Below are 109,340 nucleotides of genomic sequence, written 5' to 3' on the forward strand. Positions count from 1 at the left end.
GGCACGATCACGACGTACCGCAGGCGCACTTGCAGGTCGGCCGTGACCGGGCCGCACACGACGGGCAGCCCGATCACGCCTGCCCTCGGCGCACTTGCGGATCGCGGTGACCTGGACGCACACGTCGGGCGGCACGATCACGACGTACCGCAGGCGCACTTGCAGGTCGGCCGTGACCGGGCCGCACACGTCGGGCAGCCCGATCACGTCGTGCCGGAGGCGCACTTGCGGGTCGGCCGGTAGCGGCGGCTGCGGTCCCGGCTCTTCTTGGAGTCGCTGTCCAAGCTGAGCATGGCAGCCATCGGCCCACTTGTGCGCTGGGTCGACTATGACGACGGCATCGACCCCAGCTGCTGGGGTGTCGTCTACCGACCGCCCGGGGTCGAAGCTAGCGGCGTGAAGTGCCGAGGGCCGCGAAGTAGTCGTTGTATCTGGTCAGTTCGCGTTCGACCGGTTCGATCACCAGGTCCTGCGCAACGCCCGCCACCCGGCGGCGCATGTCCCGCTCCAGCTGGTCGCGTTCCTTCCCCGCCGCCATCACCACGAAGTTGCGGCTGGCGATGGCCGACAGCAGGCCCACGCCGAGCACGCTGACCATCATCAGCAGCACCCACGGCAGCGCCGCCACGTCGCCCAGCAGCTCGGCGGGAGGCTCGCCGACCTTGAAGATCCCGTAGGCCACGATCGACCCGGTCACCCCCAGTCCTGCCACGAACAGCAGGACGAGGAGGAGCTGCCACGTCTTCGCCAGCCGCCACCAGCCCGGTACCCGGTCCAACGGCGGTGCGATCTCGGCCAGTTCGTCGGTCAGCACCTTCGGGAGCTGGCCCGATCGGGAGCGGGCCGCGTCGCGGACCGCGTCCTGCCAGGGTTCGGGCATGCCCTGGGTCAGGCCGTCGGACAGGGCCTGGACGGCGTTGTCGACCTCGGCCGGCTGGGCGTGGACAGAGTCGGAGACCAGGGTCCGGATCTCGTCTTTCACGTCGCCGAGCTTCAGGTGCTTCAGCGGGTCGCCGCGGAAACGACTGGCCCAGCGGGCCCATGGCCAGCCGACCCAGTCGATCGAGCGGGTGCCGTAGACGTTCTCTAGAGCCTCGCCCACCGCCGGGGCGCCCACGGCGTCGCACAAGGCGTCGGTCAGGCCGGCGCGGCGGGCGGGGTCGATCGTGGGGTCGACCTTGAGGAGGGCCGGCATGTCCTTGGCCAGGCGGAGCATCAGGCGGTCGAGGTCGGCTTCCAGGCGCAGGTAGCCCGCCTTGCGGGCGCTGACCGACTCGGCGAGTTCGACGCGCAGGTCGTCGATGCCGCCGCCGGTCACGGCCGAGGTGGCGACCACGCGGGGGTTGTCGACGCCCTCGCGGCCTAGGAGGTCGCGGAGGTCGGTGAGGCACTCCTCGACCTCCTCCGGGGTGAGGCGGTCGGCCTGGTTGAGGGCGAAGACCGTCACGGCGTCGTGGCCGGCGAGTTCGGTCACGTAGCGGCGGTGGGTGGAGGCGTCGGCGTACTTCTGGGGGTCGAGGACCCAGACGATCAGGTCGGCCGAGGTGATGAGGCGGTCGGCTTCGGTGTCGGTCAGGGCGCGGATGGAGTCGTGGTCGGGGAGGTCGAGCAGGATGAGGCCGTTGAGCTGGCCGTCGCCCTTGTCGAGAGCGCTCGACCGGGAGAAGCGGTGGCGCCACTGGATCTGGAGCCAGTCGAGCAGGGGGGCGGCGCCTTCGAGGCCCCAGACGCACGCGTGGGTGCGGGCCGTCGTGGGGCGGCGGACGCCCGTGGGTGACAGGTCGAGGCCCGAGATGGCGTTGAACAGGGAGGACTTGCCGCTGCCCGTGCCGCCGGCCAAAGCGACCACGGTGTGGTCGGGCGACAGCTTCAGGCGGTTGCCGGCCCTGATGATCAGCTGGGTCGCCTCGGTGAGCAGGTCGGCGTCTTCGCGGCCCTGGCCGAGATCGACCACCCGGGTCAGGGCGGCCAGCCGTGTGCCCAGCCCGTGCCTGGGCTCGGCGGTGATCGTCATCGGGCGACCTCGAGGTTGTAGGTGGCCTGGTAGAGCCGGGTGGCCGCGGCTTCGTCGGGGATCCCGGCTCCGTCGAGGGCGTCGACGTAGCGCAGCGTCTCGTCGTCGAACAGTAAACCGACGCGGGCGCGCAGGTCGGAGCGGGCCTTGGCGCTGATGCTGCGCAGCGACTCGGCGCCGAGCAGGCCGCGCAGGAGCCGCTGCGGGAGGGCTCCGTTGCCGCCGGGGGCGTCGCCGGTGCCGTAGCCGAGCAGGCCGACGGTGAAGATCAGGGCGAGCGACTCGACGTCGAAGGAGACCAGGCGGGCGACCGAGCGCTTCGTGACGCCCTCGGTGCGGACCAGCTCGGTCACGTGGTCCTGCCACGAGGCGACCATGCGGGCGGTACGGCGGTCGACGTCGTCGGCCGGGCGGCCGAGGCCCGGGAGGGCGGCCAGGCGGTCGCCCGCGCCGGCGCGCTGCCGCCAGCGGGTGACGACCTCTTCGGAGGCGCGGTGGACGGCCGTGCTGATGACCGATTCCAGGCCGCTGCGCAGGGCGCCCCGGAGCGCGCCGATGCGTTCGGGGCCGTGGTTCTTAGCGCGGCGGATCTGGAGGGTGCGCATCAGGTCGCCCGACCCGGCGAAGTCCTGCCAGCGGGCCAGTACCTCACCGCGCAGCAACGAGCCGTCGCGGGTCGACTCCTCGATCTCGGCCAGGGCTCCGGAGAACGCCGCGTCGATGTCGGAGCGCAGGTCGGCGCGCAGGGCCACCTGGGTCTCCAGGTGGCGGGCCAGCGCGGGGACGCGGGCGCGGAAGCTGTTGAGCACGCCGTTGAGCGTCGCCTGGACGGCCAGCGCCCGCCGCTGCTCGTCGACCGAGAGCTCAGACAACCACATGCGCAGGTCGGCCACCTCGTCGTCGGGCAGGCGGCCGTTGGTGACGGTGGTCTCGTTGATGATGAACCGCTCCACCTCGCCGAGGCCGTACTCGTCGAGCATGCGGGTGAAGTGCTTGGCCACGACCTCGCGGGAGCGGGCCGGGACGCGGGACAGGATGATCACCAGCCGGGCGCCGCGTTCCTTGGCCAGCTTGAGCAGGCCCCACGAGGGGGCGTCGGCGTAGCGGGCCGCGCTGGTGACGAAGACCCACAGGTCGGCGGCGTCGAGCATGCGGTGGGCGATGTCGTGGTGTTCCTCGACGACCGAGTCGATGTCGGGGGTGTCGAGGAGGGCGACGCCGTGGGGCAGCCACTTGGTGGAGGCGACCACGATCGAGTCGGATCCGGGGCCCTCGCCGGGTTCGGCGATCCGGTTGAGGCCGCTCAGCAGGGTGCCCTTGGTGAACCAGCGCTCGTCGGCCGGGTTGCAGACCAGGACGGGGGTGCCGGTGGTCGGGCGGCGTACGCCGGTGGCGCTGACGGCCTGCGCGGCGAGGGTGTTGACAAGGGTGGACTTCCCGGCTCCCGTCGATCCGGCGACGACGATCAGGGCGGGGGCGGTGCTCATGTGGACGCGGGGGATGACGTAGTCGTCGAGCTGGGCCAGCACGGCGGCCTGGGACTTCCGGGCCTCGTCGGCGCCGGGGACGTCGAGGCCCAGGTGGAGGCCGGTGACGGCCTCGCGGAGCTGGCTGAGGGCGTCGGTCAGGGCGCCCGACACCTGCTCGGGGAGGGCGAACTCCTCCTCGTAGGAGTCGTCCTCCTCGGGAGCCGCCTCCTCTTCGGGGGGCTCGTCTTCTCGTATCGCCCGGAAGCTGAGTGTCTGCTCGCCGGGCGACTCTGGTTCTTCCTCGGGCATGGCGGCCTCGTCTGCGGGTTCGGACCGCGGTGTCTGGTTGGCAGCCTTCATCGGGCTCGCTCCGCTCGCACCATCTCGATCTCCTGACCGACCTTGACGACGTCGCCGACGACGACGATCGCCGGTGGCCGTACGCCCGCGGAGGTGACGCGCTCAGCCACGTCGAGCAAGGTGGCGCGCACCGCCCGCTGGGTGGGAAGAGTACCGTCCTGTACCACCATTACGGGAGTTTCCGGTGAACGTCCCTCACGCAGCAATGTGTCGGCGATCTCCGCGATGCGTTCCACGGCCATCAGCAGTATCAGGGTTCCCTCTGATCCCGCCAATAGCTTCCAGTCGACGGTCGAGGCCGGATGTCCGGGGGCGACGTGCACCGAGACGACGTGGAAGTCCTGGCTGACGCCCCGGTGGGTGACCGGCACGCCCGCCGCGGCGGGCACCGCGACGGCGCTGGTGATGCCCGGTACGACCGTCACGGGCACCCCGGCCTCGGCGCAGGCGAGCATCTCCTCGCCGCCCCGGCCGAACACGAACGGGTCGCCGCCCTTGAGGCGGACCACGAACTTGCCTTCGAGGGCGCGGGCGACCAGCAGCTCGTTGATCTTCTCCTGGGCCAGGAACCGGCCGTAGGGGACCTTGGCGGCGTCGATGAGCTCGACGTCGGCGGAGAGCTCGTCCAAGAGGGAACGAGGGATCAGGCGGTCGGCGATCACGACGTCGGCTTGGGCGAGAAGCTGGCGTCCCCGGACGGTGATCAGGCCCGGGTCGCCGGGGCCGCCGCCGACCAGGGCGACGCCGACGGGCTTGTCGCGGTGGCGGCGGGCGTCGATCGCGCCGTCGCGCAGGGCGTCGACGACCGCGTCGCGGATGCCGGCCGCCCGACGGGGGTCTCCCCCGGCGGTGACGGCGACGCCGATCTCGTCGACCCGGCCGCTGGCCGGCGTCCAGGCCGCCGAGGCGTCCTTGTCGTCGGCGCGGACGCACCAGATGCGCTTGGCCTCGGCCTCTTCGGCGATGGCGGCGTTCGCGGCGCGGTCGCTGGTGCAGGCGTGGACCAGCCAGGCGTCGTCGACGTCGCCCGCCTGGTAGCGGCGGCGTTCCCAGGTGACGCGGCCGTCGGCGATCAGGTCGTCGAGCGCGGGCGTCGCGCTGGGCGAGACCAGGGTGACCGCGGCGCCGGCGTCGAGCAGGGCGGGGATGCGCCGCTGGGCGACCCGGCCGCCGCCGACGACCAGCACCCGCCGCCCGTCGAGCCGCAGGCCGAGCAGATAGGGGGCCATTTCTCCCTCGTTGTGGCACAGGTTTCGTTAGGCAGTAAACCTACCGGCTGACCTGTGACGCGACTCAAGAGATCGCCGGTATCGGTCTTGTCGCACCCAAAGGAGTGACGTCGGTCACAGCGTTGCCGAGTGGGTAATTGACCACAGAACGGGGCTATCCGCAACTCCTACTGTCATCGCAAGCACCCAGAAGCGAACAAACAGGAGTTACCCGAAATGCTGCGCAAGCTGATCGTCCCCGGTCTCGCCCTCGCCGTCACCGCCCTCGCCGCCGCCCCCGCCTCCGCCCACCCCGGCAACGGCCACGGCCACGGCGCGCCCGCCGGCGGGCAGTCCACCACCGAGTCCGTCCAGCTGCCCTCGACCCCGCAGGCGGGCGACACCTACTTCGCGGCGACGCTGCTGGGCAAGAACGAGGTCCCGGCGCCGGGCGCCAAGGTGGGCGACAAGAACGGCATCGCGGTCGCGGTCTTCCGCATCCACGGCAACCAGATGGAGTACGCCATCCGCTGGGCGGGCACCGCCGCCCCCAGCGCCTTCCACATCCACCAGGGCGTCAAGGGCAAGAACGGCGACGTGAAGATCCCGTTCTTCGGGGCCGCCCTCCCGTCCACCCTCAGCGCCGTCAAGGGCGTCGTGAAGGTCGACGACAAGGGCCTGCTGAACGGGATCAAGCGGAACCCGAAGAACTGGTACGCCAACCTGCACACCAGCGAGTTCCCCGGCGGCGCCGTGCGCGCCCAGCTCCAGCGCATCCGGCCGGTCAACCTCGACTCCGTCCTGGCCAACGGCTCGCGCTCGACGCTCACCGCCATCGCCGACGGCAGGCAGGAGGTGCCCGCCCCCGGCACGAAGGTCGGCGACAAGAACGGCAAGGCCGTCTGGCTGGTCTGGGTGAAGGGCACCAAGGTCCACTTCGCGACCGTGTGGAAGAACATCGCCCAGCCGACCCTCGCGCACATCCACAAGGCGCCCAAGGGCAAGAACGGCCCGGTCGTCGTCGACTTCCTCGCCGCCCCCTCGGGCCTCCCGGCGGGCATCAACGGCATCGCCGGCACCGGGAAGGCCTCGTCGTCGGTGGCCAAGGGCATCAAGAACAACCCGAAGAACTGGTACACCAACCTGCACACCAGCGAGTTCCCCGGCGGCGCCGTGCGCGGCCAGCTGCACGGCGGCGGCTGGTAATCCCTCAGCGCCCGTCGAGCAGGGGCCGGCGGGGGTCCCAGGGATCGCCCGACCGCCTCCGGGCGATCGCCGACAGGGCCTCCAGCACGACCCGGTTGCCCAGCAGGGCGGTGATGTCGGCATGGTCGTACGGCGGCGCGACCTCCACGACCTCCAGGCCGACGACCGGCAGTTCGTAGCAGATGCGCCGGACGGAATCGAGCAGCTCCCTGGCCGACAGGCCCCCCGGTTCGGGGGTGCCGGTGCCGGGGGCGTGGCCCGGGTCGCAGACGTCGATGTCGATCGACAGGAAGACGCCGTCGCAGTCGTCCAGGGCGATGGCGAAGGCCTCGGTCAGGCACTCGGAGAGACCTCTGTGGACGATCTCGGTCATCTCGTAGGAGCGCATGTTCTGCGCCGCCATCCACGACAGGACCTCGGGGCCGGGCCAGTAGCCACGCAGGCCGATCTGGAGGAACCGGTCGCCTCGGATGGCGCCCGACTCGATCAGCCGGCGCATGGGCTGGCCGTGGCCGTAGAGGTGGCCGAACTCGATGTCGCCGGTGTCCGCGTGGGCGTCGAAGTGGATCATCGAGACCCGGCCGAAGCCGTGGTGGCGGGCCACGCCCCGGGCGTCGGGCAGGGCGATCGAGTGGTCGCCGCCGAGGACGACGGGGATGGCCCCGGAGGCGGCGACCGTGTGCACGGCCGCCTCGATGTCCCGGATCGAGGTCTCCAGGTCGCCCGAGAAGCACTCGACGTCGCCCGCGTCGCGGACCGTGAGGTCACGCAGGCCGTCGACCCGCAGGGCGAGACTCGGGCGGGAACCGTCGTGGGCCAGGTAGCAGGCCTGGCGCAGGGCCGACGGGCCGAACCGGGCGCCGGGGCGGTGGCTGGTGCCGCCGTCGAAGGGGGCGCCCAGGATGACGACGTCGACGCCCTCCAGCGAGGCCGGGTCGGTCAGGTCGCAGCGGTCGACGCCAAGGAACGTGATGTCGGGGCCGTACATCGGGCCGTAGCGGGTCATGCGAGGGCCTCCTTGTCGGTGACGCCCGCGGCGTCGAAGGTGGCGACCTCGTGCAGCACACGGGCGGCGGCCACGACGATCGGGTGGGCCAGCAGGCCGCCGGTGCCCTCGCCGAGGCGGAGTTCCAGGTCGACGAGCGGGCGCAGGCCGAGATGGGCCAGCGCGGCGGTGTGACCGGGCTCGGCCGAACGGTGGCCCGCGATCCAGTAGCCGGCCGCGTCGGGCTCGATCGCGGCGGCGGCCAGCGCGGCCGATCCGGCGATCACGCCGTCGAGGATGACCGGGACGCGCAGCTCCGCCGCCTTCAGCAGGTATCCCGCGATGGCGGCGTGCTCCAGCCCGCCCAGGGCGGCCAGCGGGTCTTCGCCGCGGTTGACCTCCAGGGCCCGCGCGACCACCGCGATCTTGTGGGCGAGCATGGCGTCGTCGATCCCGGTACCGCGTCCCGTGACCTCGCCCGGCTCTTTGCCCGTGTACGCGCAGATCAGCGCCGCCGAGGCCGTCGTGTTGGCGATGCCCATGTCGCCGGTGACCAGGCACCGCGCTCCCTGCGTGACCAGCTGCTCGGCCACCTCCGCGCCGACCTGCCGGGCCCGCGCGGCCTCTTCACCGGTCATCGCCGGGCCCAGCGACAGGTCGGCGGTGCCCCTCCTGACCTTGCGCGACACCAGGCCGGGGGCCTCCGGCAGGTCGCCGTTCACGCCCACGTCCACCACGGTCACCGACGCGCCGACCTGGCCCGCGAAGGCGTTCGCCACCGCGCCGCCGGCCAGGAAGTTGGCGACCATCTGCTGGGTCACCTCTTGGGGCCAGGGCGAAACCCCTTGGTCGTGTACGCCGTGATCGCCTGCGAAGATCGCCAACGCCACCGGCTCGGGCAGCGGCGGCGGGGAGACCGCCGCGATGCCCGCCAGCTGCACGGCCACGTCCTCAAGAGCGCCGAGCGCGCCCCTGGGCTTGGTCAGGCGGTCGTGGTGGGCCCTGGCCTCGGCCATGGCGGCGGGGTCAAGCGGGGAGATCATCGCGGGCCTCCTTCAGGGCCGCCAGGAAGGCGGCCGTCGTCTCATCGTCGCGCACCGCCACCCGCAACCATTCGGGGCCCAGGCCCGGGAAGGTGTCGGCCCTCCTGACCGCGAATCCCCTCTCCCGCAGGAGCGTTCTGAGGCGGAGGGCGTGCGGGAGGCGTACACAGAGGAAGGAGCCCTGCGCCCCCGGCACGACATAGCCCCCGAGATCGGTCAGGCCGTCGGCGAGCACCCGCCGCCGGTCGGCCATCTCCCGGGCCCACGCGGCGGCCTCGGCCTGGGCACGCGGCGAGACGCACGCCTCGGCGGCGGCCAGCGCGGGCGTGGAGACCGCCCACAGGGGCTGCGCCTCCCGCATGGCGGCGATGAGCTCCGGCGGGCCGATGACGTAGCCGATCCGGAGCCCGGCCAGCCCCCAGGTCTTGGTGAGGCTGCGGATGACCACCAGACCGGGCAACCGGGCCGAAGCGAGCGATTCCGGCTCACCGGGCACACAGTCGGCGAACGCCTCGTCGACGACGAGATAACGGCCTTCCCTGGCGAGCGAGGCGATCGTCGCGGCGGGGTGCAGCACGGACGTGGGGTTGGTCGGATTCCCGATCATGACCAGATCGGCGTCGTCGGGGACGAGCGAGGCGTCCAGCACGAACGGATCGGGCAACAACACCCGATCGGGCACCAGCCCGACGGCCCGCAGCGCCGCCTCGGGCTCGGTGAACTGCGGATGCACCACAACCGGCCGCGACACGGGCAGCCCGACCAGTGATCGTTCGGACAATGCGCGCTCGGCCCAACCGGGCTTGGACAATGCAAGCCCGGGTTCGGCCGGCTCGGTCAAAACGTGCTCGCGTCCGGCGAGGACTCTGGCCAGCAACGTGAACGCCTCGGCTGCGCCCACTGTGAGCAGGACCTCTTCTGGGTCCCGCCCGTGGTGGGCGGCGACGACCCGGGTGGCATGGTCGGCGTTGGGATATGCCGAGATTTCCGACAAAGACGCTACGAGGAGGTCGCGTAACCACGTCGGGGGCATGCCCTGGCGGACGTTCACCGCCAGGTCGACCAGGCCCGGTCCGACTTCGCTGTCCCCGTGGTGGCGGAGATCGACGGGCATCAGACGCGGGCCGGGACCGGGAAGATCTCCTGGAGCCGTTCGGTGGCCAGGGCCTGGGAATAGCGCTGGCGGGCCGTGGTGGCGGCAGCGCCGGCCAGGGCCTCCTCGTAGCGGTCGATCACCACGTCGGCCAGGCCCTCGCAGTCGCCGATGACCTCGGCGCAGCGGATGTCGAGGCCCTCGTGGTTGGCGCCGTAGGCGAGGGCCTGGGCCCAGATGCGCTCCAGGACGCCGCCGGCGAACAGCACGTAGGGCAGCACGATGACCCGCTTGGCGCCCAGGCGGCGGCAGCGCTCCAGGCCGCCGGGCACGCCCGGCCGCGCGTGGGACACGTAGGCCGTCTCGACCGTCAGGTAGTCGGCCGCGTGGGTCTCCCAGAACAGCCGCGACACGCGGTGGACCTCGGCGTTGGCCGCGGTGCTCGGCGAGCCGTGGCCGACCAGGACGACGGCGGTGTCGGCGAGCGCGATCGGCTCGGGCTCCTCGACGAAGGCCCCGCGCACGAACGTGGGCATGTCGGCGGCGGCGTCGGCGAGGCGTTCGGCCAGCAGTTCCAGGATGCGCGGGTCGGGGCCGAGCGGGCGGCCCAGGTCGTATCCGAGCGTCGGGTGGAGCTCCTGGGCCAGCGCCAGCGTGCCGGGGATGTCGCCCAGCGCGGCGCGGTCGCCGGTGAGGCTGAGCGGCTGGGCGACGAGGTGGTGGTGGCCGCGCGCGACGAGCGAGGCGACCGACTCGGTCAGCGGTGGGCGGGCTCCCGCGACGAAGCCACCGGAGACGTCCGCGACGTCGCCGTCGAGGCGGCAGCGGAGCCGGTGAACGAACCGGCCGAATTCGGCTACGCCGGTATCGTCATGCGTGCCGTGCCCGATGAGCAGCAGCGGCGGTCTCATGTCAACGATCTCCCCTGGCTTGACCTGCTCCGCAAAGATAGCCGAGCTTGTCGTGCAATGGGGCATTCTTCCTAGGTTTGCCCAGCTCAGAGCTCACCGATCAAGAGACCGTAAACCACCGTGTCGGCTCTGCCGCCCGGAATCGGGATCGCCCCGCGCAGCACGCCCTCTTCGGCGAAACCGGCCTTCCTGGCCACTTTCCGGCTCGCCGTGTTGCCCTCGGCGATCATCAGCTGCACCCGCGCGAACCCCTGGGCGAACAGGAACGCGGTGAGCGTACGGGCGGCCTCGACGGCGTATCCCTGCCGCCGGGCCCACGGGGAGATCCAGTAGCCGATCTCGGCGTCGCCGCGTTCGCGGTCGGTGCGCACCACCGAGACCGCCCCGGCCAGCCGGCCGCCCTCGACCGGTTCGAGCGCGTAGGTGACGCTCTGCCGCCGGTCGGTGTGGGACAGGCGGGTGGTCCAGTCGAGCGCCTTCTCCAGCGTGTAGTCGACCGCCCACGGCATCCAGCGGGCGATCTCGGGGTCGTCGCGCACGGCGGCCAGCACGTCGAACGCGTCGCGTTTGGCGAACGGCCGCAGCTCCAGCCGGTCGCCCGCCAGCCGCGCCGGGAACCCGCCCGGCCGGTCGCCCTTCAGCAGCCCGAAGACGACCACGTCGTGGGGCCCGTCGTCTTCGAACCCGGCGCCGCGCAGCAGGCCCTCGCGGGTGAACCCGGCCTTCTCGGCCACCCTGATCGAGGCGGCGTTGCCCGCGATGGCGCGCAGTTCGACCCGCCGCAGCCGGGCCGTGCCGAGCGCCCAGGCGGCCAGCCCGCCGAGGGCCTCGGGGGCGTAGCCGTTGCCCCGGTGGGCGGGGTGCACGCCGTAGCCGACCTCGGTCGTGCCGGCCCCCCAATGGGTCTTGAACAGGCTGATCGCCCCGACGATGCGGCCGTGGCGCTCGATCGCCAGGTGGATGCCCTGGTTCGACCGGCGCAGTTCGTGCACGCCGTTGACGAGCCACGAGACGATCCCGCCCGCGTAACCGGGGGCTCCCGGCGGGAGCGCGGTGGGATGGGCGCCGTCCTGCACGATCGCCCGGACCTGGTCGTGGTCGGCGGGGCGGAAGTTCCGCAGGACGAGCCGGTCGGTGGCGATGGACAGGCGCTCGTCGAACACGCCCAATACCGTACGACTACCCGATGACGATGACGACCTCGAGCGTGCGGGGCCCGTGCACGCCCTCGACGCGGTTCAGCTCGATGTCGCTGGTGGCCGAGGGGCCGCTGATCCAGGTGAGCGGGCGGGCCGGGTCGAGGCGGGCGACCGCGTCGGGGACGTTCGGCACGATCTGGTCGTCGCGGACCACGCACAGGTGGTAGTCGGGGATGAGGGTCTGCGCGCGGGTGCCCTGGCCGGGGTCGGCGTCCAGGACGATCGTGCCGGTCTCGGCGACGGCGACGGCGCAGGTGGAGATCACTCCGTCGGGTTCGCCTTCGGAGGCGGCGTACATGTCGGAGGGAAAGCCTGCTGGAACGGTCAGCACCCTGCCCTCGGTGATCCGGGCCAGCGTCGCCGCGACCTCGGCGCGCGGCACGACGTGCACGATCGCCTTGTAGTCGCGGACCCGTTCGGCGAACAGGTCCACGTCGCCGCGTTCGCCGGTGGCGCCCCGGTAGCCGCGCTCGATCCCGGCCTCGGGCGCGCCCTCGACGGCCGAGCGGATGCGCCGCAGGATGACCTCGCGTGCCGCCGCGCTCATCTGTTCCCCTCTCTGACCCACCAGTCGCGGAACGACTCGGCGGGGATCTCCGGCATGTCGCGGGTGTCGGTCCAGCCCGACAGCGGGCCGGGCAGCCGTTTGGGCACCAGCCTGCGCATGCGCCCGCCGAACCGCTGCGCCTTGGCCAGCCGCTTCGACCGGCTGAAGACCCATCCGGCGGCGGCCATGCCCGCCTTCTCGGTCCGGGGGTGCCGCGCCTTCGCGCGCAGGTCGACGAGCACCGACGGGATGTCGATGGCGACCGGGCAGACCTCGTAACACGCCCCGCAGAGCGACGACGCGTAGGGCAGCGACCGGTCGAGCTCGGTGTCCATGCCGCGCAGCTGCGGCGTCAGGATCGCCCCGATCGGCCCCGGGTAGACCGAGCCGTAGGAGTGCCCGCCGGCGCGTTCGTAGACCGGGCAGACGTTCAGGCAGGCCGAGCAGCGGATGCAGCGCAGCGCCTGGCGGCCCACCTTGTCGGCCAAGACCGAGGTGCGCCCGTTGTCGAGCAGCACGAGGTGGAACTCCTGGCCTTCGGTCGCGCCGGTCCACATCGAGGTGTACGGGTTCATGCGCTCCCCCGTGGAGCTGCGCGGCAGCAGCTGGAGGAACACTTCGAGGTCCTGCCAGGCAGGCAGCAGCTTCTCGATGCCGACCACGCTGATCAGGGTCTTGGGCAGCGTGAGGCACATGCGCCCGTTGCCCTCCGACTCCAGCACCACCAGCGTGCCGGTCTCGGCGATCATGAAGTTGGCGCCCGAAATCGCGACCTTGGCCTCCAGGAAGCGTTTGCGCAGGTAGAGCCGGGCCGCTTCGGCGAGCGCGCGCGGCTCGTCGGTGAGGTCCTTCGGCGCCCCGGCCATCTTCTTGAGGAAGAGCTCGCGGATCTCGGCCCGGTTGCGGTGGATCGCCGGGACCAGGATGTGCGACGGGAAGTCGTCGCCGAGCTGCACGATCAGCTCGGCGAGGTCGGTCTCGAACGCCTCGATGCCCTCTTCTGCGAGCGCCTCGTTGAGGCCGATCTCCATGGTGGCCATCGACTTGACCTTGACGACCTCAGTCTCGCCGGTGTCCTTGACCAGGCGGGCGACGATCCGGTTGGCCTCGGCCGCGTCGCGGGCCCAGTGGACGACGCCGCCGGCCGCGGTGACCTTCTCCTCCAGCTCGATCAGGTAGCGGTCGAGGTGGCGCAGCGTGTGGTCTTTGATCGTCTTGCCGGCCTGGCGGAGCTCGGCCCAGTCGGCGAGCTCGCCCACCACGGCGGCGCGCCGCCCCCGGATCGTGTGGGTCGCCTTGCGCAGGTTGAAGCGCAGCTGGCTGTTCTGCACGGCCTTGGCGGCGTTCTGCGGGAACGCCGGCATGCCGATGTAGACGCCGCTCATTCGGCGCCCTCCTCGGTCGACGCGAGGATCTCGGCGAGGTGGAGCACGCGTACCCCCGACTTCTGGCGTTTGAGGGTGCCGCCGATGTGCAGCAGGCACGAGTTGTCGGCGGCGCAGAGCACCTCGGCGCCGGTCTTCATCACGTTGCCGATCTTGTCGGCGCACATCGCCGCGCTGACGTCGCGGTTCTTGACGGCGAAGGTGCCCCCGAAGCCGCAGCACTCCTCGGCGCCCGGCAGCGGGACGAGTTCCAGGCCCCGGACGTTCTCCAGCAGCGTGAACGGCTTGTCGCCGACCTTGAGGCCGCGCAGGGAGTGGCAGGTCGGATGGTAGGTGACCTTGTGGGGGAAGTAGGCGCCCACGTCGGTGGTCTTCAGGACGTCCACCAGGAACTCCGACAGGTCGTACACCTTCGGGATGTTCTCGATGTCGAGGTGGGGATACTGCTCGCGGACCATCGCGGCGCACGAGCCGCTGGGCGCGACGACGGCGTCGTAGCCGGCGAACGTCTCGGCGAACCGGCCGGCCAGCTTGACCGCCTCGTCGCGGTAGCCGGTGTTCAGGTGCATCTGGCCGCAGCACGTCTGGGCGAGGGGGAAGTCGACCTCGACGCCGAGCCGCCGCAGCAGCCCGACGGTCGCCTTCCCCGTGCCGGGAAAGAGCGTGTCGTTGACACAGGTGATGAAGAGCGCGACCCGCACCGGGACTCCCGCAGGTATGGTCAGACCAAATATGGTCAGACCATACACCTTTCCGGCGGAGGGGACAGGAGTGCGTACCTTCGAAACGGTGCTGGCCCAGATCGAGCAGCGGATCGCGGCCGACGGCCTGACGGTCGGCGACCGGCTGCCCGGGGAACGGCAACTCGCCGAGCAGCTGGGGGTCGGGCGGTCGTCCGTCCGGGAGGCGCTGCGGGTGCTGGAGACCCTCGGGGTCGTGTCGTCGCAGGTGGGGCGGGGTCCCGACGCGGGCGCGGTGCTGATCTCGCGGCCCGACGGCACGCTGGCCGACCTGCTGCGGCTGAACCTCGGGCTGGCGACGATGTCGGCGCGCGAGGTCCTGGACACCCGGCTGATGATCGAGCGCTGGTCGGCGGCCCGGGTGACGTCGGCCCCGGCGGCGATGACCGAGGCGCTGGCCGCCATGGACGCGGCGGGGTCGCCGGAGGAGTTCGTCACCCACGACATCGCCTTCCACGTGGCGCTGACCGACGCGGCCGGCAACCGGCTGCTGTCGGCGGTGCTGCGGGCGCTGCGCGACGCGCTGGTGTCGAACGCGGTCGAGGCGGTGCGCAGGCTCGGCCACACGGGCGACCTGCAGGCCGACCACCGGCGCATCCACGCGGCGATCGAGGCGGGCGACGCGGCCGAGGCCGTCGCGGCGGTGACCGCCCACCTCGCCCGCGCCTACCCGGGGCTTTCACTGACCCAGAACGTGTTCTAGTTTTCGTTCATGAAGCTGGGTCTGAACCTCGGTTACTGGCAGCGCTCCCCCTCCGACGCCACCGCTCTCGTGCAGGCCGCCGAACGGCTCGGCTACGACTCGGTGTGGACCGCCGAGGCGTACGGCAGCGACGCCTTCACCCCGCTGGCCTGGTATGGCGCCCGGACCTCCCGCATCAAGCTGGGCACCTCGGTCGTGCAGCTCAGCGCCCGTACGCCGGCCGCCACCGCGATGACCGCGATGACGCTCGACCACCTCACCGGCGGGCGGCTGCTGCTCGGGATCGGCGCCTCGGGGCCGCAGGTGGTCGAGGGCTGGTACGGCGTCCCGTTCGCCCGCCCGCTGGCCCGGACCCGCGAGTACGTCGAGATCATGCGCAAGATCTGGCGGCGGGAGGAACCTGTTACCAACGAGGGCCCGCACTACCCGCTGCCGCTGCCCCAGGGCAAGCCGCTGAAGCTGATTACCCACCCGCTGCGCCCGGACATCCCGGTCTACCTCGGCGCCGAGGGCCCGAAGAACGTCGCGCTGGCCGCCGAGATCGGGCAGGGCTGGCTGCCCCTGTTCGCCCTCCCGTCGAAGATCGAGTCCATGTACGGCGACGCGCTCGCCGCCCGTACAGAGGACTTCGACATCGCGGCAATGGTCATGACGCTGATCACCGACGACGTGCGGGCCGGGCTCGACATGGTCAAGATGATGCTGAGCCTCTACATCGGCGGCATGGGGTCGTCCAAGAGGAACTTCCACGCCGACATCATCGGCCGCATGGGGTTCGCCGAGGAGGCCGCCCACATCCAGGGCCTGTTCCTCGACGGACGCCGCGAGGAGGCCTTCGCCGCCATCCCCGACGACCTGGCCGACGGGATCTCCCTGATCGGCCCGCCCGGACGGATCAAGGAACGCCTCGGCCCGTGGCGGGCCAGCCCGGTGACGTCGCTGCTGGTCATGGGCCCGCGGACCGAGGACGAACTGCGCACGATCCGCGAACTCGTGGGTTAACCGGGCAGGTCGGACCAGCCCGACTCCAGGTAGGCGTAGGCGGTGCCCTGCCGGATCGGGATCATCGTGGTGCCCGGCGGGGTGTCGACCGGCCGCTCATCGGGGCCGTCGTAGACGTAGGCGAGCAGCGTGGCGGTGGCCGGGTCGACCACGAGCGTGTGGTCGCCGGTCGCGTCGGTGATCGCCAGGCCGGGCCTGCCGACCGGGTCCGTCGCGTCGTCGTCCAGGTGGAGGCCGCCCTGGTCGGCGAGGATGCGCAGCAGCGTGGCGCGGGTCGCGTTGGGGGCCGGCGAGGTCAGGATGTGCCGGGCGGCGGCGAAGGCGAACGCGCCCGCGTCCTCGCCGCGCGGGCGGGCGTCGTCGAGCCACTTCTGCAGGGCGGCGCGATCGGCGGGCAGCTTCTTCAGGTCGGCCTGCCTGACCTGCTTCGTCCCGATCCCCCAGGCCAGCACCAGGCCCGTGAACGACTGGTCCTTCGTCGCTTCGGGGAGTCCGGGGCGGCCCTCGGCGCGCCAGGTCTTTTCGGCCCGGTCGCCGGTGAACGTGGTCCGCACGTCGGTGGTCGCGCCGATCCTGCCGTCGCGGCCGTCGTACCAGGTCTCGGCCGTCGACGCGACGGTCACGCCGTCGAGCGGGGAGGTGAAGGTGCGGATCTTCTCGTGCCAGTACGTCCCCTTTTCGGGCCGGGTCCGCTCCAGCGTCTCGGCCCCCGCCAGCAGCACACTGCGCGCGGTCAGCACCGGGGTGCCCACCGGGACCGGGTCGGGCCGTGTCACGACCGTCGTCGACGGCGCGAACACCACGAAGGCGGCCGCCGCTGCCGCGAGCAGTCCGGACGCCGCCAGCAGCCGGGTCGGGGGCCGCTTGCGCGCGGGCCGTTCGGCGAACGCCCTGGCCAGGTCGTCGGCCCGCCTGGCCCGGTGGGACTCCTCGGTCACGTCGTCGGGCCGCAGGCTCCGCACGAGGTCGTCGATCATGATTGCTCCTGGAGGGTTCGGGGCCGCAGCGCCTCGGTGAGGCGGCGGCGCGCACGGTGCAGTCGGACGGCGAACGTGCCGGCGGCGCAACCGGCGATCTTGGCGGCCTCGCGGGGCGTCAGGCCGTACCAGCTGGTCAGGATCAGCGCCTCGGCGTCGGCCTCCGCCATCGCGGCGAGCACGATCAGCGCCGCCTCGCGCTCGGTGACCTGGTCGGCGACGTCGGGGGTGGTGCGAACCGGCAGGTAGGCGAGCAGCCGTTCGGCCCGGATGCCGGAGTCGCGCTGTTTGCGGAGCAGGTTCCTGGCGACGCCGAGCAGCCACGGCAGCGGCTCCGGCGGCAGGTCGGCGAACCGCCGCCAGGCGATCAGGAAGGTCTCCCCGACGACGTCCTCGGCCGCCGCCCGGTCGGCACGCAGCAGCGCGTATCCGAGGACGGCCCGGTAATGCCGGTCGTAGAGGTCGGTGAATCGTGTCTCTGGATCGTCCACACCCAGTAGTCCCGCCAGTGGAGCCCGGATTACACATGACATCATTTCGGGCGTGAAGGTGCTGATAGCCGACGACCAGGAGCTCGTCCGCACGGGTTTCCGCATGATCCTCGACGCGCAGCCCGACATCGAGGTCGTGGCGACCGTGGCCGACGGCGCGGCGGCCGTCGCCGAGGCCCGCCGCCTGCGCCCCGACGTGTGCCTGCTCGACATCCGCATGCCCAAGCTCGACGGCATCGAGGTCACCCGCCTGCTGGCCGGTCCGGGCGTGCCCGACCCGCTCCGCGTGGTCATCGTCACCACGTTCGACCTCGACGACTACGTCTACGGCGCGCTGCGCGCCGGAGCCTGCGGCTTCCTGCTCAAGGACAGCGGCCCCGCCCTGCTCATCGAGGCGGTCCGCGCCGCCGCCGCGGGCGACGCGCTGGTCTCCCCTTCGGTGACGGTACGGCTCCTCGCCCACCTCGCCCGTCCACGCCAGCCGGTCAGCCCGCCCGAATCGCTGACCGACCGAGAGCTCGACGTGGTCCGGCTGGTCGCCCGGGGCCGGACCAACCAGGAGGTCGCCGCCGAGCTGTTCGTCTCGTTGTCGACGGTGAAGACGCACATGGCCAGCGTCCAGACCAAACTGGGCCTGCGGAACCGCGTCGAGGTCGCCGCGTGGGCCTGGGAGTCCGGTGTCGTGAGTTGACCGGATTAGCGGAGGTTCTCCCTGGAAACGAAGGGGTCAGGTAACACCGGGGGGAGAGTTCCGTGCGCATGCCACAGAGATCCGCGTTCGGGGTCTATGCCGCCCTGACCAGCCAGATCGCCTCCCTCGCGGCCTTGGTGGCCTTCGAGGAACTCCGCGGCCGCGACCTGGCCCTGCAGATCGCCGCCTTCGGCGGCGACCCGAAGGCCCCGGGAGCCGAAGCCGTCATCGGCGACGTGACCGTCTTCGCGGTCCTGGTGATGGCCGTGGTCGTCACCACCATCGCGGCGGCGGCGACCTACCTCGGCTGGCTCGCCTCTGCGGCCCGCGTCCGCAAGCTGACCGCGACGGCGGCCTGGCTGATCCCCGTCGTCAACCTGGTCGCCCCGGTGCTGCTGGCCGACCAGGCGTGGCGGGAACGCGCCAAGGAGTCGCGGCTGCGCTGGCTCGTGCTGGTGAGCGCGTGGTGGGTGGCGGGCCTGACGACGATCTCCCTGATCGTCGAGAGCGCCACCGCCCACACCAACCTGACGGGCCTGGGCCTGCGCGAACTGACGGCGGCGGGAGTGACGGCGCTGTTGTGCGCGGCGACGATCTGGGAGGTCTCGTCCCCCCGCGCCGTCCGCCTCCCCCGTCAGGCGATCGCCGCGATGTCCCCGTCGTCGAAGTAGATCGACTGGTGGTATCGCCCGCCCAGTGCGGCGGCATAGCGCACGAGAACATCATGTCCCGAGATCGAGCCCTGCTCGATCTCCGCTATCCGCTCTTCGGTGACCCCCATCCGGTTGGCGACCTGCTGCCGGGAGAGCCCACGCGACTGGCGGATTTCCGCGAGACGGTGCCCGAGCACTTCAGCCAGAAGCCGCTGCTTGCCCAGGGCCACCGCTTCTTCTCCCCCCACCCCTTCGACCAGATCGGCCCGGATGTCCTGCCACCGCGCATATCCGCTCATCGCCGCTGCTCCTCTTCGCGATCCCTCCCCGGCGACCAACAAGATGCATGCCCTCCATGGATCGAAGACGAAGAGGATACGTACCGTCCCTGGTCTGAGTTCTTTGAGATTACGGAGGCTCGAACCAGAGATGACGTCAACCAGCGGCCGCCCAAGCCCGGGGCCGCAAGCGGCGAGCACGTCGATCGCTTCCACCACTCGCTTACGGGTTTCACGATCGAGGGCGAAGATCCATTCACGGACCTCATTTACCGCGTAGATGTCCCATTCATCATTCGACACTCACGGTAGTTTAGCGATCACCATATGCAATGGCGGCAAATCCACTGATCAGGCGACCTTGCCCGAGCTGCCCATGCTGGCGTGCCACAACACCCGTTGCGGTTCCTTCACCCCCAGGTCCGCGTACGGCGACAGTTCGTAGCCGTTCTCGTAGGTGATCTTCTTGCCTCCGATGACCCCGCGACCCTCCTCCGGTCTCTCGGACAGGATCTCCCTGACCGCTTCGATGCCGCGAGTCCGCCACAACCGGTCGAGGTCGGTCAGGTTCCAGGCGTGCAGGGCGCGCATCGAGATGCCCCTCCGGCCGGTACGCCGGATCACCCCCCGGGCCACCATCAGCCACGAGCCGAACACGGTCGCCGCCGTGTGGGCCTGGACCGACTCGAAGAACGTCAGGTCGATCGGGCCGGTCGAGTCGTCGAGGGTCGTGAAGATGACGCGCTGGCCCGACCGTACCGCCGGGGTCTGGGTCGCCACCTTCACCCCGGCGACCAGGATCTCCGCGCCGTTGCGCTGTTTCAGCAGGTCACGGGCGCGGATCACCCCCAGGGCGTCGAGGAAGTCGTCGTGGAAGGCGATCACGTGGCGGGTGACGTCCATGCCCAGGACGCTCAGTTCCGCCTCTACCGCCTCCGCTTCGCTCATCTCCGGGAGTTCTCCGGGGGTCACGTGGTCGGCGAAGTTCATCGGCAGCTGGCCCGAGCCCTGGCCGCCGGCCCGGTCGAGGGCGCCCACCTGGGCCATCAGGTCGCGGCGGGTGAGGCGGCCGGGACGCCAGCGGGGTTCTCCCGGGCGCAGGCCGTGGACGGCGTCGAGGCCGCCGACCTCGATGACGTGTTCGGCCACCGGCCGCGACGGGCGGGCGCGCTCCCAGAAGTCGGCCATCGACACGTACGGCTGGCCGGCGATCATGCGGTCGACCTCGGCCTCGCTGATGCCCTTGATGGCGGAGAAGGGGACACGCAGGCCGTAGCCCCGGCCGAAGAGGGGCGGGTCGGCGAGGGCGGGGCCGAGTTTCTCCACGCGCCAGTCGCGCGCGGAGCGGTTGACGTCCAGGGGAAGGACCTCCACGCCGCACTGGCGGGCCTCGTCGAGGATGACGCGGTTGGGGTACATGCCCGGTTCGTGGGTGAGCACGCCGGCGAAGAAGGCGGCCGTGTGGTGGCGTTTCAGCCAGGCCGACTGGTAGGTCGGCAGGGCGAAGGCCGCCGCGTGGGCCTTGCAGAAGCCGAAGGCGCCGAACGCGTCGAGCACGCGCCAGGTCGCCTCGACCGTCGCGGCGTCGAACTCGGGGCGCACGTTCAGCTCCCACCAGGCCCGGACGCGGGCGCGGCCGTCGGGTGAGGACAACGAGCGGCGGACCTTCTCGGCCTCGGACAGGCCGCAGCCGGTCATGACGTCGACGATCCTCAGGACCTGTTCGTGGAAGACCACGACGCCGTTGGTCTCGGCCAGCGCGGCGCGCAGTTCCGCGTGGGGGTAGACGGCCGCGCGGAAGCCGTGCCGAGACTCCAGGTAGGGGGTGACCATGTCGGAGTTGACCGGGCCGGGGCGGAACAGCGAGATGTCCACGATCAGGTCGTGCATGGTGCGGGGTTCGAGCTTGGCGACGAGTTCGCGCTGGCCGGGCGACTCGATCTGGAAGCAGCCGATGGTCCGGCTCTCGCGCACCATGTCGTACGTCGCCGCGTCGTCGTGCGGCACCTCGTCGAGGGCCACGTCGGCGTCGTCGACCCGCTTGATCTCGGTGAGCGCGTAGGCCAGCGCCGACTGCATGCGCACCCCCAGGACGTCGAGCTTCAGCAGCCCGGCGTCCTCGACGTCGTCCTTGTCGAACTGCGACATGGGGAACTCCAGCAGGCTGCGTTCGACCGGGGTGCGGCCGCGCAGGCCCATGTTCCCGACCAGCACGCCGCACGGGTGCAGCGCGATGTGCCGGGGCAGGCCGTCGAGGCGTTCGGCCAGCCGGAAGACCGTCTCCAGGGCCCGGTCGTTGAGCCCGCTGTCGCGCAGCTCGGGCAGGTCGTCGAGGGCGGCGCGGATCTGCTTGGCCCTGACGTGCGGGAACGCCTTGGCGATGGCGTCGATCTCGTGGGGCGGCAGGCCCATCGCGGCCCCCACGTCGCGGATGGCGCTGCGGGCCCGGTAGGTCTCCATCATCGACACGCAGGCGACGCGCGACTCCCCGTACCGGTCGAGGATGGCCCGGTAGCAGTCGAGGCGGCGGGCCGACTCGACGTCGACGTCGATGTCGGGCAGCCCGACGCGGCCCTCGGACAGGAAACGCTCCATCAGCAGGCCGTGTTCGAGCGGGTCGACCTCGCCGATCTTGATCAGGTAGTTGACCAGGCTGCCGGCGCCCGAGCCCCGGATCGCGCAGCGGACGCCCATGCCGCGGATCATGTCGGTGATGCCGGCGACCGCGACGAAGTAGCCCGACAGGCGCTTCTTCTCGATGATCGCCAGTTCGGCGGCCAGCCGTTCGCGCGCCTCCCGCGACCGGCCGAGGCCGCGGTCGAGCAGGCCGTCTTCGCACCGGTGGCGCAGCAGCGGCACCGGGTCACCGCCGATCTCCGGCAGGTGCAGGCGGGGGTCGACCTCGTCGATCAGCGGCACGATCTCGACCGGGTCGAGCACGCACGCCTCGGCCGCGCGCCGGGTCACGCCCAGCAGCCGGCTCGCCCGCGCCCGGTCACCGCCGCACACCCGCAGGGCGACGCGGCCCATCTCCTCGGCGCTCTTCAGGTAGGCGTGCGACGACGACTCGACGTGGCGGCCGTGCAGCGGGACGAGTTTCCTGGCCGCGTCGAGCACGTTGCCGACCTGGTAGTCGGCCGGGTCGAGGTGGCGGACCGCGTTGGTGAGGATCGTGGGCAGCCCGAGGGAGTCGGCCAGGGCGAGCAGGTGGGTGGCGGTGTTGACGTCGCGGTAGCCGTACAGGTCGACGATCTCCACGGCGGTGCCCGGCACCGCCGCGCGCCAGCGTTGCAGCAGGTCGCGGGCCTGTTGGTCGCGGCGGGCCGCGACCGCGCGGCCGACCTCGGAGCGCGGGCCGAGCAGCACGATGAGGCGGCCGTCGGCGGCGTGGCGGCCGACCAGGTCCATGGTGACGCGGGGCTGCCCGCGGTCGCCCGCGTAGTGGGCGGCGGTGACCAGGCGGCACAGGTCGGCCCAGCCGTCGCGCCGGGCCAGGACCACGATCCGGTCGTCCTCGTCGGACATGGCGAGGTCGACGCCGACGACCGCGCCGATGCCGGCCTCGTGACAGGCCCTCACGTGCTTGATCGCGCCGTAGAGGCCGTCGCGGTCGGTCAGCGCGAGGGCGTCCATGCCGTGTTCGACCGCGCGCGCGACCAGGGCCGGCGGGAAGGCGGAGCCGTAGCGCAGCGAATAGGCGGAGGCGACGTGGAGGTGCTGGAACGGTCCCATCAATCCCACGCCCGCAGCAGCAGCCACGCGTCGGTGGCGGTGTCGTAGCGGAGTTCGTAGGTGCCCGACTGCGCCTCCACCCGCCAGAAGCGCCGTTCGCCGGGGTCGGTGGCGGAGGTCTTCCACCATTCCCGGGCCACCACCCAGTGGTCGAGGATCTGCCGGACCACATAAAGCCGGTCACGCCAGACGAACCTGACGGGCCGGCCGTCGCGGACCCACACCTCGATCGGATCGCCATACAGTCTGCTCACGGACCTTCTCCCGATGGCTCCCAGTTGCCTGCGATCGCCACCCGGGGGAAGGGCGGGCGGTGCTGTACTCGAACATATGTTCTCAGGACGTTGAACGCAAGTTCGAACGTCAGGGTATGACGTAGTTCATTTCCCCTGGTTTCTGTACGGTTGGTCGTCGTGGCGAACGAACCTCAGCAGATAGGGCCTTATCGCATCACCGGCCGGCTCGGCCGGGGCGGCATGGGCACCGTCTACCTCGGCCAGGATGACTCCGGCCGGAAGGTCGCCGTGAAGGTGATCAACGCCGAGTACAGCCAGCACGAGAACTTCCGAGTGAGGTTTCGCCGCGAGGCCGAGTCGGCCCAGCGGGTGCGCCGCTTCTGCACCGCCGCCGTGCTCGCCGCCGACCTCGACGGCGAGCAGCTCTACGTCGTCACCGAATACGTCGAGGGCCCCAACCTCGAACAGGCCGTGGAGAAGTCGGGCCCGCTGACCGGGTCGAGCCTGGAGGCCCTGGCGGTCGGCGTGGCCACCGCCCTGACCGCCATCCACTCCGCCGGCATCGTCCACCGCGACCTCAAGCCCTCCAACGTGCTGCTGTCCCCCGTCGGCCCCCGGGTGATCGACTTCGGCATCGCCCGCGCGCTCGACACCTTCGGCGGGGTCACCCACACCGGCGAGCTCGTCGGCACCCCCCGCTACATGGCGCCCGAGGTGCTGCGCGGCGAGGCGATCTCGCCCGCCTGCGACGTGTTCTCGTGGGGCTGCCTGGTGGCGTTCGCGGCCAGCGGCCGGGCCCCGTTCAACGGCGAGGCGCTGCCCGCCGTGATCTTCCAGGTGCTCAACTCCGAGCCGGTGCTCGACAACCTCGAACCGCAGATGCGCGACCTGGTGCGGACCGCCCTCGACAAGGAGCCGCGCAACCGCCCGAGCGCCCAGCAGCTCCTCGACAACATGGTCGGCCGGGTCAGCCCCGAGATCGCCCAGCACACGGTGGCGGAGACCTGGAAGCAGAGCGCGCCGTTGCGCCGCAGCACGGACAACCGCGGCCGGCTGATCGCCGGGGTCGCCGTCGCGGCGGCCGTCGCGGTGACGGCCGGCGTCATCGGGGTGCGCGCGCTGGCCGGGCCGGGCGGCCCGCCGGTCAACCTGGCCACCCTCTACCAGGAGGACTTCACCACCAACGGCGACTGGCCCGGCACCTACGACCCCGGCTCGGGTTACGGCTTCGGCTACACCCCGCAGGGCACCTACGCGGTCGACCTGAACTCCGAGAGCCCCGAGAACGTCACCCCCGCGCCGATCCCGTTCGTGGCGGAGCAGGAGCCGACCCCCGGCCCGTCGCCGACCCCGGTCACCCCGCTCGGCGTGACCGTCGGCGTCGACGTCCAGACCGCCGACCTGGTCGGCAGCGGCGAATACGGCCTCTTCTGCCGCGCGTCCAAGGACAACTACAAGGACAACCGCTACGAGTTCCTGCTGACCAGCACCGGCGAGGCCCGCATCCGCCGGGTCGCCGGCGGTTCCGGGGGCATCATCGCCAGCGGCACCGTCGACGGGCTCACCGACAAGTTCAACCTGTACGTCTCCTGCGACCCCGGCGAGGGCAGGTCCGTCGTGCTGAACATGTGGGTCAACGGGCAGCAGGTGCTGTCGCACACCGACACCAACGGCCTGCCCACCGGAGACATCGGCACCATCGGCCGCGTCCAGCCCGATGGGGAGTCGTCGATGAGGCTGGCCTTCGACAACTTCATACTCAGAGGACAACTGGACGGGTAGGACAGGCCCCATGCAAGCGATCATCGTCACCACACCAGGCGACTCTTCGGCTCTCGGCTACGCGGAGGTGCCCGACCCCGTCCCCGGGGAGGGCCAGGCCCTGGTCGGCGTCGCCGCGAGCGGCGTCAACTTCATCGACGTCTACTACCGCGAGGGCCGCTATCCGCTGCCCACCCCGTTCGTCCCGGGCTCCGAGGGCGCCGGCACGGTTCTGGCCGTCGGCCCCGGCGTCACCGAGGTCGCCGTGGGCGACCGGGTGGCCTGGGCCAACATCGTCGGCAGCTACGCCGAGAAGCAGATCGTGCCGGCCGAGCGGCTGGTGCCCGTCCCCGGCCACCTCGACCTCGACCTGGCGGCGGCGGTCCTGCTCCAGGGCATGACGGCCCACTACCTGACCCACGCGACCCACGTGGTGCGCGAGGGAGACGTCGTGCTGGTGCACGCCGCCGCCGGGGGCATGGGCCTGCTGCTGACCCAGACCGCCAAGATGCGGGGCGCCCACGTGATCGCCACCGTGTCCTCCGACGCCAAGGAGAAGCTGGCCCGCGCGGCCGGCGCCGACGAGGTCCTGCGCTACGGCGACGTGGCCGCCGCCGTCCAGAAACGCTGCCATGTCGTGTACGACGGCGTCGGCGCCGCCACCTTCGAGGACTCCCTGGCCGCCCTGCGCCCCCGGGGCGTGCTGGCCCTCTTCGGCGCGGCCAGCGGCCCGGTCCCGCCGTTCGACCCCCAGCGGCTGAACGCGGCCGGATCGTTGTTCCTCACCCGCCCGACCCTGGGCCACTACGTCACCACCCGCGCCGAACTGCTCGAACGGGCCGAAGACGTGCTGGGCTGGGTCGCCGACGGCTCGCTCGACGTGGCGGTCTACAACCGCTACCCCCTGGCCGACGCCAAGCGGGCCCACGACGACCTGGAAGGCCGCCGGACGACCGGCAAACTGCTCCTCATCCCTTGACTAGGTTGGAAGACGTGAACCAGACGGCGTTCGTACTCGGCGGCGGCGGGGTCCTCGGCGCCCACGAGGTGGGCATGCTGCGCGCCCTCGCCGAGGCCGGGATCAAGCCCGACCTCATCGTCGGCACCTCGGTGGGGGCGCTCAACGGGGTCGTGCTGGCGGCCAACCCGGTCGACGCCGTCGAACGGCTCAGCGACTTGTGGAGCACCCACATCGTGCGCACCGCGTTCGCCGGTTCGTGGATGACCCGCCTGTCCACCCTGGCCCGGACCGGCACCCACCTCCACCCGATCGACCCGCTGCGCCGCCTGCTGGGGGGCCACCTCCCCGACACGTTCGAAGACCTGGAGGTCCCCTTCCAGTGCGTCGCGGCGTCGATCCAGAAGGCCCGCGCCCACTGGTTCACCGAGGGTCCGCTGGCCGACGCGGTGCTCGCCTCCTGCGCGGTGCCGGGGCTGCTGCCGCCGGTCCGCATCGACGGCGAGCACTTCGTCGACGGCGGGCTGGTGCACAGCATCCCGGTCGGCCGCGCGGTGGCCCTGGGGGCGACCCGCATCTTCGTGCTGCACGTCGGCCGGATCGAGCGGCCCCTCGAACCCCCGGCGAAGCCGTGGGAGGTCGGCCTGGTCGCCTTCGAGATCGCCCGCCGCCACCGTTTCGCCGAGGAGATGGCCGCGTTGTCCGACGACATCGAGGTCCACGTGATGCCGGCGGCCTTCGGGGGCCGTCCGGGCCTGTCCGACCTCCGCTACCGCGACGCCTCCCGGATCGCCCGCCACGCGGGCCGCGCCTACGAGGCCTCCGCCGCCTATTTGGCAGACCTATGAACTAAGGAGGCCCGGTCGTGCTCCCTCCCCGGATCGTCCGGCGGCTGATCTTCGCGCCGCTGGTGATCGTGCTGACCGTCGCCGTCATCCTCACTCTGCCGGTGTGGCTCGTCTTCGGCTTCATCGTCGGGCTGCGCCTGCCGCCGCCGCGCCGCCGGGGCCTGCGGCTGGTGGTGTTCGCCGTGGTGTGGCTCGCGCTGGAGTCGGCGGCGCTGATCGCCAGCCTGGAGTTGTGGGTGGCGTCGGGCTTCGGGGGGCGCCTGAGCGAGGCCAGCCACCAGGAACGCCACTACGCCCTGATCCGCTGGTTGCTGACGAACGTCTACGGCGCGGCGGTGGCCATCTTCCGGTTGTCGGTCTCGATAGACGAGCCCGCGCTGACCGGCGAGGAGGCCGCCCGCCGGCTGACCCGGCCGATCATCGTGTTGTCGCGGCACGCCGGGCCCGGCGACTCGTTCCTGCTCGTCTACCACCTGCTGGCCCGCTACCAGCGGCGGCCGCGCATCGTGATGAAGGCGGCTTTGCAGTTCGACCCGTCGGTCGACGTGGTGATCAACCGGCTGCCCAACGCGTTCGTGCCGAAGAAGACCGCCGAGAGCGGGATCGTGACGGAGATCTCCCGCCTGGCCGCCGACATGGACGCCGACGACGCCCTGGTGATCTTCCCGGAGGGCGGCAACTTCACCCCGGCCCGCCGGTTCCGGGCGATCAGGCGGCTGCGCGAACGCGGCCTGCGCGCCGAGGCGGCCCGCGCAGAACGCCTCGCCCACCTGCTGCCGCCCCGCCCCAACGGCGCGATCGCGGCCATGACCGCCTGCCCCGAGGCCGACGTGATCTTCGTCGCGCACACCGGCCTCGACGACCTGATCACCATCGGCGACGTGTGGCGGCACCTGCCGGAAGAGGCCCGCATCACCGCGAAGTGGTGGCGCTGGGCGGCCGAGGACGTGCCGAGGGAGCGCGAGGCCCAGATCTCCTGGCTCTTCGACCAGTGGACGGCCATCGACAAGTGGATCAGCGCCCAGAAGGACGCCGCCACCGCGGAGAACACCGAGACACCCTGACGCGGCTGACCGGCGCGCCCGCGCGGCGATCAGTCGTGCGGCGGCCGTCGCCTGTGGTGCCGGCGAGCCGTGGTGAGCAGGGCGATTCCCACCAGCAGCCCGACGGCGGCGACGGCGGCCGTCGCCGCGATCACGACCACGCGGGGCCTCCCGGGGGGATGACCGGCTTCGGCGCGCCCGCGCCCCCGTCGATCAGTTCCCTGAGCGCGTCGGTGTCCATGTGGTGTTCGACCAGGTCGCCGATGGCGTCGAGGCGCTGTTCGCGCAGGGCGGCGAAGTCGACGTCGCTCTCGACCGGCAGGCCGGTCTCGGCCAGGAAGGCACGGCGGAACCCGTCGTTCTCGAAGGCCCCGTGCCAGGTGGTGCCCCAGACCTCGCCCCGGCGGCACCCGTCGAGGAACGGTTCGGCACCCGGGGCGGGGGTGACGACGCCGTGGTGGATCTCATACGCGGCCACCCGGTGACCGTATGCCGCGCCCGTCGGCCTGGCCAGCACTTTTTCCGGGCCGAACCGGACTGTGGCCGGCAGGAGGCCCAGCCCCGGCACGGTGCCCTGCCGCGATTCGACGTCGTCGTGGATGGTCTCGGCGAGCATCTGGTAGCCGCCGCAGATGCCGACGATCGGCCCGCGCCGCCTGACCAGGGCGTCGGCGATGCCGCGTTCCCTGAGCCAGGCGAGGTCGTTCACCGTGGCCCGCGACCCGGGCAGCACCACCAGGTCGGCGCGGGCGACGTCGCCCGGCGAGGTGACGAAGCGGACGTTCACCCCGGGTTCGGCGGCGAGGGCGTCGATGTCGGTGAAGTTGGAGATGCGCGGATAGCGCACCACGACCACGTCGACGGCGCCGTCGGCGTGGTCGGCCGGGGGCCGGTTGTCGAGCGCGAGGGAGTCCTCGACGTCCATCCACAACCCGTCGAGCCACGGCAGCACGCCGTAGACCTCCCGATGGGTGAGCCCGCGCAGCATGTCGAGCCCCGGTTCGAGCAGTTCGACCGCGCCCCGGAACTTGTTGATCACGAAGCCGGAGATCAGCGCCTGGTCCTCGGGTTCCAGCAGCGCCAGGGTGCCGTAGAGGTGGGCGAACACGCCGCCCCTGTCGATGTCGCCCACGACGATCACCGGCAGGCCGGCCGCCCGCGCCAGCCCCATGTTCGCGATGTCGTTCGCCCGCAGGTTGATCTCCGCCGGGCTGCCCGCCCCCTCGCACACGACGACGTCGTAGTCGGCCCGCAACCGGGCCAGCGACTCCAGCGCCACCGACTTCAGGTGCTTCTTCAGGTCCGGGTACGTCAGCGCGTCGACGTCGGCCAGCGGCCGGCCCTTCACCACGACCTGGCTGCGGCGGTCGCTGCCCGGCTTGAGCAGGACCGGGTTCATGTCGGCCGTCGGCTCGATCCCGCAGGCGGCGGCCTGGGTCGCCTGCGCGCGGCCGATCTCGGCGCCGTCGGCGGTGACGAAGGAGTTGAGCGACATGTTCTGCGCCTTGAACGGCGCGACCCGCACGCCCCGGCGGGCCAGCCACCGGCAGATGCCCGTGGTGACGACGCTCTTCCCGGCGTCGGAGGTGGTGCCGGCGACCAGCAGCGCGCCCGTCATCGCCGCCTCGCCAGCACCGCGAGCGCCGCCGCCGCCCAGGCCACCCGCCGGGCCAGCGTCACCGCGCGGGAGATGTCGGGCGTGGCCGGGCGGGGGCCGTCGCCCAGTTCGGGGCGGTGTTCCAGGCGGCCGCCGTAGTCGTTCACGCCACCGAGGGTCACGTTCAGGGCTCCGGCGAAGGCCGCCTCGCACTGGCCCGAATTGGGGCTGGGGTGGCGGGAGCCGTACAGGACCATGGATCTGAGCGCGGCCCGGGGACGGCCGGAGCACAACGCGGTGAGCACCCCGGTGAGACGGGCGGGAACGTAGTTGGCCGCGTCGTCGAGGCGGGCCGCCGCCCAGCCGAAGCGCTCATAGCGGGGCGAACGGTGGCCGATCATCGCGTCGAGGGTGTTGATCGCCCGGTAGGCCAGCAGGCCGGGCACGCCCGCGACCGCGCCCCAGAAGAGCGGCGCGACGACGGCGTCGGAGGTGTTCTCGGCGATCGACTCGACGGTCGCGCGGGCCAGTTCGGCTTCGCCCAGGTTGCTCGGGTCGCGGCCGCACAGGTGCGGCAACCGGCGCCGGGCCGCCTCGATGTCGTCGTCGGCCAGGTGACGGGCCATGTGCGCGCCCTCACGGGCCAGCGTGGTCCCGCCGAGGACCGCCCACGTGGCGGCGGCGGTCACCGCGGTCCTCCTGGGGAGCAGGGCCCCCAGCGCGGTCACCGCGCCGACGCAGACGGCGGTGAAGAGCACCCCCCGGGTACGCGAGTCGCGATGCACCCGCCGTTCCAGCGCGGTCGCCGCGGTGCCGAAGATCGCCACCGGATGCCCGCGCCGGGGATCTCCGATGACCGCGTCCAGAACCACCCCGAGCGCGATGCCCCGCGCCTCTTCCCCCATCACGCCCGCATTCTCTCCTATTGGAGAAAACGGTGCAGATCATCCTCATTCGCATCAAGCCACGCGGCGGCCCGCCGGATACGCTGCCCGATGCCCGACTCCCACATGACCGCCCACCCGCCGCCGTCGGTCTCGGCCTTGCGCTTCATGGCCGTGTACGAACGGTCGAGACGCAACCGCGCGGTCGGCAGCAGCCGCAGCCTCTCGGCGGCGGTCAGCCCGTAGGCGTCGGCGAACACCCGGATGCGCCGCCCGGTGTCGAGACCCGGCTGGTCGCGGTCGACCGGATCGGCGATCGGCGCCCAGTGACGCAACGTGGTCACCACGTCGAACAGCCGCGACACCGGCCGCGCCATGTCGAAGTCGATCAGCGCCACCGGCAGCCCGTCGCGGAAGACCACGTTCTCCGGGGTGACGTCGCAGTGCCCCACGACCTCGGGCGCGGCGTCGTCGGCCGACCCGGTCTCCCAGACCAGGCCGGGCGCGGGCCGGAACCCCGCCACCGCCTCGTGGTAACGCCGCTGCAACCGGGCCAGCTCGGCCAGCACGTCGTCGCCGGCCGGAAAGGGCCGCCCCGGCACGTCGCCGGGCACGAAGGTCAGCACCTCGCGCCCCAGCTCGTCGATGCCCAGCACACGCGGCGCGCCGTCGAACCCGACGGCCTCAAGGTGGCGGAGCAGGGTGTGGACGGCGGGCGAGGTGGCCTTCAACGGGCGGCGGACCGTGTCACCGACCCGCACCACACCCTCGGTGACGTCGCCGCCGGACAGCGGGACTTCGTCGGCCCGCGACACAACGAACATGCGGACTGAGGGTAGCGGAAGCACGACCGGGACGGCACTGGAAAAACCACCCACGACCTGCTACGGAGCGTGACTACCGTCGGGTAGGCTCGCGGCAAGCAAGGGCTTGATCTTGTCGAGTCTCTGCTGAGCGAAGGGACCCGGACACGAAATGTCTCTCCCGTGAACGCCAGGTGGGTCGTGCCCACGTCGAGCGCCGCCGCCGCTGGGTCATTCGCGATGGCCCCGGAGGATTCCACCGGCCTGTTCCTCGCGGTCGCGCTCGGAGTGGCGGCCGTGCTCGCGATATTGCTGGTCGTCGAGGCGTCGACCGCCACCTTCTCCGAGAAACACAGCGCCAGGGCCCTGAAGGTGCTGGCCCTGCTGTTCGGCAGGGAGGAACCGGCCGACGAGCCCGAGGAGGAGTCGTCGGCTTAGGGGAGATGCGCGCGCCCTGAGGGATTCGAACCCCCGACCGGTGGATTAGAAGTCCACTGCTCTATCCGGCTGAGCTAAGGGCGCTCAAAACGTCCCCCTGAACAGGGAGGCGTTAAAAAATCTTGGACACGACCACGGATGCACAACGGATGCTGAGCATAGTATTCGCGGCCATGACCCGCCGAAGACAGGATAGATCACCCTCGCTCTTAGCGCTCCTCGACTCCTACACCCTCGCCCTCGACGCCGCCAACCGCTCCCCCGGAACCATCCGCTCCTACGAACACACCATCCGCCTCCTCGCCGCCTACCTCAACGCCCACCAGCTCCCCCACGCCGTCGGCACCATCGACGCCGAAGCCATCCGCCGCTTCCTCCTCACCGCCCGAACCGGATGCGACCTCGACCCCTGCACATGCCGGCTCCAACCCAGCAAGCCGGGCAACGTCGACAAGCACCGCCGCAACCTCCGCGCCTACTTCAGCTGGCTCATCGCCGAAGGCATCCTCACCGGCGCCAACCCCATGGCCACCGTCAGCCGCATCGAAGTCCCCGACGACCCCGAGGCGCTCTTCACCGACGACGAACTCGCCGCGCTCCTCAACAGCTGCGGAGGCCGGGCATTCACCGACCGCCGCGACCTGGCCATCATGCGCGTCTTCATCGACACCGGCCTGCGCATCCACTCCGTCGCCGGCATCCGCTTCGACCCCGACGACCCCGACGCCTCCGACCTCGACCTCCGGAAGAAGCTCATCAGCATCCGCCAGAAAGGCGGGTCCCGCCTCTGGGTGCCCATCGGCAAGAAGGCCGCCGTGTCGCTCGACCGCTACCTGCGCGAGCGCGCCGCCCACCCCCACGCGGACTCCGGATGGCTGTGGCTCGGCGAACGCGGCGGGATGACCACGTCCGGCATCCACCAGATGCTGCGCCGCCGCGGCGAGCGGGCCGGGCTGAAGCGTGTCCACGCCCACCGGTTCCGGCATGGCTTCGCTGACGCGTGGCTGGATGCCGGCGGGAACGTGCAGGACCTGATGCGCATCGCTGGCTGGAAGTCGGTGGAGATGGCGGCCCGGTACGGCCGGGCGGCGGCGGACCGCCGGGCGTGGGCCGCGCATGCTCGGCTCTCTCCGGGCGACCGGATATAGCTGGTCGGCCACGAAAGGCTGTCCTTCCTGTTCTTCCCTTCGGCGTGGATCCGGGAGGAATCGGGATGTTACGGGGCGAGGTGGCGCGTCCAGGAGATCCTTCGGCTAAATCGGTCCAATATCGCCATTCACACCGTGCGCGTACGCACCTAAAGTGAAGGCTTCGCGTCTCGCCTGGAACCGAATCGCGAACGGGCCGTCCCGGGGAATGCACACGGCCAGAAAGGCACCACCTTGAAATCTGTGCGCCTTATCCGCCTGGCCTGGGCAATCTGGGCCCTCATCATCGCCGACCTCGGACTGGGCTTCATGGGGGGAAAGGGGTTCGCCGTCGCGCTCACCACGCTGGCGATAACGGCCGCCGCCGCCCTCGCCTCCTGGCACTACGAGCGCGTCGAGAGGGCCCGGGTGGCTCAGGCCGAACAGGCGGAGAGGACCGCCAGCGAGCACCTCGAACAGCTCAAAGCCGCTCTCGCGGCCCACTGCGAACAACTGAAGTCCGCCCTGGCGGGCCACTGCGAACAACTACGACAGCACGTACTCGCCCTCGACCGGTGGTTCGCGCTCGGGGCCAAGTCGGAGGCGACGGCAAAGATCGACGCCGCCATGCTGCGTGAAGCCGCACCCGACGACACCGGCCCCTTCTCCGCATTCAGAAGAAGGGCCTACTAAGACGGGCAGGCCGGGCGAGGACTATCCCTTGCCCGGCCTGCGGCGATTCTCAGCGTCCTTGCGTGCCTGCTCAATGTGGCCGGCCCGGATTTTCAGGTGCATCCGGATGATGGCGATCTTCGCCTCCTCTGACAGGTCGGACACCTCGATCTCGGCAAGGATCTGCTGCAGGACCGAATCCGGAGGCAGGGCGTCAGGGACGAGCAGCTCATCCACGCTGACCCCATGCTCCATCAGCAGCTCGCCCACCGACTTGCCCTCGGCGCGGGCTGTGGCCCGGACCGTGGAGACAACGGCATCGGGGGCGGCCTGGTCGCCCGGCGCGGGCGAGGCGTAGCCGGCGGCGCGCAGAAAGTCGTCGACGAGATCACCCACCTCGGGATGCCGGGCCCTGAGCGCTGTGGCCAGGCGCATTGCGGCGTCATGCCCGGGTCGGGTCGGCTTCTCGCTCAGCCAGCGGTTCGCGGCGGTGCGGTCTCGCCCTGCCATCTCCCCTAGGTCGGACTGGTTGAGGTCGGTGGCGGTCATGATGGCGATGAGCGCGCGGCGGAGGGAGTCGCGGTCCCACTCTGTCGTGTGCACGCACGCACCATAACACGCGGCTTTACTTACCCCATCGCAGGTGATCCCCCTCTTACCCAAGCGGTCACGGTGCGCGCACGTGACAGACGGTGTACCCGATGAAACAAGCATTAACAGAGGCAGGTCAAGCCCGTCGCGTGCGCGCACTCATCTCCGCACAACTGTTGCGTGCACGCGCTCACCTGTGATGTAGTGCGTACATGCACACCACAACGAAACGCCGGGCCGTCATCAGGCTCCGACGTCGCGAGTGGGACCGGCGCATGAACGCAAAGGGCCTCACCACCAGCGCAAGCCGGGCCGACCACATCGGCGTCAGCCGATGGACCGTCAGCCGCATCGAGGGCGACGAAATCGCCCCCGGCGAGCGCTTCATCGCCGCAGTGCTCCTGGCCCACCAAGAACTCAAGTTCGAAGACCTCTTCGAGGTCGAGGAGGTCGAGGTCACCGACCCGACTGACCAGGAGGACGACTAATGCCCGTGTCCAACGCCGACCGGCGCGAACTCGCCCGGATCGCCGCCAACGAGCGCTGGGCCCGCGAGCGCGACCGGACCGCCGCCACGTCGGCGGCCCGCGCGGCCGGGCCCGGCTCGATCGAGTACTGGCTCAAGCGCGTCGATCCCGACGGCGTCATGTCCGACGCCGACCGCCTCAAGGCCGCGGGGAACGCGAAGGCCGCCTTCTACGCCCGCCTCACCCGCGCCGGCCGCCAGGCCCGTGCCGCGAAGCGCGCTTCCTGACAACAAAGGCGGGCCCCGGAGGCACCCGGAGCCCGCGAGCCCCGCTCCATCCCCCTATTTCACAGAAGGAGAGCAGGACGTGACGTCCATCATCCCTGAGATCGACGCGCGCAGCACCCGGGAGGTGCTCGCCGCCGCTGACGTCGGCCCCATCGTCGAAGCGCTGCTGGTCGACCACCACGAGATCATCATCCGCAAGCCGCGCGCCCCGTTCGTCTCGCGCTGGAGCGTCCAGGCGCTCAACGGGGAGCTCCGCCACGGCGAGGGCCTGGACTTCCAGGCGGCGTTGGTCGCGTGTGGTGTGGACGCCGACGTGGCCGGCCGCGTGAAGGAGCTGGCCGAGCCGTCGCCGGAGACCGTCGTCGACCGCGTGCTGGCCGCGCTGGCCGAGTGGGCGGTGGAGTACCCGTACGGCCACTCGGCGCAGAACATGCTGATGGTGGCTCAGCTGGCCGCCGCCGGGTTCAGCCCCGCCGAGGCGGTGCGGCTCGGGTACGAGGGCAGCTTCGCGCCGGAGTTCCGGGCGGCGTCGGCGCGGACGGACGAGCTGATCAAGGCGGCCGGTCGGGCGATCTGCGCCCGCGAGGCCGTCGAGGTCGAGGACGAGCTCGCGGCGGTGGCGTCGTGACGAACCTCGACATGTCCGTCCCGGCCGTGCTGCGCCGGGCCGCCGAGGTCTACCAGCGCAACGGCGCGCACAAGGGCTCGTACTACAACGCCCAGCAGGAGCGCGAGGGCGTCCCGGTCAGCGAGTGCCGCGTGTGCGTCCTCGGCGCGATCGACATCGCCGCCGGCGGGGCCCCGGCGTCGTTCCCGGACGCGGGTGACCAGCCCCGGCTGGTGCTGGCTGGGCACCTGGGGATCGACACGTCGGAGGCGCACGTCGACGGTGACGTGGCGGCTTGGCACGACGCCCGGCAGACGACGCCGAAGCAGGTCGTTGAGGCGCTGCTGGCTGCCGCTGCGGCCGCTGAGGCGGTGGCTTCATGAAGCCGTTGTCGATGCGCGTGTTCGACGTGCTCACCTACATGGACTGCCACCCGGGCGGCAACATCGCCGGCGCGGTCACCGCCACCGCCGACGGGTCCGGCAAGGACGTGTACGAGGCGCTCGCCACCCACCTGGGCCTGTCGGTCGAGGAGTCCGCGACGGAGCCGGCCGACGCCGTGTACGCCTGGGAGGGCCGGGCGTCGGGCTGGGAGATCCGGGCGGCGCTGACCGCCTGCGGGCGGGCGGAGCGCCGCCGGGAGCGGGACGCCCAGGAGGACGCCGACCTCATCCGGCACATGGCCGAGGCCGACGCCCTGACGGCGGAGCAGGTCGCCGCCGAGCTCGCCGAGCTGGAGGTGCGGCCGATCTACGAGCCGACCCGCTGGGACTACGGCTACCGGGTCCACCTGGAGAAGCTGCACCGCAAGCACCAGGGCCTCCCGGCGATCCCGCCGCTGCGGGAGTGCTGCCGGGAGGCGGCCGGCCGGACGTCGCACTACCACTGCGAGCGGTGCGACGAGCTGGTGAGCATGTACGGGCACCAGCGGTGCGACTCGCCGGTCCCGGTCGACCTGGCCGACGAACCCGTGCCGGTGAAGACGGTGACGATCAACTGGATCCCCGGCAACGACTTGGGCGGGCCGACGCACGTCGTCGTCTACAAGGTGAACGGGAAGTCGACGGGGTCGGAGTACGTCCAGCCGGCCCGGATCGACGCCAAGCGGGCGTCGCTGGAGGCCGACGGCTGGACCATCACGGTCGACGAGCGGCCGGGCGGTGCGCTGTGACGACCTACCAGCGCGGCGAGACCGTGCGAATCAGCTTCGAGGCCAAGCTTCACGACGCCCACGACGACGGCACCGTCCACCTCCGCGTCCCCGGCAACATGGGCGACGACTTCTTCACCCGCCTCGACTTCGCCGAAACGGCCCTCACGATCGAGCGGACTCTGCCGGCCGATGGTGACGCCCAGCCGGGCGACGTCTGGCGGGACGCGAGCGGCGGCATGTGGTTCGCGCAGACGGTCGACACCGACGACGCGGCCGGTGAGCCGTACGTGATCCTCATCCCCGCTCAGACGAGCCGGTGGGGGCGTCGGCCCACGCACGACGACTTGTACGGCGTGAACCGCGAGTTCGGCCCGATGGCTCTGATCTGGCGCGACGAGCGGCCGGGCGGTGACGTCTGATGGGCAGCGCGTACGCCACCTCGGACTGGCGGTCGAGGAACATCCACACCGTCACCAAGGCGCTCGACGGCCTGGAGCTGACGGACGAGGACAAGGCCGCGATCACGTGGCTGTCCCGTTGGAAGCCCGAAACGGTCGCCACGCTCGCCCTGACCGCCGCGACCGCCACGATCGCGAACCAGGACACCACCGCGTTCCTGTCGCCCGGAGCGGCTGACTGGAACAGGGCTATCGAGGGGCGCACCTCGTGACCGCTCGCCTTCTGGCCCCCGCCGCGCACACCAGCGCGGCGGGCACCGCCACCCGCGACCAGCTCCTCCAGCTCGCCCGCGACCACGCCGACGGCAACCTCTACGAGATCCACAAGACCGTCGACCACCTCGCCGGGGCCGGACGCACCGAGGCGCAGACCTGGGCCCTGTTCGAGGACCTCGTCCGAGCCGTCGAACAGCGCGACCTCCTCGACGCCGGGCTCCTCCACTGGACCGAGATCGAGCCCGACCTCGCCGGGCCCGACCCCAGCGACGCCGCCGCCGACATCGCACGCGGGCGCGTCACCGACGCCCTCAACGCACTCCTCAAGACCACCGACCGGAGGACCAACCCGTGACCCTTCAGCACGTCGAAAACACCAACGGGAACACGCCGGCCGTCCCCGCGCCCCAGCAGCCGCCCATGGCCAAGGCGCCGGTCCCGCTCGGAGCCCCCCTGTCCGACCTTGACCAGGCGTGGCGGCTCGCCGGCGCGCTCATGCAGTCCTACCTGCTGCCCGCCAGCCTCACCAAGAACCCGAAGGCGACCCAGGCGAACGTCACCCTGATCCTGCTCTACGGCGCCGAGCTCGGCCTCGCGCCGATGCAGTCCATCCAGGAGATCTACGTCGTCAACGGCCGCCCTCAGCTCTCCGGCCGCCTGTGGCTGGCGAAGGTCCGGTCCGCCGGGCACAAGGTCGAGAAGGTCGTCCACACCGCCCAGGAATGCACCATCCGCATCACGCGCGGCGACACCGGCGAGGACTGGGAAGAGACCTTCACCATCGACGACGCCCGCCTCGCGGGCCTCCTCGGCAAGGACACCTACAAGCAGCACCCGAAGCGGATGCTGCTGTGGCGGGCCGTCGCCAACTGCGCCACCGGCATCTGCCCCGAGGTCGCCATGGGGTTCGGCTCCGAACTCCCCGACGAGGACGCCCCGCCCCCGCCGCCGGAGGTGTCGCTGGCCCGCGCCGTCGACGCCCGCACTACCCCGGCCGCGCAGCCGCCCGCCGAGGACATCGCCGACGGCGAGATCGTCGACGACACCCCCGACGAGGCACTCCGCGAGGAGATCCTCGGCATCGCCAACGCCCACACCTCCGGCTCGGCCGACGGCGGCCCGCTCACCTGCACCATCTGCATGGGCCCGCACGACGAGAGCGACTGCCCGGACGGTGGCGCGTGAAGTCGCTGACCACCGCCGACCTGCTGCTGGAGTGGGACAAACGACGGCCCCGCTCCCGGCAGCGCCAGTTCGGCATGAGCGAGCTCGGCGGCTGCCGACGCCGCGCCGGATACCGGCTGGCCGGGGTCGAGCCGACGAACGACGGCGGGTCGCTCCCGGCGATCATGGGCACCGGCATCCACGAGGCCGTCTCCACGGTATTCGGGCAGATGCAGGCCGACGGGCTCATTCCGGCCGACGACCTCGTCGAGCACGAGGTCGAGTTCGCCGGGATCCTCGGCCACCTCGACCGCTACGAGAAGGCGACGGCGTCGCTGATCGACGTCAAGACGACCTCCCAGCGGCGGCTCGACAAGCTGAAGGTCCAGGGCCCGGACCGGGGCCACCTGTGGCAGACGCACGGTTATGGCGCCGCGCTCATCTCGCAGGGCCTGCCGGTGCGCCGGATCGTCATCGACTACCTCGCCCGCGACACCGGCGAGCAGTGGCGTTACGTCGGCAGGTTCGACCCGCAGGTGGTCCGCGACGCGCTGGCGTGGGTGGCCGAGGTCCGCTCGACTGAGCTCGACTACCTGCCGCGCGACTTTCAGCCGGACTCGCCGTGGTGCGAGCACTGCCCCTTCCGCGACGCCTGCTGGGAGGGCGCCGTCGACGGCCGCGACCCGCGCAGCGTCCTGTACGTCGAGGACCCGGACGCCGCCGGGTGGGCGGCAAAGCTGGAGGACGCCCGCGCCCGCAAGAAGGCCGCCGAGTCCGACGAGAAGACCGCCCGGGGCGCTCTCGATGCGCTGCGCCCGAACGACGCCGGCGTGGAGCACGTCGCGGTTCCGGGGTTCGGCAAGGCGATCCGGTTCACGGTGACGTCGCCGGAGCGGCTGGACGGGACGCAGATCCGCAAGGACTACGCGGCGGCTGGCCGGCCGGTGCCGGTGAAGCCGGGCAAGCCCGAGGTCCGGCTGGACCTGGTGGACGCCAGCGACGACGTGTTCGTGCCGGGAGGTTCTCAGTGACGGGTTCGAAGGAGATCGCGATCCGTCACGTGGCCCGGTTCGGCGGCTTCCGTGGTGTGGTGCTGCCGCTGTCGGCGCCGCTTCCGGAGAACACGATGGACCCCCGCTGGCTCGCCTGTGCCAGCCACCGCACCGCCTGTGACTGCCGCGAGGCCGAGTTCGGCGAGCGCATCAACGAGTACCGCTCGGACGAGGAGCAGGCCAAGAAGGTCTTCGCCGAGGTCCTGGCCGGTCACCAGACGTTCGCCTACACCGCCACCGGTGCGGTCGACACGGTCGCCCAGTGCAAGTGCTCGGGCTGCGAGATCGCCCGGCGCACGTACTTTCGGCGGCCGTGGGACGTCGACGCCGACCGCGAGGCCGCTGGGCTGGTGGAGCGGACGGAGGTGCCGTTCTGATGGGCCGCCCCCGGATCGTCCCCGTCGGTGCGGTGTTCGGCCGCCTCACCGTGATCAAGCAGCGCAACCCGCCGGAGACGCATGTCGAATGCCGATGCTCCTGCGGGACCGCCAGCGTCCTGGTGCCGATGACCTCCATCGGCAAGAGGGGCTTCTCGTGCGGCTGCCTACAGCGTGAGCGGACCGTCGCCGCAAATACCTCTCACGCGATGACCGGCACCCGCGACTACTTCAGCTGGCACATGATGATCCGCCGCTGCACCGATCCCCGAGTCGCCGCCTACGCAGGCTATGGCGCCCGCGGCATCACGGTGTGCGAGCGCTGGCTGGACTTCGCCACCTTTTACGCCGACATGGGGCCCCGGCCGGCCGGGATGACTCTCGACCGGATCGACAACGACGGCCCCTACAGCCCAGAGAACTGCCGATGGGCCACCCCTTCGGAGCAGGCGAAGAACCGACGTCCCCGGAACGGGGGCCGCTGCGCCCGTGGGCACGAGCGGACGCCTGAGAACGCCCGGCCTCGCAAGAGCGGTGGGTTCCAGTGCCGCGTCTGTGAACGCCTGCGCCGGAAGTCCCTCACTTCCCCCTGAAACACGTTCGGGCCCCGCCATGCCCGGCGGGGCCCTCACTCCCTGAAGGAAGCACATGTCTCACCCCAGTATCCCCCAGCCCGTCCCGCTGGTTCTGTCGCGGACGACCATCGACCGGATGGCCGGCCGGGTCGAGGACGACATCAAGGCACTGGCCGACGAGGTGGACGCCAAGGTCGCACCGCTCCAGCAGCAGATCGACGCGCTGCGGGCGCAGCAGACCCGGACCGTGTTCGAGATGCGGGCGGCCGTCGAGCAGCTCGGGGCGTTCGCGGAGCCGGAGCCGACGTTGTCGGCGTTTCTGCCGCCGGACCGCCGCCACTACCCGCCGACGCTGGAGCCGGGCCAGGAGGCGGCGCTGGAGCGGATCAACGAGGCGCACGACGAGCAGGACCGGGCGGAGGGTGTGACGCACCCGTCGTACCAGCGGCCGTACGTGCAGCAGGGCCAGGTGCAGCAGTGAGCCGCCGTCGTGGCCGCCACGAGCGGCCGGGCCCGGCCCCGGAGCGGCTCTCCGGCCTGCTGGGCCGCCGTGAGCGGCACGGGACTCTCACCGGCTGGGCTGCGCTGGCCCGCGTGGTGGACGCCGCCCGCCAGCAGCAGGCCGACCTGAACCGGGCCTGCTACACCCCCACCCCTGACCTGCGGAGCGCCTCATGAGCCTGTTCACCCCCGCCGACGCCGCGAGCGTCCTCACCGCCCACAACGGGACCTACTCGTTCGACGACGACAACGAGCGCGTGGCCCTGCCCGAGGTGACCTGGGTGGAGGACCTGCCGGTTGTCGAGATCCGGATGATCCCCGTCCGGGACGCTGTCCGGCCGGACCGCAAGGCGTCCGAGCACTTCGAGGCGCACGTGTTCGCGGTCGAGAAGCCCGGCCCGGTCGCCACCGAGCCGGTCACGCTGCCCGTGTACGTCGCCCGGGAGCTGGCCCAGCGGGAGCCCAACCCGGATGTGTCCGTCAACGGCTGGACGGTCGTGGCCAACTCCGAGGGTGAGGCCCGCCGGGACATGCGGTGGTGGCACCTCGTCATCCGCGACGAGGCGGGCCGCCACTTCAGGGCCTCGTATCTGGTTGACCCTGACGGTCTGGGTCCGAAGCCGTTCGAGGACGACGAGCCGGTGTTCACGCCGGTCGAGCGCCACACGCGGGTCGTGCAGGTCGAGGAGTGGTGGGTGGTCATCCCGCCCGCTGACGGCCCGTCCGACCTCGACGCGCCGGAGGCCACCGATGGCTGAGCCCGCACTGATCGTCCCGTCCGGCTGCCGCCACTGCGGCGTCGAGGAGCGCACCCACTACACGCGTTACGCCACCACCGACGAGCACGGCAACCCGCTCCCGGGCCACCAGTACGTGCAGCCCACGCAGGAGCAGATCAAGGCCCGCATGAACGCCCGCGCGAGCCAGGAGGAGGCGACCGATGGCCGCTGACCGCACCCCCGCCGAGACGATCCTCGCCGCCGTCGCCAAGCTGCGCGAGCGCGCCGAGAAGGCCGCCCCAGGCCCGTGGAACGTCGACGGCCCGTTCTGGTGGGGCCCCGAACTCACCGGCGACGGCGTCCAGCCGTCGTCCACCATCAGCGACCCCGACCGCGTCTCCCTCGCCCTCATCCCGTCGCCACTCCCCGACGCGCACCCGCGTTCGGAGGAGAGCGCCCACTGGATCGCGATGATGTCGCCCGCGCTGGCTGGCCCGCTGGCCCGCGTCCTCGACGAGCATCGGGCCGCGTACTGCACGCCCGGCTGCTCGGTCCTGGAGATCGCCCGCACCCTCCTCGGGGAGGCGTGATGGACGCCCTCTTCCACGTCGACACCCCGCCGCCCCCGCCTGCGGCTCCGAAGGAGTCGGACGGCGTCAGCCGCACCCGACGCCAGCGCGAAGCCCTCGCCGCCGGACACCACCCCCTGTCGCTCGTCCTCACCCGGCCGCTCCGTCTCCACGACGGGGCGGCCCCCGCCGACGACGCGCACGCGGACGGGCACCGCTGCGGCGGCTGCGCCCACCGGACCCACGCCGCCCACAACGGCCACCGCTACCCCAAGTGCGACATCCCCGGACGGTTCAGCAACGGCGCGGCGACCGACTGCCGGGCGTGGTGGCCGGCGTGTGTTGACTACCAGCCCAAGGAGGCGCAGTGATCGCCCTGACGATCGCCGCCGCCGTCGTGGCCACCGTGGTCGGCTGGCTGGCCGGCCGCATCCCCGCCATGCGGAAGGTGCGCGGCGAACGCGCCCTCACCAACGCCGCCGAACGCAAGCGCAACGACCTGATCGGCGGCCTGCTCACCCTCCACGCCACCCTCCTCGGCTCCGGCCAGCAGCGCACAGCCGACCAGGTGGCGCGCATCCTCTGGCCCGACGACGCCCCCACCGTCGTCGTCACCGAAGACGAGATGCGGCTCCGCCGGGCGCTCCGCAACATCGGCGACCAGATGCTCGCCGAGGGCTACTTCATCGCCGACCAGATCGAAGGCCGCCCCCGGTGACCCAGCTCGTCATCCTCGCCGCGCCCGCGCTCGCCCTGACGTCCCTCGCGGCGCCCAGGGCGGCGTGGGCGCGAGCCCTCATCCTCGGCGCACACCTCGCCACCGCCGCCGGCGTCATCGCCGCAGACCTCATCAGGACCACACGATGACCCACCACGTGATCGGGCTCGACCTCGCCGCCGAACAGAGCGGCGTCGCCCACCCCGACGGCACCGGCCTCATCACCGCCCCCAAGAAGGCCGGCAAGACCCGCACCCTCGGCGACGACCTCAACCGACTCAGCAACGCCGAGCAGGCCGTCACCCACCTCCTGGAGCACTACCGGCCGCAGCTGGTCGTCATCGAGGACTACGCACCCGGTATCCGTTCCGCCGCCGCCCACCGCCTCGCCGAGATCAGCGGCGTCGTCCGCCTCGCCTGCTACCGCGCCGGGGCCCCGCTCGCCCTCGTCAACGTCAAGCACCTCAAGCAGTACGCCACCGGCAAGGGCGGCGCCACGAAGAGCGAGATGGCCACCGCCGCGCTCAAGCGCGCCGGACTGGAGTTCCCCACCGAAGACGAGTGCGACGCCTGGTGGCTTCAGGCGATGGGCCTGGCCCGCCTCGGGAGCCCCGTCGTCGAAGTCCCCGCGCTGCACCGCGAGGCGCTCGACAAGGTGTTCTGGCCCATGGCGGAGGCCCGCTGATGGCACCCAAGCCCGCCACCCTCGCCAAAGCCCACCGCGCCGCCCGCCTCGCCGACCTCGGACGCACCCACCACGAAATCGCCACCACCCTCCACCTCACCCCCAAAACCGTCGAGAACCTCCTCGCCATCGCCCGCCGCTACCCCACACCGGCCGCCGTCCAAGGCCCCGCCTTCCCCGACACCAGCCGGGCCGCCTGCCGCGACGCCGACACCGAGATGTTCATGTCCGACCACCGCGTCATCCAGAACGACGCCAAGAAAATCTGCGCCAGCTGCCCCGTCCTCGACGCCTGCCTCGAATACGCCCTCCACTGGCAACTCGACGGCGTCTGGGGCGGCCACTCGCGCGCACAACGCCGCGCCATCCAGGAAGAACGCGGCATCGTCCCCCAGCCCGTCCACCGGGTGGCGGCGTGAAGCCCGCCGCGCTCTACCGCCTCGCCAAAGCCTCCGGCCACGGAAAGGCCACGCTGACCATCGCCCGCCACGACGGCCACACCTACGCCGGCTGGTCACACGGCTGCGTCCTGCTACCCGACCCGCTCGTCGACCGGCTCGGATACCCCGAGCCCGGCACCTACCTGATCACCTCCAACGGCGACCTGACCAACGTCAGCCCGACGAGCGCGTTCAACCCCGAAACCATCACCCGCCAGGCACTCCCGCTGCTCGACAAGCAGCCCCGGACCGCCGTCACCGACACCCCCTGGATCTACCAGCGCGGCCACCTCAACGCCCGCTACCTCCTCCACCCCGACGCGACCGTCGTCGTCCACGACCCCCACTGGCAGGCCTGGAGCGCCGCCCTGTCGGGCGTCCGGTACGCGGTCCCGCTCGGCCGCATCCACGCCATCGCCTGGGCCGCCGACCCGCAGGCGCGGGCGACCGGATTCCTGCTCACCGCCCACACCGGCACCCTGCCCCCACGCCCCGAAGGAACCTGATGCCGCGCATCGACATGCTCACCAGCGAACTCCACGCCCTGCTCGTGCCTGTCCTCCCGCACGCCTCCACCGACCCCGACGACATCAAGGGCCTCAACACCGTCCGCTTCGAGATCCGCCACGACGTGCTCTACACCGTCGGCTTCGACCGCTACACCATCGCCGTCCGCCGCCACCCCATCCCCGACGGAGCCGACAACACCGCGATCAGCATCCTCCGCGAGGACGCCGCCAACCTCCTCAAGATCTTCAAGTTCACGAAGAAGACCAACCCCGAGCTGCGCATCCTCATCGAAGAGATGACCATCGGCGACGAACGCCGCCTCGGCCTGCGCGTCGACTCCGAAGACGACAAAAGGATGGTGCTCGGCTCCCTCCGCTGGGGCGACGGCACCCCGCCCGCGTACCCGAACTGGCGCGGCATGATCGCCGACGCGCTCGCACGCCCGCTCACCCCGGCCGGGCCGATGCTCGGCATGAGCGCCCAGCTCATGGCCCGCTGGGCGAAGGCCGCCCCACAGGGGACGCCGCTGCGGCTGTTCATCGCCGAAGACGAGGAGCGGCCTCTCGTGCCGCGCCGGGCCCGGCCGGTCCTCGTGCTGGCCGAGGACACGATCGGCCTGATCACGCCGGTCACGCTCGACGACGACCCCGCCAGCGTGCTCGCCGCCTCGCCCTGGAATAGCGACTTGGCCGACGCGGCGCCCGAGGACCTGACCCCGCCGCCGCGCGAGGCCGACGCCGCCGGGCCGGACGACGACGATGACGACGAGGAGCCGTTCTGATGGACCTCCTCATCGGCCTCGGCCTGCTGCTCGTCGGCTACCTGGCCGGCCGCGCCCGCTCCTGGCGCCGCGAACTCACCCTCGCCGTCGGGGAAGACCCGTTCGCCGTCGACCTCGACCACAGCGACGACCCGACCGCCGACGAGCTCGCAGCCGACCTCGCCGACGCCCAGCAGCGCATCGGCGACCTGGAGAAGCAGATCGCCGGGACGGCTGAGGCGCGCGTGAACGAGTTCGGCCGTGAGGTCGACGTCCCGGCCCGGCTGTGCCTGCGGGCCCGTGAGGAGTGTCTGCGCGAAACCGCGCGAGCCGACCAGGCGAACCGGCAGCTCGCCGAGCTCACCAACCGGGGCTACCGCTGACCGGCCAGCCCGCCGCCCGCCCCGTATCGCGCCTGTTTGGCCGGTGCGGGGCTCCCGGCCGCACGCGCACCGACACCCGGCCGTACATCGTCGGCGCGAGATGCGCGGCGGGCAGGCCCCGGCTCGGCGACCGCTGGTGGACCACCCCTGAAAGGACTGACGCGTGAACGACGACTACCGCAAGCGCGTGGCCGAGGCCATCGGCCGGAACATGATCCTCCGCACCTCACCCGACGAGATCGCCGGTGCCGTGCTCGCCGTCCGCGACGAGGAGATAGAGGCGCTCAAAGCGGCCGTCTCCTCGACTGCGGCAGACGCCCTCACACATGGAGGGTGCGGGATGCGCCAGGAAGCCCTCCTTCGACGCGCAGAGAAGGCGGAGGCCGAGAACCAGCGCCTCCGCACCGCCCTCCACAACCTCAACGCCGAATGGACCCACCGCGCCACCAACATGGCCGCAGCCTCCGGCGCCGCCCCCGACATCGAGTGCGCCCGGATGCTCGCCGGGGCCGACGAACTCGACCGTGCCCGGTTCGCCATCAGCAAGGTCCTCAACAGCGGCCCGGCTGAGGCCGAAGGGCGGCAGGCGTGACGCAACTGACCTACTTCGCCACCGACGCCGAACCCAACGGCATCGAACAGCAGGAGACCGCTGAAGCCCGCGACGGCCTCCGCTGGGGCTACCTCGCCTCCGACCTCGACCGCCTCGCACGCATGGCCGTGTCCCGCGGCATCGGCGAATACGCGCTCTCCCGCGCCGATCGCTACGAGATCGCCTGGTCAGCGATCGCGACCGAGCTGTACGCCTGCATCGATCGCCCCACACCCACCCACCTGATCTTTGTTGGCTGGAACGCCATCTCCCAGGCCAGCGCCGACGAAGCCCGCCACCACGGCCGCGACCGGATCCGCCACAAGGGCACGACTCGCACCTCGTTCTGGCTGTACTGGGACGAGGTTCAGCGGTACGCGGGCAGCCCCGAGAACGGCATCGTCGAGCGATTCGCCGTCGACCAGATCTGGCCTGCGCTCACCGCCGGCCAGCAGGAAGCGCTCACCGCTCTGGCGACGTTCGGCAGCATCGACACCGCAGCCCAAGCCCTCGGCCGTTCGCGTGCTGCGCTCCACCAGCTCGCCCACAAGGGCCGCGGCCGATTTAAGGAGCTCTGGCACGAAGGCGAAACACCGTCGCCGGCGTGGGGACGCGACCGGCGCCGCAAGGACCCTTCGCCCACGTGCCCGGCCGGCCATGAGCGGACCGACGAGACCTCGTACGTGAAGCACACCATGCGGGGCGGGAAGCCGAAACAGCAGATCATCTGCCGGATCTGCCGTGAGGCCCGCAGAGCGCCTGCCGGGACGAAGGCGGGGATGGCGTGAAACTGACCGACTTTCGCCACCCGCTCCTGCCCGCGCTCTCCGCCGCCGTCCAACTGGAGATCGCCGCCCTGCGCGCCGTCGACGACGAACTCCGCGCCACCCAGATCGCCCACCACACCGGCCGCGCGTCCGCGACCTTGCTCGGCGAGAAAGGCGACGTCCTGCTGTACGGCGGCAAGGGCGCCGGGGAGACCTTCACCGCGCTGGCCCGAGGCCTCGCCTGCCTGGCCTTCGCTCCCGGAGGCGTGACCGCGTTCGGGCAGCACTGGTGCGCCGACCACCGGGAGTGCCTGCTCGCGGATCGCGAAGTGGCCGCGAGGCGGGAGCCGTGACCGTGACCGCGCGGCGGACGCGCCGAACACAGCAGACAAGCGGGGCCGGCCGATCAGTCGCGGTCGGTGCGGGACGGGCGAGTCGGCAGCTCCGCGCCCGGCATGTCGAGGAACCAGCGGATGAAGGCCCGGAGCAGGGCCGCCCGGTCGCTACCCGACATGGCAGCGATTTGGCCGAACTGCTCCCACAGGGACGGCTCGACGCGGAACGCCTGGCGAGGCGTGCCCTTGGACGGCATCGGCTGCTCCCTTCGTGTCGCGACACCGATAAGCGTACTTCCACATTGAGGTGTCGCGACACCCCCGCTAGGATGGTGTCGCGACACCGTAAGAGTCGCCCAACCTGCGAAGACAGCCCGCCACGGGCTCTATTCGGCATGCCCGCAGGAGGCCGAATACGGACCTGACAGACCCCGCCCCAGCCCACCAACCAGCACACGCACCATGGGGAGCACGGTGACCACCACCTACGAACCGCTGTACGACCTCGACGCAGAGAAAGCGGTTCTCGGCGCCTGCATGGAAGCGCCCGCGATCGTCGACGACGTTCGCAAAACCCTCACCGACCCCGTCGCCTTCTACCGGCCACAACACCGCGTCATCTACCGCGCCCTGCTCGCACTGTCCGACGCCGGAAACGCCACCGACCCCATCAACGTCACCGACTACCTCCGGCGCACCGACGAACTCCGCCAAATCCCCGACCCGACCTACGTCTTCGAGGTCTTCGAGCACGGCCGGTTCATCGCCAACTACCCCGAGCATGTCGAGATCGTCGCCCGGCACGCCGCCACCAACCGCGCCACCGCCACCCTCGTCCGCGCCCTCGACCAGCTCCGCCGCCCCGGCAGCGCCGACGACGTCCAAGGCGCGCTCTCCTTCGTCCGCGACGACATCGACAAGGCGCTCGGCGACATCACCGCCACCACCAGCGCCGCCAACCCCGTCGTCAGCCTCTACCAGCCCCTCGACTGGCAGATCGCCTTCGCCAGCAAACCCGCCGAAGTGCCCTGGCTCGTCGAGAACCTCATCGAGGCCGGCCGCTCCATCGCCATCTACAGCCCGCCCAAGACCGGCAAAAGCTTGCTCACACTGGAGATCGCCGCCGCGCTCGCGGCTGGGCGCCCCGTGCTCGGCCAGGCCGCCAAGCCGCCGATGAAGGTCGTGTACGTCGACATCGAGAACACCATCGACGACGTCACCGAACGCCTCGCCAACCTCGGCTACGGCCCGGAGGACCTGAGCAACCTCGTCTACTACAGCTTCCCCAGCCTCCCCGTCCTCGACAGCGCCGCCGGCGGCCAGCACCTCATGGCGCTCGTGAAGTACCACGAGGCCGTGCTCGTCGTCATCGACACCGTCTCCCGGGTGATCGAGGGGTCGGAGAACGACGCCGACACCTTCTCCAACCTCTACCGGCACGCTCTGGCCCCGCTGAAGGGGATGGGGGTGGCGGTGATCCGGCTCGACCACTCCGGCAAGGACCTGGAGAAGGGGCAGCGCGGCTCGTCCGCGAAGGGCGCCGACGTGGATGCGGTGTGGCTGATGGTGAAGATCAGCGAAACGGCGCTGTACCTGAAGCGGGAGATGAGCCGCGCCAACCACGGCGTGCCGCTGATCGAGCTCCGGCGCCGCGCTTACCCGCTGCGGCACGAGCTGGCGACCGGTGGGTTACCGCCGCGCGTGCAGCAGGTTGTGGACGTCCTGGAGGAGCTTGGCGTGCCGAAGGAGGCGGGCCGGGACGCGGTCCGTGAGGAGCTTCACGGGGCGGGGATCAAGGCGTCGAACGAGACGATTTCGGCGGCGATCGCGGCCCGTAAGGCGGGGCTGTGAAGGACCTGAACTGTCCGGGACAGGTGCCCGGACAGGGCTCCCAGATACCCCCTGCCGCCTATGTCGGATGTGCTCTGACCTGCTGTCCGAGCTGTCCCGGACAGTTCGGCGGACAGTCCGGGACCGGCTGTCCTGGCGGCATCGTCGCAGGTAGCGGCGCTTCGCAGGTCGTGATACCCCCCTCAGGTATTTCGGGGCTCTCGGACCTGTCCGGAAGCTGTCCGTGCGTCTCGCGTTTCTGCAGGTCGGAGCTGTCCCGGACAGGTCGCGGACAGGCAGACGATCAAGGTGCGGGCAAGGCGTCCGTCCTGCTGTCCCTGTCCTCTCCTCTCGTAAGAGAGGACAGGGATGGGACGGGCAGCCCCTGTCCCGAAATTTGGGGGAGTTCATGAAGCCCCCGGGAGGCGATCTCTACGCCGCAGCCGAGCTGATTCAGCTCCGAGCCAAGACCCACGCGAAGCCCGATCCCCAGAAAGGCGCGACCACGTGATCACCCCCATCGAGACCACATACGCCGGCCACCGCTTCCGCTCCCGCCTCGAAGCACGGTGGGCCGTCTTCTTCGACCGCCTTGGCCTCGAATGGGAGTACGAGCCACAGGGCTATGTCGTCAGCGGGCGCCCGTACCTGCCTGACTTCCGGATCACTCTGCCGACTGGCGAACGCGTGTTCGCCGAGGTCAAGAACGCCGATGTCGGCGAGCACGAAGGCGAGCACGTCGACCTGTGCCGCGCTCTCGCTGATGGGGCAGAGCTGCCCGTTCTGCTGCTGACGGGCATTCCCGCCCATCGGCTCTATCACCAGTTCACGCCAGGCCTGTCCGCCAGCTCATTCACGGCGGCGTTCTTCCACGACTACGGCCGGAAGCTGACGACCGCCGACCAGTACTGGTTCCAGACGGTCGAGCTGGACGAAGCGACCGGCGTCCTCAAGTTCACCCACGACGAGCGCGGCCTCACCGAGTCATTCGGCGAAGGGCTCGTTCAGGCTGTCACCGCCGCACGGTCGGCCCGTTTCGAGCACGGCGAGACGCCATGACCCTCCCCACGAGCCTCTACCGACTGTTCGCCGCCGACGGCTCCCTGCTCTACGTCGGCATCGGCGGCAACCCCGGCCGCCGCTTCGAACAGCACCGCTCCGACAAGCCCTGGTGGGGCGACGTCGCCTCCATGACGATCGAGCACCACCCGACCCGTGAGGCCGCACTCGCCGCCGAGCTCCAGGCCATCAAGACCGAGAACCCCCGCCACAACATCGCCGGCCGAATCGACGACGCCTTGCCCCGCTGGGAGCACCGCCCCCTCTCCAACGGCGCCTACCTCGACACCGAAGACCGAGGCGACCACTTCTACGTCGGCATCAACCGCGACGAGCTGGTCGACCGGCTGCACCATTGCGGGCAGTGGTGGCTGACCCCCAGCTCGATCCTCGAAGCAACAGACTTCCTCAACCAGGTCTCGATCTTCTGGCTATGGGCCGACGGCTGCCAGCAGGAGACCTTCACCGGCATCGGCAACTCCCGCTACCGGGGCGTCAACGTCCGCCGGACCCATGTCGAGGCTGCCCAACGGGCTCTGACCGCCTCCGAGATCAAAGGGGACATCGCCCCGATCAACCGCCTCGTCGAAAGGCTCCAGCGCACCTTTCCGAGCATCGAACGGATCGACGACATGCTCGATCGGACAGAGCTGACCGGCTACCTCGTCGAACCTGGCCCAGAGGTCAAGGCATGACCCGCCGCTCCCAGGTCCTCGACCACCCCGGCCTGTTCGACCTCGCCCAGCCCGAAGCGACGCCCCCGGCAACCATCAACCCCGAGTTGAAAGTCCGACGCAGCCGCCACGTCCTCGACCTCCCCCGGAAACCCGCACCCGGGCCGTGCGCCCCGACCTGCCTCACCTGCGGACGCGAAGAGGGCTACGGCCTCTGCAACCCGTGCGCCGTCATCTGCGAACGCCCGAAGACCCGCGTGCTCGTCGAGGTGTGCATCATCCGCGACCACGTCACCGCCTACCTCACCGACGGCATCCCCATCGCCGGCCGCCTCATGCACCAGCTCGCCCGGGTCGTCTGCCCGAAGTGCGGCGACCTCCACTGGCACACACCCGGCGCGACGCGCGTCGTCAACGGGCGGTGCGGAGCCAGCTACGTCATCCACCACACCGAAAGGACCAGCACGTGAACCAGTGCCCCGGCCCCCTCATCTGGCACGACGCCCCCGGCGGAGCCCTCCTCGAATGCGCCCGACTCGACTGCGGCTACCTGATCGTCACCGGCAACTTCAACGACGACCAGCACCAGACCACCCCGCTCCTGCGCGCCGGACTCGCCTCATGAGCGTCGAGGTCACGCTCATCTGCGACGCCTGCTTCACGATCATCAACGCCGCCAAGACCGCCCGAGCGGCCCGCGACACCGCCAACCCCGACTGCAAGGTCGGACTCCCCGGCGGACGCGACCTCTGCGGCGTCTGCGCCAACCAGCCCGCCCCCGCAGTCCGCACCCGCACGATCACCGCTGTGCGGCCCTCAGATCGAAACTGAGCCGCACCCCACCAGAACCACACGCCAGCGCTGAACGCCCGCCACAGAACGCCACAGAGCCCAGGAAGGCCACATGAGCACCACCCGACGCAGACCCCGCATCCGCCTCTACCGATGGAGCTTCGGCCCCGGCCCCGGCCGCATCGTCATCGACGTCTCGGTCAAACCGCGCGGCGTCCCCCTGCCGTACGTCGCCCGCCGAGCTCTCGCCCTCGCGACCCGCAGTGCTCCACTGCGCGGCGTCAGGAACCACCTGCGGCTGGAATCCGGCAGCTTCGAGGATGCCCCGAACGGCACCATCTGGCGGCTGGAGTACGTCCGAGGACGCCGCCACCCGTGACCGACCGCGCCGCCATCTGGGCCGCCATCCACACCAACCTCACCGGACGCGACCACGGCTCCCACAAAGCCACCATCCACCGCGCCACCCAAGCCACCGGATGCACCGCAAAAGAAGCCTGGGACGTCCTCACCGCCGCCACCCGAGCCGGATGGCTCACCAGCACCACCATCCGCCGACCCGGACGACGCAGCTACCGACGCATCGCACTCACCGACAAAGCACCAGCCCCGACCGAGAAAGCCAGCACATGACCAGCCCCTTCAACGACGCCACCCGACGCGCCCTCGACGACCTCCACACCGCCTACCCCCCAGACCCGAACCCCGACGCCCCCACACCCATCCCGATCAGGAGACTCACCGGATACGTCAAGATCCCCAACGAACTCCTCGCCGACTACGGCCTCGCCCCCGACGGCTACGCGCCCCCGCCCACCGCCAAGATCTCCCGCTGGCGGCAACTCCGCTGGAAGCTCGGCGACCGATGGACCAACCTCAGGCTCCGCGCCGGATCCTGGATCGCCGGAATCAACCTCAACCACGAGGACTGGTAGCCGTGAACCTCGAAGGCCTCCGACGCGCCGCCCAACGCAACACCGGCACCCAGCCCAAAACCAGCCCGATCACCATCAACGTCACCGGCCAGGCCCTCGTCATCCAACCTGGTGACCGAGTGCTCATCGCTGGCCAGTTCGACGACGAGACCAAGACCGCGCTGATCGACCACTTCGAAGACAACTGGTCCGACGTCGAACTCGTCATCGTCAACAACGTCGCCGAACTCGCCGTCGTCCGAGCCGACCGCGCCGTCATCCGCGATCAGGAGGCTGCCGATGTCCGATGAGCTCGAACCCCGCCCTGACAACATGGCCAGCAGGGCACGCGACGGAAAAGGCCGCTACGACCGAGACCCCACCGTCGCAGAACGCGACGCCCAGGCCGCTGCCCTCCGGGCCCGATCCCTCACCTACCAGCAGATCGGCGACCAGCTCGGCATCTCCCGGCAGAGCGCCTACGAAGCCGTCAAGCGCGCCCTGGCCGACACCCTCGCCGAGCCTGCCGAGGCCGTCCGCACCCTGGAGTTGGAGCGGCTCGACGGCATGTGGCAGGCCGTTCAGGGCGTGCTGGAGCGCAAGCACCTGACCGTCTCCAATGGCAAGGTCGTCCAGCTCCCCGACGAAGACGGCAAGCTCGTGCCGATCGAAGACGACGCCCCGATCCTCCAGGCCGTCGACCGGCTTCTCAAGATCCAGGAACGGCGCGCGAAACTCCTCGGCCTCGACACACCGGTCAAGCAGGAACTCACCGTCGACGCGGGCATCCGCTGGGAGATCGTCGGAGTCGACGCGGACGTCGTGAAATGACCACCCAGACCGTCATCCGCTTCGAACCCCGCGGCGCCGCCAAGGAAGCCTTCGCTCGCACCGACCCTGAGCTGCTGCTGTCTGGTGCGGCCGGCACCGGCAAAAGCGTCGGAGCCTTGTACAAGGTCTTCTTCGCCTGCCTGATGACTCCTCGCGTCCGCGCGCTGATCGTTCGCAAGACGCACGCCTCCCTCACTGCCTCGACCCTCGTCACCTTTCGGGAGAAGATCGCCGCCGAGGCGATCGAGCACGGGTACGTCCGCTGGTACGGCGGCTCCGGCTCCGAGCCCGCCTCGTTCAAGTTCCGCAACGGCAGCGTGGTCGTGGTCGGCGGGCTCGACCGCGCGACGCGGCTGCTCAGCACCGAGTACGACCTGTGCTTCATCGACGAGGCGATCGAATGCACCGAAGAGGACATCGACACGATCGTCACCCGTTTGCGCAATGGGCGGTTGTCCTACCAACAATTGATCATGGCGACCAATCCCGGCCCGCCTACCCACCATCTGAAGATCCGCGCCGATGAAGGCCGCGCCGTCATGCTGTATTCCAAGCATGAAGACAACCCCCGAATGCACGACGGCACCGAATGGACCGAATACGGCCGCGACTACCTGACCCGCCTGGAGTCGCTCACCGGCGCCCGCTACCACCGGATGCGCTGGGGCAAGTGGGTCGCCAACGAGGGGATCATCTACGAGGGCTGGGACCCGAGTGTCCACGTCGTTGACCGGTTCGTGGTGCCGGACGATTGGACCAGGTATTGGACAGTCGACTTCGGTTACGTGAACGCCTTCGTCTGCCAGATGTGGGCCGAGGATCCGGACGGCCGCCTGTTCATGTACCGCGAGCACTATTCGACGAAAAAGACCGTGGACGAAATGGCCGAGGCCATTCTCGAAACCGTCACGAAGCCGAACCCTGATTTCGTCGCCCCCCGCGATGGGTCGCATGTGCCGGCTCATCGCAAGCGAGGCGAGTGGACGGAGCCCATGCCGCGGCTGATCCTCGCCGACCACGACGCCGAGGGGCGCGCCGTGCTGGAACGGGAGCTGGGCCGCTCGACGCGTGCGGCGAAGAAGGCCGTGCTCGACGGGATCCAGGCCGTGCAGCAGCGGATGAAGGTCGCCTCCGACGGCCGGCCGCGTCTGTTCCTCCTGCGCGACTCCCGCGTCGCCCGGGATCAGGAGCTCGCGGACGCGAAGAAGCCCACCAGTACGGAGGAGGAGATCCCCGGGTATGTGTGGGACGTTGGCGCGGGTAAGAACCCCAAGGAGCAGCCCCTCAAGGATGGTGACCACGGCTGCGACGCCATGAGATACCTGGTGCTGCACCGCGACCCGCGGAACAAGCCCAGCATTCGTGTCATGAAATGAGCAGGGCCCCGAGGCTCGTCACAGCCCGGGACCCCAGCGCCCTGTAACGCGCGCCACTCGTGCCTCGCAGCGTACACAGGGAGCCCCACACGTGAAGCGATCGATCTTCGACCTCATCAAGCCCGGCGCGGTCCTCGTGCTCGCCGGTCTCGGCTGCCTGGTGGCCGCCGCCTGGACGTGGAACACCATCGCGGGCCTCGCCGCCACCGGCCTCGCCTGCCTCTACACCGAGTGGGCGTCGCGATGAGCGGCCTGTCCCTCCGCAACCCCCTCGCCCCTGCCGTCGCCAACCAGGCCCCGGTGCCGTACGTCAGCCGGGCCGGCGCACGAGGCCTGGGCGGTCTCCTCGGCGCCGCTGCCGTCTCCCCGGCCACCCAGATGGACGCGTTCGGCGCGGTCGGAACCCTGTTCTCGATCGTCACCCGCACCTCGAACGCGACCGCCCAGGTCGACTGGAAGCTGTGGCGCAAGGCCAAGAGCGGCCTCAAGGAAGACCGCGTCGAGATCACATCCCACCTGGCGCTCGACATCTGGAACAAGCCCAACCCGTTCATGACCCGCCAGGAGAACGTCGAGGCCACACAGCAGCACGTCGACCTCACCGGCGAGGGCTACTGGGTCGTCGCCTACGACCCGCGCGTCGCCACCCTGCCGATGGAGCTGTGGCCCGTCCGCCCCGACCGGATGACGCCGGTCCCCGACCCGAAGACGTTCCTCAAGGAGTGGGAGTACTCCACCCCCGACGGACAGAAGATCACCCTCGACGTCAAGAACGTCATCCAGCTCCGCATGCCCAACCCCATGGACCCCTACCGCGGGCTCGGGCCGGTGCAAACGATCCTCACCGACCTCGACTCCTACCAGGCCGCCGCCACCTGGAACCGGAACTTCTTCCGCAACTCGGCGCTGCCCGGCGGCCTCATCCAGATCGACACGCAGCTCGTCGACGACGAGTACAACGAGATGGTCGAACGGTGGCGCGAGTCCCACCAAGGGCTGTCGAACGCGTGGCGCGTCGCCATCCTGGAGAACGGCGCCAAGTGGGTCGACCGCTCCTACAGCATGGCCGACATGCAGTTCGCCGAACTACGGAGCGTCTCCCGGGACGTGATCCGCGAGGCGTTCGGGATGCCGAAGTTCGCGCTCGGCGACGTCGACGACGTCAACCGCGCCACGGCCGAGGCCAGCAAGGCGTGGTTCGCGGAGATGCTGACCGTACCCCGACTGGAGCGCATCAAGGGCGCGCTCAACAACGACTTCCTGCCCCTCTTCGGCGCGAGCGCCCGCGACCTGGAGTTCGACTATGAGAACCCCGTGCCGCCGGACGCCGAGGCCCGGAACGCCGAGCTGACCACGAAGGCCGGCGCCGCCGCCACGTTGGTGGCCGCAGGGTTCGAGGCGGCCGACGTGCTCGACGTGGTCGGGCTCCCGCAGATGGGCCACACGCCGCGGCCGGTCGTTGGCATCCCTGGCCAGGGGCTGCCCGGCCCGGGTGTCGTGCCCGAGACGCCGGAGAACGTCCTTGCCCGCGCCCGCGCCCGCCTCACGCGCAGCCCGCGCCGGCCGCGCGCTGCCGCGTCCGATGACGAACAGGAGGAGGCCCGAGCGGACTGGAAGGACCTCCTCGACGAGCTGCTCGCCGACTGGGAGGACATCACCGCCGCGCAGCGTGAAGCCCTGCGTGAGCAGATCGAGGAGATCGTCGACGGCGGAGACCCCGAGGCGCTCGCCACCCTGACCGTCCCGACCGATGACGCCCACGCGGCGCTGCTCGCGGCGATGGTCGAGCAGGCGAAGGCCGCGCAGCAGCGGATGGCCGACATGGCGGCCGAGGCCGGCGAGGAGGTCGAGCCGATCGACCCCGAGGAGGACGGCGGTGAGGAGCTGCTCGCCGCGCTGGCCGCTGCCGCGCTGCTGCTGGTCCTGCTGCTCGCGTCCTCGCTCGCTGCTGCCGCTGCCCGGCTGGCGTGGTGGTACTGGGGACAGGGCGAATCCGGCGCTGACGTCGCCGCAGAGGTCGACGCCAAGCTCGCAGGCATGTCTCCGGCGGAGCGGCGCCGCTACCTCGGGTGGGCGCTGTGGCAGGCGGAGGGCGAAGCGCGGTGGGAGATCCTCGCCCGGATGGATTGGGATCACCTCGAAGCAGTCGAAGAGGATGATCGCTCAACGTGCAAACCATGTGGCACGATTGACGGAACGCAGTTCCCTGATATAGAGACTGCGAGGAAGGCCTACCCCACGGGTGGCTACGTTCACTGCCTCGGCGAGCTTCACTGCCGCGGCAACGTAGAGCCACGGTGGGAGGCGCGTAGTGCGCGGCAGGCGTCAGGCACGTAGAACGGCCCGGGCCGCCATCCGCACGGCCCCTACCCCCGTCGAGCAGCCGCAGACCTGGTTCCGCATCGAGAACCTCGTCGCCCCCGACACGACGGCGATCTACATCTTCGACGAGATCGGGTATTGGGGCGTCACCGCCGCCGACTTCGCCCGCGAGCTCGCGTCCATCGCGGCGCCGAACATCGACCTGCACATCAACTCGCCTGGCGGGGATGTCTTCGAGGGTCTGGCGATCTACAACACGATCCGCAAGCACCCGGCGAACGTGACCGTGTACATCGACGGCATCGCCGCCTCGGCCGCCAGCTTCATCGCGCAGGCCGGGGATCGGGTGCTGATCTCCCCGAACGCCGTGATCATGATCCATGACGCGTCCGGGATGTGCATCGGCAACGCCGAGGACATGGCCGAGATGGTCGAGCTCCTCAATGGTGCCTCCGACAACATCGCCGACATCTACGCACGTCGCGCGGGCGGCACCGCCGAGGAGTGGCGGGCCCTGATGCGCGCCGAAACCTGGTACCACAACGGCCCGGATGCGGTCGCGTCCGGACTCGCCGACGGCCTCGACGAGGACGACGACGAGGCCGAGGAGGAGCCGGAGGAGCGCGTGCGCCGTTCGGCCGCCGCCCGTTACGCCCCGGCCGCCCGCGCTGAGCTGGCCGGCCTGGTGCTCAACACGACCGCCCCGGCTGAGCCGGAGGCTCCTGAGGCTCCCGCTGTTCTCCCAGGTCCGGCGGTTGAGGAGGTGGCGGCCGAGGTCGAAGAGGGTGCCGAGGCCGCCACCGAACCGCCCGCCGTCGAGGAGCCCGTCGAGGAGCCGCCGGTCGAGGTCGAGGAGACCCCGGCCGAACCCCAAGAACCCGAGGGCGTCGAGCCCTCCGCCGAGGCAGCCGCGCCGGACGCCTGGGCCACCGCAACAGCTGGCCTGCTGGCCGACCACGACGACTGGGCCGCGCTGACGGCCGGTCTGCTCACCGACGCCCCGACATGGGCTGACCTCACGGAGGCACTGCTGTGACCCGTCCGACCACGCTCACCCCGGGGCAGCGCCACCGCCTGGCCAGCCTCGGCATCCCGCTCCACCGCGTCGGCAAGGTGATGAACCGTGCCGGTGCACTGCCGCGCCCGAAGAACGCCGACGAGCTCGAAGAGGCGCTCGGCGACACCGCCAGCCTCAAGCAGATCGCCGCCAGCCGCGACAGCCTCAAGGACTTCGTCCTCGCCTACGCGCAGGACCAGGCGCGCAGCGATGAGAGCATCGAGCAGCAGATCACCGAGCAGGTGCAGCGCGCGTTCGGCGGGGCCCTGCGCGGCGACCAGATCAACAACATCAACCGGCTCAACCTCGACCCCACCGGCAGACCTGCCGCCAGGTCCAAGCACTACAACCCGAAGGCACCCGGGGCCAAGCTCGACGCCGAGTTCGCCGACTGGGGCGGCTACCTGTCCGCGACGTGGGACGGCGCCAAGGGCGCGGCCGCGATGGAAGCCCAGGACAAGATCCAGCGGATCCAGAACGCGTTCGGGTCCTCAGTCCCCTCCGACGGCGGGTTCCTCATCCCCGAGACGCTCCGGGCCGAACTGCTGCGCGTCGCGCTGGAGATGGCCGTGGTGCGGTCCCGCGCCCGCGTCGTCCCCATGGAGAGCCTGACCGTCCCCTACCCGATGATCGACTCCACGTCGAACGCGAGCAGCGTCTACGGCGGAGTCCTCGGCTACTGGACCGAAGAGGGCGGCGCGCTGACCGACTCCTCGCCGTCGTTCGGCCGCGTCGAGCTGCTCGCCAAGAAGCTCACCCTCTACAGCGAGGTCCCCAACGAGCTGTTCCAGGACTCGCTCATCACGCTGATCCAGTTCATGAACGAGTCCTACCCCGAGGCGCTGGCCTGGTTCGAGGACGTCGCGTTCACCTCCGGCAACGGTGTCGGCCAGCCGCTGGGCTACCTCAACGCCCCCGCCGCCGTCTCGGTCGCCAAGGAAGCGGGCCAGGCCGCCGACACGATCGTGTGGGAGAACCTGGTCAAGATGTACGCCCGCATGCTGCCCAGCTCGATGAGCCGCGCCGTGTGGGTCGCCAACCTCGACACCTTCCCCGAGCTCGCCACCATGGCCCTGTCTGTCGGCACCGGCGGCTCGGCGGTGTGGATCGGCGACGGCGGCGGCGAGGCCGCACCCCCGATGCGGATCCTGGGCCGGCCGGTCATCTTCACCGAGAAGGTCTCCACCGTCGGCGACGCCGGCGACATCAACCTCGTCGACTTCGGCTACTACCTGATCGGCGACCGGCAAACGATGCAGTCGGAGACGTCGGCGCACTTCAAGTTCGGCAACGACAAGACGGCGCTGCGCGTGATCGAGCGGGTGGACGGCACCCCGTGGATCAAGTCGGCGGTAACGCCGAAGACCGGCAGCAACACCCTGTCCCCGTTCGTGAAGATCGCGGCCCGCTAACCCTCGCCCCCGAGAAGGAGAGCCATGGCAATGGAAGGGCTGGGGCGGCTGTTCAACGTCGTCCCGCAGGCAAACGGGGTTCACATCCCGCTGAAGAACGCCGGTGGCGTGACGTTCATCTGCTTTGAGGATGACGGCTCGCAGATCGTCACCCTGAAGGAGAGCGCCGACGGCCTGTCGGAGCAGAACCTCGCGGTGATCTCGAAGGTGTACAAGGGCCCGGGCGTCGGCGGCGTGTGGACGAAGGTCACGCAGAACGCGGCGGCGACGTTCGACCTGGCGGACGACACCGCCAACGACGCGATCGCGATCTACGTGTCCGCGAGTCAGCTGTCCGACGGGTTCAACTGCGTCGAGCTGACCAACGACGGCGGCAACCCGGTCATCGCGATCATCCACGACCTGAACACGCAGCGGAAGCCGGAGCTGCTGGCCCGGAGCGTGGTCTGATGTCGACGATCATCAAGGGTGATGAGGTCCGGGCGGTCACGCTCGGCATCAAGGTCGAGAAGTCGTCGGGTGCCACGGTCAACGGCAGCACGCCGATTTTCACGGTGTCGGGTCTCGTGCTCGTGCGGGCGATCGTCGGCGTGGTCACGACCGCGTTCGACGGCACCACGACGAGCCTGAACCTCACGCACGATCCGACGATCGGCGCGGCGGTGGACATCTGCGCGGCGACGGTCGTGACCTCGGATGAGGTGGGGACGGTCTACTCCTACCTGGGTGCGGCGATCACGACGCTGCTGGTGTCGTCGGGGACGACGGTGCCGGGGACGGCGTATGCGCCGAGGCCGCAGGAGGCGTTCTTCCAGCCGGGTGTGATCAACCACAAGGGGACGGCGGCGGACGCCGGCACGGTGCTGTGGCGGTGCCTGTACGTGCCGATCTCCGATGGCGCGTCCGTGGCGGCGGCCTGACGTGTCGTTGTGGCGCTGCCGGGGGTGCTCCACCGCCTATGCGGTGGGGCTCCCGGCGTGCCCCCACTGTTCATCGACGGAGTGCGAGGAGGACGGCGGGATGCCGAAGATCACACGTCATGGTGGGCCGTCGATCGCGGGTCCGCAGGGGATCAGCGGGGCGTGGTCGGACACGACGACGCGTGACCCGTGGCCGGACCTAGGAGTGCCCGACGCCGACGCGGCGGTGTCCGAGACCGTGGCCACGCCGGTGGACTGGGATCCCGGCCCGACGCTGCACGTCCCGGGCGATTCCGAGGGCGCGGAGACGTCGGTCGAGGTGTCTGGCCTGCCCGCCCCGGACTACACGGACATGACGGTGGCCCAGCTCCAGGCGGAGCTGAAGGAGCGCGGGCTGCCGACGTCGGGCAACAAGCGGGACCTCATCGAGCGTCTCGAAGAGGACGACCTCGGAGAGGCCGGCGCGTGAGCTGGGAGCAGCTCTCCGACATCGCGCGTGAGGCGTCGGCGGTCCGTGAGGCGGAGCGGTCGGCGCCTCCGGTGGCGTGCCCGAATGACGGGGAGCCGCTCGTCTCCAACGGCGCTGGTGTGTTGGGCTGCTCGTTCGACGGCTGGCGGGCGTCATGACCGAGGTGTGGTACGTGACCCGGGAGGCGGTGGTGGCCGCCCCCGACATCAAGGAGACGGCCCAGGCCAACGCCCAGGTCGGCCGCGCCATCGAGACGTCCTCGCGCACGGTCGAGGCGCTGTGCCACCGCCGGTTCTACCCGTTGCGTGAGGTGCGGGCGTTCGACTGGCCGCAGCCCTACAGCCGGTCGTGGCGGCTCTGGCTCGACGGCAACGAACTACTCGAAGCGCACTCCATCACGTCCGGCGGCGTCACCCTGGCCCCATCCGAATACCTGCTGCGCCGCAGCGACGGGCGCGAAGGCCCGGCAACGCACATCGAGATCGACCTGTCGCAGGGCGGGGCCTGGTCGGCGGGCTCCACCCACCAGCGGGCCATCTTGATCGACGGCACCTGGGGTTCGTGGTCGGCGGCCGTGCTGGCCGGGTCTCTGGCCGGCGCGGTGGCTACGACCGATGGGACGCAGATCACCGTGGCCAACGGCAGCGGCGTCGGTGTGGGTGATCTGCTGCGTGTCGACGACGAGCGGATGATCGTCACGGATCGGCGGCTGGCGGACACCGGGCAGGACCTCGGCACCGCGCTCACCGCCTCGGCGGCGGACACGATGTTCGCCGTCGCCGACGGCGCCGTGTTCGCGCCCGGCGAGGTGCTGCTGATCGACGCCGAGCGGATGATGGTGCTCGACGTCGCCGGGGACAACCTCGTGGTGAAGCGGGCGTTCGACGGCAGCGTGCTGGCCGCGCACTCCACGGCCGACATCTACGCCCCCCGCTCCCTCACCGTCGCCCGCGGGGTTCTCGGCACCACCGCCGCCACACATGCGTCGGCTACGCCGATCGCCCGGCATACGCCGCCTCCGCTGGTTCGGGACCTGTCGCTCGCGGGCGCGGTCAACCAGCTGCTCCAGGAGTCCAGCGGCTACGCACGCACCAGTGGCTCCGGGGAGAACGCCAAGGAGTACGGCGGCCGGGGCCTCGCCAAGCTGCGCGAGGACTGCATCCGGGCTCACGGCCGGCGGCTGAGGGCGAGGGCCATATGAGCTGCGAGTCGTTCCAGGAGATCCGGCTGACGAAGGACGTCACCCCGGACGGAGCTGAATGGGTTGTCCGCGAACCCATCGCCACGTCGACCTTCGTGTGCAGCTGCGGCCTCACGATCAGCGGGCCGCCCGAGCGGGTTCGGGACGCAGCGACGCCGTGCATGGAGCGGGCCACCGGCCTCGTTCTCCGGCAGTCCGAGGCGGTGCCGGATGGACGTTAGGTTTCACGTCGAGATCAGCGGCCCCGCGTTCGACGGCCGCGCCCGCCAGGCCGTCCACGACTTCCTGCGCGCCGCCGAATGGGACGTCGCCCAGCAGGGCGAGACCGAGGTCCACCGCGAGCTCGACGCCAACCTGCGCAACCCCACTGGCAACTACCAGGACCACGTCACGACCGAGCGCGGCGGCGGCGGAGTCATGGTCTGGGACCAGGACATCATCTACAGCTTCTGGCTGGAGGGCGTGCCCGAACGCCGCGACCGGCGGCACCAGTTCCCCGGCTACCACAGCTTCCGCGACGCCGCCGTCGCCCTCGACCGCGTCGCCGGACCGATCGCCGAGCGCACCCTCGTGCCCTACCTGGCGAGGATGCAATGAACCTCGACATCAAGGCCGCACGCCAGGTCATCCTCGACCACGCCGCCCAATCCGGCCTATACGACGGCGTCCTCGGCCACGAACCCATCAGCGCGCCACGCACAGGGCTGACGATCGGCGTGTGGGCGCACCACATCAAGCCCATCGCCAAGGCCTCCGGCCTCAACGTGACCTCGGCGCGGGTGCTGATGTTCGCGCGGATCTACACCTCAACGATCCAAGCCCCGGCCGATGACATCGACCTGCTCGTCGGCAACGCGTGCGCCGACCTGATCGGCCGCCTGACGGGCGACTACAACCTCGGCGGCACGGTGTCGAACATCGACCTTCTGGCCGCGCACGGCATCGCGATGGAGTCCGAGCTGGGCTATCTCCCGCAGCCGAACGGCGAGAAGTCGCGGATCGCCTCGATCGTCATCCCGCTGGTTTTCAACGACGTGTGGACACAGGAGGCCTGACGTGGGCAAGCAGAGCGGCCTCGGCGACAACCTTTACGTCAGCGGCTACAACTACAGCGGCGACATCGGCTCCATCGGCCGCATCGGCGGCGGCCCGACGCCCCTCATCGTGACCGGCATCGACAAGTCCGGCCAGGAGCGCATCGGCGGCCTGATCGACGGCGCGATCGAGTACAACGGGTTCTTCAACCCCGACGAGGGCCGCGCCCACGAGCGCCTGTCCCTGCTGCCGACCGGCAACCAGCTCCTCTCTTACTGCCGAGGCACCGGCCTCGGTAGCCCCGGCGCCGGGCTTGTCGCCAAGCAGGTCAACTATGACCCGACGCGCGGGCAGGATGGCTCGATCACGTTCGCCATCTCCGCGCAGTCGGCCGGCGGGTGGGGCCTGGAGTGGGGTCGGCAAGGCACGGCGGGCGTCCGGTCGGACACGACGGCGACGAACGGCGCGAGCATCGACGACAGCGCCTCATCCGCTCACGGACTGTCCGCCTACCTGCACGTCTTCTCCTTCACCGGGACGTCGGTCACGGTGAAGCTGCAACAGTCCTCCGACAACGGCGGCGCCGACGCGTGGACTGACGTCGTCGGCGGCGGGTTCACCGCGGCGACCGGCGTCACGTCGCAGCGGATCGCCACAGCGAACGATCTGGCGGTGGAGCGCTATCTGCGGGTCGTCACGACCGGGACGTTCTCGGCCGTCACGTTCGCCGTCCTGATCTGCCGTAACGAGATCGAACCGGGGTTCTGATGCGCCAGGGTCTGCCACCTCGGGCCTACCAGACGTTCGGCATCGCGGCGCCCGCCGACCGGCTGGTCAAAGCCGCGTGTCCGCAGGTCGGCTGTGTGGCGTGGCGAAAGGGCTGGGAGTCCGTCATCGACGAGAAGACGGCCCTCGGTGCCTCACAGGCGGCATGGATCAGGACCTACTCAGCCCGGACCTTCCGCGAGTCCCGGGCGGCGGGGTTGACGGTGTTCCGGTTCGAGCCCGGCCAGCGGTGCTTCGCCGACCATCACACCCGGCCGGAGATCTACTTCGTCCGCCCCGGCGACCTCACCACAGCGCTCGGCCAGCCGCGGCGGCATTCGCGGCCGGCTGACTGGGTCGAGGACTTCGGGCTGAACCAGCAGCGACTCCGTGACGCCCAGGCGCGCGGCTAACGAAAGGAGCGGCTCATGAAAGAGTCCGGGTTGGGGTGGACCACGCTTTCTGTCGACGACAGCGGCGGCTCCGCCAAGGACATCCGCAACGACATCACGAACTTCCAGTTGGCGACCCCGCGCGCCGTCCAGGACGTGACGGGTCTGGACAAGAGCGCGATGGAGCGACTCCTCCTGCTGGCCGACTTCTCGATCACGCTGAACGGCGTCTTCAACGACGAGGCCGACAAGAGCCACGCGGTGCTGCGGACCGTCCCGTCGACGACCGCGCACCGGAGCGTGTCGATCGGCGTGTCCGGGCAGACGCTCGCGGCCGAGTGCCTGTTCACGGACTACTCGCTGAACCGCGGCGCGGACGGGTCGCTCGTCTGGACCGCGCCGGGCGTGCTGGCGGACGGCGCTGTGCCGACGTGGGGCGCTTCCTGATGGGATTTCAGCGCGCCGCGACGGTCACCGTCGCCTTCCCGCCCGAGCATGAGCTGCACGGCTTCGAGGCCGTCTGCAAGCGCATCTCGACGGGCTACTACCTCGACAAGCCCAAGGCAACGGAGCGGCCCTACCTCCAGGAAGCGCTTGAGGAGCTGACCTCGGCGCTCGTCTCGTGGAACTACGAGGACGAGAAGGGCAAGGCGGTCCCGGCCACGGCTGCGGGCCTGCGCCGTCTGGACATCGCTGCGACGAAGGCGCTGTACAAGGCGTGGCTGGACGAGGTGGCGGAGGTGAAGGCCCCTTTGTCGCCGAGCTCGCCGCGTGGCGGGCCGCCCTCGATCGATCCGGGGTCGATCCCCATGACCCCGCTGTAGCCGTCCCCCGGGAGCTGGCCGACGCCCGCTGGGTGCTCGCCAGATGCCGGGAGTTCGGGGTGCTGCCGTCGCAGCTCCTCGACGAGGACGCCGGCCTGATGCAGCTGCTCGCGATTGAAGAACTCGGCGGAGGCCCTGCCCCCGCCCCCGCGCCGCGTAGGAGGTGACCGTGTCGAACGAGGTCCGCATCGTCGCGATCGGCGACGATAAGACCGACCGGCTGTGGTCGTCGCTGGAGGGGCGGGCCCAGACCTTCAAGCGGTCGATGGAGCAGACGTCGACGTCGGTGTCGCAGTCGACGGGCCGGATGAAGTCCTCGTCGGAGCGGGACGTCGGCGCCGTCGGCGACTCGTTCCGCAAGGGTGGGGATGAGGCCGAGCGGTTCGCGGCCCGGGTCGACGGCGCGGGGTCGGCACTGGAGCGTTCGCTGGCCCGGCTGAAGTCGGCGCACACGTTCACGTTCGACGCGGACACCTCGGCGTTCGACGGCCTCGCTGAGTCGGCCGAGCGGGCCGGTGACGAGGCGGGCGAGCGGTTCACGACGGCGGCTGAGGGCCGGATTCGCGACTCGCGGGGCCGGTTCGTGGGCGCGGGGAAGGACATCGGCGACAGCCTGTGGGACGGCCTCGGGTCGGGCGGGTCGGGCGGCGGCCCCGACAGGTTGATCGACATGTGGTCGGGGGCGTTCGACCGGCTTGAGGTTGACGCGGGGATGGCTGGTGCTGGCGCGGGTGCGGCGATCGGGGCGGGGATTCTGCTGGCGGGGCCGATCGGTCAGGTCGCGGCCTCGACGATCGTGCTCGGTTTCGGTGCTGGGCTGGCGCAGCTGGGTGCGACGAGCGCGCTCAAGAGCGAGGAGGTCAAGGGCCAGTGGCGTGACCTGGGCGACCATTTGTCGGATGAGCTGGCGGATATCGATGGGCCGTTCGAGGAGGCGATGTCGCGGCTGCCGGCGCATGCTGAGCGGGCGTTCGCCAGCCTGAAGCCGGAGCTTGAGTCGTCTTTTGCGACTCTGGGTCCGGCGGTCGAACGGTTCGCGAAGAGCTGGATGGACGCCATCGGCGACATGGATCTCACGCCGTTGTCCGATGGCGCTGCTGCGGTCATGGATGCTCTGGGCGACCGGGGCGATGAGATTTTCGGGAACTTGAACGACGGCCTGAATTCTCTGGGGCAGACGGCGCGGGATCACGCGCAGGACTTCGCGTCGATCTTCGAGGGGATGACGAAGGGCTTCTCCTGGACCACTGAGGCGATGGGCGGCTTGGCCGACACCTGGGACGAGGTCATGGGGGACGTCGAGGATCTCGGCAACGCCTGGGCGTCCGGGTGGGGTATGGCCGAGGAGAGCACCGAGCGTTTCATGGCCGACCTCGACAACTCCGGCGCGGAGATGCAGGCGGCGGCGAGTAAGGCCGCTGAGCTGGCGATCGGCTACGGGCTGGTGGCGACGGGCGCTGACGCGCTGTCGGACTCGATCGAGAACGTGACGGCGGCGTTCAAGGAGCATTACGACCCGGCGGCGAAGGCGTTGGAGGCGTCGATCAAGTGGAAGGAGGCCCAGGCCGAGCTCGCGGAGGACATGAAGGAAGGCAACATGTCCTTGCTGGAGCGGGAGCAGGCGCTGCTCAGCCAGAACAACATCTTGAGGGAGATGGCGCTCGCGGAGTCGACGTTGTCGGAGTCGACCGAGGAGACCAGCCGGACGTTCGAGGATCAGCTGCCCAAGCTGGTGGAGCTGGCGCGGGGCAGCGAGGAGGGCCGGAACCTCATCCTGGGCCTGGCCCAGTCGCTGGGGGTTGAACTCGTCGCGGGGGCGAACGACTCGTTTATCGCGATCGACGAGATGGGTAAGGCCATCCAGATCCTGCCCGACGGCAAGACCGTCAAGGTGCTGGGCGACATTGACCAGCTGAAGGACCGTCTGGCGGACGCGCGGGCCCGGTTGGATGATCCGAACCTCACCAAAGAGCGCCGCGCGAAGATCAACGCCGAGATCAAGGCCCTCGAAGCGGCCGTCGCGGCGGCTCAGCGTGCGCTGGACTCGCTGCGGGACAAGACGGTGACGGTCACCGTCCGGCAGGTGCGGGCCGACATCAACACCTCACACGGCGGCGGCTATCCGCTGGCGCACGGCGGCAATGTGCCGGCGTACGCCGATGGGGGGAATACGCGGGCGTCGCTCGCCCGGCCGAGTAGCGCGCTGGCGCTGGTCGGTGAGGCGGGCCCGGAGCTGGTGCGGTTGCCGTACGGGTCGACGGTGATTCCGGCAGGCCAGACGCAGCAGATGCTCAGCGAGGGCGACGGGATCATCCGGGGTTTCTCGTCGGGCGGTAACAGCGGTTCGGGTGTGCCGTCGACGTGGGGGAATCCGGGCTATGGCGCGTATGTGCCGACGCCGCCTCTGTGGGGGAATCCGGGGCCTGGGGTGCAGATCGGCGATGCGCTGGCGATCGACGAGTACGGGAACAGCGTGCCGCCGGGGACGGTGCCTCGGGTTGAGCTGAGTGTGGTGAAGCCGAACGACTACGCGGGTTCGAGCGGCGGTGGCGGCGGTGGCGGCTGGCCGGGCGGCGGTTCGGGTGGCGGCGGGGGTGTGGATCCGTCGACGCCGTCGGTCGGCTTCGAGGACACCAACACCCTGCTGATCCCTCGTAACCGGCCGGATGGGAAGGCGGCGCCGCAGCTGCCGGTGCTGGGCCCGAATGGTCAGCCGGTTGAGGATCCGTGGGGGTTCGTGGGGGCGTACGCGTATCCGGGGATGGGCGGCAGCTCCGGCGGCGGCGGTGGGGGCGGCGGTTGGGGTGGTGGCGGCGGTACGGGTGGCGGCAATGCGGTGGGGCTGACGATCAACGTGTACGTGCAGGGGAGCATCCGGGCTGAGCGTGACCTGGTCGGGGTCATCAGGAACGAGATCGTGCGTGGCGGGTTCGGAGGGGTGTTGCAGTGACGATCGTCATCGTCAACCAGGGCGAAGAGGACATGATCGACGCCCTGGCGGCCGTGAATTACACGGTCCACCTGTTCACGAACGACGCGGCGGCCGGGCTGACGCAGTCGCAGATCGACGCGTTGGATGAGTCGGATTTCACTGAGGCGACGTTCACCGGGTACAGCGCGAAGGCGTTGACGGGCGGGTCGTGGACGACGACGCCGGGGAATCCGGCCGCCGCCTCTTACTCGACGCAGAACTTCCCGCGCACGGCGACGGGCGCTCCGGAGACGGTCTACGGCTACTACGTGACCCGTACGTCGGGCGGCCGGTTGCAGTGGTTCGAGTACCTCAACAACCCGGTTGGGATCGAGTTCGACGGCGAGTACATCCAGGTCACGCCCAGGTTCACCCTCCGCGACGAGGAAGACTGATGCGCGCCGGGCGCGCCGCAGAGGTGCTGGAGGCCACGAGGTCGGCATGGCGGCGGGACCGTCGTGAACGCCTGGCCCGGCCGCTGGGTGGCGGGCATCTGGTGGTGGACCGCGAGCCTGAGCTGATCTACGGGCCGGGCGGTGACGTGGTCGGCGTGGACGCGTGGGTGCGTCAGTTCGACCGTGCGGGGCGCGAGGTGCGGATCGACCCGCACCGGCGGATCGTCAACCCGCCGACCGTCCACGAGGGCGCACAGGACCCGGCTGAGGCGTTCTATCGGGTGGTCGAGGACAGCGTGGTCGGCACCCCGAACGCGCGCGGGTGGCGGACGCGCGGCACCGTCACGACGGTGTTCGCCGACACCGGCGACGGCACCATCGACTCCAGCAACGCCACCTACTCCACCGCCCGCTCCGGGAGCAACCTCGCCGCGACGACCAGCAACACCGACCTGTTCATCGGCCAAGGCGAATTCGGCGGCGAGTACTACATCTCGGAGGGCTTCCTCAGTTTCGACACCTCCGCGATCCCCGACACGGACAACGTCACCGCCATCGCGCTCGCGCTGTGGCAGCTCTCCGACGAGTCGACCACCGACTTCACGTTGGAGGCCCGCCAGTCGGCGTGGACGTCCGGCGGGCTGACGACGGCCGACTGGGTGGCCGGAGCCTCGCTCGGCAGCCTGACCCTGCTGGCGTCGATCAACACCTCCGGCATCGGCGCGGACGGCGCGTACAAGACGCTCACCAGCGAGACCGCGCTCCTGTCCGCGACGAACCTGAAGACGGGCACGGTCGCGATGCTGCTGTGCTCCTCGCGGCATCGCGGCAACAACACGCCGTCGGCGGGCACGTCGGAGGCTATTGGGGTCGCGTCGGCGAACGACACGGGGACGACGCACGATCCGAAGCTGACGATCACTCACGCCGGGTCCAATGCGGTCCCGATGTTCACCTCTCGACCTGCACGCATCTGGAAAGGAAGGCCCCGCTGATGGGCATCTGGGCGATCCCGTGGACCGGAACCGTGACCGCCTCGGGCGGCAACGCCGACCTGTGGGAGGTCCTCCCCGGCGACGACCTCCCGTGCAAGATCCTCGGTTTCCGGCTCGGGCAGATCTCCGAGGTCGGCGACGCGATGGAGGAGGGGCTGCGCGTCTCGATCCTGCGGATGCGCGCCACCGTCACCTCCGGGTCGGGCGGCTCGGCGGGTGCGCCTGAGGACGTCTCCCGCAGCAACCAGACGCCGGGGTTCTCCTGCGAGACGAACAACGCCACCGTGGCCACCACCTCGGGTGACACCGAGGTCATCGACGAGCTCGGCTGGAACATCCGCAACAGCCCGTATGAGGTGTGGTTCCCCGATGACCGGCTCCAGCCCAAGGCCATCCAGGGCGAGGCGCTGCTGGTTCGTCTCCAGACCACGGCGGCCGACGACTTCACGTTCGCGGGCACCCTGTGGATCGACGAAGGCTGAGCTGAGCTGACCGATGCCGAACCAGTTCGTCCGCCGCCCGATCGCCCGGCGCATCCGCCGGTGGATCCCCCCGACCGAGCCGGTCCCGCCCCCGCTGGCGGCCATCACCGGCTCCGGCGGCGTGGTCATCGGCGGGTCGGCGACGATCTCGGCAGCGCACCGGGTCGCGGCAATCACCGGCTCTGGCGGCGTCGTCGTCGGCGGCACAGCGAACCCTGGCTTCAAGCACGGTCCGCAGGTCCCCTCCAACGTCAGGTTGACGTGGGATTTCGACAACGACGGCGACTTCGACCAGCCGGTCGAGGACATCACCCCGCTCGTACAGTCCCTCGAAACCTTCACCGGTCGGGACTGGCCCTCCCAGCTCACCGGGTCGGCGTCGGCCGGCCGCCTGCGGGCGATGTTGAACAACTCGGGGAACTGGTTCAACTACTTCCAGCAGGACTCTCCGCTGAACCAGGACCCGTTCAGCTTGCACACCGGCCGGCTGCTGCGGCTGCGCGTGTCGGAGGCGACGGACAGCCCGGACTCGACTCTGTTGGCGCGGGATCGGTTTCGGCGTGCGGACTCGACGAGTCTGGGGTTCGAGGAGGAGGGCGCGACGTGGGTGCAGCCGCTCTCGGACGACTTCCGGATCACGTCGGAGATGGCGGCCGCGACGGGTGAGGGTGATCCGCATCTGGCGGTGGTGGACATCGGCGCGGCGGATTACTACTTGCAGGCGTTGATCGCGGGTCTGGGGTCGCTGACGAACCGGGTGGGGCTCTGCTACCGGTACGTCGACTCGAACGACTACAGCCTCGCGGTGATCAGTGCGTCGGCGAAGTCGCTCCAGTTGATCGACGTGGTCAGCGGCGTGGAGAACGGTCGAGGGTCGGTCTCGATCGAGGTCTACTCGGGCGTCACCCTCGGCGTGCTGCTCTCCTCGACCAGCGTGACAGCCTACGTGGACGGCATCCCCTACCTGACCGCCACCGCGCCGAACACCAGCTCGACCACGGCGGGCATCTACGCCCGCTGGGGCAGCACGGACATTCGTCCGGTGTTCGACAACTTCTACGCCTGGGACCGGTTACCTGTCGCTGTCGACGGCATCCTGTGGACCGGGGACGTGGCCGACGTGGTGCCGTCGGTGATGCCGGGCCCGCAGCGGGTCGCCTCCCTGTCGGGTGAGGGGTGGCTGGCGAACATGGCCGCGTTGCAGGTGACGCCGCCGACGAGCATCACGGGGCGGAAGACGGGCCAGCTGCTGGGCGCGGTGCTGGCGGAGTGTCTGCTGCTGCACCCTCCCGGCCCGATCGCGCCCGGGGATGTGACGACGGGCCCGTTCGCGATGCGGTCGACCACCGCGCGGGCCGTGGCCAGGGCCATCGAGGAGGCGGAGTTCGGGTTCCTGTACGAGTTGCCGGAGGGCCCGATCGCGTTCGAGTCCCGGTCGGCCCGCGACGCCTCGACGGCCGTGGTGACGTTCTCCGACGAGCCCGGGGCGCAGTTCGGCTACATCGACGTGACGCCGCAGGACTGGCGGCGCGAGGTCTTCAACCGGGTCGTGGCCGGTGTGTCGCCGTACGCGATCGAGGACGAGGCCGTCCTCTACACCGACCCCGGCCCGTACGTCCTGGCTGAGGGCGAGTCGGTCACGCTGGCCGCGTCCTACCGGGGCCAGGGCGTGGTGACCGCGTGGACCGGCCACAGCCGCAGCATCTCCGCACCGCTCGCACCATCCGGCGTGTCGCTCGCCGGAATTACCACCACGTTCGCCACCGAATTTCAGGTCCCACTGCCCGACGCCACAGACGCCGGAGACCTGATCCTCGTAGCCGCCCTGATGCGCAACTGGGACGGGAGCACCCCATCAGGCTGGGAGCTCATATCCGCCGAGGGCGACGACGCGCTGCCGATTTACATCTACTGCATCTTCGCCCGGGTATGCGATGGAGAAGAAGAACCCGGCGACACTCTCGACCTTGGGATAACCCCCGGCGGCGACCTCAACGGAGTCGCGCACATCTATCACATCACCGACTGGTACGGCGATATCGACGACGGCATCCAGTGCACGCCGACCCTGTTCAGCCAGGCGGTCAACCCGAACCCTCCGGCGATCAGCCCGGCATGGGGGGCCGTCCCCACGCTGTTCATCGCAGTGGGGGGCAGCACGAACCTCGCTTTTTCGGGCACACCGGTGTTGAACAGCTACCCCTCGTCCTACTCGAACGGCGTGTTCACCCGCCAGCCGTCGTCTGTTCTGGGATGGATCGCGTCGGCGACACGGGTCGGTGTGGCGACGACGGAAAACCCGGGCACGTTCAGCGTGAACAGCGCCGCCGTGGCCAACTCTGTATTGTCTGTCACGATCGCGGTCCGGGGTTCGACCGCACCCATCCCCGTCACGGGCGAGACCCCGGCCGGGACGAACGGCACCTTCACCATCGCCTACGACGACGAGATCGGCGGCGACTACCAGTCCCACACCAACATCCAGGTCAGCGGCATCGTCCTCGCCCCCGGCGACGACATCTCCGTCCAGAGTGACGACGTCGAATCCCAGGAACGCCACCGCTCCATCCGCTCCTACCGCACCAGCAGCGCCCTGTTCGCCAACAGCGCCGACGCCCTCGAATACGCCGGACGCGTCCTCACCCGACACTCCACCGACCGGCCCATCGTCGCCATCTCATTCATCGCCACCAAGAGCGCCGCCTACCGCGCCCAGGCCAAGCTCAGACGCGTCGGCGACCGCATCCGCTTGATCGCCAACTACAACAGCGGCCTCGGCGTCGACCAAGACTTCTTCATCGAATCCATCGGCCACGCCTTCTCCGACGGCCTCAGAAAGTGGGTGGTCATATGGGAACTCTCCCCCGCACCACCCTGACCCGGGCCCTGCCCCCGCCCGACCACCCAGCACCACCCGCGCCAGCTGAAGGGGGACCCACCAGCCATGACCGGCATCGAACTCGTGGACGTCTTCGTCGTCGTCGGCATCATCGGCGGCGCCATCGCCCTGCTCTGGAAAGGAGGGACGTGGCTCATGCGCATCATCCGACGGATACAGGACTTCCTCGACGACTGGAACGGCGAACCAGCACGTCCCGGAGTGCCCGCCCGCCCCGGCTTCCCCGAGCGGATCGCCGCCCTCGAAGCCGAGTCAGCCCAGGTCGCCACGACCGTGGAGGCCGTGTCCACCCGGCTCACCCGCGTAGAACGAAAGATCGACACCGCCGGAGGCACAGCATGACCCACCCCCTCCCGCCGACCCCCTACGAAGGTGCCGGCCTCACCCCCGAAGACCCGCCCCAGGACGACCTCCCCCAGGCGCCCGGCTCCGCAGTGATCGAGGAAGACGATGGCGAAGAAACGAGCTGACCAAGCCCTCCTCGACGTGCTCCGCGGCGAGCTCGGCTACCGCGAACGCCCCGACGGCTCAACGAAGTTCGCCGAGTGGTGGTCCGACCGCCACAACAAGCCCGCGGTGTGGCGGCGGGCGGCCTGGTGCGACATGTTCATCTCGTGGGGCGCGGCCCGGGTCGGCCTCACCGATGTTGTCGGCGACTCGGCATGGACGCCCGGCCACGCTGCCTGGTTCGCCGCCCGCGACCAGTGGGGCCTGGTCCCGCGCGTGGGCGCGGTCGTGTTCTTCGACTGGGCCGGCACGAAGAACATCCCCGCGATCGACCACGTCGGCGTCGTCGAGGCCGTGCGCGGTTCGACCATCGTCACCATCGAGGGCAACACGCTGAACGCCGTCATGCGCCGCGAGAGGTCCATGTCCACGATCGCCGGGTTCGGCTACCCGGCCTACCTCAACCTGCCCGCTGCGGCGGCGAAGCCGTCATCGAACTGGACGGAGGACCTCGTGAAGACGTTCCCCCTCATCAAGCCCGGCGCCAAGGGATGGGACGTGAAGACCGTGGCTGGCCTGCTGGCCGCCCGGGACTACGCGATCCCCGAGGGTGTCGATGACACCGTCTACTCGCCGCCGTTCGTGGCCCGGGTGAAGGAGTTCCAGCGCGCGGCCGGGCTCAAGGAAGACGGCGAGGTCGGCCCGAAGACGCTGGCCAAGCTGCTGCGGGTGGCGTAGCCGTGGCGCTGCCCGCCGGCGTTTCGTCGGTCACGGTCTCGGGGCGGTTCATCCGCGGTGATGGTCAGCCGTGCCGAGGCAAGGTCACCTTTACGCCGAGCAGGACGCTGACGGGGCCGGGCACGACCCCGCCGGTGGTGATGCCTCCGGCGCCGGTCGTCGCCCTGCTCAACACCTCGGGCGCGTTCTCGGTGGTGCTGGCGGCTACGGATGACGCTGATCTGGAGCCGACGCCGTGGACGTACGCGGTGGTGGAGGAGATCACGGGCCAGGCGCCGCGGTTCTACTCGATCGAGCTGCCGGCGTCGCCGAGCACGGTGGATCTAGCCGACCTCGCCCCGGTGGCCGAGCCGGAGGACGTGGAGACGTACGACCAGCGGTATCTGCGGGTGGCCGGCGGGACGATGGCGGGCGCGCTCACCCTGTCCGGCCCGCCCACGCAGAGCCTGCACGCGGCGACGAAGGCGTACGTGGACGCGTCGGCGGGCGGGGGTGAGGGTGGTGCGGTTGCGTCGGTGAATGGGCAGACGGGTGTGGTCGAGCTCGATGCCGGGGATGTGTCCGCTGATCCTGCGGGTACGGCCGCGTCGGCGGTGTCGGCCCACGCCGGCGACACGACTGACGTGCATGGGATCGCGAACACGGCGGCCTTGGAGACGACGAGCGGGGCGACGGCGAAGGTGTCGGCGCACGCGGGTGCGTCGGACCCGCATGGGGATCGGGCGAACGCGGCGTCGCTTTATCTGCCGAAGGCGTACACGGCCAGCGTCGAGCCTGCCGCGCCGGTCGCTGAGTGGCACGTCAACTACGAGACCGACCCGTCGGATAGCCCCGACCTGTTCCGGATCTTCAACAACGGGGTCAAGAAGACCTGGTGGAACGAGAACGGGTCGGTCCGGGGTGAGGCCGCGAAGATCGACGAGGCTGCGGCCCGCTGGTACGGCCTGTCGGGGCAGACCGCCGACATCTGGCAGGTGCTCGACACCCGAACGAACGCGGCCGTGCTGGCCTGCGTGAAGCCGAACGGGAACCTCGTCATCACCGGGAGCTTCCAGGGCGCGAACGGCGCGTGGACAGTCCTGACCTCGAATGACGGGGACTACACCGCCGTCGACGCCAACCACGCCGAGTGGCAGCCCGCCGTTCGGCTGGTGGGCCCGGCGAATGAGACGGTGCAGATGAGGGGCCGTTTCACGGTCACGAACACCGTGTTGAACGACGTGATGACGGTGCTGCCGTCGCAGTTCCGGCCGTCGAAGACGGTCCGGATCTCGCTCGCGAACGGGCAGTCGACGGCGATTCACGGGTTCATCGACACGTCCGGCAACGTGACGATCGGCCGGGCGGTGACGTCGGCTGGGTGGTTGTCCTTGGACGGGGTGCAGTTCTCTCGGGTTTAGTCGTCCCCGCCGGTCCACGGCGGGCTGCTCCAAGGAGGGGCAATGGCAAGGAAGCTGGTGTCTGGCCTGTTCTGGGTCGATGCGGTCGAGCGGACGGTGGGCGCTGCGGCGTCGGCGTCGCTGGCGCTGCTGACGGCGAACGGCCTGGGTGTGCTGGATGTGGACTGGGGCGCGATCGGGTCGGTGGCGGGTATGGCGGCGATCGTCAGCCTGTTGAAGTCGCTGGTGGCGGGTTCGACTGGCGACCCGGAGACGGCGGGGTTCACGACCGGCCGGTAGTGGTTCGTGCTGGTCCTGAGAGCCAGCACGTGGTGGGTGGCCCTGGTCTCGGCGCGGACCGGGGCCGCTCGCGTGTGCAGCTACGTCGAGAGGACGCGGATGTTGAAGGGGCCGTACCTCCGGTTGAGCTCCCTCCAACTCAAGGGGTTCCGCCGCCTCGCATTGTTGGTGCAGTGCCAGTGCCGTCCCGTCCGCTCCCACGTCAGGTTCTGCGCAGGTAGGTGGACGACGGCCCCGTCGGGTGGCTCCGACTCTGCCTTCAGCCGTAGTCCCTTGGCGGGGAGTGCGGTCAGGTACCACGGGCTGGCCAAGTAGGCGGCAGCCTCTGGGCTGCTCATGTGGTGGAGGCTGGAGTTGCACCGGTTGCAGAGCAGGCCCCGGACGGCCCAGTCGCCGACGACACTCTCGTGGTCGATGAAGAGCCCCATCGGCGCGGTGTCGGCCGCGATCCCGCAGACGCCGCATCGCCCGTGGTGGTGGGCGACCAAGGCGTCGTAGTCCTCACAGGTGAGCTGGTACTTCCGATGGGTGCAGGTCTTCGAGGTCGGCCCCTTGTGCCCGCGTAAGGTCACTGGCCGCTGCTCCGCTGGGCGCGGGCCTGCCTGACCGCCTCGCGCGCCTCGGGGTTGAGCGCCTGTCGCATCGCCTCGCGGCTCATGCCGGTGATGCGGACGAGGTCGGCCTGTTTGCGCCCGGAGGTGATGGCGTCGCGGAGCCGCTGGTCGCGCTGGTTCATGGCGAGCTCAAGGGCGGCGTCGTAGTCGGTCGCGATGGCGCGGATCTCGTCGTCGGTCATGGGTTCGGTCATGACTCAAGTTTGCCATTCCTGTTAGGCCATGTCTATTAGGCCTAACGTGCTTGACTGCCCAACGCGTTAGGCCTAACGTGGTGGGCAACAGCAAAGCGCAAAACAGGGAGCGAAATTAGATGGAGATCACCGTCACCACCCGCGAAGCAGCTTCGGCCGCCGGGGTCTCCATCCGCACCATCCAGCGCCGCGCCAAGGCAGGCAAGCTCAACGCCACCAAGCGCGACGGCCGCTGGGTCATCACCCTGAACGTCGCCGACGACTACAAGCCCGCCCAGATCGAGAAGGCCCGCGAGCTGCTCGAGCAGAACGGCCTCTCCACCACCGGCAAGCCCGGCATCTGGGTCGCCATCTCGAGCGACGGCGAGACCTACTACTCGGTCACCCCCGAGGGGTGCGGATGCTACGCGGGGCTGAAGGGCACCCGCTGCTACCACCGCTTGGGCGCGCAGGTCGGCGCAGCTATCGCCGCCTGACCAGCACCCCAACGGGTGATCACTCCCCGCATGTGCACCACACCACCACGTAGCGCGTCTAACCGGCGACCTGACACCACCCGCCGCCGGAGCCCCCATGCGCCCCACCACCCTCGCCCTGGTCCTCCTCGCCGCTGCCGCATGCGCCCCCGCCGCCGAGAGCCCACAACCAGCCGACCCGCCAGCGTTACCCATCGCGGCCACCAGCTCGGCCACGCCGACGCCGACGCCCACCGCGTCACCCGGGCCGACCTTCGCGAAGTCCGAGGCCCGCTACATCGCCGACATCCGTGAAGCCCTCGCCGACTACATCGCCGAATACGGCGACATCAGCGACACCGCCTACCTCGACCAGGGCTACGACTGGTGCCGCCAGCCGCCCACCGTCGAGGCGATCCTGGCGGGCGCCGACAAGAACCAGGGCGACGAGTGGAAGGCGACGATCACCCACCTGTGCCCGCAGTACCTGCCGGTGTGGCGTGAGGCGCAGCAGGCGATGAAGAAGGCGCGCGAGACGTTCGACGACGGCGTCTACACGGTAGGCGAGGACTTCCCGGCCGGCACGTACAAGACGACGGGCGGGCGGGTGACGCGCTGCTATTGGGAGCGGTCGACGCCGGGCGGGGAGACGATCGCGAACGAGTTCGTGACGAACGCGCCGAAGGGCGTGAAGGTGACGGTCCGGGAGGGTGAGGGGTTCACGTCGCGGCGGTGTGGGACGTGGATCAAGGTCGGATGATCTTCCAACATAATCTGAGTTATGTTGGGGGCGCTGGCGCAGATCATCGGTTCATCGGACGATCCGATGTGGGAGCTGGACGCCCCGACCGATAAAGACGAGGAGGCAACTATTTCCAGTTTGGAAATAGTTGCCCGGCCAACCTGAGCGGTCAGTCCGCCGCAGGCGCATGAGGGCGCACTGGCGCACAGCTTCGCGAACTATTAGGGATTTCCTAAGGGTTGGACGCGGTCAACGCGTCGAAGTACTCGAAGATGTCGGAGTCGGCGAGTTCCTCCGTGCTGCGCTCCATCGAAGAGACGCTAGAGCGGCTACGCGCCCACACCCACGGGGCTTCGTTGTGGGTCATCTGGGAGAGCTGGTTGGCGCTGAAGCCGCCGTAGCTGGCCAGCACCAGATCGACCGATTCGCGCTCGCCGTCGTCGAGCGTGTCGGGGTTGCCCTGGATGTCGCCGGGTCCGACTTCGAAGCGGCCCCGGTGCTTGCTGTAGAGGGCGGGCGAGACGGGCCCGTTGGCCCAGGCTTCGAACCGCTCGGGGAACAGGGCTCGCTCCTCCCACGCCAGGTGGTGGCCGTAGGCGTAGTAGCAGAGCTTCTGGAGCTTCATGACGGTCATCGGGCCGCGCCCGGTCAGGATGTATTCGGCTACGTCCAGGACAGATGCCATGCAGGTCATTCTCTGGCCACTTGAGCGGCGAGGCGGGGGGCGTTCGTCATTCCTGGGCCGGGTCGGCAAGTGATCATGCTGTAGTGAGAGCGCTGATATTATCGACCGTTCTGCCACACCACGTCTGACCTGTGGAATCACCGCGATTCCTGGCGTCACAGGCCCGCCCGATGTATCTGAACGGGCACCCCGCCGCCTCCTACAGGCATGGACATCAACCCGCTCGCCGCCCTACCCGCCAAGCTGCTCGACGACATGTCGCCCGGGGAGCGCCTCGCCTACCTGGCCGCGCTGGACGAGGAGCCCCCGCCGCCGCCGTGGTGGGCCGCCTGGCTACTATCGAACACATGAGCGATCCGCCGATGGACGGCCCCATGGCCCGACGCAAGATCGGCGGGTTCCCAGGCTCATCGCCTGGGAACGCCGCCCCGACGGCTGGTACGCCATCTACCCCCACGTCACCCTCATCCACTCCGCCAACCCGTTCGTCGTCGACGTCCGCGCCATCCCCGCCGACGAGATCGAACAGCTGCCCGGCGTCGACTACACGAGCGTGCCCCGCCGCGACGCCCGGACAGCGGAACGCCCCGCCACCAACAGGTGACGGGGCGGTTCAGCGCGATTCCATTCAGGCTCGCGTCACTTGGCCGGCACCGTTGCACGGACCGCAGACGCGCCGGTTCTCCGGCTTGCCGCTGTGGTCAGACTTGACCAACCCGGCACCGTTACAGCCCTTGCAGGTGACCCGCACCTCAGGCGCCGGCGCGGGAGGCGCCGACGCCGCCTTCCGGTCGGCGGTCCTGCGAGCCGCCGTCCGCACAGCCTTGGCGGTGGCCTTCTTCCCGCTCATCGGTCCAGCGCCTTCATGTCCGTCGGGCAGAGCTTCGACGGCAGGCCATCGACGGTCTGGCACCCGCACGGCCGGGTGACGGTCGTCGGCGGAGGCGTCTTCTTCTTGAGCAGGTCGGTGATCTTGCCCATCGTGATCTCCTACTGGGTTCTGGGGCTGGCTGCCCCGGACACCCCGCCCGGTCAGGTCGGGCGAGGATCCGCAGCGTCAGCCCAGCAGATAGCGCAGCGTCGCGACGTGAGCCGGGAACACGACCCCGCCCACGTCGGCGAGCTTGCCGACCAGCTGCTCGAACGTGTCGGCCGGCACCCACGCCACCGCAGCGGCGTCGTCGCCCGCCGTCACCACGGGCAGCTCCTCGACGACGCCGAGGTCGAACACGGCCAGCGACGACACGACCCACGCCGCCTGGCCGGCACGCGGGTCGTCCATGTACTGCGGCTCGTCGACCTGGCAGGGATGCCCCGACAGGTCCAGCGCCGTCTCTTCGAGCAGCTCTCGGCGGGCGGCCGCCTCGGGCGTCTCGCCCGGGTCGAGCATCCCGCCGGGGATCGCCCAGCCGTGGCCGTCGCCGCGCAGCACCAGCAGCACATGCCGAACTCCGTCGACCCACGCCATGACGAGCGCGTCGGCGGCCTGCTGCTCGCCCCACACCCACAGGTCGCCGCGCCCCTCGGGCAGGTCGGGCCGGGCCGGGTTGACGGGCAGGCCGTCGATCACCTCGTAGGGGATCGCGGCACGGGCCTGGCGGGAGGGCCAGTCGATGCCGTCGAGCACCTCCGGGCCGGTCATCGCTGCCGCCCGAAGAACGTCTGGGTGACGCCGCCGTGGATCTCGTCAGCCTGACGGCCGACCGTCGAGTTGCCGGTGACGACGTTCTTCGCCTTGCCGGTGCCGCCGCTGGCCGCCTTCTCGGCTTCGCGCTTCTGCCGCTCGTTGTCGATCTGCTGCCGCGACTTGTCCAGCACGCGCCCGACCATGATCGGGGTGTCGTCGCCGCTGACTTCGTTCGTCGCCATGACGCTCCTTCGGTTCGTTCCGGATGGCGTGGAGCGAGGTGCTCCGGACGCGCGCGTTGGCCACCAGCGCGCGTCCGCAGCGCCCGCTCTGAGGGGTTAGCGCGGGCGGTAACCGGGTTAGTGATCTCACCTCGGGGCTAACCCGAGGGATAGTCGTTCTGACCTGCGAAAACAGGCGGGGTTAGCTGGGTTAAGCGGGTTAGATCGAGGCCTCGCGACGGCCCCAGAGCGCGGTTTCGCGGACCGCGCCGGCACCTCACCCGTCGGCTTCCAGCCGGGCCCGCGCCTGCCGGAGATCGGCCGGGTCGAGCCGGAGAACGTTCTTCGCATTCGTCGTCCGCACCCCGTACTCGCGGCTCAGGACGTCTCGCAGTGAGCTGCCGGTCATGGTCTGATAAGGCGGCCAGTCGGGAGCCAACCGCCGCAACATCCCCGGCAGGTCGGCCACCCGGACGCGCTCGGCGCCGAGGACCTCATCGAGGTCGGCCAGCAGGTCTCGCCCGCCGGAGCTCGCCCCGGGCCCGTGCTGCTGCTGGAGCCGCATCGCCCGCTCGACGACCGCGCCGGCCTCCTGCTGGTTCACGTAGTAGCCGCGCAGCAGGCCGGGCTTCGGCTCAAAGCCGCGGGCCATGAACTTGCCGACGTCGCCAGGGCCTTCCTCGGTGGCGGGCTCCAGGCCCACTGCGGAGATGCCGGCCCGGTAGCTGCCGGTGCCGAGCACGGCGTCGTTGCTGGTCTGGTCGCCGATCGCGAAGCACGCCTTACAGCTGCAGACGGCCATCAGCTTGCGGGGCAGCGAGTCCGATGACGCCTCGGGGGTGGCGAGGATGAGCGTGATCGCATACTTCCGGGCCGCGTTCAGCAGCTTCACCGAGGTGTCGATGGCCCGGCCGCCGAGCTTGTCGTGCAGGTAGAGCGCCTGGCATTCGTCGACCACTGCGACGCGGGGACGGAGCCGCGCGTCGACCTCGGCGACGCTCCGGGTCGCCATGCGGATCCCGTGGTCGCGCAGCGCCTGGCCGCGCACCGTGAGATCGGCGTAGAGGTCGTCCATGGTGTCCATGCAGGCCTCGACCACGTCGTCGCCGGGCCCCGACATGAGCGTCCGCAGCCGGGGCCGCATGGGGTCGTAGTCCGCGTTGTCCGCCATCACGAACACGTCGATGTCGACGAGCGGATCGAGCATCGCCCCGAGCAACAGGTTGATGATCAGCGACGATTTGCCGCTGCCCATGATCCCGGCCAGCGCGTAGTTCGCCTGGAATAGCCGCCCGGTGATCGGCTTACCGCGCAGGTTCACCGCGACCGGGACGCCCCGGAAGTAGTCGGCCTGGCCGGCCTTCAGCAGCGGCCACTCCGGCACCGGCCCGGACAGGGAGCCCTGGTCGGCGACCCACAGGTCCAGCACGCCCGGGGCGTCGCGCGGCTCGGTCGGCCACACCTCCACGGGGAAGCGCAGCAGGTTGTGGGCCAGGACCTTCTTCTTCTCGGTGATCATCTCGACGGTGACGCCCGGCGGCAGCACCAGCTGCGTCCGATAGCCCTCACCGTCCCGCTGCGTCGGCAACGGGATCCTCGGCCGCCAGCCGTCCTTCGCGGCCTTGTTCAGCGGCGCCAGCCCCAGATTCTTCAGCGCCGCCAGGATCGCCCCTTCGTCCGGGATCGGGCCCCGGTCCTCGACCGGCTCCAACGGCTCGACCAGCCACGTCGGCGTACCCGGCTGCCGCCGACCTTCCCGATACAAGGCGATCACCAGCACCACCGGCGCCAGGGCGACTCCCGCCCACCAGGCGATCTCCACCAGCACGACGACCGCCCGGATCACCCACCCGGCCCACCGCCACGGCGCGGCCGGATCGCCCGCACCCGCCATGACCAGCACCCCCGACAGCACCGACAGCAGTGCGGGCACGCCGATCAGCACGCAGAGCACGACGCCGACCGCCACCTTGACCCGGCCCAGCACCTTCTGAGGCAGATCCATCGACCGGGAGTGTCTGTCCCGGGCCGCCGCCTGCTGGCGATCCCACCAGGCGTCCAGCCGCTCCAGGTCACCGGCGGCCTCCGCGCCGCGGATCTGCCGCTTGGCGACCCCGCTGCTGCGTCCAGTCCAGGCCCGTACCCACCATGAGTGCGCGCCCAGCCCGACGGTCCACGCAAACTCCAGCAGCCGGCGGGACATTGATGCCGGGCGCACGACCTGGCCAACGATCCGCTCGGGCAGGCGCGACGGCTCCTCGGGCGTCTCCTGCTCGTCGACGAGCTCGCCGTCGATGACGTCGGGCTCCAGGTCGGTGCCGTGGTCGTGCGGCAGCAGCACGGGCAGCTCGGGGGCGTCCTCGGGTTCGCGGACGGGCTGAAGGTGAGGGTGCTCTCGCCTCACGCCCCCACCTCCCGGGCTACAGCCAGCCCGGCCAGGCCGACGCCGACCAGCCCGACCGCGTACGCCGCGGCGTAGACGGCCCGGCCGGTCCCGGCGCCCACGCTGGCGAGCACCAGCAGTACGACCACGGTCACCGCCCACACGGTCCGGCCGGCGCACCGCGCCCACCCCGTACCGCGCACCGCGGCGGCGAGCTGGCGGCCGGTGCGGGCCGACGCGGTGGCCGGGCGGGCGGATAGAAGGATCAGCGCGGCGAGGAGGACGAGCAAGTTGGCGATCACGGCGCCTCCGATCCGTTGACGGAGCCGACCGGGACGAGGACACCCTGAAGAGGGGCCTCCGGGGCGTTCGCGGCGGCGAGCTCGGCGTCGACGTCCGCCTGGATCTGCTCTGCCTCCCGCTCGGTGATTCCCCACTGGGTCGCCAGGCTTCTTCGCCCGATCTTCCGGTGGCCCGGCTGGCGGCTCTCCTCGTAGGCCCAGCGGGCGCCGTCGTACCGGTCGCGGGCGATGATGCGTACCTCGCGCTCGACCTCGACGGTGACCGGGCGGTCGCGGTACACGACCTTCTCGACGGGCTCGGGCACGGGCGGCGGGGTGGCGTGCCGCATGGTGCGGATGAGCCACATCAGCAGCTCGTAGGCGATAACCAGCGCCACCGCAGAAGCGGCGCTGACCAGCGCGCCTTGCCACCCGAAGGCGAACCCGTGTGCCGCGTTGCCGGTGATGGTGGCGGCGATGCCGAGCCACAGGGCGAGCCGTGCGAGGGCCGGTACAGCCAGGCCCGCGCGGGCGCAGTACATCATGATCAGCGAGGCGACGATGATAAGCCCGTCGACCGTCAGCGGGAACAGGCGTGCCGTGTGTGGCGGCTCGCCGTAGGCGATGGCGAGGTCGTACAGGTGCTGGTACGAGACGAAGAACGCGACCCCCGCCAGGGTGATCACCAAAGCGAGCGTCGCCCACCGGATCGCGGGGGACGCGACCGCCATTTCGCCGGTGCTGGCGAGTCGGGACGGGGCGGCGGTGACGCGGGCTCGGCGGGCGCGGATCGCGGCCGCGATGCGGGGGGCGAGCGCCAGTCCGACGATCAGGAGGATCGCGGCGACGATGACCGCCGGGAGCGGCACGCCGAAGGGGACTGGCGCCGTGATGGCGGCGGCCTCAATATGTGTCATCGAGCATCCCTGCTGAGTAGGGGTGTGGTCCTTGGGGCCCGGCCCCGTCTGGCGCTTCGATCGCTCAGACGGGGCCGTCGTACGTTCAGGCGGTGCGCTTGCGGGGCCGGTTCCTGTCGAGCCACCGGAGGGCGAGCACCGCGGCGGTGAGCGCGGCGACGGCGTAGATGCGCCAGGCCCACGTGTCGCTCATGGCGAACCCGGCCGTGGCGGCGACCGTGAGGAGGGTGGAGGCGGCGACGGTGAGCCGCCAAGCGGTCGGGGGGAGGCGGCGTACGTGGTCCATGTCGGTCTCCTGGTTGAGGTTGTTGGTGGGGTCCGGTCTCCGCTCTCCCAAGACAGAGACCGGACCCCGGCCTGCCTCCGCGACGGGGGCCACGCGGTTCAGGGGAGGGCGGCGACGCAGGCCATGCAGGCGTTCTCCACGCCCGGGTGCCACGTCTTCGGGTACGAGATGTGGTCCACGAGGACCTGCACACCGCACAGCGAGTCGGGCTTGAAGGCGGCGGTGATGTCGGCGGAGTGCTGGGCGTTCCTGATGGCGTTCCTGAACTCGGTCTCCGACGCGGCATGCGCTAGGAGCGGCTGCTGGCCCACCATCACGGCCTGCACGTAGCGGGTGCCCGTCACCGCGCTCGCCCGGCCAGCAGGTCGGCCCACAGGAGGGCGACCTCGGGTTCGGGCGCGGGCGCCGTCTCCTTCAGGCGGTCGGTGCGTGTGCCGGTGCTGGTGCGCCACCGGATCCGCAGCAGCGGCTCGCCGGTGTCGTGGGAGGCGCACAGCTCGTACTCCGTGCCGTCGGCGGGAGAGGCGGTGTCGACGACGCGCACCTCGGCGGACAGGTCCGCCTTGCGCCAGTCGAGCTCGCTGGCGTCGGGGCGGGGCGGCTGGATAGGCGGCCGGCTGGTCGCGATCGGGCTGCGGCCGAACGTGCGGCGAGTGGTCATCGCGACCTCACCGCGAGCACCTCGGGCCCGATCTCAACCCACGCAAGGTGCTCCGAGCCGGTCGTCTGGGCCCCGAAACCACGCACTTTCCGCGACACGTCGTCCCACACCGCGGGACCGGGCCGGGTCGGCCGGCCAGCCGGGTCGCGGACCTCGACGCGCAGCTGGCCACCGTCGAGCATCTGCGCGCGGACGGAGATCTGGTCGCGCTCGTGGGTGTGCCGGGCGGCCGATGCGACGAGGGCGTAGACGACTTCGGCGGCCCGGTCGGCGAGGTCGGGCTGCTCGTGCTCGGCGATCGTCCGGATCCACTGGGCGGCCTGGCGGGGGGCGGCGTCGGTCCCGGGGAGCGTCTGGTTGTAGGAGGCCAGTGCGGCGGGTGGTTCACTCACAGGGGATACCAACCTTAGGCGTAAGGCTTGTCTGCATTGGGGCAAGCTTGCAACCTTAGGGGTAAGCACGTCAAGCTATGGCGTGTGGATCACGCCTATCAGCGCATCGCCGACGACCTCCGGCGCAAAATCACATCCGGCGAGCTAGCCGAAGGCGACAAGCTGCCGTCCATCCCTGCGTTGATGCGCACCCACGGCGTCACCAACGGCACCGCCCAGTCCGCTATCCGCACACTGGTCGCCGAAGGCCTCGTCGCCACCAGGCCCGGATCAGGCACACGCGTTCGGCCCCGGCCACAGCTCCGCGCCCTCACGCGCTGCTGGGACCGTGCCCGCCGCGCCGGGTCGCCGTTCGCCGCCGAAATGGAAGCGCAAGGCCGTCGAGGGAGCTGGGACTACGACTCCAGCACCACCCAGGCGCCCGCCGAGATCCGCGAACGACTCGGCCTCGACGACCCCGAGCGCGACGTACCCGACACACTTCGCACGATCTACACCTACCGGGCCGACGACGACCCGGTCATGCTCGCCACGAGCTGGGAGCCACTCCGCCTCACCCGGGGAACCGCGATCGTCCTCCCCGAAGAAGGCCCCCACGCTGGCCGCGGCGTCGTCGAGCGCATGCTCGCGATCGGGGTGCGGATCGACGGCACCGACGAGATCGTCGGCGCCCGGCTCGGGACCGCGGACGAATGCCAGCGACTGGAGAAGCCGCCCGGCAGCGTCATGCTCACCATCAAGCGGACCTACGTCTCCGACCAGGAGGGCGCGGTGGAGACGGCCAGCATCGTGATGCCGGCCGATCTGTTCGAGCTCGTCTACGGCTGGCGTATCGATCCGCCGGACGACCAGGAGTGAGCTGACCGCCGAAGGGCCGTCTTCCCCTCGCCGGGGAGGGCGGCCCTTCGTGTGTTTCTGCACGTAGTCGACTACATACGCATGATGCGTACGTGCGCACGTTCGGATGATCCACACGTGCCTACTACGGTCCAAAACCATGATCGATCCGCACAGCGGCGTCCCCAGCTACCACCAGGTGGCCGACCGGATCCGCGCGCAGATCGACGCCGGCGAACTCGCGCCGGGCGAGTACCTGCTGACCGAACCGGCCATGGAGCACGTCTTCGGCGTCGGCCGCGCCACGGTGCGCCGCGCGATCGACATCCTCCGCAACGAGGGCCGCGTGGTGACCACCCGCAGGGGGACGCAGGTCAGAGAACGCCAGCCCCGGGTGGCAGAAGTCGTCATGGGCCCAGGCGTCCGGGCGACGACGCGGATGCCGTCAGACCTGGAGAAGCGGGCCATGAGCCTCGGACCCGGGGTGCCGGTGTTCGTGGTGGAGCGGCCGGGCCAAGAGCCAGAGGTTCTCCCTGGAGACAGGGTCGCTCTGGTTGGTCACGATGAGCAGGGCGAGGGCGGGAGTACCTCGTCTTGACGGGTGACCCCGGGCACGTGCAATGCCCGGGGCCACCCCTCCCCCACAGGGGCCGCACCGCCGGCGTCTCGCCTGGTGGGTCAGACCGACAGTGCGGCCGGTCCCCTCGCCTGCGACGGTGCCCGGGGATCGTAACCCGCATTACGGGCATCTGTCAGCCCGCTATCGGCACAACTGGAAATGATGGCCCTACCGGCAGGTTCGCCTAACCGCCCCGGGCCAACCCGGCTCTGACCTGCAAAGAAACTCAGAAGAGTATTTCACGGGCAACGATATCTGTCGCAGATGGGAAACCCCAGGTGCGCACAACTGGCACGGCTCGGGGATTAGAAGTCCACTGCTCTATCCGGCTGAGCTAAGGGCGCTCAGTGCCTCATTCTGCATGATCCCCGGACTGGTTTCACAACGCAAAATGTCGGCGTCGGTCGATAGCGTAGAGGAGCTACTCCTCCGCTCCCCGTAGGGGGCGGTTTCTCCCGCCCGCCCGCTCCCGATCTCCCCGTCCGGAGGATCTGATGGACTCTCAGCTCATCGGGCGCGACCATCCCGCGGGGGTGCTGCGCGCCGAGATCGGCCGGGCCCTCGACAGCCACGGCGGTCTGGTGCTCGTCACCGGCGAGGCCGGGATCGGCAAGACCACCCTGGTCACCGGCGGGGTCGAAGACGCCAGACGGGCGGGGGCCCTGGTGCTCGGCGGGTCGTGCTGGCAGTCGGGAGGCGCGCCGGGCTACTGGCCGTGGGTGCAGGTCATCCGGGCGCTGCGGCGGGCCGGCGAGTGGTCGGCGGTGGGGGCCGAGGCCGCCGACGTGCTGGCCATCCTGCTGGGCGAGCGGTCGGGCGGCGGCAAGGAGGTGCTCGACGGCTTCCGGCTCTACGACGCGGTGACGACGGCGCTGGTGGCGGTGGCGCAGAGCCGCCCGGTCGTGGTGGTGCTCGACGACCTCCACTGGGCCGACACGGCGTCGCTGAAGCTGCTGGAGTTCGCCGCCCAGCACACCTGGTTCGAGCGGCTGCTGCTGCTCGGCACCTACCGCGACGTCGAGGCCGAGGCGCCCGGCCATCCGCTGGCGCCGCTGATCATGCCGCTGGTGGCGAAGGCCACCTGCATCTCGCTGAGCGGGCTGGCGCGCGACGAGGTGGGCGCGCTGATGGCCCGCACCGCCGGGCGGGTGCCCGAACCGAAGCTGGTCGACGAGGTCCACCGGCGGACCGGCGGCAACCCGTTCTTCGTCGAGCAGACCACCCGGCTCTGGCAGGGCGGCGGGTCGGTGACGGCCATCGCGCCCGGGGTGCGCGACGCGCTGCAGAAACGGGTCTCGCTGCTGCCGCCGCAGGTGGCCGGCCTGCTGACCGACGCGTCGGTGCTGGGGCGCGAGTTCCACCGCGACGTGCTGGCGGCGCTGGCCGGGCTGCCGGCCGCCCGCGTCGACGGGCTGCTCGGGCAGGCCGTGGCCGCCCGGCTGGTCGTCCAGCTGCCCGAAGGACGGCTGGCGTTCGCCCACGATCTCGTCCGCGAGACGCTCTACGAGTCGCTCGGCGACGAGGCCGCCGCGCGGCACGCCCGGGTGATCACCGCCCTCGACGCCGACCCGGCGCTGACGGCCCACCTGCTGCCCGCCGACCAGGCGCGGCACGCCTACCAGGCGGGCCGCGAGCTGCCGCCGTCGGTCGCGGTCGAGCGGTTGTTGTCGGCGGCCGGCGAGGCCCACGGGCGCATGGCCATCGACGAGTCGATCGGCCACCTGCGGCGGGCCGCCGACCGGGGCGAGGGCCTCGAACCGCGCCGCCGGGCGATGATCGCGATGGAGCTGAGCTCCTGCCTGTTCCACCTCGACGACCTCGACGAGACCCGCGCCACCCTCGAATCGGCCTGGACCTTCGCCCGGCAGACCGGCGACGCCGACGTGCTGGCCCGGGTGGCGATCAGCTACTACCGGATCGACGGCCCCAGCATGACCGGCAGGCTCGCCGGCGGCCGCAGCACCGAGGTCGTCGAAGAGGCCTACCGGGCGCTGATCGGCGGCCCGCCGGCCACGACCGACGCGATGGCCGACCGGCTGGCCGTCCACATCGCGGCGGTCGCCCGCGCGGGCGACGACCACGAGGCGCTGACCTTCGGCCTGGCCGCCCGCCACGACGTGCTGTTCGGGCTGGGCACGGCCGCCCAGCGCATCGAGCTGACCAGCGAGATGGAGACGGTCGCCCGGCGCGCCTCCGACACCGACACCGAGCACTTCGCCGCCTCGTTGCGCTGGGTGGCGCTGCTGGAGGCGGGCGATCCCGCCTATCTCGACCAGTTCGCCGAGTCGACCGCCTTCGCCCTGCGGGTCGGCGGCGAACGCATGATCTTCGCCGCCCGCGTCGACCAGTCGATCATCATGACCCTGGCCGGCCGGTTCGCCGAGGCCGAGGAGTTCCTGCGCGGCGCCATGGAGGTGATCGCCGAAGACAGCCGCGACATGTTCGGCTTCATGAGCGACCACGTGTTGTGGGCGGCGCTGCTGCACCAGGGCCGGTTCGGCGAGATCCCGGCGGTGCTGACGCGCCTGGAGTCGTCGGGCCACGCCCAGGTCGAGCTGCTGAGGGGCATCACCGCCCTGCAGGCCGGCGACCTCGCCACCGCGATGGCCGTCCTGCCCGACGACGGCGTCGCGGCCTATCCGCGCAGCTTCGCCCCGCTCGGGCTGCGGTTCATCGCCCACGCGGCGGCCGAGTCGGCCGACGCCGAACTGGCCGAGTGGGCGACCGAGACGCTCACCCCCCATTCGGGCGGCTGGCTGGTCAGCATCGGCGGGTGCGACATCGCCGGGCCGGTCGACCACTGGCTCGGCGTGCTGGCCGCCTCGCGCGGCCGGTGGGAGGAGGCGGTCGCCCGCTTCACCGCCGCCCGCGACTCCGCGGTGGCGTTCCAGGCCCGGCCGTGGGTCGTCGAGGCGCGGGTGGGGCTGGGCCGGGCGCTGGTGGCCGCCGGCGAGCCGATGCAGGCTGGGGTGGTGCTCGACGAGGCGGCGGCCGAGGCCGCCGAGCTGGGCATGCGGCACATCCGCCGGAAGGTCGCGGAGCTCCGGCCGGCCCAGATCGACGTGCCGGCGCGGCCCGCCCGGCTCGCGCCCACGTTCCGCCGCGACGGCGACGTGTGGGAGCTGGCCTACGACGACCTGGTGGTCCGCATGCCCGACGCCAAGGGCCTGCGCGACCTCCACCTGCTCCTGGGCTCGCCGGGCACCGACGTCCCGGCGGTGCGCATGCTCGACCCCGAAGGGGGCCGCGAGGTGGTCGCGGCGCGGAGCTTCGGCGGCGACGCCGTGCTCGACGACGAGGCCAAGGCCCGCTACCGCCGCCACCTGGCCCGGCTCGACGACGAGATCGACCGGGCCGCCGGGCTGGGCGACGACGACCGGGCCGCCGCCCTCGACCGGGAGCGGCAGGCCCTGCTCGACGAACTGCGCGCCGCCGCCGGGCTGGCCGGACGCGACCGGCGGCTGGGCGACGAGGCCGAGCGGGCCCGCAAGACGGTGACCGCCCGCATCCGCGACACGCTGCGCAAGCTCGGCGAACGCCATCCGTCTCTCGCCTCCCACCTGCGTGAGTCGATCAGCACCGGTTCGTCGTGCGGCTACCGGCCGCCCTCGCCGGTGCGCTGGCGGCTCTAGCGGCTACTTGCGGTTGTAGGCCCGCATGGTCAGCGGCCCGAAGATCGCCAGCAGCGCCGCCGTGGCGACGAACACCCACATGAGCTCGCCCATGTCGGGGGTGCCCGCCATCAGCGACCGCACCGCCGCCACCAGCCGGGTGATCGGGTTGACCTCGACGAACACCTGCAGCCACCCCGGCATGGTCGACGGGTCGACGAAGATGTTGCTCAGGAAGGTCAGCGGGAACAGCACGAGCATGCTGACCCCCATCACCGACTTCTCACTGCGCAGGTAGAGGCCGCACATCGTCCAGATCCACGAGAAGGCGAACGAGAACACGACCAGCAGCCCGATGCCGGCCGCCACGCCCATCACGCCGCCGCCGGGCCGGAAGCCCAGGATCAGCCCGACCACGGTGATCACCACCGAGGCCAGCACGTAACGCAGCACGTCGCCCAGCAAGTTGCCCACCAGCGCCGCCGGCCGCCAGATCGGCAGCGACTTGAACCGGTCGAACACGCCTTTGGCGATGTCGATGTTCACCGCCAGCCCGCTGTACATGGTGGTCATCACGACGCTCTGCACCATGATCCCGGGCAGCAGGAACTGCAGGTACTCCCCGGTCGACCCGGCCAGCGCGCCGCCGAACAGGTAGGTGAACATCAGCGTCATCATGATCGGGAACGCCGTCACGTCGAACAGCTGCTCCGGCACATGTTTGATCTTCAGGACGGCGCGCCAGCCGAACGTCATCGACGCCGACCACGCGCTCGGCCGGGCGGGCCGCTCCCGGGGGTCGAGGACCGCGCCGATGGTCTCGGCGGCCGGGACGTAGGTCTGTTCCTGGGGCTCGGTCACGGTGGTGGTCATGCCGCGGCCTCCTTTTCGCTGGCGGGGTGGTCGGTGAGAGCGAGGAAGACCTCGTCGAGCGAGGGCTGGCCGAGGGAGAAGTCGTCGATGACGATCCCGGCGGCGGCCAGCTCCGACAGGGCGCGGGCGGCGTCTTCGGCCGCGCCGCTCTCGGTGCCGTGGCCGGGCACCCGGACCACGACCCGGCGCGGGTCGGGGTCGGGGGTCGCGGCCGCGCCCAGGGCGGCCGAGAGCAGCTTCTCGGCGTCGGCCCGCTGGCCCGGGTCGCGCAGCCGCACGTGGACGGTGCCCGCGCCGACCGACGACTTGAGCTCGCCCGGCGTGCCCTCGGCGATCAGCTTCCCGTGGTCGATCACGGCGATCCGGGAGGCCAGCTGGTCGGCCTCGTCGAGGTACTGCGTGGTCAGCAGGACCGTGGTGCCGTAGGAGACGACGGCCCTGACGATGTCCCACACCTGGTTGCGGCTGCGCGGGTCGAGGCCCGTCGTGGGCTCGTCGAGGAACAGCAGCCGGGGCGTGTTCATCAGCGTCGCCGAGATGTCGAGCCGCCGCCGCATGCCGCCGGAGTAGTTCTTCACCTGCCGCTCGGCCGCCGCCGTGAGGCCGAAGGCCTCCAGGAGCTCGTCGGCGCGGGCGCGGGCGGCCGGTTTGCGGAAGCCCAGCAGGCGGCCGATGAGGATGAGGTTCTCGCGGCCGGTCATGTCCTCGTCGAGGGAGGCGTACTGGCCGGTGAGTCCGACCAGGGAGCGCACGGCGTCGGCCTCGGCGACGACGTCGTGGCCGAAGACGCGGGCGGAGCCGCCGTCGGGACGCAGCAGCGTGGCCAGCATCCGGACGGCCGTGGTCTTGCCGGCGCCGTTGGGGCCGAGCACGCCGAACACGGCGCCGGCCGGGACCGTGAGGTCGAGCCCGTCGACGGCGCGGTTGTCGCCGAAGACCTTGACGAGACCGTTCGTCTCGATCGCGGTGTCTGTCATGCCCCTTGGGCGCGAGACGGCGTGCTAGATCGGATCTAGCGGCCCGCGAGATACGGTCAGAGCGGAGATCAACGGGAGGAAGAGATGGCTGACGTCTTCGACGTGATCGTTATGGGCGCGGGGCCGGTCGGGGAGAACGTGGTCGACCGGGCCGTACGCGGCGGCCTGTCGGTGGCCGTGATCGAGGCCGAGCTCGCGGGCGGTGAGTGCTCGTACTGGGCGTGCGTGCCGAGCAAGGCCCTGCTGCGCCCCGTCGACCTGGCCGGAGAGGTCGAGCGGGCGCCGGGCCTGACGGCCGGGCCGATCGACGTGCAGGCGGTGCTGGCGCGGCGCGACTGGGCGGTGAACGACTACAGCGACAACGGCCAGGCGCGCTGGCTGGAGTCGCTGCCGTCGACGTACATCAGGGGCCGGGCGCGGATCGCCGGTGAACGGAAGGTCGACGTCGGCGGCCGGGTGCTGACCGCGCGGCACGCCGTGGTGGTGGCGACGGGCAGCCTGGCGACCATCCCGCCGATCCCGGGCCTGGCCGAGGCCAAGCCGTGGACCAACCGCGAGGCCACCGGCGTGAAGAAGGTGCCGGGCCGGCTGATCGTGCTGGGCGGCGGCGTGGTGGCGTGCGAGATGTCCCAGGCGCTGCACGCGCTGGGCGCGACCGAGACCACCATGGTCGTGCGCGGCCACCGCCTGCTCGAACGGTGTGACGGGTTCGCCGCCACGATGGTCGCCGACGCGCTCGTGGCGCGGGGGATCGACATCCGCTTCGGCACCCGGGTCGAGCGGGTCGAGCGGACCGGCAGCGAGGTCGTGGCCCATCTGTCCGACGGCACGACGCTGACCGCCGACGAGATCCTCGTCGCGGCCGGCCGCACCATCGGCGCCGACATCGGCCTGGAGACCGTCGGCCTGCCCGACGCCCGCCCGATCGAGGTCGACGACAGCATGCGCTCGGTCGCCCACGACTGGCTCTACGCGGTCGGCGACGCCAACGGCCGGGCGCTGCTCACCCACATCGGCAAGTACCAGGCCCGGCTCTGCGGCGACGTGATCGCGGCGCGGGCCAACCGCCGCCCCGACGACCTGCCCTCGATGCGCGACCAGGCCGACCACTACGGCGTGCCCCAGGTCATCTTCACCGACCCGCAGGTGGCCGCCGTCGGCCTCACCGAGCAGGTGGCGCGGGAGCGGGGGATCAACGTCCGTTCCGTCGAGTACGACATGAGCGGCATCACCGGCGCCTACCTGTCGGCCGAGAACTACATCGGGCGCGCGAAGGCCGTCATCGACGAGGACCGCAAGGTGATCCTCGGCATGACCTTCGCGGGCCCGGCGGTGGCGGACATGCTGCACTCCGCCACCATCGCGATCACCGCCGAGGTGCCGCTCGACAAGCTCTGGCACGCGGTCCCGTCGTTCCCGACGGTGAGCGAGGTCTGGCTGCGCCTGCTGGAGGCCTACGGCCTGTGAGTCACACCTGGTAGGCGGAGTCCCGCACGTCGGTGATCGCCATGTGCCCCGGCGCGTGGCCGATCGCGAACGGGACTCCGGCCGCCATCACCGCGGCCTGCGGGGTGACCCCGCAGGCCCAGAACACCGGCACCTCCCCCGGCCGGACCTCGACCGGGTCGCCGAAGTCGGGCGCGTCGAGGTCGTCGATCCCCAGGCCCGCCGGGTCGCCGATGTGGACGGGCGCGCCGTGCACCGCCGGATAACGCGCCGACACCCGGACCGCGTCGGTCACCCGCCCGGCCGGGATCGGCCGCATCGACACCACCAGCGGCCCCGACAACCGCCCGGCGGGCCGGCACGGCACCGAGGTGCGGTACATGGGCACGTTCGAGCCCGCCTCCAGATGCCTGACCGGAATGTCCTCCTTGACCAGGGCGTCTTCGAAGGTGAAGCTGCAGCCGATGAGGAACGGCACCAGGTCGTCGCGCCAGAACCGGGTCACGTCGGTCACCTCGGCGACGGGGGCGCCGTTCTCGTACACCACGTATCCCGGCAGATCGGTGCGCAGGTCGCCCGCGAAGATCGGCAGACTGGTGGCCCCAGGATCTCCGACTTCGAGGATGGGACAGGGCTTGGGATTGCGCTGCGCGAAGAGCAGCATGTCGTATGCGAGGTCGGCGGGCACGGCGAGCAGGTTGGCCTGGGCGTACCCGGGACACCACCCTGCGGTGGGCGTCTTCAGCCCGGCCCGGAACCTGCTCCGGGCCTCGTGAGGGGTCATACGGGAACGTCCTCCGGAATAGTTGAAAGCTCAACCAAGTTGTGGGTCCATAGCCAAGAAAGCAGGAAGGAGCCCCCAGATGCCCGCCGTAACCGTGGACAACCCGCTCACCCTCCCCCGGCTGCCCGAGCCCATGGCGGCCGTGCACGAGCGCAAGGTCCTGACCGTCGCCACCGCGCCCACCGGTTTCGAGGGCGAGGGATTCCCGGTCAGGAGAGCGCTGGCCACGATCAAGCCAAAGTATCTCGATCCGTTCATCATGATGGACCAGATGGGCGAGGTGGACTACGCGCCGGGCGAGCCCAAGGGCACCCCGTGGCACCCGCACCGGGGCTTCGAGACGGTGACGTACATCATCGACGGCGTCTTCGACCACACCGACTCCCACGGCGGCGGCGGAACGATCACCAACGGCGACACCCAGTGGATGACCGCCGGGTCGGGCCTGCTCCACAAGGAGGCCCCGCCGGAGTGGCTCGTCCAGAAGGGCGGCCTGTTCCACGGCATCCAGCTCTGGGTGAACCTGCCCTCGAAGTCGAAGATGCTCGCGCCGAAATATCAGGACATCGGGCGATCCAACGTGGTCCTGCTGAGCAGCCACGACGGCGGCGCGCTGGTCCGCGTGATCGCCGGCGACGTGGCCGGCCACCTCGGCCCGGGAGCCACCCACACGCCCATCACGCTCATCCACGCGAGCATCACCCCCGGGGCGCGCCTGTCGATCCCGTGGCGCTCCGACTTCAACGCGCTCGCGTACGTCCTGTCGGGCCGGGGCACCGCGGGGAGCGACGGCCAGCCTCTCGAAATGGGCCGGCTGGCCGTGTACGAGGGCTTCGGGGCGACCCAGGCCGAGACGATCACCCTGACGGCGGCGAAGACCCAGGACACCCGGTCGCCGAACCTGGAAGTGATCATCCTCGGCGGCAAGCCGATCGGCGAGCCGGTGGCGCACTACGGGCCGTTCGTGATGAACACGGAGGCGGAGCTGAAGCAGGCGTTCGAGGACTTCCAGGCGGGCCGGCTGGGCACGATCCCGGCGGGCCACCACTGATCACCTGAACAGGGCCCTACGGTCGGGCCACGAGAAGCCCGGGAAAACGGGTGGATCTCGGCGAGCTGTGCGCCAAACTCGCCGAGATCCGCGACATCCCGTCCACCCGCGGGTGGCGGGACGGTATACCTGTTACCCGTTGGTTCCCGTGCGGTAGGCGCGGGAACTGACCGTGGGACCGACCAGTTCCCGGGCCACCGACGATCAATCGCGAACGCGCCGACTTCCCTTGGGCCGGTGGTCGGTCGAGGGGCGGCGGAACTCCCCGGTCCGGTCGAACTCCTCGTCGCGGCGCGGGCCGTCGTGGAGATCGGTCCGCCGCAGGATGAGCCGGGTGGTACGCATGTCAATATCCCCCGATAAAGCGTGTTTCGCGTGAGTTAGTTGTATTCGGTATCGCTTGCAGTTCGCTTGCCGCTCGACTGATCAGCAGGTCGAAGCCCCATATTTCATCTTCTGTCTATTGAAAGCGGCCAAACGGTTCGCTTCGGTGGTGTGCCATGAGTGAAATGGTGGGCGCGGGCGTGAGCCGTCCCGTCGTCGTCGACGCGACCGTGGTCCGCGACGCGGCGGGCGAACTGGCCCGCGAGGGCAACCGGGTGCCCGACATCGTCGCCCTCGACGCGCGCCGGTGGATCGTGTGCTGGCGTTCCGGCCTACCGGACCCCCATGACCGCACCCCCACCGACCAGGGCGCCATCAGGTTCGCCGTCACCGCCGACGGCGGCGCGACCTGGCGGAAGGGCACCCTCGCGGCGGCGACCGACACCCACCGCTACCACTACGCGATGCTCTTCACCGAGGGTTCCTTCGTGTACGCCCTCCTCGGCCGCATCACCGTCGCCGAGGACCGCGAGGAGTCGGAGGTGGACGGATTCCCCGTCCACCTGACCCTGAAGCGCTCCCCCGACGGCGGCGCGACCTGGGCCGACCAGCCGATCACGGTCGACGTGCCGCCCAACACCCGGGGGGTCGTGGTGGCCGGCAAACCGGTCAAGGTGGGCGAGGTGTGGACGGTCCCGTTCTGGCGTCAGGGCGCCGGCGCGTCGCAGGCGGCGGTGCTGCGCTCGACCGACCTGAAGACCTGGAAGGCGGGCGCGCTCGCGCCCAACCCGCCCGGCGTCGGCGTCGAGGAACCCCAGATCGGCCTGCGCCCCGACGGCACGCTGGTGATGGTGACCCGGGCGCTCGTGCGCCGCGCCCGGCCGGAGGACCGCGAACCTCACTACCGCGTCTCGGCCGCCCACTGCGCGACCACCACGAGCACCGACGGCGGTCTGACCTGGGCACCCATGCGGCTCCACCCCGACCTGCCGAACTACTACGTGAAGACCTTCTTCATGATCGACTCGACCGGCCGGGAGATCGCCCTCTACAACACCTTCGCCGGCCCGATCAGGGAACCCCGCCCCGACCGCTTCCGCGAGGTCCTCCACTACAAGGTCGCCGACCGGGGCGAACCCTGGCAGCCCGGCCGCCTGTTCGCCGACGGCCCCCGCCTGACCAGGACCACCGCGCGCGGCTGGGACGTCTACCCGAGCGCCGCCGAGATCTCCCCTGGCGTGCTCGCCGTCGTCTGGGAGCACAACCAGATCGAGATCAAGGTCGCCCGCCTGACCCTGACCACCCCCCTGCCCAAGGACCTGGCCCCCGGCCGCTGGACCCTCGACGCGGGCGCGACGCTCGGCTCCGACGGCGGCCTGCGCCTGCGCTCCACGACGGCCAAGGCGGTCGGCGCCCGCAGACCGCTCGCCGAGATGTGCGACTTCACGGTCGAGTTCCACGGCCAGGTCGTGGACGACAGCGCGCTCGACCCCGCCACCGGCCAGGGCGTCTGCCTGGGCACGAAGGTGTGCAACGGGGCCCGGCGGCTCATGCTGACGGTCCAGAAGGGCGGCGTCTGGACCATGCGCAAGGGCTCCTCGACCTGGGAACGCATCCTGGCGACCTCGTCGGGTCCGGCGGTGTGGAAGGTCGTGACCGACAGCGCGGGCGTGGCCCGCCTGTTCCGCGACGGCGCCGACACAGGCGTGACATGGGTGATCCAGGACAGCGGCGAGACCCCGCAACTGAGCCACTGGGTGATGGGCACCCGCGGCGGAAACACGGCCGAGGCCCGGATCGACTGGACCCGCCTGACCCCGACGATCGACGAGAACCCGGCCTGACCGGCTTTGAATTTCTCGACAATGACGATTGTTGAGCTGGGCTCAGATTCATGAATATGCGCGCCGCTCATATTCGCCGATTATCCGTTATCGGGCAAAGCCACGCGGCCGCCCGATGATCGGCCGGCCGCGCTGATTGGCTTCGTCCCGAAAAGGTCAGCGGGGCACCGCCCGGGACAACACCAGGGCGAAGTCGTCGTCGGGGTCGGTGTACCACCGCTCGACCTCGAAGCCCGCCATCGCCAGTTCGCGGGTCAGGCCCGACCGCCGGAACTTGGCGCTGATCTCGGTGCGCATCTCCTCCCCCTCGGCGAACATCACCGTCAGGTTCAGCGCCCGCACGTGGACGACCATGTCCTTGGTCGCCCGCAGCCGCATCTCGATCCAGTCGTTGTCGGTGTCGTAGATCGCCACGTGGGCGAAGTCGGCGGGCACGAAGTCGGCGTCGAGGCGGCGGTTGATCACGCGCAGGACGTTGCGGTTGAACGCGGCCGTCACCCCGGCCGAGTCGTCGTAGGCCGCGATCAGCCGGGAGGTGTCCTTCACCAGGTCGGCCCCGAGCAGGAAGGTCTCCCCGTCGGTCAGGGTCGAGCGCAGTTCCTTGAAGAAGACCTCGCGGGCGGGCGGTTCGAGGTTGCCGATCGTGCCGCCGAGGAAGGCGACCATCCGGTCTTGGCGTTGCGGCAGCCGTGACAGGTGGTTCTCGAAGTCGGCGCAGACGCCGACCACCTCGAAGCGCTCCGACAGGCGGTCGGCCGCCGCTTTGAGGGTGACCGAGTCGACGTCGACCGGCATGTAGGTGCGCAGGGTCCCGGCCGAGGCGAGGGCGTCGAGGAGCAGTTCGGTCTTCTCCGAGGTGCCCGAACCCAGTTCGACCAGGGTGGCGGCGCCGCTGACCTTGGCGATCTCGCGGGCGTGGGCCTTGAGGATGGCCAGCTCGCGCCGGGTCGGGTAGTACTCGGGCAGCCGGGTGATCTTGGTGAAGAGCTCGCTCCCGCAGGCGTCGTAGAACCACTTGGGCGGCAGCCATTTCGGCGCCGCCGTCAGGCCCGCGCGGACGTCGTGCTCCAGCGCCTGCCGCAGGTAGTCAGCGTCGATCAGGTTCACAGGTCCCTCCAGTCGATTCCGTCGGGCGTGACGAGCACGAGCGTGCGGTCGGGCACGCTGACCCAGCCGTCGTCCCGGTCGTCAAGCGGCTCGCTGGCCACCAGCACCCCCTCGGGGAGTGACCGGACGAAGAGCGTGTCGCCCCAGGTGGTGGCCGCGATCGTCTGGCCGTCGGTGGCGAGGAGGTTGACCCTCGCCTCCGCGTCGGCGCCCCCGGCGGCCATGGTGACCTCGGCGATCGCGTCGCCGAGGCTCCAGCCCAGCCGGCCGAGCGCGAACACGCCGGCGGCGAGCTTGGCCGAGTCGCAGGTGCTCTCGGCCTCGTGGGCCTTCAGGCCGCTCAGCGCCTCGCCGGGGACGCGGCCGTTGTGGCTGAACAGCCACTTCCCCTCCATGAAGGGGGCGGTGGCGGTCTCCTCGATCGGCATGCCGACCGTGGCGGAGCGCACCGCCGCGATCAGGCAGCCGGAGATCGCCGAGGCGGCCAGGCCTTCGAGGTTGGCGTCGGCCCACATCGGGATGGATCGGCGATATCGGATGACGCGGTCGTGGGCGTACCAGCCCATGCCGAAACCATCGGCGTTGACGGTGCCCCAGCGCTGCCGTCTCGGTACGTAGGACTGTTTGAGCAGGCCGTGGTCGGGCTGCTGGATCAGCGACGACAGCGGGCGCGGTTCGCCGAGCCAGGCGGCGTGGCGGCACATCAGCGAGCCTCCCCCGGCGAAGCGTCGCGGGCGCAGCGGAACCCGGAGAAGATCTGGCGGCGCTGCGGATAGTCCCAGTTGCGGAAGGTCGCCCGGACGGCGGCCGGGTCGGCGGCCCACGAGCCGCCGCGCAGCACGCGGTAGTCGGGCCCGAAGAAGACCTCGCTGTATTCCCGGTAGGGGAAGGCGCGGAAGCCCGGGTAGGGCTGGAACGTCGAGGACGTCCACTCCCAGACGTCGCCGACCATCTGCTCGACGCCGTAGGCGCTCGCCCCGGCCGGGTAAGCGCCGACGGGCGCCGGGCGGGCGGCGCGGTGGCCGAGGTTGGTCAGGCCGGGGGCGGGCGGTTCCTCACCCCACGGGTAGCGGCGGGCGCGGCCCGTTTCGGGGTCCCAGGCGCACGCCTTCTCCCATTCGGCCTCGGTCGGCAGCCGTCTGCCCGCCCAGCGGGCGTAGGCGTCGGCCTCGTACCAGCTGACGTGCTGGACCGGCTCGTTGGGCGGGATCAGCTCGGCCCGGCCGAAGCGGGTGCGCCACCAGCTGCCGCCGTCGTCGCGGGTCCAGAACAGCGGGGCCTGCAAGCCCAGCCGGAAGCCCTCGGGGTGCCACCAGCGCGGGTCGCGGTAGCCGCCGTCTTCGACGAAGGCCAAGAAGTCGCCGTTGCTGACGGGCACGCGGTCGATCCAGTAGGCGGCCAGGTCGACCGTGTGGGCGGGGCGTTCGTTGTCGTAGGCCCACGGGTTGAGGTCGGTGCCCATGGTGAAGGGGCCGCCAGGGACGAACACCTCGCCCGCCACCGGCCGCCCGGCGGGCAGGTCGCCGTCGCCGACGAGGCCGGGCTCGCGGGACAGCTGGAGGGTGGCCAGCATGGTCTCGTCGTGCTGGTGTTCGTGCTGGATGACCAGCCCGAACACGAAACCGCCCGACTTCAGCGGGTTCGGGTCGTCGAAGTCGACCTTGTCGAGGACGTCGAGCACGCGGCCGCGTACACCCTCGATGTATTTGCGGGCCTCGGCCGGGCCCAGCATCGGCAGCGACGGACGGTCGCGGCGGGGGGTCTTGAACGCGTCGTAGATGTCGTCGATCTCGGGGCGCAGCGGCGTGATGCCGCCGACCTCGCGCAGCACCCAGAGTTCCTCGTAGTTGCCGACGTGGGCGAGGTCCCAGACCAGTGGTGACATCAGCGGGGAGTGCTGGCGGACGAGGAGGTGGTCGTCGGCGTCGGTGTAGCTGAGAGATCGGTCGCGCACGGCAAGAAGCTGGGCGGCGATCTGTTCCTTCATCGCGTCTCCAAGAGGAGGTCGGCGGCCGGGGACCGGCCGGGTTCGACGAACCGCACGGCGTAGTCGGTGACCTGGTCGATCAGGCTGGACGGCGCGCCCCACCGGGGCAGCGCGGCGGCGGCGGCCCGGAAGGCCGTGACGGCGGCCTGCCGGAAGGCCGGGGCGGCGAGCCCGCACCGGGCGGCCTCCGACCACTGCCCGGCGACGGCCATCGCGTCGGCGGCGGCCAGGGAGGCGGCCTCGTCGTCGACGATCAGGGCGTAGGCGACGGCCACGGCGACCGGCCAGGCGACCGGCCCGAGGGCGTCGAGGTAGCGGATCTCCATGAACCCGCGCGGCCGGACCGGCGGGAAGAGGGTGGTGGCGTGGTAGGCCAGGTCGTCGGGGGTCGGCGCACGCCCCGCCACCTGCCGGAAGTCGCGGAACCGGGGTCCGTCGGCCGTCTGCCGGCAGGACCCGTCGATCTCCTTGACGAGCATCAGCTTCGCGGTCTGCAGGTAGTCGGCCCAGTCGGCGGACGGATGCCCGCGGCCGGGCGCCTTTCCGCCGGACCCGCCGGACCCGTCGCACACGGCGCACGAATGGCCGCCCGATCCGTCGACGGCCAGGTGTGCCGCCCCGACGGGTGCCGTGCGCGACGGGTCGAGGGCCAGCCAGACGGCCTGCCGGCCCGACAACCACGAGCCGAACCAGGGCACCGGCCCCGGCGAGTTGGCGAACGCCGCCACCAGCGCCGGCCCGAACAGGTGGGACCGCCGCCAGCGGGTGACCGGGTCGGCGCCGAAGTCGAGGTTGACCTGGATCGACGCGGTCGAGCACATCATCAGCGCCCCGTAGGGCTCGCCCAGGCAGGCGGCCATGGCGTCGTAGCGCGGGGTGTGGAGCTGGCGCAGCGGACGCCGGTGGCCGTCGAGCCCCGACCGGCCGAGGGTGAGGCCGGCGGCGGCGAGCGCGGAACGTACTCGATCGACGTCTTCCTGGAGCGCGGCCACGGCCGCCGGGAGGGAGCCCGGTGGGGCGGACAGCTCGACCTGTCCCCCCGGTTCGAAGGTGATCACGCTGCCGCCGGGGAGGGTCAGCCCGCCGAGGGCTCCGGTGGTGCGCGCGATGGGGACGGTCAGCGCAGGGTCGGTCACATCGTGGACGAGGAACTCCAGCTCGACTCCGACCTGATCGCCGGGGCTCCCGGTGAAACAGCCTTCCGCGTATGCCAGCACATCGGCCATGACCACTCAGATCCGCGACCGGCCCCGGCGTTACACGTCACTCGGGCTTTTCTGAACTCGCTTCGCGGAAGGCCGTGAGCAGATGGGATCGCGTCTGCGGGGACAGGCCGGGGGCGGGGAGCGCGCCGAGGGCGGAGATCGCGGAGGTGAACTGGCCGTAGTAGCCGGTGCAGCCGGCGCACTGGGCCATGTGGTCGAGGAAGAGGGGACGGGAGGAGTCGTCGAGCGCGTCGTCGAGATAGGCGGTCACGAGTTCGGCGAACTCGTCGCAGTTCATGGCCCTCCTTTCCCGTCGTAATAGGCGGCCAGGTGGTCGCGGACGGCCGACCTGGCACGGTGGAGCAGCACCCGCTGGTTGGCCGGGGAGATCGACAGGATCTCGCAGACCTCGTCGGCGCCGTAACCCTCCATGTCGCGCAGCGTGATCACGGCGCGCTGCCGGGACGGGAGGGTGCCCACCGCCTTGTCGATCAGTTCCCTGACCTCGCCCGCCAGCGCCGCCCCCTCGGGACCGCCCTCGCCGGGCGGGACGCCGTCAGGACGCTCGCCGCCGACGCTGCTCACAGGGATCGTACGGCTCTCCCGCTCCCCCCGTCTCCGGGCGGTGTTCACCAGGATGCGGTAGACCCACGTGCGCAACGACGACCGGCCCTCGAAGGTGCCGACGGCCCGGATCACGGCGAGCCAGGTGTCCTGGACGACCTCCTCGGCCGACGCCGCCGTCGACACGTATGACCTGGCGAGCCGCAACATCCCCCGTGACCACTCGTCGAGGAGCAGCGCGAAGACCTCTTCGTCGCCGCTTCGCAGCCCGGCCACGATCACCGGATCGGGCGGAAAATCGGTCACCCCACCGAGCCTAACGACGCCCTCCGACATTCCCGCGACCCTCCAGTGAACGCCCGATGCCCGAGATGTCCTCCCTGCCCGGCATCTCCCCCAGTCCACCTAATCACCCTCTGTGAGCGATCTTTCCGGCAGGGTGTGGAAGCACGGTAACCGACGCATGCGAACCCCCGTTGACGCCGTGTGAATCCCGGTTGCCGACCATGCGCGAGCACGGTCACCCAAGGTGACCACGACGAGGGTCGGCGGCCGGGCGCGGCGCGTCCACCTGTGGACAAGCCCGGTTTTCCACAGGCCGGTTCCCGCGTCGTTTGGGCGGTGGCGGTGGCGGTAGGTTCTTGAACCGTGACTTTCATCGAATCCGGTGCTCACGGTGTGGGGCTCGCGACCGTCACCCCCGACGGCACGGTCCTCGACGTCTGGTTCCCCAACCCCGCCCTGGGCGACCCCGGCGAGCCGGGCGTCCGGCGCCTGGCCGCGGTCGAGGTGGGCGACCTGGCGAGCCTGGTCAGGGAAGACCCCGAGCGGGGGGTCGAGGTCGTGGCCGTCTCGGTCGGGATCGGCAAGCTGTCCGACCCGCCGGCCGACACCTACGACGTCTACCTGCGGCTTCACCTTTTGTCCCACCGTCTGGTCCAGCCCCACCAGGCCAGCCTCGACGGCATCTTCGGCCTGCTGGCCAACGTCGTGTGGACCAACCACGGCCCGTGCCAGGTCGAGGGCTTCGAGAACGTCCGCGCCCGGCTGCGGGCCCGCGGCGGGGTGACCGTCTACTCGGTCGACAAGTTCCCCCGCATGGTCGACTACGTGCTGCCGACCGGGGTGCGCGTCGGCGACGCCGACCGGGTCAGGCTCGGCGCCCACCTGGCGTCCGGCACGACCGTGATGCACGAGGGCTTCGTCAACTTCAACGCCGGCACGCTCGGCGCCTCGATGGTCGAGGGCCGCATCTCGGCCGGGGTCGTCGTGGGCGACGGCTCCGACGTCGGCGGCGGCGCGTCGATCATGGGCACCCTGTCGGGCGGCGGCAAGGAGATCGTCCAGGTGGGGCAGCGCTGCCTCATCGGCGCCCAGGCCGGCATCGGCATCTCCCTCGGCGACGACTGCGTCGTCGAGGCGGGCCTCTACGTCACCGCGGGCACCAAGGTGACCCTGCCCGACGGCGCGGTCGTCAAGGCCAAGGAGCTGTCGGGCCAGAACGGCCTGCTGTTCCTGCGCGACTCGGTGACCGGCGCGGTCGTCGTCAAGGCCCGCAAGGGCGGCGGGGTCGAGCTCAACGCGGCCCTCCACGCCAACGACTAGCCCCGATGGGCGGCGCCCCACCGGCGCCGCCCACGGGCCGGTTCAGGCCAGCGGTTCCTGGATCTCGGTGACCCAGTTCTCCGGGTCGCCCATGCCGTATTCGAGGTAGACCTCCCGGCTGAACCCGAGGCTCCGCTCCCCGTGGTCCTCGATCCACCGGTGCAGGTTCTGGATGGTCGCGTCGACCCCGTCCATCGGCCCGTGGTGGATGATCGTCGCGGCCCGCTCGATCGCCGGCAGGTCGACGACGTCGAAGTCGTACGCCGGGTCGGGCGCGACGTTGACCGGGAAACTGGCGTGGATCTTCACTCCGCCTCCCGGGTCCTCCTCGTAGTAGGCGATGCCGGGCCCGGCCAGGTCCACCCCGGCCTTGGCCAGCCGGGCGTGCAGTTCGGGGTAGAGCGGCTGGATGACGGGCCCGATGTGCTCGCTCGCGTAGCTCTCGGCCACGGCCGACAACTCGGCGACCCTGACGGCCGCGACCGATTTCACGACGACGTCGGCAGGCAAGACGCCCTCCTTCTCGATGATCTGGATCCTCGCCTCGACCCCGCGCAGCCGGGCCCGGTCGGCCTCGACCCGGGCCTCCAGGTCGGCTCGGCGCAGCCGGAGCATGCCGTGCAGCTCGGCCACGCCGACCTTCTCGTCGAGGATCTGGCGGACCTGCTGGAGGCTGAACCCGAGGTCCTTGAGCGCCACGATCCGGTTGAGGCGGCTCAGCTGCGCGGCCTCGTAGGAGCGGTAGCCGGTCAGGGGGTCGACCCGGGCGGGGGTGAGCAGGCCGAGCGCGTCGTAGTGACGCAACATCCGCACCGACACCCGGCCGATCCTGGCGAAGTCTCCGATGGTGTACATGACGCCTCCGGGTCTATCGGCTGACACCGTGTGAGGGTCAACGGCCGCCCCTGAGACGCCCCTGAGTTGTCCCTGATGTTGCCGCCTGACCCGCGATTTCTCGGCAAATGAGACTTACCGTGAAGCCTATGGGACGCATTCTTCTGTACGCCGTCATCGCGGTCGCCGCCTTCTTCGTCATCGGCTGGCTCATCGGGCTCGTCTTCGGCCTCCTCAAGTGGGTTCTGATCCTCGGCGTCATCGGCCTCGCCGTCATGGGGGTCATGAAGCTGACCCGCGGCAAGAGCAAGTCGCCCGACTGGTCGTGACCCCGAACTGAAACCCCCCACCGCAAACGCGAGAGCCCCGGCGCCTTCCGACACCGGGGCTCGCGTATTTCAGGTGTTAGCTGATCGGCGGGTAGGCGTTGGCGAGCAGCTGACGGAACTGGGCCGAGAACCAGTGGCCCGACAGCGGGGCGTTGGCGAGAGCGCCGGTGGGGTTGTTGCCGTTACGGTCGTTGCCGCCGTAGGTCGGGTCGCACATCCGGTCGAAGCCCTTGCCCTCGTTGTTGTCGATGGCGGTGCTCGAACCGTCCGACTCGCCCGGAGGCTTGACCCAGACGTAGGCGTCGATGCCGGTGGCCGGGTTGGCCCTCGGACGCTCGCCCAGACCCGCGCCGCTCTGGTTGCACCAGTTGCCAGCGTGGACGCGACGGTCGACCTTCGAGTTGTTGACGAAGGTGTTCAGGTCGGTCGAGGTGCTCGGGCCCGAAGGCCGGGCCGAACCGCCCCAGCCGTTGCGCGAGGTGTCGATCAGCATGCCGATGCTGGAGGAGAAGCCCTCCTGGATCAGCCGCTGACGGAACGCCTGGGCGAACGAGAGCTCGTCGATGTAGAAGTTCCAGTCGACCCAGCGCGACGACCTGATCAGCTGGCCGTTGACGCTGCCGCTCACCGAGAAGTGCGGCTCGACCAGGGCCGAGTAGTTCGCGGTGTTGGTGATGAAGCCGTGCACGGTCGCCTTGCCACCGGTGGCCAGGGCCGCGGTGGTGCCGAACAGCTGAGCCGACGGGCCGAAGTTGGAGTCCCACCCGAGCCAGCCGTGGTGGCCGGCGTCGACGTAGTTGTAGACGTTCGGGATCGCGTACAGCTTGCCCAGGGCGTAGGCCACACCCTGCTCGTAGGCGCCGGAGTTCTTGGCCTCCTGGCAGGCGGCCAGGTTCAGGTTGGTGACCAGGTTCGGCAGCGAGTCGATCTCGACGATGGCGACGATGCGCAGGTTGCGGTACTTCGAGTCCGACATGATCGAGGCGATCGGGTCGATGTACTCGGTCTTGTACCGGTTGAGGCCGTTCTGCGCGACCTTGAGCTCACCGTTGGAGGCCAGCGCCGAGCAGTCGCGGTTGGGCAGGTTGTAGATCACGACCTGGATGGTCACCGGCGTGGAGCCGTTGGCGGCGTCCTGCGCGACGGCCAGGTCCAGGTGGTCACGCAGACCCTTGCTGTTGTTGCCGGCCGAACCGCTGGTGATGGCCGCGATCCGGTCCAGCCAGATGGCGGTCGAGGTGTTGGCCACCGCGGAACCGCCCGGCTCGGAGGCCGCGCTGGCCGACCAGTCGGGGTTCACGTAGCCGTCCGCGCCCGCGTAGGGGTTGTCCACCCGAGGTCCGGGCGACGGCGTCGGGGAAGGCGACGGGCTCGGGGACGGGCTCGGCGAGGGCGAGGGAGACGGGGACGGAGACGGGGAGGGGGAAGGCGACGGCGACGGGCTCGGAGACGGGCTCGGCGACGGCGACGGGGAGGGCGAAGGCGAGGGGGACGGCGACGGGGTCACGCCGCCGCAGGTCACGCCGTTCACGGTGAAGGACGTGGGCTTGGGGTTGCTGCCGCTCCACGTGCCGTTGAAGCCGAGGCTCAGGGTGGCGCCCGTCGGGACGCTCCCGTTCCACGGCATGCTCGACGCGGTGACGTTCGAGCCGCTCTGCGTCCAGTTCGCCGACCAGCCCTGGCTCACGCGCTGGGCCGAGTTCGGGAACGTGAAACCGAGGTTCCAGCTCGACAGGGCGTCGCCGGTGTTGCGGACCGTCAGGTTCGCGGTGAAGCCGCCCTGGCCGGGGCTCGTGGTCCAGTCGTTGGTGGTGTACGTCACGTCACACGTGACCGCGGCCTGCGCGGACGTGGCCGTGACGACGGCCATGGTGGATCCGAGCGCGGCCACCGCGACCGCGGCGAGGCCGCGGCGCAGTCGGGAGCGCGCGGCTCCGGATCGGGGGGTGGATCTCATTGCGGGGGTCCTCCTGCGATGATTCACTGCGCGCTGGGAGCGCTCCCACGGACCTTAGGTGCGCGGTCCCGTGGCGTACAGGAAGACCGTCGGCCCCCAGCCTCCCCCTGACGTGCCCCGCAACACCAGCACCACCGGCGACCAGCGCACACGCCGCCCGGTCACCGGCCGAAAACGTGGTTTGTTACCTGAAAGTTTCAGCTGTATCGCCATATTTGCCCGATTTGCGCGGGCAGCGCCGCCCGGCCCGCGTCCCCATGAATTGCCGCAAACCCGTGGCCTGAGCATAAGCAGGGCTCGACTGGCGAGTAGCATCCGCAGGACACGTACACCGCCCGAAGGGGAATCGTCATGACCGTCAAAGTGACCGTCACCGGCGCGGCCGGCCAGATCGGTTACGCCCTGCTCTTCCGCATCGCCTCGGGGCACCTGCTCGGGCCGGACGTGCCCGTCCAGCTGAGCCTGCTGGAGATCACTCCGGCGCTGAAGGCGGCCGAGGGCACCGCGATGGAGCTCGACGACTGCGCCTTCCCGCTGCTCAAGGGCATCGACATCACCGACGACCCGAACTACGCGTTCAACGGGACCAACGTCGCGCTGCTCGTCGGCGCGCGGCCCCGCACGGCGGGCATGGAGCGCGGCGACCTGCTGTCGGCCAACGGCGGCATCTTCGGCCCGCAGGGCCAGGCGATCAACGACCACGCCGCCGACGACGTGCGCGTCCTGGTCGTGGGCAACCCCGCCAACACCAACGCGCTGATCGCCCAGCAGCACGCGCCCGACGTCCCGGCCGACCGGTTCACCGCCATGACGCGGCTCGACCACAACCGCGCCCTGTCGCAGCTCTCGTCGAAGCTGGGCGTCCCGGTCACCGACATCAAGAAGATGACGATCTGGGGCAACCACTCGGCGACGCAGTACCCCGACCTCTACCACGCCGAGGTCGGCGGCAAGATCGCCGCCGAGCTGGTCGACCAGGACTGGCTGAAGGACACCTTCATCCCGACGGTCGCCAAGCGCGGCGCCGCGATCATCGAGGCCCGGGGCGCGTCCAGCGCCGCGTCGGCCGCCAACGCCGCGATCGACCACGTCCACTCGTGGGTGAACGGCACCCCCGAGGGCGACTGGACCTCCGCCGCGATCGTCTCCGACGGCTCCTACGGCGTGCCCGAGGGCATCATCTCCTCGTTCCCGGTGACCTCGCGGAACGGCCAGTGGGAGATCGTCCAGGGCCTGGACATCGACGACTTCTCCCGCGGCAAGATCGACGCCTCGGTCAAGGAGCTTCAGGAGGAGCGCGACGCGGTCAGGGAGCTCGGCCTGATCTGACGCCATATGGGCAGGTAGCCGGGCATGGATGAATTCGACGTGATCGTGCTCGGCATGGGCCCGGGTGGCGAGGACGCCGCCGGCCGGCTGGTCGAGGCCGGGCTGAGCGTGGCCGGGGTCGAGGCCGACCTGGTCGGCGGCGAATGTCCTTATTGGGGCTGCGTACCGTCGAAGATGATGATCCGGGCCGCCCACGTGCTGGGCGAGGCCCGGCGCGTCTCCGGCCTGGCGGGCGCCGCCACGGTCTCCCCCGACTGGACGCCGGTCGCCCGCCGCGTGCGCGCGGAGGCCGCCGACGACTGGAACGACCAGGCCGCCGCCGACCGCTTCGAGAAGAAGGGCGGTCATCTCGTCCGCGGCCGGGGCGTCGTCACCGGCCCCCGCGAGGTGACCGTGGGCGACCGGGTGCTGCGCGCCCGGCGCGGCCTGCTGATCTCCACGGGCACCCGCCCGGCGATCCCCGACATCGACGGCCTGGCCGGCACGCCCTACTGGACCAACCACGAGGCCGTCGCCACCGAGCACGTGCCCGAATCGATGATCGTGCTCGGCGGCGGCGCGATCGGCCTCGAACTGGCCCAGGTCTTCGCCCGCTTCGGCACCGAGATCACCCTCCTGGAGGCCGCCCCCACCCTGCTGCCCGGCGAGGAGCCCGAGGCCGGACAGCTGATCGCCAAGGTCTTCCGCGACGAGGGCATCCGGGTGCTGACCGGGGCCTCCGCGTCGCGGGTGCGCCACGACGGCCGGTTCGCCGTGACGGTCGGCGACGAGGTGATCGAGGCCGACACCCTCCTGGTGGTGGCGGGCCGCAAAACCGACCTGACGGGCCTGTCGGTCATCGGCGTCGACGAGACCGGCAGGTTCATCCCCACCGACCCCCACATGCGCGTGACCGACGGGGTCTGGGCGGCCGGCGACGTGACCGGCCACGGCGGCTTCACCCACGTCGCCAACTACCAGGGCCGCATCGCCGCCCTCGACATCCTGGGCGAGGAGGTCGCCGGCGCCGACTACCGCGCGGTCCCCCGGGTGACCTACACCGACCCGGAGGTCGGCGCGGTCGGCCTGACCGAGAAGCAGGCCCGCGACCGGGGCCTGGCCGTGACGATCGGCGTCACCACGGCGGGCGCCCGCGACTGG

General features: G+C 70.7%; 136 protein-coding genes and 1 tRNA gene (1 of these 137 running past the window's edge). 89 read left to right on the forward strand and 48 right to left on the reverse strand.

Annotation, left to right across the window (positions count from 1 at the left end; all coding sequences use genetic code 11):
• From AW274_RS42070 to cobA, 4 genes are all read right to left on the reverse strand, one after another.
• A partial coding sequence (locus AW274_RS42070) for a hypothetical protein (RefSeq protein ID WP_232320203.1) occupies positions 1–225 on the reverse strand: 225 nt, incomplete at its 3' end.
• Positions 226–388: 163 nt separating this feature from the next.
• On the reverse strand, positions 389–2,014 hold the full coding sequence (locus tag AW274_RS20130) for a GTPase (protein WP_062434763.1): 1,626 nt from the start codon (positions 2,012–2,014) through the stop codon (positions 389–391).
• Complete coding sequence (locus AW274_RS20135; RefSeq protein ID WP_157520549.1) at positions 2,011–3,792, reverse strand: dynamin family protein; 1,782 nt, start codon at positions 3,790–3,792, stop codon at positions 2,011–2,013. The genes AW274_RS20130 and AW274_RS20135 overlap by 4 nt, the downstream gene beginning before the upstream one ends.
• 47 nt (positions 3,793–3,839) lie before the next feature.
• A complete protein-coding gene (gene cobA / locus AW274_RS20140; protein WP_062434768.1) occupies positions 3,840–5,072 on the reverse strand; it encodes a uroporphyrinogen-III C-methyltransferase in 1,233 nt (410 codons plus the stop codon).
• A 216-nt stretch (positions 5,073–5,288) separates the two neighbouring features.
• Here cobA and AW274_RS20145 point away from each other — a divergent pair, with 216 nt between their 5' ends.
• A complete protein-coding gene (locus tag AW274_RS20145; protein WP_062434772.1) occupies positions 5,289–6,257 on the forward strand; it encodes a CHRD domain-containing protein in 969 nt (322 codons plus the stop codon).
• A 4-nt stretch (positions 6,258–6,261) separates the two neighbouring features.
• Here AW274_RS20145 and speB read toward each other — a convergent pair whose 3' ends face one another.
• The 8 genes from speB to AW274_RS20185 form a co-directional block, all read right to left on the reverse strand.
• Positions 6,262–7,263 (reverse strand): agmatinase, encoded by a 1,002-nt coding sequence (gene speB / locus AW274_RS20150; protein WP_062434775.1) that lies wholly within the window; start codon positions 7,261–7,263, stop codon positions 6,262–6,264.
• Complete coding sequence (cobT, locus tag AW274_RS20155) at positions 7,260–8,285, reverse strand: nicotinate-nucleotide--dimethylbenzimidazole phosphoribosyltransferase (RefSeq protein ID WP_062434778.1); 1,026 nt, start codon at positions 8,283–8,285, stop codon at positions 7,260–7,262. Before cobT ends, speB begins: the two co-directional genes overlap by 4 nt.
• Positions 8,269–9,399: an Rv2231c family histidinol phosphate aminotransferase CobC gene (cobC, locus tag AW274_RS20160; protein WP_062434781.1), complete on the reverse strand. Its 1,131-nt coding sequence runs from the start codon at positions 9,397–9,399 to the stop codon at positions 8,269–8,271. The genes cobT and cobC overlap by 17 nt, the downstream gene beginning before the upstream one ends.
• Positions 9,399–10,289: a sirohydrochlorin chelatase gene (locus AW274_RS20165; RefSeq protein WP_083974582.1), complete on the reverse strand. Its 891-nt coding sequence runs from the start codon at positions 10,287–10,289 to the stop codon at positions 9,399–9,401. Before AW274_RS20165 ends, cobC begins: the two co-directional genes overlap by 1 nt.
• Positions 10,290–10,375: 86 nt before the next feature.
• On the reverse strand, positions 10,376–11,452 hold the full coding sequence (locus AW274_RS39340) for a GNAT family N-acetyltransferase (RefSeq protein WP_198169335.1): 1,077 nt from the start codon (positions 11,450–11,452) through the stop codon (positions 10,376–10,378).
• A 16-nt stretch (positions 11,453–11,468) separates the two neighbouring features.
• The gene (locus AW274_RS20175; protein ID WP_062434787.1) at positions 11,469–12,035 is read right to left on the reverse strand and encodes a LutC/YkgG family protein; all 567 of its coding nucleotides are present in this window, start codon (positions 12,033–12,035) and stop codon (positions 11,469–11,471) included.
• Positions 12,032–13,420 carry a lactate utilization protein B gene (locus tag AW274_RS20180; protein WP_062434791.1) on the reverse strand — a complete coding sequence of 463 codons (1,389 nt, stop codon included), beginning with the start codon at positions 13,418–13,420 and terminating at the stop codon, positions 12,032–12,034. The genes AW274_RS20175 and AW274_RS20180 overlap by 4 nt, the downstream gene beginning before the upstream one ends.
• Positions 13,417–14,121, reverse strand: a complete 705-nt coding sequence (locus tag AW274_RS20185) for a (Fe-S)-binding protein (protein ID WP_062434794.1) — start codon at positions 14,119–14,121, stop codon at positions 13,417–13,419. Before AW274_RS20185 ends, AW274_RS20180 begins: the two co-directional genes overlap by 4 nt.
• Positions 14,122–14,191: 70 nt before the next feature.
• Between AW274_RS20185 and AW274_RS20190 the strand changes: the two genes are divergently transcribed.
• Positions 14,192–14,863, forward strand: a complete 672-nt coding sequence (locus AW274_RS20190) for a FadR/GntR family transcriptional regulator (protein ID WP_063813514.1) — start codon at positions 14,192–14,194, stop codon at positions 14,861–14,863.
• A 9-nt stretch (positions 14,864–14,872) separates the two neighbouring features.
• Positions 14,873–15,865: an LLM class F420-dependent oxidoreductase gene (locus AW274_RS20195; protein ID WP_062434801.1), complete on the forward strand. Its 993-nt coding sequence runs from the start codon at positions 14,873–14,875 to the stop codon at positions 15,863–15,865.
• Here AW274_RS20195 and AW274_RS20200 read toward each other — a convergent pair.
• Both AW274_RS20200 and AW274_RS39345 read right to left on the reverse strand, forming a co-directional pair.
• Positions 15,862–16,842 (reverse strand): CU044_5270 family protein, encoded by a 981-nt coding sequence (locus AW274_RS20200; RefSeq protein ID WP_062434804.1) that lies wholly within the window; start codon positions 16,840–16,842, stop codon positions 15,862–15,864. The two genes, AW274_RS20195 and AW274_RS20200, sit on opposite strands and share 4 nt — an antisense overlap.
• Positions 16,839–17,333 carry an RNA polymerase sigma factor gene (locus AW274_RS39345; RefSeq protein WP_198169336.1) on the reverse strand — a complete coding sequence of 165 codons (495 nt, stop codon included), beginning with the start codon at positions 17,331–17,333 and terminating at the stop codon, positions 16,839–16,841. Before AW274_RS39345 ends, AW274_RS20200 begins: the two co-directional genes overlap by 4 nt.
• A 58-nt stretch (positions 17,334–17,391) precedes the next feature.
• Between AW274_RS39345 and AW274_RS20210 the strand changes: the two genes are divergently transcribed.
• Both AW274_RS20210 and AW274_RS20215 read left to right on the forward strand, forming a co-directional pair.
• Complete coding sequence (locus tag AW274_RS20210; RefSeq protein WP_083974684.1) at positions 17,392–18,024, forward strand: response regulator; 633 nt, start codon at positions 17,392–17,394, stop codon at positions 18,022–18,024.
• A 68-nt stretch (positions 18,025–18,092) separates the two neighbouring features.
• Positions 18,093–18,695: a hypothetical protein gene (locus AW274_RS20215; RefSeq protein WP_062434807.1), complete on the forward strand. Its 603-nt coding sequence runs from the start codon at positions 18,093–18,095 to the stop codon at positions 18,693–18,695.
• Here AW274_RS20215 and AW274_RS39350 read toward each other — a convergent pair.
• The 3 genes from AW274_RS39350 to AW274_RS20230 are packed head-to-tail and all read right to left on the reverse strand — an operon-like array spanning position 18,659 to position 22,941.
• The gene (locus AW274_RS39350; RefSeq protein WP_083974584.1) at positions 18,659–19,258 is read right to left on the reverse strand and encodes a type II toxin-antitoxin system RelE/ParE family toxin; all 600 of its coding nucleotides are present in this window, start codon (positions 19,256–19,258) and stop codon (positions 18,659–18,661) included. The genes AW274_RS20215 and AW274_RS39350 overlap by 37 nt on opposite strands.
• 48 nt (positions 19,259–19,306) lie before the next feature.
• A complete protein-coding gene (locus tag AW274_RS20225) occupies positions 19,307–22,687 on the reverse strand; it encodes a DNA polymerase III subunit alpha (protein ID WP_062434821.1) in 3,381 nt (1,126 codons plus the stop codon).
• On the reverse strand, positions 22,687–22,941 hold the full coding sequence (locus AW274_RS20230; RefSeq protein WP_030456731.1) for a DUF6504 family protein: 255 nt from the start codon (positions 22,939–22,941) through the stop codon (positions 22,687–22,689). The genes AW274_RS20225 and AW274_RS20230 overlap by 1 nt, the downstream gene beginning before the upstream one ends.
• 159 nt (positions 22,942–23,100) lie before the next feature.
• Here AW274_RS20230 and AW274_RS20235 point away from each other — a divergent pair, with 159 nt between their 5' ends.
• From AW274_RS20235 to AW274_RS20250, 4 genes are read left to right on the forward strand one after another with little or no spacing between them, the layout of a single operon-like run.
• A complete protein-coding gene (locus tag AW274_RS20235) occupies positions 23,101–24,705 on the forward strand; it encodes a serine/threonine-protein kinase (RefSeq protein ID WP_232320204.1) in 1,605 nt (534 codons plus the stop codon).
• Between the two features lie 10 nt (positions 24,706–24,715).
• Positions 24,716–25,663, forward strand: coding sequence for a quinone oxidoreductase family protein (locus AW274_RS20240; RefSeq protein ID WP_062434827.1), 948 nt, complete (start codon positions 24,716–24,718; stop codon positions 25,661–25,663).
• 14 nt (positions 25,664–25,677) lie between these two features.
• Entirely contained in the window at positions 25,678–26,490 is an 813-nt protein-coding gene (locus AW274_RS20245) for a patatin-like phospholipase family protein (RefSeq protein ID WP_062436153.1), read from the forward strand.
• A 17-nt stretch (positions 26,491–26,507) separates the two neighbouring features.
• Entirely contained in the window at positions 26,508–27,554 is a 1,047-nt protein-coding gene (locus tag AW274_RS20250) for a 1-acyl-sn-glycerol-3-phosphate acyltransferase (protein WP_062434830.1), read from the forward strand.
• Between the two features lie 130 nt (positions 27,555–27,684).
• Here the strand turns inward: AW274_RS20250 and AW274_RS20255 are convergent, their stop codons facing one another.
• Genes AW274_RS20255 through AW274_RS20265 form a run of 3 tightly spaced genes read right to left on the reverse strand, consistent with a single transcriptional unit; the run spans position 27,685 to position 30,838 of the window.
• The gene (locus tag AW274_RS20255; protein ID WP_062434832.1) at positions 27,685–29,151 is read right to left on the reverse strand and encodes a cobyric acid synthase; all 1,467 of its coding nucleotides are present in this window, start codon (positions 29,149–29,151) and stop codon (positions 27,685–27,687) included.
• The gene (locus AW274_RS20260) at positions 29,148–30,035 is read right to left on the reverse strand and encodes a cobalamin biosynthesis protein (protein ID WP_062434835.1); all 888 of its coding nucleotides are present in this window, start codon (positions 30,033–30,035) and stop codon (positions 29,148–29,150) included. The genes AW274_RS20255 and AW274_RS20260 overlap by 4 nt, the downstream gene beginning before the upstream one ends.
• A 17-nt stretch (positions 30,036–30,052) precedes the next feature.
• Positions 30,053–30,838 carry a phosphotransferase gene (locus AW274_RS20265; RefSeq protein ID WP_062434838.1) on the reverse strand — a complete coding sequence of 262 codons (786 nt, stop codon included), beginning with the start codon at positions 30,836–30,838 and terminating at the stop codon, positions 30,053–30,055.
• 162 nt (positions 30,839–31,000) lie between these two features.
• Between AW274_RS20265 and AW274_RS20270 the strand changes: the two genes are divergently transcribed.
• The gene (locus AW274_RS20270) at positions 31,001–31,255 is read left to right on the forward strand and encodes a hypothetical protein (protein WP_062434842.1); all 255 of its coding nucleotides are present in this window, start codon (positions 31,001–31,003) and stop codon (positions 31,253–31,255) included.
• Positions 31,256–31,265: 10 nt separating this feature from the next.
• Here AW274_RS20270 and AW274_RS20275 read toward each other — a convergent pair.
• Positions 31,266–31,339 (reverse strand) — tRNA-Arg (locus tag AW274_RS20275).
• Between the two features lie 89 nt (positions 31,340–31,428).
• On the opposite strand from AW274_RS20275, the gene AW274_RS20280 reads away from it, so the two are divergent.
• Together AW274_RS20280 and AW274_RS20285 are read left to right on the forward strand one after the other, a co-directional pair.
• Complete coding sequence (locus AW274_RS20280) at positions 31,429–32,403, forward strand: tyrosine-type recombinase/integrase (protein ID WP_062434845.1); 975 nt, start codon at positions 31,429–31,431, stop codon at positions 32,401–32,403.
• A gap of 243 nt (positions 32,404–32,646) precedes the next feature.
• Entirely contained in the window at positions 32,647–33,075 is a 429-nt protein-coding gene (locus tag AW274_RS20285; protein ID WP_062434848.1) for a hypothetical protein, read from the forward strand.
• Between the two features lie 21 nt (positions 33,076–33,096).
• Here AW274_RS20285 and AW274_RS20290 read toward each other — a convergent pair whose 3' ends face one another.
• Positions 33,097–33,657: a hypothetical protein gene (locus AW274_RS20290; protein WP_062434850.1), complete on the reverse strand. Its 561-nt coding sequence runs from the start codon at positions 33,655–33,657 to the stop codon at positions 33,097–33,099.
• A gap of 263 nt (positions 33,658–33,920) precedes the next feature.
• On the opposite strand from AW274_RS20290, the gene AW274_RS20295 reads away from it, so the two are divergent.
• The 28 genes from AW274_RS20295 (at position 33,921) to AW274_RS20425 (ending at position 46,998) form a co-directional block, all read left to right on the forward strand.
• Positions 33,921–34,133: a hypothetical protein gene (locus tag AW274_RS20295; RefSeq protein WP_062434853.1), complete on the forward strand. Its 213-nt coding sequence runs from the start codon at positions 33,921–33,923 to the stop codon at positions 34,131–34,133.
• Positions 34,133–34,399 (forward strand): hypothetical protein, encoded by a 267-nt coding sequence (locus tag AW274_RS20300; RefSeq protein ID WP_062434856.1) that lies wholly within the window; start codon positions 34,133–34,135, stop codon positions 34,397–34,399. The genes AW274_RS20295 and AW274_RS20300 overlap by 1 nt, the downstream gene beginning before the upstream one ends.
• Before the next feature lie 79 nt (positions 34,400–34,478).
• Positions 34,479–35,027 carry a hypothetical protein gene (locus AW274_RS20305; protein WP_062434858.1) on the forward strand — a complete coding sequence of 183 codons (549 nt, stop codon included), beginning with the start codon at positions 34,479–34,481 and terminating at the stop codon, positions 35,025–35,027.
• Complete coding sequence (locus tag AW274_RS20310; RefSeq protein WP_062434861.1) at positions 35,024–35,389, forward strand: DUF6197 family protein; 366 nt, start codon at positions 35,024–35,026, stop codon at positions 35,387–35,389. The genes AW274_RS20305 and AW274_RS20310 overlap by 4 nt, the downstream gene beginning before the upstream one ends.
• Entirely contained in the window at positions 35,386–36,177 is a 792-nt protein-coding gene (locus AW274_RS20315) for a hypothetical protein (protein WP_157520552.1), read from the forward strand. The genes AW274_RS20310 and AW274_RS20315 overlap by 4 nt, the downstream gene beginning before the upstream one ends.
• Complete coding sequence (locus AW274_RS40430) at positions 36,174–36,578, forward strand: hypothetical protein (protein ID WP_062434867.1); 405 nt, start codon at positions 36,174–36,176, stop codon at positions 36,576–36,578. The genes AW274_RS20315 and AW274_RS40430 overlap by 4 nt, the downstream gene beginning before the upstream one ends.
• Positions 36,578–36,829 (forward strand): hypothetical protein, encoded by a 252-nt coding sequence (locus tag AW274_RS20325; RefSeq protein ID WP_062434870.1) that lies wholly within the window; start codon positions 36,578–36,580, stop codon positions 36,827–36,829. The genes AW274_RS40430 and AW274_RS20325 overlap by 1 nt, the downstream gene beginning before the upstream one ends.
• Entirely contained in the window at positions 36,826–37,188 is a 363-nt protein-coding gene (locus tag AW274_RS20330; protein WP_062434872.1) for a hypothetical protein, read from the forward strand. Before AW274_RS20325 ends, AW274_RS20330 begins: the two co-directional genes overlap by 4 nt.
• Positions 37,185–38,018, forward strand: a complete 834-nt coding sequence (locus tag AW274_RS20335) for a hypothetical protein (RefSeq protein WP_062434874.1) — start codon at positions 37,185–37,187, stop codon at positions 38,016–38,018. The genes AW274_RS20330 and AW274_RS20335 overlap by 4 nt, the downstream gene beginning before the upstream one ends.
• Entirely contained in the window at positions 38,015–39,028 is a 1,014-nt protein-coding gene (locus tag AW274_RS20340) for a PD-(D/E)XK nuclease family protein (protein WP_062434877.1), read from the forward strand. Before AW274_RS20335 ends, AW274_RS20340 begins: the two co-directional genes overlap by 4 nt.
• Positions 39,025–39,426 carry a hypothetical protein gene (locus tag AW274_RS20345; protein WP_062434880.1) on the forward strand — a complete coding sequence of 134 codons (402 nt, stop codon included), beginning with the start codon at positions 39,025–39,027 and terminating at the stop codon, positions 39,424–39,426. Before AW274_RS20340 ends, AW274_RS20345 begins: the two co-directional genes overlap by 4 nt.
• Positions 39,426–40,019 carry a hypothetical protein gene (locus AW274_RS20350; RefSeq protein WP_062434882.1) on the forward strand — a complete coding sequence of 198 codons (594 nt, stop codon included), beginning with the start codon at positions 39,426–39,428 and terminating at the stop codon, positions 40,017–40,019. Before AW274_RS20345 ends, AW274_RS20350 begins: the two co-directional genes overlap by 1 nt.
• Positions 40,020–40,074: 55 nt before the next feature.
• Positions 40,075–40,482 (forward strand): hypothetical protein, encoded by a 408-nt coding sequence (locus AW274_RS20355; RefSeq protein ID WP_062434886.1) that lies wholly within the window; start codon positions 40,075–40,077, stop codon positions 40,480–40,482.
• A complete protein-coding gene (locus AW274_RS20360; RefSeq protein WP_062434889.1) occupies positions 40,479–40,679 on the forward strand; it encodes a hypothetical protein in 201 nt (66 codons plus the stop codon). The genes AW274_RS20355 and AW274_RS20360 overlap by 4 nt, the downstream gene beginning before the upstream one ends.
• Positions 40,676–41,260 carry a hypothetical protein gene (locus AW274_RS20365; protein ID WP_062434892.1) on the forward strand — a complete coding sequence of 195 codons (585 nt, stop codon included), beginning with the start codon at positions 40,676–40,678 and terminating at the stop codon, positions 41,258–41,260. The genes AW274_RS20360 and AW274_RS20365 overlap by 4 nt, the downstream gene beginning before the upstream one ends.
• Entirely contained in the window at positions 41,253–41,453 is a 201-nt protein-coding gene (locus tag AW274_RS20370) for a hypothetical protein (RefSeq protein ID WP_062434895.1), read from the forward strand. The genes AW274_RS20365 and AW274_RS20370 overlap by 8 nt, the downstream gene beginning before the upstream one ends.
• Entirely contained in the window at positions 41,443–41,811 is a 369-nt protein-coding gene (locus tag AW274_RS20375) for a hypothetical protein (RefSeq protein ID WP_062434898.1), read from the forward strand. Before AW274_RS20370 ends, AW274_RS20375 begins: the two co-directional genes overlap by 11 nt.
• Positions 41,811–42,161 (forward strand): hypothetical protein, encoded by a 351-nt coding sequence (locus tag AW274_RS20380; protein ID WP_062434901.1) that lies wholly within the window; start codon positions 41,811–41,813, stop codon positions 42,159–42,161. The genes AW274_RS20375 and AW274_RS20380 overlap by 1 nt, the downstream gene beginning before the upstream one ends.
• Positions 42,158–42,508: a hypothetical protein gene (locus tag AW274_RS20385; protein WP_062434903.1), complete on the forward strand. Its 351-nt coding sequence runs from the start codon at positions 42,158–42,160 to the stop codon at positions 42,506–42,508. Before AW274_RS20380 ends, AW274_RS20385 begins: the two co-directional genes overlap by 4 nt.
• Positions 42,505–42,657 (forward strand): hypothetical protein, encoded by a 153-nt coding sequence (locus tag AW274_RS40435; RefSeq protein WP_157520555.1) that lies wholly within the window; start codon positions 42,505–42,507, stop codon positions 42,655–42,657. The genes AW274_RS20385 and AW274_RS40435 overlap by 4 nt, the downstream gene beginning before the upstream one ends.
• Positions 42,654–43,193 carry a crossover junction endodeoxyribonuclease RuvC gene (locus tag AW274_RS20390; RefSeq protein WP_062434906.1) on the forward strand — a complete coding sequence of 180 codons (540 nt, stop codon included), beginning with the start codon at positions 42,654–42,656 and terminating at the stop codon, positions 43,191–43,193. Before AW274_RS40435 ends, AW274_RS20390 begins: the two co-directional genes overlap by 4 nt.
• A complete protein-coding gene (locus tag AW274_RS42075) occupies positions 43,193–43,612 on the forward strand; it encodes a WhiB family transcriptional regulator (RefSeq protein WP_062434909.1) in 420 nt (139 codons plus the stop codon). Before AW274_RS20390 ends, AW274_RS42075 begins: the two co-directional genes overlap by 1 nt.
• Positions 43,609–44,139: a hypothetical protein gene (locus tag AW274_RS20400; RefSeq protein WP_062434913.1), complete on the forward strand. Its 531-nt coding sequence runs from the start codon at positions 43,609–43,611 to the stop codon at positions 44,137–44,139. The genes AW274_RS42075 and AW274_RS20400 overlap by 4 nt, the downstream gene beginning before the upstream one ends.
• Positions 44,139–44,924, forward strand: a complete 786-nt coding sequence (locus AW274_RS20405) for a hypothetical protein (RefSeq protein WP_062434915.1) — start codon at positions 44,139–44,141, stop codon at positions 44,922–44,924. Before AW274_RS20400 ends, AW274_RS20405 begins: the two co-directional genes overlap by 1 nt.
• Positions 44,924–45,286 (forward strand): DUF3322 domain-containing protein, encoded by a 363-nt coding sequence (locus tag AW274_RS20410; RefSeq protein ID WP_062434918.1) that lies wholly within the window; start codon positions 44,924–44,926, stop codon positions 45,284–45,286. Before AW274_RS20405 ends, AW274_RS20410 begins: the two co-directional genes overlap by 1 nt.
• 163 nt (positions 45,287–45,449) lie before the next feature.
• Positions 45,450–45,878, forward strand: a complete 429-nt coding sequence (locus AW274_RS20415; RefSeq protein WP_062434921.1) for a hypothetical protein — start codon at positions 45,450–45,452, stop codon at positions 45,876–45,878.
• Positions 45,875–46,666, forward strand: a complete 792-nt coding sequence (locus tag AW274_RS20420) for an RNA polymerase sigma factor (protein WP_062434926.1) — start codon at positions 45,875–45,877, stop codon at positions 46,664–46,666. The genes AW274_RS20415 and AW274_RS20420 overlap by 4 nt, the downstream gene beginning before the upstream one ends.
• Complete coding sequence (locus tag AW274_RS20425) at positions 46,663–46,998, forward strand: hypothetical protein (RefSeq protein WP_062434929.1); 336 nt, start codon at positions 46,663–46,665, stop codon at positions 46,996–46,998. The genes AW274_RS20420 and AW274_RS20425 overlap by 4 nt, the downstream gene beginning before the upstream one ends.
• A 53-nt stretch (positions 46,999–47,051) precedes the next feature.
• Here AW274_RS20425 and AW274_RS20430 read toward each other — a convergent pair whose 3' ends face one another.
• Positions 47,052–47,237, reverse strand: coding sequence for a hypothetical protein (locus AW274_RS20430; RefSeq protein ID WP_062434932.1), 186 nt, complete (start codon positions 47,235–47,237; stop codon positions 47,052–47,054).
• Positions 47,238–47,454: 217 nt separating this feature from the next.
• Between AW274_RS20430 and AW274_RS20435 the strand changes: the two genes are divergently transcribed.
• From AW274_RS20435 to AW274_RS20595, 35 genes are all read left to right on the forward strand, one after another.
• Positions 47,455–48,831: an AAA family ATPase gene (locus AW274_RS20435; protein WP_062434935.1), complete on the forward strand. Its 1,377-nt coding sequence runs from the start codon at positions 47,455–47,457 to the stop codon at positions 48,829–48,831.
• A 486-nt stretch (positions 48,832–49,317) separates the two neighbouring features.
• Entirely contained in the window at positions 49,318–49,869 is a 552-nt protein-coding gene (locus AW274_RS20440) for a PDDEXK family nuclease (protein ID WP_062434937.1), read from the forward strand.
• Positions 49,866–50,564 carry a GIY-YIG nuclease family protein gene (locus tag AW274_RS20445; protein ID WP_062434940.1) on the forward strand — a complete coding sequence of 233 codons (699 nt, stop codon included), beginning with the start codon at positions 49,866–49,868 and terminating at the stop codon, positions 50,562–50,564. The genes AW274_RS20440 and AW274_RS20445 overlap by 4 nt, the downstream gene beginning before the upstream one ends.
• Positions 50,561–51,013: a hypothetical protein gene (locus AW274_RS20450; protein WP_062434942.1), complete on the forward strand. Its 453-nt coding sequence runs from the start codon at positions 50,561–50,563 to the stop codon at positions 51,011–51,013. The genes AW274_RS20445 and AW274_RS20450 overlap by 4 nt, the downstream gene beginning before the upstream one ends.
• The gene (locus tag AW274_RS40445) at positions 51,010–51,168 is read left to right on the forward strand and encodes a hypothetical protein (protein ID WP_157520558.1); all 159 of its coding nucleotides are present in this window, start codon (positions 51,010–51,012) and stop codon (positions 51,166–51,168) included. The genes AW274_RS20450 and AW274_RS40445 overlap by 4 nt, the downstream gene beginning before the upstream one ends.
• A complete protein-coding gene (locus AW274_RS20455) occupies positions 51,165–51,374 on the forward strand; it encodes a hypothetical protein (RefSeq protein ID WP_062434945.1) in 210 nt (69 codons plus the stop codon). Before AW274_RS40445 ends, AW274_RS20455 begins: the two co-directional genes overlap by 4 nt.
• Before the next feature lie 73 nt (positions 51,375–51,447).
• Positions 51,448–51,714: a hypothetical protein gene (locus tag AW274_RS20460; protein ID WP_062434948.1), complete on the forward strand. Its 267-nt coding sequence runs from the start codon at positions 51,448–51,450 to the stop codon at positions 51,712–51,714.
• Complete coding sequence (locus AW274_RS40450) at positions 51,711–51,968, forward strand: hypothetical protein (protein ID WP_157520561.1); 258 nt, start codon at positions 51,711–51,713, stop codon at positions 51,966–51,968. The genes AW274_RS20460 and AW274_RS40450 overlap by 4 nt, the downstream gene beginning before the upstream one ends.
• On the forward strand, positions 51,965–52,270 hold the full coding sequence (locus AW274_RS20465) for a hypothetical protein (RefSeq protein ID WP_062434951.1): 306 nt from the start codon (positions 51,965–51,967) through the stop codon (positions 52,268–52,270). The genes AW274_RS40450 and AW274_RS20465 overlap by 4 nt, the downstream gene beginning before the upstream one ends.
• Before the next feature lie 2 nt (positions 52,271–52,272).
• The gene (locus tag AW274_RS20470; protein ID WP_062434954.1) at positions 52,273–52,560 is read left to right on the forward strand and encodes a hypothetical protein; all 288 of its coding nucleotides are present in this window, start codon (positions 52,273–52,275) and stop codon (positions 52,558–52,560) included.
• The gene (locus AW274_RS20475; protein ID WP_062434957.1) at positions 52,550–53,080 is read left to right on the forward strand and encodes a helix-turn-helix domain-containing protein; all 531 of its coding nucleotides are present in this window, start codon (positions 52,550–52,552) and stop codon (positions 53,078–53,080) included. The genes AW274_RS20470 and AW274_RS20475 overlap by 11 nt, the downstream gene beginning before the upstream one ends.
• Positions 53,077–54,456: a phage terminase large subunit gene (locus tag AW274_RS20480; protein ID WP_062434960.1), complete on the forward strand. Its 1,380-nt coding sequence runs from the start codon at positions 53,077–53,079 to the stop codon at positions 54,454–54,456. The genes AW274_RS20475 and AW274_RS20480 overlap by 4 nt, the downstream gene beginning before the upstream one ends.
• A 91-nt stretch (positions 54,457–54,547) precedes the next feature.
• A complete protein-coding gene (locus AW274_RS40455) occupies positions 54,548–54,703 on the forward strand; it encodes a hypothetical protein (protein ID WP_157520564.1) in 156 nt (51 codons plus the stop codon).
• Entirely contained in the window at positions 54,700–56,793 is a 2,094-nt protein-coding gene (locus AW274_RS20485; protein ID WP_062434964.1) for a phage portal protein, read from the forward strand. The genes AW274_RS40455 and AW274_RS20485 overlap by 4 nt, the downstream gene beginning before the upstream one ends.
• Positions 56,768–57,814, forward strand: a complete 1,047-nt coding sequence (locus AW274_RS20490) for a head maturation protease, ClpP-related (protein ID WP_062434966.1) — start codon at positions 56,768–56,770, stop codon at positions 57,812–57,814. Before AW274_RS20485 ends, AW274_RS20490 begins: the two co-directional genes overlap by 26 nt.
• On the forward strand, positions 57,811–59,247 hold the full coding sequence (locus tag AW274_RS20495) for a phage major capsid protein (protein WP_062434967.1): 1,437 nt from the start codon (positions 57,811–57,813) through the stop codon (positions 59,245–59,247). The genes AW274_RS20490 and AW274_RS20495 overlap by 4 nt, the downstream gene beginning before the upstream one ends.
• Positions 59,248–59,271: 24 nt before the next feature.
• Positions 59,272–59,697, forward strand: a complete 426-nt coding sequence (locus AW274_RS20500) for a hypothetical protein (protein ID WP_157520567.1) — start codon at positions 59,272–59,274, stop codon at positions 59,695–59,697.
• Positions 59,697–60,167 (forward strand): hypothetical protein, encoded by a 471-nt coding sequence (locus AW274_RS20505; RefSeq protein WP_062434971.1) that lies wholly within the window; start codon positions 59,697–59,699, stop codon positions 60,165–60,167. Before AW274_RS20500 ends, AW274_RS20505 begins: the two co-directional genes overlap by 1 nt.
• A 100-nt stretch (positions 60,168–60,267) precedes the next feature.
• Positions 60,268–60,636, forward strand: a complete 369-nt coding sequence (locus AW274_RS39360) for an SAP domain-containing protein (protein ID WP_198169337.1) — start codon at positions 60,268–60,270, stop codon at positions 60,634–60,636.
• 154 nt (positions 60,637–60,790) lie between these two features.
• Positions 60,791–61,837 (forward strand): hypothetical protein, encoded by a 1,047-nt coding sequence (locus AW274_RS20515; protein ID WP_062434976.1) that lies wholly within the window; start codon positions 60,791–60,793, stop codon positions 61,835–61,837.
• Positions 61,838–62,047: 210 nt separating this feature from the next.
• On the forward strand, positions 62,048–62,434 hold the full coding sequence (locus AW274_RS20525) for a hypothetical protein (protein ID WP_062434980.1): 387 nt from the start codon (positions 62,048–62,050) through the stop codon (positions 62,432–62,434).
• On the forward strand, positions 62,431–62,892 hold the full coding sequence (locus AW274_RS20530; protein WP_062434983.1) for a hypothetical protein: 462 nt from the start codon (positions 62,431–62,433) through the stop codon (positions 62,890–62,892). Before AW274_RS20525 ends, AW274_RS20530 begins: the two co-directional genes overlap by 4 nt.
• A gap of 1 nt (position 62,893) precedes the next feature.
• A complete protein-coding gene (locus AW274_RS20535; protein WP_062434986.1) occupies positions 62,894–63,640 on the forward strand; it encodes a hypothetical protein in 747 nt (248 codons plus the stop codon).
• Positions 63,640–64,050, forward strand: a complete 411-nt coding sequence (locus tag AW274_RS20540; RefSeq protein ID WP_062434988.1) for a hypothetical protein — start codon at positions 63,640–63,642, stop codon at positions 64,048–64,050. Before AW274_RS20535 ends, AW274_RS20540 begins: the two co-directional genes overlap by 1 nt.
• A 15-nt stretch (positions 64,051–64,065) precedes the next feature.
• Positions 64,066–64,476, forward strand: a complete 411-nt coding sequence (locus tag AW274_RS20545; protein ID WP_198169338.1) for a hypothetical protein — start codon at positions 64,066–64,068, stop codon at positions 64,474–64,476.
• Positions 64,476–64,853, forward strand: a complete 378-nt coding sequence (locus AW274_RS20550; protein WP_157520570.1) for a hypothetical protein — start codon at positions 64,476–64,478, stop codon at positions 64,851–64,853. Before AW274_RS20545 ends, AW274_RS20550 begins: the two co-directional genes overlap by 1 nt.
• 169 nt (positions 64,854–65,022) lie before the next feature.
• Entirely contained in the window at positions 65,023–67,803 is a 2,781-nt protein-coding gene (locus tag AW274_RS20555) for a methyl-accepting chemotaxis protein (protein ID WP_062434992.1), read from the forward strand.
• Complete coding sequence (locus tag AW274_RS20560) at positions 67,800–68,219, forward strand: hypothetical protein (RefSeq protein ID WP_062434994.1); 420 nt, start codon at positions 67,800–67,802, stop codon at positions 68,217–68,219. Before AW274_RS20555 ends, AW274_RS20560 begins: the two co-directional genes overlap by 4 nt.
• Complete coding sequence (locus tag AW274_RS20565) at positions 68,219–69,214, forward strand: hypothetical protein (RefSeq protein ID WP_062434996.1); 996 nt, start codon at positions 68,219–68,221, stop codon at positions 69,212–69,214. Before AW274_RS20560 ends, AW274_RS20565 begins: the two co-directional genes overlap by 1 nt.
• Complete coding sequence (locus AW274_RS20570; RefSeq protein WP_062434998.1) at positions 69,214–69,696, forward strand: hypothetical protein; 483 nt, start codon at positions 69,214–69,216, stop codon at positions 69,694–69,696. Before AW274_RS20565 ends, AW274_RS20570 begins: the two co-directional genes overlap by 1 nt.
• 13 nt (positions 69,697–69,709) lie before the next feature.
• Entirely contained in the window at positions 69,710–72,574 is a 2,865-nt protein-coding gene (locus AW274_RS20575; protein ID WP_062435000.1) for a hypothetical protein, read from the forward strand.
• A gap of 66 nt (positions 72,575–72,640) precedes the next feature.
• On the forward strand, positions 72,641–72,937 hold the full coding sequence (locus AW274_RS20580; protein ID WP_062435003.1) for a hypothetical protein: 297 nt from the start codon (positions 72,641–72,643) through the stop codon (positions 72,935–72,937).
• A gap of 108 nt (positions 72,938–73,045) precedes the next feature.
• Positions 73,046–73,780, forward strand: coding sequence for a peptidoglycan-binding protein (locus AW274_RS20585; RefSeq protein WP_063813519.1), 735 nt, complete (start codon positions 73,046–73,048; stop codon positions 73,778–73,780).
• 2 nt (positions 73,781–73,782) lie between these two features.
• Positions 73,783–75,180, forward strand: a complete 1,398-nt coding sequence (locus AW274_RS20590) for a hypothetical protein (protein ID WP_062435009.1) — start codon at positions 73,783–73,785, stop codon at positions 75,178–75,180.
• Positions 75,181–75,222: 42 nt separating this feature from the next.
• A complete protein-coding gene (locus AW274_RS20595; protein ID WP_062435012.1) occupies positions 75,223–75,459 on the forward strand; it encodes a holin in 237 nt (78 codons plus the stop codon).
• An 80-nt stretch (positions 75,460–75,539) separates the two neighbouring features.
• On the opposite strand, the gene AW274_RS20600 is transcribed toward AW274_RS20595, so the two are convergent.
• Positions 75,540–76,031, reverse strand: a complete 492-nt coding sequence (locus AW274_RS20600; RefSeq protein WP_062435015.1) for an endonuclease domain-containing protein — start codon at positions 76,029–76,031, stop codon at positions 75,540–75,542.
• The gene (locus AW274_RS20605) at positions 76,028–76,267 is read right to left on the reverse strand and encodes a hypothetical protein (protein ID WP_062435018.1); all 240 of its coding nucleotides are present in this window, start codon (positions 76,265–76,267) and stop codon (positions 76,028–76,030) included. Before AW274_RS20605 ends, AW274_RS20600 begins: the two co-directional genes overlap by 4 nt.
• A 119-nt stretch (positions 76,268–76,386) precedes the next feature.
• On the opposite strand from AW274_RS20605, the gene AW274_RS20610 reads away from it, so the two are divergent.
• From AW274_RS20610 to AW274_RS42665, 3 genes are all read left to right on the forward strand, one after another.
• Positions 76,387–76,743 carry a helix-turn-helix domain-containing protein gene (locus AW274_RS20610; protein WP_062435021.1) on the forward strand — a complete coding sequence of 119 codons (357 nt, stop codon included), beginning with the start codon at positions 76,387–76,389 and terminating at the stop codon, positions 76,741–76,743.
• Positions 76,744–76,840: 97 nt separating this feature from the next.
• The gene (locus AW274_RS20615; RefSeq protein ID WP_062435025.1) at positions 76,841–77,482 is read left to right on the forward strand and encodes an Rv1352/Rv1906c domain-containing protein; all 642 of its coding nucleotides are present in this window, start codon (positions 76,841–76,843) and stop codon (positions 77,480–77,482) included.
• Positions 77,483–77,503: 21 nt separating this feature from the next.
• The gene (locus AW274_RS42665; RefSeq protein WP_269750600.1) at positions 77,504–77,629 is read left to right on the forward strand and encodes a hypothetical protein; all 126 of its coding nucleotides are present in this window, start codon (positions 77,504–77,506) and stop codon (positions 77,627–77,629) included.
• Positions 77,630–77,696: 67 nt separating this feature from the next.
• Here AW274_RS42665 and AW274_RS20620 read toward each other — a convergent pair whose 3' ends face one another.
• Complete coding sequence (locus AW274_RS20620) at positions 77,697–78,149, reverse strand: Panacea domain-containing protein (RefSeq protein ID WP_062435028.1); 453 nt, start codon at positions 78,147–78,149, stop codon at positions 77,697–77,699.
• 207 nt (positions 78,150–78,356) lie between these two features.
• Between AW274_RS20620 and AW274_RS40460 the strand changes: the two genes are divergently transcribed.
• Positions 78,357–78,500, forward strand: coding sequence for a hypothetical protein (locus AW274_RS40460; RefSeq protein ID WP_157520572.1), 144 nt, complete (start codon positions 78,357–78,359; stop codon positions 78,498–78,500).
• A 495-nt stretch (positions 78,501–78,995) separates the two neighbouring features.
• Here the strand turns inward: AW274_RS40460 and AW274_RS42670 are convergent, their stop codons facing one another.
• From AW274_RS42670 to AW274_RS20665, 10 genes are all read right to left on the reverse strand, one after another.
• Entirely contained in the window at positions 78,996–79,130 is a 135-nt protein-coding gene (locus tag AW274_RS42670) for a hypothetical protein (protein ID WP_269750601.1), read from the reverse strand.
• Positions 79,131–79,206: 76 nt separating this feature from the next.
• On the reverse strand, positions 79,207–79,791 hold the full coding sequence (locus AW274_RS20625; protein WP_062435032.1) for an NUDIX domain-containing protein: 585 nt from the start codon (positions 79,789–79,791) through the stop codon (positions 79,207–79,209).
• Positions 79,788–80,018 (reverse strand): hypothetical protein, encoded by a 231-nt coding sequence (locus AW274_RS20630; protein WP_062435035.1) that lies wholly within the window; start codon positions 80,016–80,018, stop codon positions 79,788–79,790. Before AW274_RS20630 ends, AW274_RS20625 begins: the two co-directional genes overlap by 4 nt.
• A gap of 256 nt (positions 80,019–80,274) precedes the next feature.
• Positions 80,275–82,401 carry a hypothetical protein gene (locus tag AW274_RS20635; protein WP_157520575.1) on the reverse strand — a complete coding sequence of 709 codons (2,127 nt, stop codon included), beginning with the start codon at positions 82,399–82,401 and terminating at the stop codon, positions 80,275–80,277.
• Complete coding sequence (locus AW274_RS20640; RefSeq protein ID WP_062435040.1) at positions 82,398–82,682, reverse strand: hypothetical protein; 285 nt, start codon at positions 82,680–82,682, stop codon at positions 82,398–82,400. Before AW274_RS20640 ends, AW274_RS20635 begins: the two co-directional genes overlap by 4 nt.
• Positions 82,679–83,578, reverse strand: coding sequence for a DUF2637 domain-containing protein (locus tag AW274_RS20645; RefSeq protein ID WP_083974592.1), 900 nt, complete (start codon positions 83,576–83,578; stop codon positions 82,679–82,681). Before AW274_RS20645 ends, AW274_RS20640 begins: the two co-directional genes overlap by 4 nt.
• A gap of 85 nt (positions 83,579–83,663) precedes the next feature.
• Positions 83,664–83,864: a hypothetical protein gene (locus tag AW274_RS20650; protein WP_062435046.1), complete on the reverse strand. Its 201-nt coding sequence runs from the start codon at positions 83,862–83,864 to the stop codon at positions 83,664–83,666.
• A 98-nt stretch (positions 83,865–83,962) separates the two neighbouring features.
• On the reverse strand, positions 83,963–84,208 hold the full coding sequence (locus tag AW274_RS20655) for a hypothetical protein (RefSeq protein WP_062435049.1): 246 nt from the start codon (positions 84,206–84,208) through the stop codon (positions 83,963–83,965).
• Entirely contained in the window at positions 84,205–84,525 is a 321-nt protein-coding gene (locus AW274_RS20660; RefSeq protein WP_062435052.1) for a hypothetical protein, read from the reverse strand. Before AW274_RS20660 ends, AW274_RS20655 begins: the two co-directional genes overlap by 4 nt.
• A complete protein-coding gene (locus AW274_RS20665; protein ID WP_062435056.1) occupies positions 84,522–84,917 on the reverse strand; it encodes an ATP-binding protein in 396 nt (131 codons plus the stop codon). Before AW274_RS20665 ends, AW274_RS20660 begins: the two co-directional genes overlap by 4 nt.
• Positions 84,918–85,001: 84 nt before the next feature.
• On the opposite strand from AW274_RS20665, the gene AW274_RS20670 reads away from it, so the two are divergent.
• The 3 genes from AW274_RS20670 to AW274_RS20680 all read left to right on the forward strand — a co-directional run bounded on the left by AW274_RS20670 (position 85,002) and on the right by AW274_RS20680 (position 90,005).
• Positions 85,002–85,775: a GntR family transcriptional regulator gene (locus AW274_RS20670; RefSeq protein WP_062435059.1), complete on the forward strand. Its 774-nt coding sequence runs from the start codon at positions 85,002–85,004 to the stop codon at positions 85,773–85,775.
• Between the two features lie 139 nt (positions 85,776–85,914).
• A complete protein-coding gene (locus tag AW274_RS20675; RefSeq protein ID WP_062436156.1) occupies positions 85,915–86,352 on the forward strand; it encodes a GntR family transcriptional regulator in 438 nt (145 codons plus the stop codon).
• A 515-nt stretch (positions 86,353–86,867) separates the two neighbouring features.
• Complete coding sequence (locus tag AW274_RS20680) at positions 86,868–90,005, forward strand: ATP-binding protein (RefSeq protein WP_062435061.1); 3,138 nt, start codon at positions 86,868–86,870, stop codon at positions 90,003–90,005.
• Positions 90,006–90,008: 3 nt separating this feature from the next.
• Here AW274_RS20680 and AW274_RS20685 read toward each other — a convergent pair whose 3' ends face one another.
• Both AW274_RS20685 and AW274_RS20690 read right to left on the reverse strand, forming a co-directional pair.
• Positions 90,009–90,857 (reverse strand): ABC transporter permease, encoded by an 849-nt coding sequence (locus tag AW274_RS20685; protein ID WP_062435063.1) that lies wholly within the window; start codon positions 90,855–90,857, stop codon positions 90,009–90,011.
• A complete protein-coding gene (locus tag AW274_RS20690) occupies positions 90,854–91,834 on the reverse strand; it encodes an ATP-binding cassette domain-containing protein (RefSeq protein ID WP_062435065.1) in 981 nt (326 codons plus the stop codon). The genes AW274_RS20685 and AW274_RS20690 overlap by 4 nt, the downstream gene beginning before the upstream one ends.
• Before the next feature lie 84 nt (positions 91,835–91,918).
• On the opposite strand from AW274_RS20690, the gene AW274_RS20695 reads away from it, so the two are divergent.
• Positions 91,919–93,301, forward strand: a complete 1,383-nt coding sequence (locus AW274_RS20695) for a dihydrolipoyl dehydrogenase family protein (RefSeq protein ID WP_062435067.1) — start codon at positions 91,919–91,921, stop codon at positions 93,299–93,301.
• 1 nt (position 93,302) lies between these two features.
• On the opposite strand, the gene AW274_RS20700 is transcribed toward AW274_RS20695, so the two are convergent.
• Positions 93,303–94,064, reverse strand: coding sequence for a putative hydro-lyase (locus tag AW274_RS20700; protein ID WP_062435069.1), 762 nt, complete (start codon positions 94,062–94,064; stop codon positions 93,303–93,305).
• 79 nt (positions 94,065–94,143) lie between these two features.
• Between AW274_RS20700 and AW274_RS20705 the strand changes: the two genes are divergently transcribed.
• Positions 94,144–95,115: a pirin family protein gene (locus AW274_RS20705; protein WP_062435071.1), complete on the forward strand. Its 972-nt coding sequence runs from the start codon at positions 94,144–94,146 to the stop codon at positions 95,113–95,115.
• Between the two features lie 204 nt (positions 95,116–95,319).
• On the opposite strand, the gene AW274_RS40465 is transcribed toward AW274_RS20705, so the two are convergent.
• Positions 95,320–95,460, reverse strand: coding sequence for a hypothetical protein (locus AW274_RS40465; RefSeq protein ID WP_157520581.1), 141 nt, complete (start codon positions 95,458–95,460; stop codon positions 95,320–95,322).
• A 155-nt stretch (positions 95,461–95,615) separates the two neighbouring features.
• On the opposite strand from AW274_RS40465, the gene AW274_RS20710 reads away from it, so the two are divergent.
• A complete protein-coding gene (locus AW274_RS20710) occupies positions 95,616–97,283 on the forward strand; it encodes a sialidase family protein (RefSeq protein ID WP_083974594.1) in 1,668 nt (555 codons plus the stop codon).
• Positions 97,284–97,439: 156 nt separating this feature from the next.
• Here AW274_RS20710 and egtD read toward each other — a convergent pair whose 3' ends face one another.
• Genes egtD through AW274_RS20740 form a run of 6 tightly spaced genes read right to left on the reverse strand, consistent with a single transcriptional unit; the run spans position 97,440 to position 102,452 of the window.
• Positions 97,440–98,390 (reverse strand): L-histidine N(alpha)-methyltransferase, encoded by a 951-nt coding sequence (gene egtD, locus AW274_RS20715; RefSeq protein WP_062435077.1) that lies wholly within the window; start codon positions 98,388–98,390, stop codon positions 97,440–97,442.
• Positions 98,387–99,094, reverse strand: a complete 708-nt coding sequence (egtC, locus tag AW274_RS20720) for an ergothioneine biosynthesis protein EgtC (RefSeq protein ID WP_062435079.1) — start codon at positions 99,092–99,094, stop codon at positions 98,387–98,389. Before egtC ends, egtD begins: the two co-directional genes overlap by 4 nt.
• Entirely contained in the window at positions 99,094–100,377 is a 1,284-nt protein-coding gene (egtB, locus tag AW274_RS20725; protein ID WP_062435082.1) for an ergothioneine biosynthesis protein EgtB, read from the reverse strand. Before egtB ends, egtC begins: the two co-directional genes overlap by 1 nt.
• Positions 100,374–101,603, reverse strand: coding sequence for a glutamate-cysteine ligase family protein (locus AW274_RS20730; protein ID WP_062436158.1), 1,230 nt, complete (start codon positions 101,601–101,603; stop codon positions 100,374–100,376). Before AW274_RS20730 ends, egtB begins: the two co-directional genes overlap by 4 nt.
• Positions 101,604–101,640: 37 nt before the next feature.
• Complete coding sequence (locus AW274_RS20735) at positions 101,641–101,880, reverse strand: anti-sigma factor family protein (RefSeq protein WP_062435086.1); 240 nt, start codon at positions 101,878–101,880, stop codon at positions 101,641–101,643.
• On the reverse strand, positions 101,877–102,452 hold the full coding sequence (locus tag AW274_RS20740) for an RNA polymerase sigma factor (RefSeq protein WP_232320205.1): 576 nt from the start codon (positions 102,450–102,452) through the stop codon (positions 101,877–101,879). The genes AW274_RS20735 and AW274_RS20740 overlap by 4 nt, the downstream gene beginning before the upstream one ends.
• Positions 102,453–102,794: 342 nt before the next feature.
• Here AW274_RS20740 and dapD point away from each other — a divergent pair, with 342 nt between their 5' ends.
• Positions 102,795–103,751: a 2,3,4,5-tetrahydropyridine-2,6-dicarboxylate N-succinyltransferase gene (dapD, locus tag AW274_RS20745; protein ID WP_062435092.1), complete on the forward strand. Its 957-nt coding sequence runs from the start codon at positions 102,795–102,797 to the stop codon at positions 103,749–103,751.
• Between the two features lie 42 nt (positions 103,752–103,793).
• Here the strand turns inward: dapD and AW274_RS20750 are convergent, their stop codons facing one another.
• Entirely contained in the window at positions 103,794–104,606 is an 813-nt protein-coding gene (locus tag AW274_RS20750; protein WP_062435094.1) for a MerR family transcriptional regulator, read from the reverse strand.
• 128 nt (positions 104,607–104,734) lie between these two features.
• Here AW274_RS20750 and AW274_RS20755 point away from each other — a divergent pair, with 128 nt between their 5' ends.
• Entirely contained in the window at positions 104,735–104,914 is a 180-nt protein-coding gene (locus AW274_RS20755; RefSeq protein WP_062435096.1) for a hypothetical protein, read from the forward strand.
• Positions 104,915–104,990: 76 nt separating this feature from the next.
• Here the strand turns inward: AW274_RS20755 and AW274_RS20760 are convergent, their stop codons facing one another.
• A complete protein-coding gene (locus tag AW274_RS20760; protein ID WP_062435099.1) occupies positions 104,991–106,871 on the reverse strand; it encodes a glycoside hydrolase family 6 protein in 1,881 nt (626 codons plus the stop codon).
• A gap of 351 nt (positions 106,872–107,222) precedes the next feature.
• Here AW274_RS20760 and AW274_RS20765 point away from each other — a divergent pair, with 351 nt between their 5' ends.
• Positions 107,223–108,200, forward strand: coding sequence for a malate dehydrogenase (locus AW274_RS20765; protein ID WP_062435101.1), 978 nt, complete (start codon positions 107,223–107,225; stop codon positions 108,198–108,200).
• A gap of 24 nt (positions 108,201–108,224) precedes the next feature.
• Positions 108,225–109,340, forward strand: the 5' portion of a protein-coding gene (locus tag AW274_RS20770; protein ID WP_062435103.1) for a dihydrolipoyl dehydrogenase family protein. Its footprint extends 216 nt past the window's final position; only the first 1,116 of its 1,332 coding nucleotides appear in the window; it begins with the start codon at positions 108,225–108,227; the stop codon falls past the right edge of the window.

The organism is Herbidospora daliensis, assembly GCF_001570585.1.
In the GTDB taxonomy this organism is placed as follows: domain Bacteria; phylum Actinomycetota; class Actinomycetes; order Streptosporangiales; family Streptosporangiaceae; genus Herbidospora; species Herbidospora daliensis.

Coding starts and splice junctions, on each gene's coding strand:
- AW274_RS20175 (WP_062434787.1), bottom strand. CDS start 12,035: ATGAGCGCGGCGGCACGCGAGGTCATCCTGCGGCGCATCCGCTCGGCC.
- AW274_RS20475 (WP_062434957.1), top strand. CDS start 52,550: ATGTCCGATGAGCTCGAACCCCGCCCTGACAACATGGCCAGCAGGGCA.
- AW274_RS20165 (WP_083974582.1), bottom strand. CDS start 10,289: ATGAGACCGCCGCTGCTGCTCATCGGGCACGGCACGCATGACGATACC.
- AW274_RS20280 (WP_062434845.1), top strand. CDS start 31,429: ATGACCCGCCGAAGACAGGATAGATCACCCTCGCTCTTAGCGCTCCTC.
- AW274_RS20680 (WP_062435061.1), top strand. CDS start 86,868: ATGGACTCTCAGCTCATCGGGCGCGACCATCCCGCGGGGGTGCTGCGC.
- AW274_RS20255 (WP_062434832.1), bottom strand. CDS start 29,151: ATGACGGGCGCGCTGCTGGTCGCCGGCACCACCTCCGACGCCGGGAAG.
- AW274_RS20460 (WP_062434948.1), top strand. CDS start 51,448: ATGAGCACCACCCGACGCAGACCCCGCATCCGCCTCTACCGATGGAGC.
- AW274_RS20575 (WP_062435000.1), top strand. CDS start 69,710: ATGCCGAACCAGTTCGTCCGCCGCCCGATCGCCCGGCGCATCCGCCGG.
- AW274_RS20550 (WP_157520570.1), top strand. CDS start 64,476: ATGGGATTTCAGCGCGCCGCGACGGTCACCGTCGCCTTCCCGCCCGAG.
- AW274_RS20265 (WP_062434838.1), bottom strand. CDS start 30,838: ATGTTCGTTGTGTCGCGGGCCGACGAAGTCCCGCTGTCCGGCGGCGAC.
- AW274_RS20485 (WP_062434964.1), top strand. CDS start 54,700: ATGAGCGGCCTGTCCCTCCGCAACCCCCTCGCCCCTGCCGTCGCCAAC.
- AW274_RS20750 (WP_062435094.1), bottom strand. CDS start 104,606: ATGTACACCATCGGAGACTTCGCCAGGATCGGCCGGGTGTCGGTGCGG.
- AW274_RS20300 (WP_062434856.1), top strand. CDS start 34,133: ATGCCCGTGTCCAACGCCGACCGGCGCGAACTCGCCCGGATCGCCGCC.
- cobC (WP_062434781.1), bottom strand. CDS start 9,399: ATGCCCGTCGATCTCCGCCACCACGGGGACAGCGAAGTCGGACCGGGC.
- AW274_RS20570 (WP_062434998.1), top strand. CDS start 69,214: ATGGGCATCTGGGCGATCCCGTGGACCGGAACCGTGACCGCCTCGGGC.
- AW274_RS20645 (WP_083974592.1), bottom strand. CDS start 83,578: ATGACACATATTGAGGCCGCCGCCATCACGGCGCCAGTCCCCTTCGGC.
- AW274_RS20630 (WP_062435035.1), bottom strand. CDS start 80,018: ATGGCGACGAACGAAGTCAGCGGCGACGACACCCCGATCATGGTCGGG.
- AW274_RS20625 (WP_062435032.1), bottom strand. CDS start 79,791: ATGACCGGCCCGGAGGTGCTCGACGGCATCGACTGGCCCTCCCGCCAG.
- AW274_RS20410 (WP_062434918.1), top strand. CDS start 44,924: ATGGACCTCCTCATCGGCCTCGGCCTGCTGCTCGTCGGCTACCTGGCC.
- AW274_RS20565 (WP_062434996.1), top strand. CDS start 68,219: ATGCGCGCCGGGCGCGCCGCAGAGGTGCTGGAGGCCACGAGGTCGGCA.
- AW274_RS20530 (WP_062434983.1), top strand. CDS start 62,431: ATGAACCTCGACATCAAGGCCGCACGCCAGGTCATCCTCGACCACGCC.
- AW274_RS20605 (WP_062435018.1), bottom strand. CDS start 76,267: ATGACCGAACCCATGACCGACGACGAGATCCGCGCCATCGCGACCGAC.
- AW274_RS20145 (WP_062434772.1), top strand. CDS start 5,289: ATGCTGCGCAAGCTGATCGTCCCCGGTCTCGCCCTCGCCGTCACCGCC.
- AW274_RS20445 (WP_062434940.1), top strand. CDS start 49,866: ATGACCCTCCCCACGAGCCTCTACCGACTGTTCGCCGCCGACGGCTCC.
- AW274_RS20465 (WP_062434951.1), top strand. CDS start 51,965: ATGACCAGCCCCTTCAACGACGCCACCCGACGCGCCCTCGACGACCTC.
- cobT (WP_062434778.1), bottom strand. CDS start 8,285: ATGATCTCCCCGCTTGACCCCGCCGCCATGGCCGAGGCCAGGGCCCAC.
- AW274_RS42075 (WP_062434909.1), top strand. CDS start 43,193: ATGGCACCCAAGCCCGCCACCCTCGCCAAAGCCCACCGCGCCGCCCGC.
- AW274_RS20350 (WP_062434882.1), top strand. CDS start 39,426: ATGGGCCGCCCCCGGATCGTCCCCGTCGGTGCGGTGTTCGGCCGCCTC.
- AW274_RS20730 (WP_062436158.1), bottom strand. CDS start 101,603: ATGGCCGATGTGCTGGCATACGCGGAAGGCTGTTTCACCGGGAGCCCC.
- AW274_RS20315 (WP_157520552.1), top strand. CDS start 35,386: ATGAAGCCGTTGTCGATGCGCGTGTTCGACGTGCTCACCTACATGGAC.
- AW274_RS20650 (WP_062435046.1), bottom strand. CDS start 83,864: ATGGACCACGTACGCCGCCTCCCCCCGACCGCTTGGCGGCTCACCGTC.
- AW274_RS20595 (WP_062435012.1), top strand. CDS start 75,223: ATGGCAAGGAAGCTGGTGTCTGGCCTGTTCTGGGTCGATGCGGTCGAG.
- AW274_RS20705 (WP_062435071.1), top strand. CDS start 94,144: ATGCCCGCCGTAACCGTGGACAACCCGCTCACCCTCCCCCGGCTGCCC.
- AW274_RS20500 (WP_157520567.1), top strand. CDS start 59,272: ATGGCAATGGAAGGGCTGGGGCGGCTGTTCAACGTCGTCCCGCAGGCA.
- AW274_RS20765 (WP_062435101.1), top strand. CDS start 107,223: ATGACCGTCAAAGTGACCGTCACCGGCGCGGCCGGCCAGATCGGTTAC.
- AW274_RS20365 (WP_062434892.1), top strand. CDS start 40,676: ATGAGCCTGTTCACCCCCGCCGACGCCGCGAGCGTCCTCACCGCCCAC.
- AW274_RS20200 (WP_062434804.1), bottom strand. CDS start 16,842: ATGATCGACGACCTCGTGCGGAGCCTGCGGCCCGACGACGTGACCGAG.
- AW274_RS20295 (WP_062434853.1), top strand. CDS start 33,921: ATGAACGCAAAGGGCCTCACCACCAGCGCAAGCCGGGCCGACCACATC.
- AW274_RS20755 (WP_062435096.1), top strand. CDS start 104,735: ATGGGACGCATTCTTCTGTACGCCGTCATCGCGGTCGCCGCCTTCTTC.
- AW274_RS40460 (WP_157520572.1), top strand. CDS start 78,357: ATGGACATCAACCCGCTCGCCGCCCTACCCGCCAAGCTGCTCGACGAC.
- AW274_RS20240 (WP_062434827.1), top strand. CDS start 24,716: ATGCAAGCGATCATCGTCACCACACCAGGCGACTCTTCGGCTCTCGGC.
- AW274_RS20675 (WP_062436156.1), top strand. CDS start 85,915: ATGATCGATCCGCACAGCGGCGTCCCCAGCTACCACCAGGTGGCCGAC.
- AW274_RS20695 (WP_062435067.1), top strand. CDS start 91,919: ATGGCTGACGTCTTCGACGTGATCGTTATGGGCGCGGGGCCGGTCGGG.
- AW274_RS39360 (WP_198169337.1), top strand. CDS start 60,268: ATGCCGAAGATCACACGTCATGGTGGGCCGTCGATCGCGGGTCCGCAG.
- AW274_RS20585 (WP_063813519.1), top strand. CDS start 73,046: ATGGCGAAGAAACGAGCTGACCAAGCCCTCCTCGACGTGCTCCGCGGC.
- AW274_RS20405 (WP_062434915.1), top strand. CDS start 44,139: ATGCCGCGCATCGACATGCTCACCAGCGAACTCCACGCCCTGCTCGTG.
- AW274_RS20540 (WP_062434988.1), top strand. CDS start 63,640: ATGCGCCAGGGTCTGCCACCTCGGGCCTACCAGACGTTCGGCATCGCG.
- AW274_RS20325 (WP_062434870.1), top strand. CDS start 36,578: ATGGGCAGCGCGTACGCCACCTCGGACTGGCGGTCGAGGAACATCCAC.
- AW274_RS20685 (WP_062435063.1), bottom strand. CDS start 90,857: ATGACCACCACCGTGACCGAGCCCCAGGAACAGACCTACGTCCCGGCC.
- AW274_RS42665 (WP_269750600.1), top strand. CDS start 77,504: ATGTTGGGGGCGCTGGCGCAGATCATCGGTTCATCGGACGATCCGATG.
- AW274_RS20130 (WP_062434763.1), bottom strand. CDS start 2,014: ATGACGATCACCGCCGAGCCCAGGCACGGGCTGGGCACACGGCTGGCC.
- AW274_RS20580 (WP_062435003.1), top strand. CDS start 72,641: ATGACCGGCATCGAACTCGTGGACGTCTTCGTCGTCGTCGGCATCATC.
- AW274_RS42670 (WP_269750601.1), bottom strand. CDS start 79,130: ATGGGCAAGATCACCGACCTGCTCAAGAAGAAGACGCCTCCGCCGACG.
- AW274_RS20690 (WP_062435065.1), bottom strand. CDS start 91,834: ATGACAGACACCGCGATCGAGACGAACGGTCTCGTCAAGGTCTTCGGC.
- speB (WP_062434775.1), bottom strand. CDS start 7,263: ATGACCCGCTACGGCCCGATGTACGGCCCCGACATCACGTTCCTTGGC.
- AW274_RS20480 (WP_062434960.1), top strand. CDS start 53,077: ATGACCACCCAGACCGTCATCCGCTTCGAACCCCGCGGCGCCGCCAAG.
- AW274_RS20225 (WP_062434821.1), bottom strand. CDS start 22,687: ATGGGACCGTTCCAGCACCTCCACGTCGCCTCCGCCTATTCGCTGCGC.
- AW274_RS20610 (WP_062435021.1), top strand. CDS start 76,387: ATGGAGATCACCGTCACCACCCGCGAAGCAGCTTCGGCCGCCGGGGTC.
- AW274_RS20390 (WP_062434906.1), top strand. CDS start 42,654: ATGACCCACCACGTGATCGGGCTCGACCTCGCCGCCGAACAGAGCGGC.
- AW274_RS20525 (WP_062434980.1), top strand. CDS start 62,048: ATGGACGTTAGGTTTCACGTCGAGATCAGCGGCCCCGCGTTCGACGGC.
- egtC (WP_062435079.1), bottom strand. CDS start 99,094: ATGTGCCGCCACGCCGCCTGGCTCGGCGAACCGCGCCCGCTGTCGTCG.
- AW274_RS20450 (WP_062434942.1), top strand. CDS start 50,561: ATGACCCGCCGCTCCCAGGTCCTCGACCACCCCGGCCTGTTCGACCTC.
- AW274_RS20355 (WP_062434886.1), top strand. CDS start 40,075: ATGTCTCACCCCAGTATCCCCCAGCCCGTCCCGCTGGTTCTGTCGCGG.
- AW274_RS20505 (WP_062434971.1), top strand. CDS start 59,697: ATGTCGACGATCATCAAGGGTGATGAGGTCCGGGCGGTCACGCTCGGC.
- AW274_RS20760 (WP_062435099.1), bottom strand. CDS start 106,871: ATGAGATCCACCCCCCGATCCGGAGCCGCGCGCTCCCGACTGCGCCGC.
- AW274_RS40465 (WP_157520581.1), bottom strand. CDS start 95,460: ATGCGTACCACCCGGCTCATCCTGCGGCGGACCGATCTCCACGACGGC.
- AW274_RS20260 (WP_062434835.1), bottom strand. CDS start 30,035: ATGGGGGAAGAGGCGCGGGGCATCGCGCTCGGGGTGGTTCTGGACGCG.
- AW274_RS20135 (WP_157520549.1), bottom strand. CDS start 3,792: ATGCCCGAGGAAGAACCAGAGTCGCCCGGCGAGCAGACACTCAGCTTC.
- AW274_RS20710 (WP_083974594.1), top strand. CDS start 95,616: ATGAGTGAAATGGTGGGCGCGGGCGTGAGCCGTCCCGTCGTCGTCGAC.
- AW274_RS20370 (WP_062434895.1), top strand. CDS start 41,253: ATGGCTGAGCCCGCACTGATCGTCCCGTCCGGCTGCCGCCACTGCGGC.
- egtB (WP_062435082.1), bottom strand. CDS start 100,377: ATGAAGGAACAGATCGCCGCCCAGCTTCTTGCCGTGCGCGACCGATCT.
- AW274_RS20375 (WP_062434898.1), top strand. CDS start 41,443: ATGGCCGCTGACCGCACCCCCGCCGAGACGATCCTCGCCGCCGTCGCC.
- AW274_RS20660 (WP_062435052.1), bottom strand. CDS start 84,525: ATGACCACTCGCCGCACGTTCGGCCGCAGCCCGATCGCGACCAGCCGG.
- AW274_RS20545 (WP_198169338.1), top strand. CDS start 64,066: ATGAAAGAGTCCGGGTTGGGGTGGACCACGCTTTCTGTCGACGACAGC.
- AW274_RS20700 (WP_062435069.1), bottom strand. CDS start 94,064: ATGACCCCTCACGAGGCCCGGAGCAGGTTCCGGGCCGGGCTGAAGACG.
- AW274_RS20615 (WP_062435025.1), top strand. CDS start 76,841: ATGCGCCCCACCACCCTCGCCCTGGTCCTCCTCGCCGCTGCCGCATGC.
- AW274_RS20515 (WP_062434976.1), top strand. CDS start 60,791: ATGACCGAGGTGTGGTACGTGACCCGGGAGGCGGTGGTGGCCGCCCCC.
- AW274_RS20380 (WP_062434901.1), top strand. CDS start 41,811: ATGGACGCCCTCTTCCACGTCGACACCCCGCCGCCCCCGCCTGCGGCT.
- AW274_RS20620 (WP_062435028.1), bottom strand. CDS start 78,149: ATGGCATCTGTCCTGGACGTAGCCGAATACATCCTGACCGGGCGCGGC.
- AW274_RS20180 (WP_062434791.1), bottom strand. CDS start 13,420: ATGAGCGGCGTCTACATCGGCATGCCGGCGTTCCCGCAGAACGCCGCC.
- AW274_RS20735 (WP_062435086.1), bottom strand. CDS start 101,880: ATGAACTGCGACGAGTTCGCCGAACTCGTGACCGCCTATCTCGACGAC.
- AW274_RS20430 (WP_062434932.1), bottom strand. CDS start 47,237: ATGCCGTCCAAGGGCACGCCTCGCCAGGCGTTCCGCGTCGAGCCGTCC.
- AW274_RS20195 (WP_062434801.1), top strand. CDS start 14,873: ATGAAGCTGGGTCTGAACCTCGGTTACTGGCAGCGCTCCCCCTCCGAC.
- AW274_RS20455 (WP_062434945.1), top strand. CDS start 51,165: ATGAGCGTCGAGGTCACGCTCATCTGCGACGCCTGCTTCACGATCATC.
- AW274_RS20215 (WP_062434807.1), top strand. CDS start 18,093: ATGCCACAGAGATCCGCGTTCGGGGTCTATGCCGCCCTGACCAGCCAG.
- cobA (WP_062434768.1), bottom strand. CDS start 5,072: ATGGCCCCCTATCTGCTCGGCCTGCGGCTCGACGGGCGGCGGGTGCTG.